We start from the raw sequence: 113,966 nt of genomic DNA, 5'->3' as shown, positions 1-113,966 counted from the left end.
GCGTGGGCCCGCTCACACGGCCCGGGCGGAGCCTCGCCGACGACCGCATGCCCCGGAGCGATACGGAATCGCTCGGAACCCTCGTGTGTTGAGGGGGATGGACGTGGGATGTCGGTGTGCGAGCCGAGTAGCCCGAGTGATCAGAACGATGGAATGGGAGGGCCGCGATGGCCGCGCAGACGCAGAGGGCCGTACTTGCGGGCGGATGCTTCTGGGGGATGGAGGAGCTGATCCGGCGGCTCCCGGGCGTGACGGCGACCCGGGTCGGATACACCGGGGGCGACGTGCCGAACGCGACGTACCGCAACCACGGCACGCACGCGGAGGCCATCGAGATCCTCTTCGACCCCGAGCGGACCGACTACCGCACGATCCTGGAGTTCTTCTTCCAGATCCACGACCCGAGCACCAAGAACCGCCAGGGCAACGACATCGGCATGAGCTACCGCTCGGCGATCTACTACGTGGACGACGAGCAGAAGCGGATCGCCGAGGACACCATCGCGGACGTGGACGCCTCCGGGCTGTGGCCGGGCAAGGTCGTCACCGAGGTGGAGCCGGTCGGACCCTTCTGGGAGGCCGAGCCCGAGCACCAGGACTACCTGCAGCGGTACCCGGACGGCTACACCTGCCACTTCCCGCGCCCGGGGTGGCGGCTGCCGGCCCGTGCCGAGGGCTGACCGGACGACCGCGCGAGACGGCCCGGCGGGAACTCTCCCGCCGGGCCGTACGTGTCGTCGAGCCCCGGGGGGGGCGAGCCGTCAGTGGGGGAGCGTCGCCGGACTGCCGCCGTTGGCCTCGTAGCCCGCCACCGCCAGCGCGCGGTAGACGGCGAACTCCGCCGCTGGGTCGTGCGACAGAGTCCAGGGCAGCGCGCCCACGTGGCCGTCGATGACTATCAGCTGGTTCATGGCCTCGGCCCAGCGCTCGCCGCGGACCAGGAAGAACACCAGCAGATGGCGGACGTGCGCCTGCATCGGGTCGTCGGGGCGGGCCGAGTGCACCGCGTGCAGGGCACCGTGGACCGCCTTGGTGACGACCTCGCTCTGGTAGAAGCCCCTGACCATGTTGACCTCGGGCAGGTGCTCGAAGACCGCGAAGAGGGGCATCGCCGCGAGCAGGGAACCCTGCGGAGCGCGAGCGGCCGCGGCCTCCGCGAAGGAGTACGCCAGGTCGCGGGAGCCGTGCCACTTCTCGCACCAGTAGTGCAGGGCCGTCAGGTGCGCCCCCATGTGGTTCGGGGCGCGGTCGAGGATCTTCAGCCAGAGCTGTTCGAACTCCTCGCGGGGGTAGCCGAGGCCGCGGGCCACCGACAGCTCGACGATGTAGGGGATCGGGTCGCCGGGGGCGAGCAGCGCCGCCTGTGAGCAGGCCTCCTTCGCCTCCTCCATGATGATCCGGAACTCGTCCGTGCCCGGCGTCGCCGTCCGCCACGCCTGCTGCACCAGGAACTCGGCCTGCACGGCCGCGCCGCCCGCGTCCTTGGGGGCCTCGGCCCGCCACACCCGCAGCCACTGCCCGCCCGGCGTCTCACCGACGCCGCCGGGCCGCTGCGCCAGCTCCAGCGACGCCGCGCCCGCGAAGGCCTGCACGCGCTGCCAGCGCCGCTCGCCCTCGGCCTCCGTGCCGGCCAGGAGCTGCTGGGCTCCCCGGTAGTCCTGGGTGCGCTGCACCAGGTCCAGGACTTCCAGCAGGTCGTGATCGGGACCGGGCATGCGGATGTCGAGCTCCTCCTCGCGGGCGAAGCCGTAGTTCGCGGGATCCGCCGCGTCGGGATGGCCGGGCGGAACCAGGCCGACCGCGCCCCGCCGGCGCCGCAGAAGGGGGACCAGCACCGCGGCCAGCATGGCCAGTGCCATCAGGACCCAGAGAATCTCCATGTCTCAAGCGAACCAGACCGCGCCGACAATTGGCCAACCTGTGCCCGGGCCTGTGGAAAACGCACGGAGCCGTCCGCGCCGCTACGCTCGGTCCTCATGAGCGACAGGCACATCAGTCAGCACTTCGAGACGCTCGCGATCCACGCGGGCAACACCGCCGATCCGCAGACGGGCGCGGTCGTCCCGCCGATCTACCAGGTGTCGACGTACAAGCAGGACGGCGTCGGCGGACTGCGCGGCGGCTACGAGTACAGCCGCAGCGCCAACCCGACGCGTACGGCCCTGGAGGAGAACCTCGCCGCCCTGGAGGGCGGCCGCCGCGGCCTCGCGTTCGCGTCCGGACTGGCGGCCGAGGACTGCCTGTTGCGCGCGCTGCTGCGCCCCGGCGACCACGTGGTCATCCCCAACGACGCGTACGGCGGCACCTTCCGGCTGTTCGCCAAGGTCGCCACGCGGTGGGGCGTGGAGTGGTCGGTGGCGGACTCGAGCGACCCCGCGGCCGTGCGGGCGGCCACCACCCCCAGGACCAAGGCCGTGTGGGTGGAGACGCCGTCCAACCCACTGCTCGGCATCACCGACATCGCCGCCGTCGCCCAGGTCGCCCGGGACGCGGGGGCACGGCTCGTCGTCGACAACACCTTCGCCACGCCGTACCTCCAGCAGCCGCTGGCGCTCGGCGCGGACGTCGTCGTGCACTCCCTGACCAAGTACATGGGCGGTCACTCGGACGTCGTCGGCGGCGCGCTGATCGTGAACGACCAGGAGCTGGGGGAGGAGCTGGCGTTCCACCAGAACGCGATGGGCGCGGTCGCCGGGCCCTTCGACTCCTGGCTGGTGCTGCGCGGCACCAAGACCCTCGCGGTGCGCATGGACCGGCACAGCGAGAACGCGACCAAGGTCGCCGAGATGCTCACCCGGCACGCGCGGGTGACGAGCGTCCTGTACCCGGGGCTGCCGGAGCACCCGGGGCACGAGGTGGCCGCCAAGCAGATGAAGGCGTTCGGCGGCATGGTGTCCTTCCGCGTCGAGGGCGGAGAGGAGGCGGCCGTCGAGGTCTGCAACCGCGCGAAGGTGTTCACGCTCGGCGAGTCCCTGGGCGGCGTCGAGTCGCTGATCGAGCACCCGGGCCGCATGACGCACGCCTCCGCGGCCGGTTCGGCCCTGGAGGTGCCCGCCGACCTGGTGCGCCTGTCGGTCGGCATCGAGAACGTCGACGACCTGCTCGCCGACCTCCAGCAGGCGCTGGGCTAGCCCGGACGGCTCACCAGCCCTCCCAGCCCGTCACGGGTGGGGTCGTCTCCGACGGCGGCTCCACCCACGGCTGGACGGTCAGCGCCCACACCGTGAACGCCACGGCCGCGGCGCCCAGCAGCACCCACATCAGGCGGCGTACGGCGGTCCCGCGCCGCAGCATGCGGCCGCCGCGGCGCAAGGCGCCGCGTACAGCTCGGGCGGCACCCGCGGCGGCGACTGCTCCATGATCCGCCGGGCCGCCGCCTCACGTTGCAGCCGGTTCACCGGCGCCTCCCCGTACTCCGCGCGAGCCCGCCCGCGCCTTCCGGGAGAGCCCGCCCCACGTCCTCCGCGCGCGCCTGCCCGCGTACTCCACGTCCTCCGTCTCCGCCTCCGCGCGCGTGACCGCGGGTCTCCACGCGCGCGTGCCCCTCACGAGGTCGCCGCCTTCGGTTCAGCCACCGGGCGGGATCGGCCGGCGGGCGGGCGCAGCAGGGTGGCCGTCGCGCGTTCGCAGATCGTCCGTACGCGCTCCACGGGCAGGCCCAGCAGGGCCGCCGCCTGTTCCTCCGCGACGCCCTCGTAGAGCCTGAGCACCAGGATCAGGCGCTCCTGCGGGGTGAGCCCGCTCAGCGGACCGACGGGGCGCCTCCGGGCGCGGCCGAGGCCGCCGTGCCGGTGCCAGGCCCCGCGGGCGAAGCGGGTGGCCAGGTCCTGGCGGGCGCGGTCGTACGGGTCCTCGCCGTGCAGCCGGTCCCAGTACGCGTACGTGTGGGCGAGGGACAGGGCGAGCAGGCGCCGTGCGCGCGGATTGTCGTCCGGTGGTTCGGCCGTGAGCAGGGTGGCGGCATGCAGCAGTCGCCCTGCCGCGCCCGCGACGAACGCCTGGAACTCCCGGGCCCGGCGGGCGCCGTACGACGCTTGCCCGTCTCGCACCGCGCCTCCCGCCCGGAGGGCGACGACCCCCGGAACGCGACGACGACCCCTGAGGTCTCACATCAGGCCAGGGGCGGCCCTCCGGTCAAGGGGCCGGTACGGTCCGCGCGAAAAGGCCCTGACGGCTGTGTCCGAAGACCTGACGGCAGCGTCAGAAAGCCCTGACGGCCGTGTCGGAAGCCCTGACGGCCGGCTCAGGAAGACGTCGGCGACTCCTGGCCCGCCGACATGCCCGACGGGGCCATACGGGCGGACAGGGCGCCGTTGAATCGCGCAAGGAGCGTGCAGAAGGCCTCGCGCTCCTCCGGCGCCCAGTCGTGTGTCAGCTCGGCCATGAGTTGACGCCGGGAGGACCGGACCTCCTCCAGTCGCGCCACACCGCGCGGGGACAGCTGAAGGACCACCGCGCGGCCGTCCTCGGGGTGCGAGGTCCGCTTGACGAGGCCGGTGTCGACGAGCGGGGCCACCTGCCGGGTGACCGTGGAGGAGTCGATCCCCATGCTCGCGGCGAGCGCCTTCACGCCCATCGGGCCCTCTTTGTCGAGGCGGTTGAGGAGCAGGTAGGCGGCGCGGTCCATCGAGTTGCGCACCTGCCCGACACCGCCGAGCCGGGTCTGTTCGGCGCGACGGGCGAAGAGCGCCACCTCGTGCTGGAGCGTCTCGAGAAGACCGGTGTCACCGGCGGTCGTCATGTCCATCGACATTTCAGGTGTTGTGGGCATGGCCGGGGGCTCACTTCGTGGAGGGCTGCTGATTGGGGGACAGGGTACGCGGCCGGGCGGCTGACCGTACCTGCGCTGGGCGAAGCGGGTCTCGGACGTTGGTCACAACGGCCCCGGGCGCCTGTGAACTGCGATGCTGGAGAGATGAGCTACAGCACGGCCGCCCCTGTCGCCCCCGTCACCCTCGACGACGTGCGCGGGGCGCAGAAGATGCTCTCGGGCGTGGCGCGGGTGACCGCGATGGAGGGCAGCAGGCACCTGTCCCATCTGGTCGGCGCGCCGGTGCACCTCAAGTGCGAGAACCTCCAGCGGACCGGTTCGTTCAAGCTGCGCGGTGCCTACGTCCGTATCGCGGGGCTGCTGCCCGAGCAGCGGGCCGCCGGTGTGGTCGCGGCGAGCGCGGGCAATCACGCGCAGGGCGTGGCGCTGGCTTCGTCGCTGCTCGGGGTGCATTCGACGGTGTTCATGCCGAAGGGCGCCCCGCTGCCCAAGATCAGCGCGACCCGTGACTACGGCGCGGAAGTGCGGCTGCACGGCCATGTGGTCGACGAGACGCTGGCCGCGGCGCAGGAGTACGCCGAGCGGACGGGCGCGGTGTTCATCCACCCCTTCGACCACCCCGACATCATCGCGGGGCAGGGCACGGTCGGGCTGGAGATCCTGGAGCAGTGCCCCGAGGTGCGGACCGTCGTGGTCGGCATCGGCGGGGGAGGGCTGGTGGCCGGGATCGCGGTCGCGGTGAAGGCGCTGCGGCCGGACGTGCGCATCGTGGGCGTGCAGGCCGAGGGCGCTGCGGCGTACCCGCCCTCGCTGGCCGCCGGCCGCCCGGTGGCCGTGGAGAATCCGTCGACGATGGCCGACGGGATCAAGGTGGGGCGGCCCGGTGATGTGCCGTTCGGGATCGTCGGCGACCTGGTGGACGAGGTCCGCACGGTGTCCGAGGACGAACTGTCCACCGCCCTGCTGCTGTGCCTGGAGCGGGCCAAGCTGGTCGTGGAGCCGGCCGGCGCCAGCCCGGTGGCGGCGCTGCTGAGTGAGCCCGGCGCCTTCGCGGGGCCGGTGGTGGCGGTGCTGTCCGGAGGCAACGTGGATCCGGTGCTGATGCAGGGCGTGCTGCGGCACGGCATGGCCGCGCAGGGCCGCTACCTGGCGGTCCGGCTGCGGCTCACGGACCGGCCCGGCGCCCTCGCCACACTTCTCGGGGTGTTGTCAGTGGTGGACGCTAACGTCCTCGACGTGAGCCACGTCCGGACCGATCCACGGCTCGGGCTCACGGAGGCGGAGGTCGAGCTGCACCTTGAGACGAAGGGGCCGGAGCACTGCGCCGAGGTCGGCCGGGCGCTGCGCGAGGCGGGGTATCCCGTCATCGGCTGAGCCGGCGGCCCTTGACGGCCCTCGTCACCGCCGTCACTCGTTGTCACCCGTTCGAGTGGGCGTGCGTGGTGCAACGCGATACATCGCGTTATGGTGTGTTGTGAGTCGCTCGCCGTAAATCGTTCGCTGGGCAGAGCGAAACGCGCAAACCTAGGCTTTCCGAAGAATCCCCGATGACGTGGAGACTCATATGCCAGGCGCCATCTATGCCGAAGGCCTGGTGAAGGCCTTCGGTGACGTAAGGGCTCTGGACGGCGTCGACCTCGACGTTCCCGAGGGCACCGTTCTCGGCCTGCTCGGGCCGAACGGCGCGGGCAAGACCACTGCCGTCCGCTGCCTGACGACCCTGTTGCGCCCCGACAGCGGCAAGGCGGTCGTCGCGGGCATCGACGTCCTCAAACACCCCAATGAGGTCCGGCGCTCGATCGGCCTCTCCGGCCAGTTCGCCGCGGTGGACGAGTACCTGACCGGTCGTGAGAATCTCCAGATGGTCGGCCAGCTCTACCAGATGCGGGCCAAGGCCGCGAAGGCTCGTGCCGTCGAGCTGCTCGAACAGTTCCACCTCTCGGACGCCGCCGACCGTCCCGCGAAGACCTACTCGGGAGGCATGCGCCGACGGCTCGACCTGGCCGCCGCCCTGGTCGTCTCCCCTCCCGTGATGTTCATGGACGAACCGACGACCGGTCTCGACCCGCGCAACCGCCAGCAGCTCTGGGAGGTCATCAAGCAGCTGGTCTCCGGCGGCACGACCCTGCTGCTGACCACGCAGTACCTGGAGGAGGCCGACCACCTCGCGCACGACATCGCGGTCGTCGACCGCGGGCACGTCATCGCCCGTGGCACCTCCGACCAGCTCAAGGCCCGTACCGGCGGAGAGCGCGTCGAGGTCGTCGTCCACGAGCGCGAGCACATGGCGACGGCCGCCGAAGTGCTCGCCGGCTTCGGGAAGGGCTCCACCACCCTGGAGCAGCACACCCGCAAACTCACCGTCCCCGTCACCGGCGGAGCCAAGCTGCTCGCCGAGGTCATCCGCGAGCTCGACATACGCGGCATCGAGATCGACGACATCGGCCTGCGCCGCCCCACCCTCGACGACGTCTTCCTCTCCCTGACCGGCCATGCGGCCGAGACCGAGGCCGGAGAGGACGATCTCGAGGCAGACACCGGTCACCAGTCCGAGAAGGAGGCCGCCAAGTGAGCGCCGCCACCGACGCCGCGCAGACCGCGGCACCCGCCGGTCCCGGGAGCTCCGTCGGCCAGTCAGTGCGGGACTCGCTGGTCATCGCCCGCAGGAACCTGATTCGCATGCGCAGGATCCCCGAGATGTTGCTGTTCGGGGTCATCCAGCCGGTCATGTTCGTCGTGCTGTTCACGTACGTCTTCGGTGGCTCCATCAGTATCGGCGGTTCCACCGATCCGCAGCTGTACAAGGAGTTCCTGATGGCCGGGATCTTCGCGCAGACCGTCACCTTCGCCACGGCCGGTGCGGGCGCGGGCATCGCGGACGACATGCACAAGGGGCTGATCGACCGCTTCAGGTCGCTGCCGATGGCACGGGGGGCCGTCCTCACCGGACGTACGATCGCCGACCTCGTGCAGACCACCGTCACGATCGTCGTGCTCGCGGGAGTCGCCCTGATCGTCGGCTGGCGCGCCCACGAGAACATCGGCAAGGTGCTCTGCGGCTTCCTGCTCCTGCTCCTGCTCGGCTACGCCTTCTCCTGGATCGGAGCCCTGATCGGCCTCTCCGTCCGCACTCCGGAGGCGGCCACCTCGGGCGGGCTGATCTGGCTGTTCCCGCTGACGTTCATCTCGAACGCCTTCGTGCCGGTCACCGGCATGCCGACGTTCCTCCAGCATGTCGCCGAATGGAACCCCTTCAGCGCGACGGTGGCGGGCGCCCGTGAACTCTTCGGGAACACGATGCCGGGCGTCCCGAAGACGGTCACCGGTGCATGGCCGATGGAGCACCCGGTCTGGGCCTCGCTGATCTGGTCCGTGCTGATCATCGCGGTCTTCCGCACGCTTGCGGTGCGCAAGTACCGCTCGGCCGCCGCATGACGAAGCCCCGGCGTCACCAGGACGCCGGGGCTCGTACAGCTCGAACAGGACGGACGGCCGGGCGCACCGGCCCGGGCCCGCTGCCCGGTCAGCCGTTGTACGGCTCGGCCTTGAGGATCTTCACGGAGGCCATCTTGCCGTTCGGCAGCTCGTACTCCGCGTCCTCGCCGACCTTGTGGCCGATGACGCCCGAGCCCAGCGGCGACTGCGGCGAGTAGGTCTCGATGTCCGAGCTGGCGTACTCGCGGGAGGCGAGCAGGAAGGTCAGCGTGTCGTCCTCGTCACCGTCGAAGGCGATCGTGACCACCATGCCGGGCGCGACCGCGCCGTCCGCGGCAGGGGCCTCACCCACCTTGGCGCTCTCGAGCAGCTGGGTCAGCTGGCGCACGCGGAGCTCCTGCTTGCCCTGCTCCTCCTTCGCCGCGTGGTACCCGCCGTTCTCGCGCAGGTCCCCCTCCTCACGCGCCGCGGCGATCTTGGCAGAGATCTCGGTGCGCGCAGGACCAGTAAGGTATTCAAGCTCCTCCTTGAGCTTGTTGTACGCCTCCTGGGTCAGCCAGGTGACGTTCTCGCTGGTCTGGGTCACGGGTGCTCCTCGTTGGTACTGGGAATACAAATCAACGCCCTACCCAGAAGGATGTTCCTTCACGGAAGGGCGAAACCACGAGCCTAACAATTGAGTGGCCAAAGGGGGAGGACATAAGCCGCCAGATTCCTGACAGCGCAGGTCAGAACCCATGGATTGGCTCCGGCGGGCGCTGCGGGGTCAGTCCGCGTGGCAGCCGAGCAGCTCGGCCGTGGTGCCCGCGGCCTTGGTGCGCAGGGTGACCACCTTGTCGACGCGCGTGTCGTCCCCGTCGAAGCGGAAGTCGGCCCGGCCCACCTCGTCGCCGTCCTCGGCCTGGGAGCGCACCGTGCAGTAGCCGGTGACCCCGGCGTCCTTGCGGACCTCCAAGTGCACCTGCACCGAGTCCTCGGCGAGCTCGAAGCCGATCAGCTCACCGCTGATCTTGTTCTGGCCGACGTAGTGGTAGCCGAACCAGCCGATCACCGCGAGCAGGACGGCACCGAGCACGGCACCGACGATCTTGAGTGTGCGGTCGGCCCGTTCGTCCGAGGAGCGGCCGTAGCGGCTCTCGGGCGCTCGTGTGCTCGCCGTACTCATGATCGTCCTCTCGGCGGGAGCCGGTTCTCCCGGGCCGTGGAATTATTCCGCGCCCGATTCGGTCACTATAGAAGCCCCCACCCGCCACCCGACCGCCGCCCCTCACGGACGTCCTTGCGGGGCGGCACCTATTGGATTGCGCCGATGCACACGGGCGCCGACTGACCGAGGATTACGTCTTGACTGATCAGCTGCGACTGATGGCCGTCCACGCCCACCCCGACGACGAGTCGAGCAAGGGCGCGGCCACCATGGCGAAGTACGTGTCCGAGGGGGTGGACGTGCTGGTGGTGACCTGCACGGGCGGGGAACGCGGCTCCATCCTCAACCCCAAGCTCCAGGGCGACGCGTACATCGAAGAGCACATCCACGAGGTGCGCAAGAAGGAGATGGACGAGGCCCGGGAGATCCTGGGCGTCAAGCAGGAGTGGCTCGGCTTCGTCGACTCCGGCCTGCCCGAGGGCGACCCGCTGCCGCCGCTGCCGGAGGGCTGCTTCGCCCTGGAGGACGTCGACAAGGCGGCCGGCGAGCTGGTGCGGAAGATCCGCTCCTTCCGTCCCCAGGTGATCACCACCTACGACGAGAACGGCGGCTACCCGCACCCCGACCACATCATGACCCACAAGATCACGATGGTGGCCTTCGAGGGCGCGGCCGACACCGAGAAGTACCCGGAGGCCGAGTACGGGGCGGTGTACCAGCCGCTGAAGGTCTACTACAACCAGGGCTTCAACCGTCCCCGCACCGAGGCGCTGCACAACGCGCTCCTGGAGCGCGGCCTGGAGTCGCCCTACGGGGACTGGCTCAAGCGGTGGTCGGAGTTCGAACGCAAGGAGCGCACGCTCACCACGCACGTGCCCTGCGCCGACTTCTTCGAGATCCGCGACAAGGCGCTGATCGCGCACGCCACGCAGATCGACCCCGACGGGGGCTGGTTCCGGGTGCCGATGGAGCTCCAGAAGGAGGTCTGGCCCACCGAGGAGTACGAGCTCGCGAAGTCCCTCGTGGAAACCTCGCTCCCCGAGGACGACCTCTTCGCGGGCGTCCGGGACAATGCCTGACATGAGTGCAAGCGCAAGCATGGCAATGACGCACCTCGTCACTCTCGCCGAGCTCGACGAGGACAAGGTCACGCCCGGTGTCCTCGGGTTCATCGTCTTCGCGGTGATGGCCCTGGCCGTGTGGGGGCTGATGCGGTCCATGAGCCGGCACATGGGCAAGGTGGATTTCACGGAGGCGCCGGAGCCGGGGGCCGAGACGGAGACCTCCGGCCGGGTGGAGCCGCAGAAGGGGTGACGCCGGGCCTGTGACCCGGCGCCGGGGTGGGGCGTTCGCCGTCACGGCTCAGCCGTCACCGCCACCCCCATCACCTCCCGGGCCTGGCGGTTCGGGACCATGCCCAGGCGCCAGGCCTGCCAGCCGGACTCCAGCTGGACCCCGCGTTCCAGGAGCAGCTGGTAGGCCTCGATGTAGTCGTCCAGCTTGGTGTCCCGGGCCGGAAGACGGGCCCGGGCCAGCTGGGCCAGCTCCTCCTGCGCCACCGCCGTGCCGACCTCCACCCCGCCCGGAGCGGCATACGGCAGCAGCGTGCAGCGCAGGAAGCGGGCCCAGTCGTCACCCCGCCGGTCGCCGTACGCCGCGAAGAGCGCCGCCGCCTCGTCGCACAGGGCCAGTGCCTGCGGAGTACGGGCGTTGCCCGCGTCCACGACCGCCAGCTCCAGACAGGTCCACGCCTCGCCGTGACCGACGCCGATGCGCTGGAAGTCGGCACGCGCGTCGACCAGGAGCTGCCGGGCGAAACCGGAGTTGCGCAGCGAACCCGTCTGGGCGGCCCGCTGGTCGCGGGTCACCCGGGCCGAGTGGTGCCGGGCGCAGGCCAGGCCGTACGCGTCCCGCATCCGGGAGAACATCGTGCGGGAGCGTTCCAGCGCACGCACCGACTGGTCCAGGGCGCCCGTCTCCTCCAGCGCCTGGCCCAGGTAGTAGAAGCTCCACGCCTTGCCGCGCGCGTCCTCGTTCTCGCGGTGCCGGGTCGCCGCCCGCCGCAGCTCCTCCACCGCCGCGGTCACGTCACCGTCCATCAGCCGGGCCCGCGCCAGCTGGGTCAGTGCCCAGGCCTCGCCGCGGGCGTCCTGGGTGCGGCCGTACAGCTCCAGGGCCGTGCGTAGCTCCGTCTCGGCCCGCGGTACGTCCCCCAAGCGCAGGTGCAGCTGGCCGAGCTGGAAGTGGGCCCACGCCTGGCCGTGCACCGACTCGCCCGCGCGGTGCAGCACCAGCGACTCGGTGAGCAGGTCGAGGGCCTCGGCGAGCCGGGCCCGGTCGCGTTGCACCGCCGCCAGCGCGTGCAGCGTCCACGCCCGGTCGGTGTCCAGCTCGGGCGATGCCTGGAGGTCCAGCGCCTCCCGCAGTTTCGCCGCCGCCTCGGTCAGATTGCCCTGGTGGTGCAGCGTGATGCCCAGCGAGCACAGGGCACGCGCCGCCCCCGCGTCGTGGTGGGCCTCCATGTACAGGTCGACCACGGAGCTGAGCGTCGTCCGCGCCTTGTCCAGCTCGCCCAGCTGCCGCGCCGCGATGCCGGTACGCCACTGCACCGACCGCACCAGCAGCCCCTGGTCCACGGACTGCGCCAGCTCGCTGATCTCGCCCAGCCGGTACAGGTCGCCGCGCAGCAGGCAGTAGTCGCACAGCGCGCCCAGCAGGTTCAGCACCGCGCCCTGGTCGACGCCCTCCGCGTGCCGGAGCGTCGCCGTGATGAAGCTCGACTCGTCGTCCAGCCAGCGCAGCGCCTCGTCCAGGGACGTGAAGCCGTACTGCCCGAACCGGTCCGAGCGGGTCGACATGTTGCCGTCGACCAGGCGCAGTACCGAGTCGGCCAGCTCGGCGTAGTTCGCGATCAGCCGTTCCTGCGCCGCCGCCCGCGCGCCCGGCTCCTCCTCGTCGGCCAGCCGGGCCCGGGCGAAGGCCCGCACCACGTCGTGCAGCCGGTAACGGCTGCCCCGTACGTGATCGAGCAGGCCCGCCCGCGACAGTTCCGCGAGCTGCCGGGCCGCCTCCGTCTCGTCCGTGGCCAGCAGCGCGGCGGCGGCCGGGGGGCCCAGCGAGGTGCGCCCGGCCAGCGCCAGCCGGCGCAGCAGCCGACGGGCGGGCTCCGGCTGGTCGGTGTAGCGCAGCCACAGCGCCCGTTCGAGCGGCTCCACCGGCCCGTAGGCGCCCAGGTCGCTCGCCAGGGCGCGCGGCGAGCGGGGGCCCAGCGACGACCCCGCGATGCGCAGGGCCAGCGGCAGCCCGCCGCACAGCTCCCGGATGCGGTCGCCGGCCTCGGCGTCGTAGGGACCCGAGCTGTCCTGCGCGCAGGCGGCCAGCAGCTCCTCCGCGCCGGCCGCGTCCAGCGCCCCGACGGGCAGGTCGTACGCCCGCGCCGGCAGGTCGGGCGGCAGGCGGAGCGGCTCCCGCGCGGTGACCAGCACCAGGCTGTCCGACCGTTCCGGGATCAGCGTGCGCACCTGCTCGGGGTCCGAGGCGTCGTCCAGCACGACGGTGACCGGCACGCCCGTCAGGTGCTGGTGGTACAGCTCGCTGAGCCGCTTGACCTGCTGGGCCGCCGACGATCGCTCCCGGAACAGCAGCTGCTCGCGGGGCGCCCCGAGCCGGTTCAGCAGGTGCAGCAGGGCGTCCCGGGTGCTCAGCGGCGACTCGCCGCCCGAGGCAGGGCCGTCCCCGCGCAGGTCCACCACGCAGGCCCCGCGGAAGTAGTCCCGCAGCTCGTGGGCGGCCCGCACCGCGAGCGTCGTACGGCCGCTGCCCGGCGTCCCGTGCAGCACCACCACCGTCGGCCGGGTCTGCGCGCTCGCGCGGGCCGCCTGCACCCACTGCCGCAGCCGTGCCATCTCCTGCCGCCGGCCCGCGAAGGTGGCCTCCGGCTCCGGCAGCTGCGCGAGCGACTGTTCCAGCGCGCTGCGTCCGCGCGCCGCCGCGCTCTTGTCGGCGCCCCGCAGTTTGGGCCCCGCCTTCTTGGGGCCGGTGGACGCGGCGAGCATCCGCTGCTGGTCCAAAAACGGCCGGATGCCCCGTACCTCCAGCGCCGTCAGCCACTGCAACCGCAACTGCTCGGGTCCGCCGGGCTGGCTGACGGCCCCGGCGCGGTGGTGGGCGGCCGGCACGTGGGACCCGACGACCTTCACCACGGTCGCCGCGGCGCCGACGACCCCCACGGTCACGCCCGCGCCCACCGCGGTGCTCGCACCGGTGCCGAGGGCCATGTCGGCCACCACCGCGGCGACCGCCGCCACGGCGGCCACCAGCAGGGGAGTGCCGGCGCCCTCCCGGGCGTACCGCTGCCGGAAGGTCAGCTGGCCGGCCGCCGCCTCGTCCAGCGCACGGGTGTAGGCCTCGTACTCCTCGGCGGCCGTGCCCGCCATCGCGTCCAGGGAGGCGCGGGCCCGGGAGAGCAGCACGTTCCCGTCCGTGCGCCCGCCCGAGCGCCGGACCTCCTCCTCCACGGCCCGCCTCAGTAGCCGCTCGGCCTCCGACCGATGACTGTCCCGCATGTCGCGCCCCCTCCGGCGGCATCGGTGCCACCCGGGTGTCCCCAGACCACTCTGGAGTTCTCCCGGCCCGTTCCCGGGTCCTTCCCAGGTTGTGCGTCGGTCAAGTCTCCTGCTGTGGGAAGACCCTGGGGAGAGGTCTGTTGTTCATCGGTTCCGGACAATCGGCCGGTTCACCTCTTGACCCCGGTGACCCCGCCCACTAATTTGCGTTGGAAGCGGATCCAGGACTTTCGAAAGGAGGCGACCGGCGGATGTACACGAACTCTGATCTCGGTCGCCTCGCCCGCCGCACGGTGTGGGTTCCGGGTCGGGTCGCGCACGGCTGCTGAGCAAGCCGTTTCTCCTGTGCCCACAGGTGGCACATTCTGGGTTGTCCGGATTTCCCGGTCCCTCACCTCATCACTTCACGGCATGCCGCTGTCGCGTGCCGAATTGCGCTCGCTCCTTTTCGTGGCGCCTCTGAGCGCGCCCGAGCACAGAAAGCTGCTTGAAATTGGCGAACATGATGAATCGAGCTGCCTCGAGCCGGATCGGGGGCCTGTGATGGTAGCGGCACGGATCACGGTCAACGGGAAGGAAGAACCGATCGCGCCCGTCGCGCCCCACACCACGGTGCTGGACTTCCTGCGCGAGCGCGGCCTGACCGGCACCAAGGAGGGCTGCGCCGAGGGCGAGTGCGGCGCCTGTTCCGTCCTGGTGGCACGCCCCGGCGTGAACAAGCCCACCGACTGGGTGGCGGTCAACGCCTGCCTGGTACCGGTCGCGGCGCTCGACGGCCAGGAGGTCGTCACCTCGGAGGGCCTCGCCACCGCGGCGGAGCCCGGCACGCCGGCCGTCCTGCACCCGGTGCAGGAGGAGATGGCGGTCCGCGGCGGCTCCCAGTGCGGATACTGCACGCCGGGATTCGTGTGCAGCATGGCCGCCGAGTACTACCGGCCCGACCGCTGCGCGCACGCGGACCCGGGCGCCGGGGCGGCCGACGGCACCGACGCCGAGCACGGCCCCAACGGGTTCGACCTGCACGCGCTGAGCGGGAACCTGTGCCGCTGCACCGGTTACCGCCCCATTCGCGACGCGGCCTTCGCCGTCGGCGCGCCCACCGACGATGACCCGCTGGCGCGGCGCCGCGAACAGGCTCCGCCCGCGCCGGTCGCCACCGAATACACCCAGGACGACCGCGTGTTCCTTCGCAAGGACACCCTGGCCGAAACGCTGCGGCTGCTGCGCGAGCGGCCCGACGCGGTGGTGGTCGCGGGGAGCACCGACTGGGGCGTGGAGGTGAACATCCGCTCCCGCCGGGCGGATTGCGTGGTCGCCGTCGACCGGCTGCCCGAACTGCGGGCGCTGCGCGTCGAATCCGACCGCATCGAGATCGGTGCGGCGCTGACTCTCACCGAGATCGAACGCCGGCTCGACGGCACCGTCCCGCTGCTGGCGGAGCTGTTCCCGCAGTTCGCTTCCCGGCTCATCCGCAACGGCGCCACCCTGGGAGGCAACCTCGGCACCGGCTCGCCCATCGGCGACAGCCCGCCGGTGCTGCTCGCACTGGAGGCGTCGGTGGTGCTCGCCGACGCCGACGGTGAGCGCGAGGTCCCGCTGGCGGACTACTTCACCGGTTACCGGCGGAGCGTGCGCCGCCCCGGCGAGCTGATCCGCGCGGTGCGCGTCCCGCTGCCGCTGTCGCCGGTCACGGCCTTCCACAAGATCGCCAAGCGGCGCTTCGACGACATCTCCAGCGTGGCGGTCGCCTTCGCGCTGGACATCGAGGAAGGGACCGTCCGCAAGGCGCGCATCGGCCTGGGCGGCGTGGCCGCCACCCCGGTCCGCGCACTTGCCACCGAGGCGGCCCTGGAGGGCAGGCCGTGGTCGGCCGCGACCGCCGAGGCGGCGGCCCGGGTGCTGCGGGGCGAGGGCACACCGATGGACGACCATCGCGCCAGCTCCCTCTACCGTTCCGCGATGCTCGGCCAGAGCCTGCTGAAGCTGTACGCCCAGACCACCGAGGCGGTGCCGTCATGAGCCACCTGTCCGAGCGCCCCGACAAGCCGGCCGTCGGCCTCTCGGTGCCCCACGAGAGCGCCTACCAGCACGTCACGGGCACCGCCCTCTACACCGACGACCTGGTCCAGCGCACCAAGGACGTCCTGCACGCCCACCCGGTCCAGGTGATGAGGGCCCGCGGGCGGATCACCGCGCTGCGCACCGCGCCCGCGCTCGCCGTGCCCGGCGTGGTCCGCGTGCTGACCGGCGCCGACGTGCCCGGCGTCAACGACGCCGGTATGAAGCACGACGAACCGCTCTTCCCCGACGAGGTCATGTTCCACGGCCACGCGGTCGCCTGGGTGCTCGGCGAGACCCTGGAGGCGGCCCGGCTCGGTGCGGCGGCCGTCGAGGTGGAGCTCGACGAACTGCCCTCCGTGATCACGCTGCGGGACGCGATCGAGGCGGACAGCTACCACGGCGCCCGCCCCGTCATGTCGCACGGCGACGTCGACGCCGGCTTCGCCGACTCCGCGCACGTGTTCACCGGCGAGTTCCGGTTCTCCGGCCAGGAGCACTTCTATCTGGAGACCCACGCCGCGCTCGCCCAGGTCGACGAGAACGGGCAGCTGTTCATCCAGTCCAGCACCCAGCACCCGTCCGAGACCCAGGAGATCGTCTCGCACGTGCTCGGTGTGCCCGCCCACGAGGTGACCGTGCAGTGCCTGCGGATGGGCGGCGGCTTCGGCGGCAAGGAGATGCAGCCGCACGGCTTCGCGGCCGTCGCCGCGCTCGGCGCCAAGCTGACCGGCCGCCCGGTCCGGTTCCGGCTCAACCGGACCCAGGACATGACCATGTCCGGCAAGCGGCACGGATTCCACGCCACCTGGAAAATCGGCTTCGACACCGAGGGCCGCATCCAGGCCCTGGACGCCACGCTGACCGCGGACGGCGGCTGGAGCCTGGACCTGTCCGAGCCGGTGCTGGCGCGGGCGCTGTGCCACATCGACAACACGTACTGGATCCCCAACGCGCGCGTCGCCGGCCGCATCGCCAGGACCAACACCGTCTCCAACACCGCTTTCCGCGGCTTCGGCGGACCGCAGGGCATGCTGGTGATCGAGGACATCCTCGGCCGCTGCGCGCCGCGGCTCGGCCTGGACCCCATGGAGCTGCGCGAACGCAACTTCTACCGGCCCGGCCAGGGCCAGACGACGCCGTACGGACAGCCGGTCTCCCAGCCCGAGCGGATCACCACCGTCTGGCAGCAGGTGCGGGAGAACGGCGGCATCGCCGACCGCAGGCGCGAGATCGCCGCCTTCAACGCCGCGCACCCGCACACCAAGCGGGCGCTCGCGGTCACCGGCGTCAAGTTCGGCATCTCGTTCAACCTCACCGCCTTCAACCAGGGCGGCGCGCTGGTGCTCATCTACAAGGACGGCTCCGTCCTGATCAACCACGGCGGCACCGAGATGGGCCAGGGCCTGCACACCAAGATGATTCAGGTGGCCGCGACCACGCTGGGCATCCCGCTGCACAAGGTCCGTCTCGCCCCGACCCGCACCGACAAGGTGCCCAACACCTCAGCCACCGCCGCCAGTTCGGGGGCGGACCTCAACGGCGGGGCGATCAGGAACGCTTGTGAGCAGCTGCGCGGGCGACTGCTGCAGGTGGCCGCCTCCCAGCTCGGCGCGAACGCCTCGGACGTGCGCATCGTCGAGGGCGTGGCGCGCGCCCTGGGCAGCGACGAGGAGCTGGCCTGGGACGACCTGGTGCGCACCGCGTACTTCCAGCGGGTCCAGCTGTCGGCGGCCGGCTACTACCGGACCGAGGGGCTGCACTGGGACGCGAAGTCCTTCCGGGGCTCGCCGTTCAAGTACTTCGCGATCGGCGCCGCGGCGACCGAGGTGGAGGTGGACGGATTCACCGGCGCGTACCGCATCCGGCGCGTGGACATCGTGCACGACGTCGGCGACAGCCTCTCCCCGATGATCGACATCGGTCAGGTCGAGGGCGGCTTCGTGCAGGGTGCGGGCTGGCTGACGCTGGAGGACCTGCGCTGGGACACCGGCGACGGCCCGAACCGCGGCCGGCTGCTGACCCAGGCCGCCAGCACCTACAAGCTGCCGAGCTTCTCGGAGATGCCCGAGGAGTTCAACGTCACCCTGCTGGAGAACGCCACCGAGGAGGGCGCGGTCTACGGCTCCAAGGCGGTGGGCGAGCCGCCGCTGATGCTGGCGTTCTCGGTGCGCGAGGCGCTGCGGCAGGCCGCCGCCGCGTTCGGGCCGGACGGGGTGAGCGTCGAGCTCGCTTCACCCGCGACCCCCGAGGCGGTGTACTGGGCGATCCAGGAGGCCCGGCGTGGTGACACCGCCGGGGAGGGCAGGGCCCGCGACGAAGCCGCCTCCGACGGGGGCGAGGCCCGCACCGGCGCGGCAGCGCTGAGCGGTGCCTGACATGACGTGGGTCGCCGCGGTCGCGCGGTTGCGGGCTCGCCGGGAGCCCGGCGTGCTGGTGACCGTCGCGACCGTGCGCGGCCACGCCCCGCGCGACGCCGGTGCGAAGCTCGTCGTGGGGCGGACCGGGACGTGGGGCTCGATCGGCGGCGGCAACGTCGAGGCCGTGGCGATCGACCGGGCCCGGGAGATGGTCACCGCGTCCGAGCCGAAGCCGGAACTGATCGACTTCGCGCTGAACGACAAGGTGACCAACCAGCACGGCGTGCAGTGCTGCGGCGGCACGGTCTCGGTACTGCTCGAACCGCTCCCGGTGGTCAGGGCCGTGGCGGTCTTCGGGGTCGGGCACGTAGGGCTCGAACTGGCCCGCATCCTGGCCCGCCAGGACCTCGACCTGCACCTCGTCGACAGCCGCGCCGACCTCCTCACCGAGGAGCGGCTCGGCGTGCTGGCCGACGCGGTGGCCCAGGTGCACGTGCACCACACGCCGCTGCTGCCGGAGGAGGTGCTGGCCGAGCTGCCGCCCGGCACCCACGTCCTGATCATGACCCACGACCACGCCGAGGACGCGGCCCTGTGCGACGCCGCCCTGCGCACCGACCACCTCGGTTCCATCGGGCTGATCGGGTCGGTGGCCAAGTGGGCGCGGTTCCGCAAGCGCCTCGCCACCGAGGGCGGCCACGACGACACCGTCATCGACCGGATCAAGACGCCGATCGGGCTCCCCGACATCGCCGGCAAGGAACCCGCGACCATCGCCGTGAGCGTCGCGGCCGATCTGCTGCGCACCTTCGAATCAGCGGGGGGCTGACCCTCCTGAGACGCCCTTCAGGGGTGCCCGGCCCGCCTGGACGACGCGGACGAGGCACCCCTTCGGCATGCTCCCGGGTCGGTGGCGCCGCTTGTCCTAAGGCTTTCGTAGGAGTCTACGAAGCACCGGTACCAGCCTGCTCGTTGTTCGTGCCTTCGGCCCCTGGCCGGTTCCGGCCAGCAGCCTGTGTACTCCTCCCTACAGGTTGCAGCCGCCGTTCCGCCCACACACCAGCCGAGGAGCCGCCATGACCACCCACGCCGCCGAGACCGGCATCCGCGAGTACGAGCGCGCCTGGATGGACCGGGCCATCGGGCTCGCCACCACCAGTGTCGCGAACGGCGGCGGCCCCTTCGGCGCGCTCATCGCCAAGGACGGCGACATCGTCGCCGTCGCCAACAACAAGGTCACCTCCAGCCTCGACCCCACCGCGCACGCCGAGGTCAGCGCCATCCGCGCGGCCTGCCGGAAGCTCGGCACGTTCAGCCTGGAGGGCTGCACCCTCGTCACCTCCTGCGAGCCCTGCCCGATGTGCCTGTCCTCCTCCCTGTGGGCCCGCGTCGACCGGCTGATCTACTCCGCCGACCGCCACGACGCCGCCGTGGCCGGCTTCGACGACCGCAAGTTCTACGACCTGTTCGAGAAGCGGCCCCAGGAGATGTGGCCCATGGCCGTCGAACACCTCGACCTGCCCCACCGCACCCAGCCGTTCGACGCCTGGCTCGCCAAGACGGACCGCGTCGACTACTGACCGGCCGCCGTCCCCTCCCGGGAGCATGCCGAACCTCCCGGCACGTGTGCTGTTTCCACCAGGGCCTGCCCGGCGCGCTTCGCCGGACAGGCCCTGGGTCCGGGCGCCGAGCCGGGGCTCAGCGCTTGAGCGTGAAGGTGAAGTCGCCGGAGCACCTGCCGCTCAGCCGGACCGCCGACACGAGCTTCCCCTCCGTGATCAGTCTCTTCACCTCGGCCCGCGAGAGACCGCACCCCTCGGCGATCAGCCGCACCGGCCGGACGGGTATCCGCACCTCGAAGCGGACCGACACGTCGATCACCTCGCGGTCCAGGTGATCCGATCCGCCGGTGTCGAGGCGCCAGGCGCCTTCCCAGTCGAGGGCGATGCGATTGGGGTGCAGCAGGGCCGGGTCCCGGAGCAGCTCGGACGCCAGGGCGGCGTCGTTGTCGTGCATCCGGTCCAACAGCTCGGGCCGTACGGAACGCACGTTCCTCCGCTCCAGGACGGTGATCTTCGTGGTGTCCCCGCAGGCGGCGCAGAGCGCGAGGAGCCAGGCGTCGATGCGCTTGTGGTTGGCGTTGACGCGAAACTTGCCGTTCACCCGGAAGCGGCCGGACCCGCACGCGTGGCAACGACGGCGGACGAGAGGCAGGCAGGCGGGAATGACCGCCCAGTTGTCGAGCACAGAAGTACACCGGTTCCAGTGAGAATTCCGCAGCAGAAAGGGCGCGGCGCACAAGCGCGACGCGCGACGATTCAGCGCTCGGGAGGTCTCACACGGTGTACAACGGCACGTCCTTGCCCAGACGACTCGGTCAGGCAGCACGGTAATGGCGCGCGGCGGCGCCCTTCCACAGGTTTTCGCGGGCGGGTGCGCGAGGATGGAGGCATGGCCAACCGACTTGCGCAGGCGACGTCCCCGTACCTCCTCCAGCACGCGGAGAACCCCGTCGACTGGTGGCCGTGGGAGGCCGGCGCGTTCGAAGAGGCCCGGCGGCGCGATGTCCCCGTCCTCCTCAGCGTCGGCTACAGCGCGTGCCACTGGTGCCACGTCATGGCGCACGAGTCCTTCGAGGACGACGCCACCGCCGCGTACCTGAACGAGCACTTCGTGTCCGTCAAGGTCGACCGCGAGGAGCGCCCCGACGTCGACGCCGTCTACATGGAGGCCGTGCAGGCGGCGACCGGGCAGGGCGGCTGGCCCATGACCGTCTTCCTCACCCCGGACGCCGAGCCCTTCTACTTCGGCACCTACTTCCCGCCCGAGCCCCGGCACGGCATGCCGTCCTTCCGGCAGGTGCTCCAGGGTGTGCGCCAGGCATGGGCGGAGCGGCGCGGTGAGGTCACGGAGGTCGCGGGGAAGATCGTGCGGGACCTCGCCGGGCGGGAGATCTCCTACGGCGACGCCCAGGCCCCCGGCGAGGCCGAGCTCGGACAGGCGCTGCTCGGGCTCACCCGGGAGTACGACCCTCAGCGCGGCGGGTTCGGCGGGGCGCCGAAGTTCCCGCCGTCCATGGTGATCGAGTTCCTGTTGCGCCATCACGCCCGCACCGGCGCCGAGGGCGCGCTCCAGATGGCGTCCGACACCTGTGAACGGATGGCGCGCGGCGGCATCTACGACCAGTTGGGCGGCGGCTTCGCCCGCTACTCGGTCGACCGCGAGTGGGTGGTGCCGCACTTCGAGAAGATGCTGTACGACAACGCCCTGCTGTGCCGCGTCTACGCCCACCTGTGGCGTGCCACCGGCTCCGAGCTCGCCCGCCGGGTCGCCCTGGAGACCGCCGACTTCATGGTCCGCGAGCTGCGCACCGCCGAGGGCGGTTTCGCCTCCGCGCTGGACGCCGACAGCGACGACGGCACCGGCAGGCACGTCGAGGGCGCCTACTACGTGTGGACGCCCGAGCAGCTCACCGAGGTCCTGGGGGAAGCGGACGCCGAGCTCGCCGCGCAGTACTTCGGCGTGACCCGGGAAGGCACCTTCGAACACGGTTCCTCAGTGCTGCAACTGCCGCAGCAGGACACTGTGTTCGACGCCGACCGGATCGCCTCCGTCCGGGAGCGGCTGCTGGCCGCCCGGGAAGGCCGTCCCGCCCCCGGCCGGGACGACAAGGTGGTCGCCGCCTGGAACGGGCTCGCGATCGCCGCGCTCGCCGAGACGGGCGCCTACTTCGAGCGCCCCGACCTCGTGGAGGCCGCCGGCGCCGCCGCCGACCTGCTCGTGCGGCTGCACCTCGACGACCACGCCCGGCTCTTCCGCACCAGCAAGGACGGCCGCGCGGGCGCCCACGCCGGGGTGCTGGAGGACTACGCCGACGTGGCCGAGGGTTTCCTCGCGCTGGCGTCGGTCACCGGGGAGGGCGTCTGGCTGGACTTCGCCGGGCTGCTGCTCGACCACGTCCTCACCCGCTTCACGGACGAGTCCGGATCGCTCTACGACACCGCCTCCGACGCCGAGCGGCTGATCCGCCGCCCGCAGGACCCCACCGACAACGCCACCCCGTCCGGCTGGACCGCCGCCGCCGGAGCCCTCCTGTCCTACGCCGCCCACACCGGCTCGGAGCCCCACCGCAGCGCGGCCGAGCACGCGCTCGGCGTGGTGAAGGCGCTCGGTCCGCGCGTCCCGCGCTTCGTCGGCTGGGGTCTGGCCGCTGCCGAGGCGCTGCTCGACGGTCCCCGCGAAGTCGCCGTGGTCGGGCCCGCGTCGGGTGACGCCGCGGCCGAGGGCCTGCACCGTACGGCGCTCCTGGGGACGGCGCCCGGGGCGGTCGTCGCCTTCGGCGCCGAGGGGAGCGACGAATTCCCCTTGCTCGCCGACCGGCCACTGGTGGGCGGGGCGCCGGCGGCGTATGTCTGCCGCAACTTCACCTGCGACGCGCCGACCACCGATCCGGAACTTCTCCGCGCCAGCCTGAACAGCTGAAACGACATAAAGAGAAACAACCGGAACGCGACCGGTGGGTGAAATGTTCAGACCCGGTCCTCGTCGTGAGGAAACACGCTCTTCACTCAACCACCTTATGTGTTTCACAGATTACCCCTAGCCTCTCCACCGTGACGCGGCGGAGTGGTCGCCCGGGTTCGGGCGCGCCGCCGCGGCAGGGGGAGTTCAAGATCTGGGGGGATCTTTTTGCTGACGTCCGTGTTCATCGCTGCTGTTTCACTGGCGCTCTTCTGGATGGCGGCGTTCACGCTGTGGTGGCAGATGCACGCCTGGCGTACGCCGGAGGTCCTGGCCTCGACCCGGTTCAGCCCGCCGGACGGGGACGAGCACGTGTCGTTCTCGCTGCTCGTGCCCGCGCGGCACGAGCAGGCGGTGCTCGACCAGACCATCCAGCGGCTGCTGACCTCGACCCACGCCGACTTCGAGATCATCGTGATCGTCGGGCACGACGATCCGGAGACCACCGCCGTCGCCGAGCGGGCCGCCGGCCGTGATCCGCGCCTGCGGGTCGTCGTCGACACCCACGAGAAGAAGAACAAGCCGAGGGCCATGAACACGGCGCTGCCGCACTGCCGCGGCGACGTCGTCGGGGTCTTCGACGCCGAGGACCAGGTCCACCCGGCGCTGCTCGCCCACGTCGACCACGCCTTCCGCACCACCGGCGCCGACGTCGTGCAGGGCGGCGTCCAGTTGATCAACTTCCACTCCAGCTGGTACAGCCTGCGCAACTGCCTGGAGTACTTCTTCTGGTTCCGCTCCCGGCTGCACCTGCACGCGCAGAAGGGGTTCATCCCGCTCGGCGGCAACACCGTCTTCGTGCGCACGGACGTGCTCCGCGCGGCCGACGGCTGGGACCCCGACTGCCTGGCCGAGGACTGCGACCTCGGCGTCCGGCTCTCCAGCATCGGCAAGAAGGTCGTCGTCGCCTACGACTCCGACATGGTCACCCGCGAGGAGACCCCGGGCACGCTGATCTCCCTGCTGAAGCAACGCACCCGTTGGAACCAGGGCTTCCTCCAGGTGTACCGGAAGAAGGACTGGAGGCAACTGCCCACCTTCACCCAGCGGTTGCTGGCCCGCTACACCCTGATGACGCCGTTCTTCCAGGCCTTCACCGGTGTGATCATCCCGCTCAACGCGGCCGTCGCGCTGCTGCTGGACGTGCCCGTCGGCATCGCCTTCGTCACCTTCCTGCCGGCCGTCACCGCCCTGGTCACCTTCGTCTTCGAGGTCGTCGGTCTGCACGACTTCGGCAAGCAGTACGGCCTCCGGGTCCGCTTCACGCACTACGTGAAACTGATCGTCGGCGGCCCCTTCTACCAGGTCCTCCTGGCCGGGGCCGCCGTCCGCGCCGTCTGGCGCGAGCAACGCGGCCGCAACGACTGGGAGTTGACCAGCCATGTCGGCGTCCATCTCGCGCCGGTGGACCGAGAGGACGTCCCCGCGTGACCTCGACCCTCCCAGCGGCGACCGGCACCGAGGTCCCCGCGCAGCGCACGCCTGCCCACGACAGCGACCCGCCCGCCCGGAGAGCGGCACCACCGGGCCGCCTGCGCTCCTCGCGCCCCGACCTCCTGCTCTGCGGCACGCTCCTCGTGGCGATCATGCTCGTGCAGGGCTGGAACATCTCCGACTACCCGACCCTCAGTGACGACGAGGGCACCTACCTCGCCCAGGCCTGGGCCGTCCAGCAGGGCGAGGGCCTGGCCCACTACACCTACTGGTACGACCACCCGCCGCTCGGCTGGATCCAGATAGCAGTGCTGACCTGGGTACCGGCGCTGCTCAGCCCCGAGTCGATGACCGTCGGCACCATGCGCGGCGTGATGCTGCTGGTCAGCGCGGTGTCCGCCGTCCTCGTCCACGTCATCGCCCGCCGCCTGTCCCTGCCCCGCTGGGCTGCCGGGCTCGCCATGGCCCTCTTCGGGCTCTCCCCGTTGTCGGTGGTCCTCCAGCGGGAGATCTTCCTCGACAACCTCGCGGTGATGTGGACCCTGCTGGCCTTCGCGCTGGCCGCCTCACCGAGCCGGCACCTGTGGCACCACTTCGGGGCGGGCATCGCAGCCGCGACGGCCGTGCTCACCAAGGAGACGATGCTCGTCGTCCTGCCCGCCCTCTTCGTCACCGCCTGGCGGCACAGCCACCGGGACACCCGCAAGTTCGCCCTGACCGGCGCCGTCACGGCCTGCGCGCTCATCGGTTTCTCCTATCCGCTGTTCGCCCTGCTCAAGGGCGAGCTGCTGCCGGGCGAAGGGCACGTGTCCCTGTGGGAGGGCATCGAGTACCAGCTCACCCGCCCCGGCTCCGGCTTCATCCTCGACGAGGGCTCCGGCTCGTGGGGCGTCCTGCAGTCCTGGCTCTACTACGACCGGGTCCTGCCCCTCGGCGGTCTCGCCGGGGCGCTGCTCCTGCTGGTCACCTGGCGCTGGTCGGTCACCGCCCGCGCCCTGGCCGGCCCGGCCCTCACGGTCGCGATCCTCGCCGCCCTCGCCCTGCGCCCCAGCGGCTACCTGCCCGCCATGTACGTCATCCAGGCGCTGCCCTTCCTCGCCCTGGTGCTGGCCGGCGGCGCGGCGAGCGTCGCCCACGCCGTCCTGCGCAGATGGCGCACCGAGGCCGAGAAGCGGGGCGTCACCCTGGGGCGGTACGCCCTCGCCGGCGTCCTGGTGCTCGCCGCCGGCGCCTACGTCGTACCCCGCTGGTACGACGGCGACCGGACCGCCGTCACCGCCGACGCCAACGCTCCCTACGAGGCCGCCGCCGACTGGCTGGCGAGCGAGGTCCCCAACCCGGAGGACACCCGCGTCCTCGTCGACGACGCGCTCTGGCTGGACCTCGTGCACGCCGGGTACGAACCCGGGCTCGGCGTCATCTGGTTCTACAAGGCCGACCTCGACCCGGCCGTCACCAAGACGATGCCGGGCGGCTGGCGGGACATCGACTACGTGGTGGCCTCCCCGACGGTGCGGCGCGACGCGGTCGACCTGCCCAACGTGAAGGCGGCCATGAACCACTCGGCTCCGGTCGCCGTCTTCGGCACCGGTGCGGACCGTATCGAGATCCGCCGCGTCCAGCCCTCCGGAGCCGCCCGATGAGTCACGAGTCCACCGTCCCCGGCGAGCTGGGCGATCCGGCCGTAGGCGCCGCGGAGGTCCCCGAGCCGGGCGCCGTCACCATCGTCGTACCGACCTTCAACGAGTCCGGCAACGTACGGCGGCTGCTCCGCCTCATCACCGAGTCCGTGCCCGCCCGGCTGCCCTGTGAGGTCGTCTTCGTGGACGACTCCACCGACGACACCCCGGACGTGATCCGCGCGGCGGCGCCCGACTGCCCCTTCCCGGTCACCGTCCTGCACCGCGCCGAACCCTCCGGCGGGCTCGGCGGCGCCGTCGTCGAGGGCATGCGGGCGGCCGGGTCGGCCTGGATCGTCGTCATGGACGGCGACTGCCAGCATCCGCCCTCCCTGGTGCCGGAGCTGGTCGCCACCGGCGAGCGGACGGGCGCCGGACTGGTCGTCGCCTCCCGCTACGTCAAGGGCGGCAGCCGCGCCGGCCTCGCGGGCAGCTACCGGGTCGCCGTCTCCCGCGCGGCGACCTGGCTGACGAAGGCGCTCTTCCCGCGCCGCCTGCACGGCATCAGCGACCCGATGAGCGGCTTCTTCGCCATCCGCCGCAGCGAGGTCACCGCCGACGTGCTCAAGCCGCTGGGCTACAAGATCCTCCTGGAGCTGGCCGTCCGCAGCCGCCCCCAGGCCGTCACCGAAGTGCCCTTCGTCTTCGAGGAGCGGTTCGCCGGCGAGTCCAAGTCCACGGCCCAGGAGGGCATGCGCTTCCTGCGCCACCTGGCCGGACTGCGCACCGCCTCGCCGCTGGCCCGCATGGTCGCCTTCGGGCTGATCGGGCTGAGCGGCTTCGTGCCGAACCTGGCCGCCCTGTGGGCGTTCACCGAGGCGGGCGTGCACTACCTGCCCGCCGAGATCGCCGCCAACCAGTTCGGCGTGGCCTGGAACTTCCTGCTCCTGGAGCGGCTGCTCTTCCGCGATCGGCGCCGGCACCGGCACTGGGCCGACCGGACCCTGAGGTTCGCGCTGATCGCCAACGCCGACCTGGTGCTGCGCATCCCGCTGATCGCCCTGCTCGTCGGCCAGTTCGAACTTGCCGTGCTGCCGGCCACCGCGCTGGCTCTCGTCATCACCTTCGTCCTGCGCTTCGCCGGGACCGAAGCGCTGGTGTACCTCCCGCGCCGACGCCGTACGGCCCGCACAGCAAGGAGTGACGCATGAGAAGCAGACCGCGAAGAGTCCTCCGCCGGGCTCCCCGACGGAGAACCTCCGCGCTCCTGGCGGTGTCCGCCCTCACCGGCGGCCTCCTCCTCACCGCGCCGCAGCCCGCCTCCGCCGCCGACCTGATCACCAACCCCGGTTTCGAGACCGCCGGCACCGGCGACATGCCGTACTGCTGGGAGAAGTCCGGCTGGGGCGACAACGACTTCACCTTCGAGACGGTCGCCGACGCCCACTCCGGCGACAAGGCCATGAAGGTGGAGCTGACCCGTCGCGTCGACGGCGACCGCAAGGCCCTGATCACCGAGTCCGCCGAGTGCGCGCCGGTGGTGACGGAGGGCAAGCAGTACGACCTGTCGCTCTGGTACAAGACGACGACCCCGGACGCCTCACTCACCCTCTTCCGGCACGACGCCACCGCGGGCTGGCAGTACTGGACCGACCTGAAGACCCTGGACCTGGCGGCAGACTGGACGCAGGCGAGCGTCCGCACCCCCGAGGTCCCGGCCGGCACCGACCGCATCAGCTGGGGCGTCTCCGTCTACGGCACAGGCTCGGCGACCACCGACGACTACACGATGGAGCAGGTCGCCGACCCGATTCCGGACCCGGAGTGCACGGGCACCGCCGAGGAGTGCGCCGACGGCAGCTGGGACGTGCTGCCCACCGAGAACCCGGTCCGCTCCATGCACTCGGTCGTGCTGCACAACGGCAAGGTGCTGCTGATCGCGGGCTCCGGCAACGACCCGGAGATGTTCGAGGCGGGCACCTTCACCTCCGCGGTCTACGACCCGCAGACCGGCGACTACAGGACCATCCCGACGCCCAAGGACATGTTCTGCGCCGGGCACGTGCAGCTCAAGGACGGTCGCGTGCTCGTCATGAGCGGCAACCTGGGCTACCCCTCGGCGGACGGCACGATCGGCTACCAGGGCTTCAAGGACTCGTACGTCTTCGACCCGGAGACCGAGACCTACCTCAAGACCAACGACATGAACGACGGCCACTGGTACCCGTCGGCGACGATCCTCGGCAACGGCGACGTCATCTCCTTCGGCGGCCTGCGCGAGGACTCCACCGGCTCGGTGACGGCGGAGCTGTGGTCGGACGAGCAGCAGAAGTGGCTGCCGACCTGGCAGGTCAACCAGACCTGGTCGTACTGGGGCCTGTACCCGTCGATGATCCTCATGCAGGACGGCCGGCTCTTCTACTCCGGCAGCCACGTCTTCGGCAACAACATCCCCGGCACCGGCTCCGCGATCTACGACTACGGGGCCAACACCATCACCGAGGTACCCGGCCTCCAGCGCAAGGACGAGCGGGACCAGTCGATGAGCGTGCTGCTGCCCCCGGCGCAGGACCAGAAGGTGCTGACCATCGGCGGCGGCAACACCGACTCCAATCCGGACGCCAACCGCCTCACCGACATCATCGACCTCAAGCAGCCCGACCCCACGTACGTCGCCGGTCCGCCCCTCCCGCAGGGCACCGTCGACCTCGGCAACGGACCGGTCCCGCAGACCGGTGACCAGGGCAAGATGTACGTCTCCGCGGTTCTGCTGCCCGACGGCAGGGTGCTGGAGACCGGCGGCGCGCTGCACAACCGGGCCGACCCGGTCTTCGAGACGTCGATCTTCGACCCGGCGACCGAGAGCTTCGACCCGGTGGCGGTCGACCCCGAGGCCCGCGGCTACCACTCCTCGGCGTTCCTGCTGCCCGACGGCCGCGTGATGACGACCGGCGACAACCCGGGCAACGGCTCATGGAACCACGACGTGTCGATCTACACGCCGCCCTACCTGCTCAAGGGCGAGCGCCCGACGATCACCTCGGTCATCGACACCGAGTGGAACTACGGCGACACCCAGCGGATCACCGTCGACCGGCCGATCGCCAAAGCCGAGCTGATCCGCCCGGCCGCGGTCACGCACTCCTCGGACCCGAACCAGCGGTTCGTGGACCTGCCGCTGTCGGTGGACGGCGACAACGTCGACCTCAACGTCACCAGCAATCCCAACCTGGCTCCGCCCGGCTGGTACATGCTCTTCGCGGTCGACGCGAACGGTGTGCCCTCGGTGGCGAAGTGGGTGCACCTCGACGGCCCGCGCGCGCTCAGCACCAAGGACGCCTCCGCACACGTCCACTCCTTCGCCGACGCCCCGCGGGGCGAGGTGGCCGAGCCCGGCGTGAAGCGCGCCTCGCAGCCGGTCAGCCCCACCGTCTCCGGCTGCGACCGGCACTACGGCTCCGCCAACGTGTGCGTGCCGACCGCGTTCCCGGAGGAGGTCAAGGCGACGACGGCCGACCGCTGCACCTGGCTGAAGGAGCACGACTACGGGCCCCTGGAGGTCAACGGCAAGGACGACCCGCTGAAGCTGGACCGCAACCGCGACGGCGTCGCCTGCGGGAAGGGGGACGTGCGCGGGAAGCGCTAACGTTCCTGCCCGGACTCGGTGAGGGCGCGCTCCACGATGGCCTCCAGCTGCTCGTGGTGCGCGCCCCTCCAGTACGCCCGCCCGCAGCCCCGGCACTGCGCGAACACGTCGTACGACCGCTGGGTGCCGCCCTTGAGCTGGTCCGCGACCTGCTCCTTGGTGGTCTCCTCCAGCAGGCCGTTGCAGGCGGTGCACCTCGTCCAGGGGCGCAGCTCGGGCCGGAAGCGGTCCAGCACCTCGCGGAGCTGGTCGTCGGGGCGGGTGCTGTAGACGTAGGCGCCGGCCCACAGCTCGCGGCGGCGCAGCAGGCCCCGGTCGCGGCTGAGCAGGACCCGCTTCTCGGCGGCCGACAGCGCGGCGAGCGCCGGGTCGCCGAGGTCGGTGGACTCGTAGGCGGTGTCCACGCCGAGCAGCCGCAGCCGGCGGGCGAGGGTGCCCAGGTGGACGTCGAGCAGGAAGCGCAGGGGAGCGCCCGGCACCCGCTGCGGGCGCTCGACGGGCCGCACGCTCACCGACTCGCCGCCCGTGGGCACGTGTCCGCGCGGCACTTCGCGGCCGTCCACGAGGAGCGCGCCGACCTCGGTCAGCGGGACGCCGAGGGACTCGACGACGTGCCCGAGCGTGGAGACACCGTCGGTGACGGTGCGGGTGGCACCGGTCGGGCGGGCCCGCGGGACGAACAGGTGCAGTTCGGGAGCGAATTCGACGTGGATCTCGGGTCCGTTCACGCGGCCAGGATGCCACGGGGTGAGGGGCACGGCCCGGGCCTTTCCGCACGCCCCGTGTGCTGCGGCCGCTCTAGTACGCGACCAGCGAGATCCCCACGTAGTGCGCGATGAAGGCGGCCAGCGTGAGGGAGTGGAAGACCTCGTGGAAGCCGAACCAGCGGGGTGAGGGGTTGGGGCGCTGGATGCCGTAGATCACGCCGCCCGCGCTGTAGAGCAGTCCACCGACGATCACCAGGACCAGCACCGCGATGCCGCCGGTCCGCATGAACTCCGGCAGGTAGAAGACGGCCGCCCAGCCCATGGCGAGGTAGCAGGGGGTGTAGAGCCAGCGCGGGGCGCCGACCCAGAAGACGCGGAAGACGATGCCGGCCGCGGCGGCGGCCCAGATGCCCCACAGCAGCCACTGGCCCTTGGCGTCGGGCAGCAGCAGCATCGTGAGCGGGGTGTAGGTGCCCGCGATGATCAGGAAGATGTTGGCGTGGTCGAGACGGCGCAGCACGCCGTCCATGCGCGGACTCCAGTTGCCCCGGTGGTAGAGGGCGCTGACGCCGAACAGCAGGCAGGCGGTCAGTACGTAGATCCCGCAGGCGATGCGGCCTTCGGGTGTCTCGGCGAGGGCGGTGAGCACCAGGCCCGCCACGAGGACGGCCGGGAACATGCCGAGGTGCAGCCAGCCCCGCAGCTTGGGCTTGACCGGATGCGGCAGGGAGAGCGCCACGGGACCGCGGCCGGCGGCCGGTGTGTCCTCGTGCGCGTCGGGGACGGACGCAGTCATGGGCGCATCGTACCTACGGGGTCGTAAGTTACGCATCAGTACGGAGCCTCGTCGATCCTGAGTGGTCATCGTCTCACGGGGTACCCGGCCGCGCATCCATCAAAAATCACCGACGCGGACACGTGGCGATCCTCACGCCGCTCAGGTGTGACGCCCTCTGGACAGATGGGCGCTCGCGTCGGATGATCAAATGAGTGCGGTCGACACCGGATGAGCGCCCAAGAGGACAACGTCACGCATCCGGGTCGCAGCCCCCACGGGGCCCCAAACAAAAACCCCTCATTTAGGAGCAATCGTGGCGCGCGACATCGCTGCTCCCCCCGTCCCCACCAACCACCAGGAGCTGATCTCGTGGGTGAACGAGATCGCCGAACTGACCCAGCCGGACGAAGTGGTCTGGTGTGACGGATCCGAGGCCGAGTACGAGCGCCTGTGCGGGGAGCTCGTCGAGAAGGGCACCTTCCGCAAGCTCGACCCGATCAAGCGCCCCAACTCGTACTACGCGGCCTCCGACCCCTCCGACGTCGCGCGCGTCGAGGACCGGACCTTCATCTGCTCCGCGAAGGAGGAGGACGCCGGCCCCACCAACCACTGGAAGGACCCCGCCGAGATGCGGGAGATCTTCACGGGTGACAAGGGCGAAGGGGGCCTGTTCCGCGGCTCCATGCGCGGCCGGACCATGTACGTCGTGCCCTTCTGCATGGGCCCCCTCGGCTCCCCGCTTTCCGCGCTGGGCGTCGAGATCACCGACTCCGCGTACGTGGCCGTCTCCATGCGCACCATGACCCGCATGGGACAGCCGGTCCTGGACGAGCTCGGCGACGAGGGCTTCTTCGTCAAGGCCGTGCACACCCTCGGCGCCCCGCTGGCAGAGGGCCAGGAGGACGTTCCGTGGCCGTGCAACAGCACCAAGTACATCTCGCACTTCCCCGAGGACCGCGAGATCTGGTCCTACGGCTCCGGCTACGGCGGCAACGCCCTGCTCGGCAAGAAGTGCTACGCCCTGCGCATCGCCTCCGTCATGGCCCGCGACGAGGGCTGGCTCGCCGAGCACATGCTCGTGCTGAAGCTGACCCCGCCCACCGGCGAGCCCAAGTACGTCGCCGCCGCCTTCCCGTCGGCCTGCGGCAAGACCAACCTCGCCATGCTGGAGCCCACGATCTCCGGCTGGACCGTGGAGACCATCGGCGACGACATCGCCTGGATGCGCTTCGGCGAGGACGGCCGCCTGTACGCGATCAACCCCGAGGCCGGCTTCTTCGGCGTCGCGCCCGGCACCGGTGAGCACACCAACGCCAACGCGATGAAGACCCTGTGGGGCAACTCGGTCTTCACCAACGTCGCCCTCACCGACGACGGCGACGTGTGGTGGGAGGGCATGACCGAGGAGACCCCGGCCCACCTCACGGACTGGAAGGGCAACGACTGGACGCCCGAGTCCGGCACCCCCGCCGCCCACCCCAACGCCCGCTTCACCACCCCCGCCGCGCAGTGCCCGATCATCGCGCCGGAGTGGGAGGACCCCAAGGGCGTGCCGATCTCGGCGATCCTCTTCGGCGGGCGCCGCGCCACCGCCGTACCGCTGGTCACCGAGTCCTTCGACTGGAACCACGGCGTCTTCCTCGGCGCCAACGTGGCCTCCGAGAAGACCGCCGCCGCCGAGGGCAAGGTCGGCGAGCTGCGCCGCGACCCCTTCGCCATGCTGCCGTTCTGCGGCTACAACATGGGCGACTACATGGGTCACTGGATCGACGTGGCCAAGGACAAGGACCAGTCCAAGCTGCCCAAGATCTACTACGTCAACTGGTTCCGCAAGGACGACGAGGGCAGGTTCGTCTGGCCGGGCTTCGGCGAGAACGGCCGCGTCCTCAAGTGGATCGTGGAGCGCCTGGAGGGCAAGGCGGACGGTGTCGAGACCCCGATCGGCGTGCTGCCGACCAAGGAGTCCCTGGACACCGACGGCCTCGACCTCGCCGACGCCGACCTGGACTTCCTGCTCAGCGTCGACAAGGAGGTGTGGCGCGAGGAGGCGGCGCTCGTCCCCGAGCACCTGAACACCTTCGGCGACCACACGCCCGCCGAGCTGTGGGACCAGTACCGCGCGCTGGTGCGGCGCCTGGGCTGATCCCCCTGGTTTCGCGGCCGGTCCGGCTAGCCCTGACCCGCGAAGTCGTCACGAAGGCCGGCCGCGAGGGACCTTCTCACGCTCCAGTAGCTCGATGTCCCGGAGCACGGGGAGGTCCCGCCTCGGGCCGGGTCACCGCACAACGGCGTGCGGAGGACCCGGCCCCAACTCCGCGCCTTCCGGCTCTCCCGGCGCCCGTCAGCCCGAGCGGTCCTCCAGGTACCGCGTGTGGGACTCCTGCCGCCGCGCCTCGGTCTCCCGCAGCTGCGCCGCCAGCCGCTCCGCCTCCTCGTGGAGCAGCGTCAGCTGCCGCTCCAAGTGGCGCTCCGGCGGCTCCTGCCCCGGCGTCAGCCGCGTCCACCAGCGGGCCCGCACATACGCGTCCACGGCCTCCGGTACGTCCTGCCGCACCGCCCGCGACACCGCGTGCACGCCGTCCGGGTCTGCCGCCAGCACCTCGGCGACCCAGCCCGGCTCCAGCAGCGCCCCCAGCAGCCCGGTCAGATCGCCCAGCCGCTCCCCGGCGGCCGGCGGCAGCTCGACGTCGGCCAGGTAGCCGCGCAGCCGCCCGAAGTCGCCGCGCACCTCCTCCAGCTGGGCCGACAGCTGCGCCGACGGGTCGGGGAACTCGGGCGGCGCGGGCCGCTCCGGCGGGGCGACCAGCGCACCGGCCCCGTACAGGCCGACCACCACCACGGGCCAGTACGGCCCCGCCACCCCTGTGAGGGTCAGCACGACACCCGCCAGTCCGCAGGCGCTGCCCGTCAAGTTCTTGCGGGACTCCAGATACGTCCAGACGCCCCCGCCCCTACTGGTAGCCACGGATCTCCTCGAAGGCGCCGTCCAGCGAGCCCTTCCGGGCGTCGAAGAGGCGGCCGCCGGTCAGTTCGGCGATGTGTGCCAGCTCGGCGCGGTCGGAGTCGCCGAAGAGGATCGGGAAGACCGGGATCTCCTGCCGGGCCTTGCCCAGCGAGCCGTAGAACCGGTCGAAGTCGGCCGCGTCGGCGCCGGTGGTGTTCTCACCGTCCGTCATCAGCACGATCGACGTGAACGTGTCCCCACCGCCGCCGAGGTGGTCGTACGCCTTCTCCAGCGTAGTGAAGATCGCGGTGTCGCCCTGGGCGGTCAGGCGCTCGGTGTCCCGGCGGATGCCGTCCAGCCCGGAGCGCGGGTCGGCGGGGTCCACGACGTGGGTGGAGACCTGTTTCACGTCCGACCCGAAGGGCATCAGCGTCACCTCCTCGCGGTCGCGGAAGTCGCCGGTGAGTGCGGTGAGAGCCTGCTTCAGGCGGCTCAGCCGCTCGCCCGCCATCGAGCCGGAGGTGTCCAGGACGTACACCGTCCTGGACGGGCGGCGCAGGTCGTTCTCGTAGGAGTCCAGCAGGCCGTCGGCTACGGACCGGCTGCCGGGGGAGGGCAGTTCGCGGCGCCGGCTCGTGTCCAGGCCGGCGGCGGGCGGCACGGAGGCGAGGACCGGGCGGCGGTTGGTGAGGGCAGTGATCTCCCGCTGCGTCCCCTGGCTGCGCAGCGCCTCGGCGACGCGGCGGACGTCCTCGCGGGTCGCGGCGTTCGTCGAGGCGAGCGTGGAGAGCGGGTAGTCGGCGGTGAGCACGCCGTCGGTGGGGCGGATGACGGTGAGGCCGTCGATGCCCTTGAGGACGGACTCGTAGTTGAGCAGCGCGTCCACGGTCCCGCGCCGCTGGTAGGCCGACGCCAGCCAGCCCGACGAGCCCGAGGTCAGCTTCTGCCCGGCGAAGAACTCCTTCAGCCGGGGCGTCGCCTTCGCCACGTCCGCGTCCGTGAGCGCGGACTGGGCGCCGGAGAGCGCGGAGGCGACCGAGACCAGGGTGGCGAAGCCGGAGTTGGAGCGGGCCGGGTCGGTCATGCCGTAGGTGAGCTTGCCGACGGTGACGGCCCGCTCCACGTCGGACCAGGTGACCTGCCCGGGCCGCCACCCCAGTTTCCTCACGGTGGCGTCCTTCACGCCGATGGCGACGGGGCTGGACATCACCGGCGTCTCGGAGACGACCCGCTCAGCGGCCTCGGGGCGCAGGCGCAGCGAGTCGTTGGACGACAGCCACACCGCGTCGTACCTGCCGTCCGTCCCGCCCTTCGCCAGCAGGTCCACGGCGTCGAGGGTGCCGATGGGGGTGAGGCGGACGGTGACGCCGGTGTCCTCGCGGACCTGCTCCAGGATCGGGGTCATGTCGGTCAGCTCGCTGGAGGCCAGGACCCGCAGGATGCCGGGCTCGGCGGGGCCGGACGCTCCGGGGGCCGGCGGGCCGTCCGTGCCGTCGGCCCCCTGCGAGGTGCAGGCGGTGAGGAGGGCGAGTGCGGCGAGGCACCCCGCCAGGGCGCGGCGTCTCATTCCAGGCCCCCTTCGTGGGACTCCAGCCGCCCCTGCGCGCGGCTGCGATCCAGGTACGCGCTCGCGTGCCGCAGCTCTCCCGTGAGCGACTCCACGGTCGCCGCCATCGCCTCCGTCGCCTGCACCTTGTAGGTGTCGATGGTGTCGAGGGTGCGGTAGATCTGCTGGAAGGCGGTGCGCAGGGTCTCCGCGCCCACCGCCGGGTCGGCGGCGATGCGCTGGATCTCCCCGCTCTGCGTGGCGAGCATCTCCGCGTTGCCCCGGATCAGTTCCTCGGTCGTGCCGCGCAGCGCGTTGACCTGCTCCACGACCTTCTTCTGGTGGTCCAGCGCGGAGGCCAGCATCACCGAGATCCGCAGCGCCGACACCGTGGTCGTGGCCGCCCGGTCGACGCCCTTGATCAACTCCTCGTTGTTGCGGCGTACGACGTCCATGGCGAGGTATCCCTGCGCGCACACCGCGAGCTGGGTGAGCAGGTCCTGGTGCTTCTGCCGGACCGGGAAGAGGACGTCGGCGCGCAGTGCGTCGGCGGCGTGCGGGTCGGCCGCCTCGACACCGGCGACGTGCCGATCGACGGCCGTGTCCAGGGCCTCGGTGAGCACGACGTACTCCTGGAGTTTGCCCATGGTCTCCCACAGGCGGACCCGCTCGGTCTGCAACGCCGCGTTGTCGCGGCGCAGTTCGTCCTGGCCGCCGCGCAGCGAGCCCACGATCCTGTTGAGGGTGCCCTGGGCGGAGGCGTACTTGGCGACGTGGTCGCGCAGCCGGTTGCCGCCGGGCAGCCGGGACAGGAACTTGCGGCCCTTGCTCACGGGCAGCTCGCGCGGGTCCAGGTCCTCCACCACGCGCCGCAGCTCCACCAGGGAGCCCGCGACCCGGGCCTGTGCGTCGTCGCCCCGGTCGGGCAGACTGCGCACGGTCCGCTCCAGCATCCGGTTGGACTGCGCGGCGGCGGTGCGCATCTCGGGGGCGCCGAGCCCGGTGATCTCGCCGACCCTGCCGGCGAACTCCGGCGAGCGGGCGTCGAGCGCGGCGAGGTCCTCGACGTAGGCGGCGGCCTTGCGCGCCATGTCGGCGCGGGTCTCCTCGTCGACGGGGACGAGTCCGCCGGCCTTCTCCCGGGGCACGGGGGCCACGGGTTCGGGCGGGGTGAGGGTGAGGGTGAAGTCGTTGCCGGTGTCGGTCACTTGGACGGTCCCCCTGTCGTCCGCTGTCATCCGCGCGCCCGGCGGGCCATCTCGCGCAGCACCTCGGAGGTGGGCACGGGAGCCTGCCGGACGTCGGTCAGCTGCTGGTTGAGAAACGCGGTGTCGGCTTCGGTCGCCTCGGTGAACTCGGCGGTCGCGCCCTGCGGCCGGAACCCGTGCGCGACGGCCAGACGCCGCAGCTCCGGATCGGTGGCGAGGAGTTCACCCAGCGCGCGGCCCTCGCCGGTGAGCGGTACGACGGTGTGGTCGCTGGTGGCGGTGGTGTCCGGGTACAGGAGGGTGAGGTCGCCGACGCTCTCGACGCCCTCCTTGAGCAGCGCGGCGACCTGGGACTCGTACACCAGCACCAGCGGCTCGCCGACACCGCTCGTGAAGTCCCGGAACGCCGCGTCCGAGCTGGACTTCTGGGCGCCCTGCACCTGCACCAGCTTGCGCATCAGCGGCGCGGTGCCATCCAGGTCGGCTTCGCTCGCGACCACCCGGTTGCCGTTCGCCACGTAGGAGGCGGCGGCCAGGTAGAGAGCGCCGGAGTTGGAGCTCTCCGGGTCGGTGGTCGAGACGTACAGCGTCCCGGTCAGCTCGCCGTGCTTCTCGGCGCCCTCGAGCTGCTGCCAGGTCCGGTCGGCACGGGCCGCCTCCAGGAAGGCGCCCATCTTCAGGGTGCCGCCCCGGCTGCGGTCCAGCGTGGCGAGCCCGCCCGCCGCGAGCACCTGGGCGGCGCTGCGGTGGGCCACCACGACCAGCGGAGAGTAGAAGGGCCGGGGCAGCGGCTTGCGCGCGCCGTGCTTGTCGGCGAGCTCGTCGGCCGGCGCCTGGCTGGACGGGAAGGCGAGGTCGTAGCCCTCGAGGTCGAGCTCCTCCATCGCCCATGACCCGGAGGTCTCCGCCCGTACGGTGTAGCCCTTGGCGGCGAGGGCGTCCACCACCTCGCGGTCGGCGAAGAACGCTGCTTTCTCCGACCCGATCACCGCGCGCACGGTCTTCGTTGCCGTGCCCTCGTCCTCCGCTTGCCGGCCCTCGACGACGGCTGCCACCACGCCGCCGATCAGCAGGACCGCGAGAACTATTCCCACGATTCGTCTCACACGAGGAGCATCCCTCCGGAACCCTACGTTCCCCGGCGCCCCGGGTGAACGGGAGGTGGCCGCGCCATACCGGTATGCAACGGGAACAAGCCACTCCGCACCGACCCGCCGCCGGAACTCCACCGCGAGGCGGGACACGGCGGTGTACGCTCCCGATCTTGCACGGCCCGAACGGCCGTTCCCCGTCCAGTGGGGAGAGGGGAACGCCGTTCCGTCAGGGCCGCCGACACAGCCTGTGGGGGGCACAGTTGATTACAGATCGAGGCGCTGGATCAGCCAGACGTACCGGACGGCTCGCGGCCACGCTGCTGGCCGCGGCGCTCGCCGCCGGCGGCCTGACCGTCGCCGCCGCGCCCGCCGCGCACGCCGCGACCTCCGACGTCGTGGCCAAGCTGCCGATCTCCTCGTTTTCGGCGCTGACGGTCGACTCCGCGCACCAGCGCGTGTACGTCGCCGACAGCAACCTGGGTCACTACGCCAACAAGGGACTCATCGCCGTCTACGACTTCTCCGGCGAGCGCGTCACCACCATCACCACCGCGCGCCACGTCTCCGGTCTCGCACTGAACGCCGACGGCAGCGTGCTCCATGTCGGCGGCCGGGACGGAATCCTGCGGTACGACACCACCACGTACCTGCCGCTCACCGCAGGGGTGGCGAGCACGGACATCTGCGGGCGCAGTCTGGCCTTCGCGGGCGGAAGGGCGTACCACACCGCGTCGTACGCCAGCTACGCCGCGGAGTGCGACACGACGCTGACGTACCTGGACTACAGCCAGACCGACAACACCTGGCAGCGCAGCGGATGGCAGGACCACGGCAGGCTCCAGCTGGAGGCGGGCCCCGGTGACCGGCTGATGATGGGCCAGCCCGCGAACGACAAGGCTCCGGACCCGTTCGTCTCGGTGTTCGACGCGAGCGGGACGACCCTGGTGCGCACGGCCGGACGCCGCTTCGCCGACGGTGAGGGCGAGGGCGCCCTGAACCTCAAGGACATGGCGTTCTCCGCGGACGGCACCAAGGTCGCCATCGCCGACGCGGCCGCCGGGACCCGGCTGCTGAACGCCGCCGACCTGTCCGACGCCCCGACCGGCTACCCGTCGCTGCCGGCCGGCTCTTCCGCGTCCGCCGTCGCCTTCAGCGGTGACGGCAAGTACCTCGCGCGCGGCGCCTCGGCCTCCGGCGCGACGCCCGACCTGCTGCTGTCGCCCGCCGATCCCGGGGACGCGACCGCACCGCTGGAGTTCGCCTTCGAGGGCAGCCTCGACGGCGACCGGGTGGCGCCGCGCGGGCTGGAGTGGTCCGCCGACGGCTCCCGGCTGTTCGCGGTCACCACCAACACCGCGGGGAACCAGTACTGGCTGCACGTCGTCCAGCCGCCGGCCGTCCAGTACGACACCCGCTTCACCGGCACCCTGGCCCACAGCCCCGCCCAGGCGGTCGCGGGTGAGGCGCTGGCGGTGCGGGGCCGGCTGGAGCTGGACGGCCCGGCGCCCGCGGAACCGCTGAAGGTCACGGCGACCCGCACCGACGCGGCCGGTACGCACGAGCTGGGCACCGCCACCGTCAAGGCGGACGGCACCTTCACCGTGCTCGACGAGCCGGACCTGATCGGCGAGGCCACGTACACCGTGTCGTACCTCGGAGACCTCATCCACCGCCCGGCCACCGACGTCACCCACACGGTGTCCGTCGGCAAGGCGGCGGGCTCGATCGTGCTGACCGCCCCGGCGGAGGCGTCGATGAGCACCGGAGTCCGCATCACCGGCACGTTCACCGCAAAGGGGAAGGCGCTGCCCGAGCGGGCCGTGCTGAAGGTGGAGCGCACCGACCGGCTCGGCACCGGCACACTGTCGTCGGTGACGGTCGCCGCCGACGGCACCTTCACGATCGACGACCTGCCGCGCACCCGCCGGGACACGACCTACACGGTCAGCTGGCCCGGCGACGACCTGCACACCGGGGCGACCGCGTCGGCGACGGTCCGCGTCACCCGCTGATCACGCGCACAGCAGGACGGGGCACTCCGGGGAGCCTGCCCGGGGTGCCCCGTCCGCGGTGCAGGATGAATGGCACCCGGCCCGCGCGTCGCTGCGGGTGCGCGCGGGCCGGGGCCGTCGGGGGAGCCCGGAGGGCTCAGCGGGACGCGAGTTCGCGCGGTTCGAAGGCGGCGGCGTGCGCGTCCATGCGCTCGGCGGTCAGGATCGCGACCGCCGTGTCGGCGCGGGAGGCCGCCACCACCAGGGCACGGCCCGCGAGGGTGTGCGCCCGCCGGTGCAGGGCCGCCAGGTGCGGCGAGGGGCGGGCCGCGGTCACCGGCACGCGGACCGGCGCCTGTCCTCCCCGCAGTCGGGTCACCTGCTCGGCGAGCCGGTCGGCGGCGGTGTCCAGGTCGGTGCCGGGCGCCCGCGCGCGCAGCTCGTCCGTGACGGCGAGCAGAGCGGCGAGGTGGCCCGCGAGCTGGATGTCCAGCTCTTCCTCCCGGGACCGGTGGGGGAAGTCCGAGGTGTTGCCGGCCATCGTGCTGTGGACCGACTTGGTGCGGATCGGTTCGTACATGGGATGGCCTCCTGAGTTCTTCAGGAAACCATCCTACATTAGATTCAATCTAAAGTTGATAGCGGTCGGGGAGTGGATCACGGCTGGCCGTACCCGTCCAGAAAGTTGCCGATCCGCCCGATCGCCTCTCGCAGGTCCCCGGCCGTCGGCAGGGTCACCACCCGGAAGTGGTCGGGCTCCGGCCAGTTGAAGCCGGTCCCCTGGACGACCATGATCTTCTCCTGGCGCAGCAGGTCCAGGACCATCCGCCGGTCGTCCTTGATCTTGAACACCTTGGGGTCGAGCCGGGGGAAGAGGTACAGCGCACCCTTCGGCTTGACGCAGGTCACGCCCGGGATGCTGGTCAGCGCCTCGTGCGCGGCGTCCCGCTGCTCCCGCAGCCGACCGCCCGGCAGCACCAGCTCGTTGATGGTCTGCCGCCCGCTGAGCGCGGCGACCACGCCGTGCTGGCCCGGCATGTTGGCGCACAGCCGCATGTTGGCCAGGATCGTCAGGCCCTCGATGTAGGACTCGGCGTGCGCGCGCGGCCCGGAGATCGACATCCAGCCGACGCGGTAGCCGGCCACCCGGTACGCCTTCGACATGCCGTTGAAGGTGAGGGTGAGCAGGTCGGGGGCGATCGCGGCGGTCGGGGTGTGCGCGGCCTCGTCGTACAGGATCTTGTCGTAGATCTCGTCGGAGCAGACCAGCAGGTTGTGGCGGCGGGCGATGTCGGTCAGGCCGCGCAGTACCGCCTCGTCGTATACCGCGCCCGTCGGGTTGTTCGGGTTGATGATCACGAGCGCCTTGGTGCGGTCGGTGATCTTCCGCTCGACGTCCGCGAGGTCGGGCATCCAGTCGGACTGCTCGTCGCAGCGGTAGTGCACCGCCGTACCGCCGGACAGCGAGACGGCGGCCGTCCACAGGGGGTAGTCGGGCGCCGGGACCAGGACCTCGTCGCCGTCGTCCAGCAGGCCCTGCATCGCCATCACGATCAGCTCGGAGACGCCGTTGCCGATGTAGACGTGCTCGACGTCGGTCTCGATACCGAGGGTCTGGTTGTGCATGACCACGGCCCGGCGCGCGGCCAGCAGGCCCTTCGCGTCGCCGTAGCCGTGGGCCGCCGAGACGTTGCGGAGGATGTCCTCCAGGATCTCCGGCGGGCACTCGAAGCCGAAGGCGGCCGGGTTGCCGGTGTTCAGCTTCAGGATGCGGTGCCCGGCCGCTTCCAGCCGCATCGCCTCCTCGAGCACCGGGCCCCGGATCTCGTAACAGACGTTGGCGAGCTTGGTCGACTGGATCACCTGCATGTCCGTGAGCTTACGACCCGGTTACGTTTCACGGGTCGTGTTATCCGCCACTTGAGACGTGTGGTTCGGGTGGTTTCGTCACCCGCCCCGGGGCGGGTCACCGCGGAGTGCGCCGCACCGACCGCCCCGCCAGTACGTCCGTGCGCCGTCCGTCCTCCATCACGAACCGCCCGTCGACCAGCACGTACGGGATGCCCGTCGGCAGCACGCGCGGGCTCTCGTACGTGCTGCCCGCCGCGACCGTCGCCGGGTCGAGGAGCACCAGGTCGGCCCGGTACCCCTCGCGCACCAGCCCCCGGTCCGGCAGCCGCAGCCGGGCCGCCGGGCGCGAGGTCAGGTGAGCGACGCACTCCTCCAGTGAGAGCACGCCCAGCTCGCGCACGTAGTGCCCCAGGTAGTGCGGGAAGGTGCCGTAGGCGCGCGGGTGCGGCTTGGCGCCCTGGAGGATGCCGTCCGAGCCGCCGGTGTGCACGCGGTGCCGCATGATCGCGCGGACGTTCCCCTCGTGGCCGACGTGCTGGAGGATGGTCGGCGCCAGCCGGTCGGCCAGCAGCAGGTGCCGGGCGACCGTCCACGGACTCTCGCCGCGCAGCCGCGCCGACTCCAGGACCGTACGGCCGACGTACTCCGCGAGGGCAGGGTCGCCCGTGCCGGAGATCTCGATCGTCTCCCACTCCATGGGCACGCCGTGGGAGCCGTCGGAGCCGATCTCCTCCATGTGGTGCCGGATGCGCTCGGCGGTGTCGTCGTCCGCCAGCCGCTCCATGATCCGGTCCGGGCCGCCCTCGCTCGCCCAGCTCGGCAGCAGCGCCACGAGGGTGGTGCAGCCGGGGGTGTACGGGTAGGTGTCGAGCGTGATGTCGGCACCGGCGGCGAGCGCGTCGTCGAGCAGGGCCAGCAGCTCGGGCGCCCGGCCCTCGTTGACGCCGAAGTTCATGGTGGCGTGCGCGAGGTGCAGCGGGCAGTCCGCCTCCCGCGTCAGCTCCACCATCTCCTCGTACGCCGCCAGCGCCCCGGCCCCGTACGAGCGGTGGTGCGGGCAGTAGTAGCCGCCGTACGACGCCACCACCCGGCACAGCTCGGTCAGCTCCGCGTCCTTCGCGTACATGCCCGGCGTGTACGTCAGCCCGGACGACATGCCGACCGCGCCCTGCTCCATGCCCTCGGCGACCAGCCGCCGCATGTGCTCCAGCTCGGCGTCGGTCGCCTCCCGGTCGTCCCAGCCGACGGCCAGGGCGCGCACCGTGCCCTGCGGGATCAGGTAGGCGGCGTTGACGGCGATGCCCGCATCGAGCCGGTCCAGGTACTCGCCGACCGACCGCCAGTCGAAGTCGACGTCGTCACCGGGACCGTTCCACCCGGCGATGGCGCGGCGCACCTCGGCCAGGGTGCGGTCGTCGACCGGCGCGTACGACAGCCCGTCCTGGCCGATGACCTCCAGGGTGACGCCCTGGGCGGCCTTGGCGCTGTGGTCGGGGTCCCGCAGCAGCGCCAGGTCGCTGTGGGCGTGCATGTCGATGAAGCCGGGGGCCAGGACCAGGCCCTCGGCGTCCAGCTCGCGGCGTGCCTTCGGGCGCTGGCAGCCGGCGGCGGCCGCCTCCCTGACGATGGAGACGATCCGGCCGCCGTCGACCACGACGTCGGCCCGGTACGCGTCGGCGCCGGAACCGTCGACGACGTCCGCGTCCCTGATGACCAGCTCTTCCATGTCCAGCTTCTCCCGGCTTCCCTAGAAGAACGTGCGGATGTAGTCGACGACCGTCCCGTTTGCCTCGGCGACCGGGATGAGCTGCCACTTGTCGAAGGACGTGCAGGGGTGGGACAAACCCGTGCCGAGCCAGTCGCCCACCTCCAGGTCCGCCTCCCCGGTCGTGCGCAGCCAGGCGTGCTGGTCGGACAGGCCGGTCACCTCGATGCCGGTGGCGGGGCGCTCGGCGCCGTCGCGGCGGACGACCTGGGCGAGGGGCAGGTGGAGGTCGTAGGCCGCGTCCCGCTTGCCCGCGTTGGTGAACGCCTGCTCGGGGGAGGGGCGGGAGACGACCTGGCTCCACAGACGGAAGGCGGGCTCCAGGGCGCCCTCCTCGGGGACCCGGTTGAAGGGGGTCAGCTCGCGGTAGTGGCCGTCGTCGTGGGAGACGTAGGCGCCCGAGCGCAGCAGCTTCAGCACCGGCAGGGACAGGGCGGGGGCCTCGGCGAACACGTCGGCCACCGCGTCGAACCAGGCGCTGCCGCCCGCGCTCACCACGATCTCCTCCAGCCCGGCGAACCGCCCGGCCTTGTCGAAGTCGACGGCTAGCGCCACCAGCCGCCGCAGCCAGGCGTGCACCTTCTCGGTGTCGGCGTCCGGCACCTCGCCCTCGTACCCGGCGACCCCGGCCAGCCGCAGCGTCCGAGCCCCCGCCACCGCGTCCGCGACCGCCGCGCACTCCGCCTCGGTGCGCACGCCGGTCCGGGCGCCCTCACCGGCGGCCAGCTCGACCACGACGTCCACCGGGCGGCCGGCGCCCGCCTCCGTCAGTGCCGCGTCCATCAGCCCGACGCCCCGCACGGAGTCGACGTAGCAGACGAAGCGGAAGTCCGGGTCGGCGTCCAGCTCGGCGGAGATCCAGCGCAGGGCGGCGGCGTCGACCAGCTCGTTGGCGAGGAAGACCCGCTGGACGCCGAAGGCCCGCGCCACCCGCACCTGGTGCGGCACCGCGAGGGTGATGCCCCAGGCGCCGTGCTCGATCTGGCGGTGGAAGAGCTGCGGGGCCATGGAGGTCTTGCCGTGCGGCGCGAAGGCGAGGCCGTGCCGGGCGGAGTACGTCTCCATGAGCTTCAGATTGTGCTCCAGGCGCTCGGCGGACAGGGCCAGCACGGGAGTGGTGAAACCGCCGGTGAAGAGGTTGCGGCGCTGTCCGGCCAGCTCGGCGACGGTCAGGCCGTACGCGTCCGGCGGGAGGCCCTTGAAGCGGTGGTCGACGTGCTCCTCGGCCAGCTTGGCGAGGGCATCGGTGCCGGAGTCGAGGGCCATGGAGCCTCCCTGATCTGATGCGTTGCAAGCTCTGCAACGATCGTTGCGTATATCGCTTACTGCTGTCTAACATCTCGGCGAACGCGGGGTCAACGGAGCCCCCGCCCGCGAGACACGAGCCAGGAGCCGAGACCATCGTGACCGTCGAAGGACCCCGCAGCACCACCCCCGACGTCGTGGACGTCGTCGCGCTCGGCGAGTCCATGGTCACCTTCCTGCCCTCCGTACCCGGCCGCCTCGCCGACGTCCCCTCCTTCGACCGAGCCATCGGCGGCGCCGAGTCCAACGTGGCCTGCGTCCTCGCCGCCGCCGGGCACACCGCCCGCTGGGTCAGCCGGGTCGGCGCGGACGGCTTCGGCGACCACCTCGTCGAGGCGATCGGCGCCTACGGAGTCGACGTGTCCGCCGTGCGCCGCGACCCCGACCGCCCGACCGGCGTCTACTTCCGCACCGCTGGGGACCGCGCCACCGACGCTCACGAGGTCGCGTACTACCGGGCGGGCTCCGCCGCCTCCGCGATGTCGGTGCGGAACATGGACCTCGACGCCATCCGCTCCGCGCGCGTGCTCCACCTGTCCGGCATCACGCCCGCGCTCTCCGCCGACTGCCTGGGCCTGATGCGCGAGCTGACCGCCCACCGCCCCGGCCGTCCGCTCGTCTCCTTCGACGTCAACCACCGCCCCGGTCTGTGGCGCGAGGAGGACGACGGGGCGCGGGTGCTGCTCGACCTGGCGCGGGGCGCCGACATCGTCTTCGTCGGCGAGGACGAGGCCTGGGGGCTCGGCGGCCCCGAAGCCGTGCGCGCCGCGTTGCCCGAGCCGGAACTGCTGGTCGTCAAGCAGGGCGCGGCCGGCGCCACCGCCTTCCAGCGGACCGTCGGCGCCGACGGCGCCGAGGCCACCCATGTCGCCTCCGTCCCCGCCCTCACCGTCGACGTCGTCGCCGCCGTCGGCGCGGGCGACGCCTTCGCCGCCGGGTTCCTCTCCGCCACCCTGCGCGGACTGCCCGTGCGCGAGCGCCTGCGCCACGGTCACCTGACGGCCGCGGCCACCCTCACCGTCCCCGGCGACCTCGCCGTACCCCCGGCCCGCGACCACGCCGACCGCCTGGCCGCCCTCGACGACGACGCGTGGGGGACACTTCGACTCGGCCCCGGCTGGACACAGGCCGAGGAACGGGCCGAGGAGGAGGTACGCACCCCATGAGCCAGACCGTCGACCGCGCGCTGAGCATCCTGCCGCTGCTCGCCGAGGGCCCCGCCGACCTGGGCCGGGTCGCCGACCGCCTCGGCGTGCACAAGTCCACGGCCCTGCGCCTGCTGCGCACCCTCCACGAACACGGCTTCGTCTACCGCCAGGAAGACCAGCGCTACCGCCTCGGCGCCCGCCTCATCGCCCTCGCCCAGGAGGCGATGGAGAACCTGGACGTCCGCGAGATCGCCCACCCCCACCTCGTACGCCTCAACGAGCACTGCGGACACACCGTCCACCTCGCCGTCTACGAGGAGAACGAGGTCCTCTACATCGACAAGGTGGAGAGCCGCTACCCGGTCCGCATGTACTCGAGGATCGGCAAGCCCGTCGCCATCACGGTGGCGGCCGTGGCGAAACTCCTGCTCGCCGACCTCCCCGAGAACGAGCGCCGAGCCGTCGTCGAGAAGCTCGACTACCCCATGTACACGCCCCGTTCGACACCGAACGCCGACGGCTTCCTCAAGGAGCTGGCCAAGGTGCGCGAACAGGGCTGGGCCACCGACCTCGGTGGCCACGAGGAGTCCATCAACTGCGTCGCCGCGCCCATCCGGGGCGCCGATGGCAGGGTGGTCGCCGCGATGTCGGTCTCCGCGCCGAACGTCGTCGTCTCCGCCGACGAACTCCTCACCCTGCTCCCGCTGGTGCGCCGTACGGCGGACGCGATCAGCGGCGAGTACTCCGGCAGGACCCCAGTCAAGGAAGTCACCGCATGACCGACAAGATCGCCCTCACCCCCGCGACCCACACCGTCCCCCCGGCGAAGTTCTCCCACGGCGTCAAGAAGGGCAACATCCTCCAGGTCGCCGGCCAGGTCGGCTTCCTCCCCCACGAGGACGGCAAGGCCCCCACCCCGGCCGGACCGACCCTGCGCGAGCAGACCCTCCAGACCCTCGCCAACGTCAATGCGATCCTGGAGGAGGGCGGCGCCTCCTGGGACGACGTGATGATGATCCGCGTCTACCTCACCGACGTGGACCACTTCGCCGAGATGAACGAGATCTACAACGCCTACTTCGAGGAGCAGGGCCTCACCCAGCCGCCCGCCGCGCGCACGACCGTCTACGTCGGTCTGCCCGCCGGACTCCTCATCGAGATCGACGCGCTGGCCGTCCTCGGCTGACCTTCCCCGGTCGCTCCGGTCGCTCCGGTCGCTCCGGTCTCTTTCCGTTCCGCCTGTCTGTCGCACGGCACGGCGCCCCTCACCCCCCCCCGGGGGGCGCCGTGCCGCGCCCCGCCGTGCCCGAAAGCTGTATGTGTTTACGCAGAGGACCCCCGAATGTCCCCTATATCCCTCCAGCTCGCCGCATCCTCCACCCCGGAGACACCGCCGCACACCGGCGGCCTGCTCACCCTGATCGACGGCACGGCGGGCCTGCTGACCGTCGCCGCGATCGGCATCGCGCTCCTGCTCTACCTGATCATCAAGGTGCGGCTGCAGCCCTTCGTCGCCCTGCTCGCCGTATCCATAGCCGTCGGCCTGCTCGCCGGCCTCTCGGTCACCGAACTCTTCGGCACCGTCCAGAAGTCCGACGCCGTCTCCACCATCGAGTCCGGCATGGGCGGCATACTCGGCCACGTCGCCATCATCATCGGCCTCGGCACCATGCTCGGCGCGATCCTCGAAGTCAGCGGCGGTGCCCAGGTACTGGCCTCCCGCCTGCTGGGTCTCTTCGGCGAGAAGCGCGCCCCGCTCGCCATGGGCCTCACCGGCCTCATCTTCGGCATCCCCGTCTTCTTCGACGTCGGCATCTTCGTCCTCGCGCCGATCGTCTACGCCGCCGCCAAGCGCTCCGGCAAGTCGGTCCTGCTCTACTGCCTGCCGCTGCTGGCCGGCCTGTCGATGACCCACGCCTTCCTGCCGCCGCACCCCGGTCCCGTGGCCGCCGCCGGACTGCTCAAGGTGGACCTCGGCTGGGTGATCCTCATGGGCATCGTCTGCGGCGTTCCGGCCGTGCTCGCCGCCTGGGCGTTCTCCGCCTGGATCGGCCGCCGCATCTTCGTGCCCGTGCCGCAGGACATGGTCGAGGCCGCCGAGGAGGCCAAGCAGGCCGTCGTCGAGGAACAGCGCGCGTCCGGCGTCGAGCCGCGCGAGACCCCGGTCGCGCTCGGCACGGTCCTCGGCATCATCGGCACCCCGCTGGTCCTGATCCTCGCCGCGACCTTCTCCTCCATCGCCCTGGACGAGTCCACCCTCCGCTCGGTCATCGAGTTCTTCGGCAACCCGTTCGTCGCCCTGACGATCGCCCTCTTCCTCGCCTACTACCTTCTCGGCATCCGGCGCGGCTGGTCACGCAAGTCCCTGGAGACCGTCTCGACGGCCTCGCTGAAGCCGGTCGGCAACATCCTGCTGGTGGTCGGCGCGGGCGGTGTCTTCGGCGCCGTCCTCAAGGCCAGCGGCGTCGCCCAGGCCCTGTCCGACACCTTCAACGACGTCGGCCTGCCGGTGATCGTCCTCTCCTACCTGATCTCCCTGGTGCTGAGGGTCGCGCAGGGCTCGGCGACGGTGGCCATCGTGACGACGGCGGGCATCGTGGCGCCGCTGCTCGCCGAGGGCGACCACTCGCAGGCGTTCGTCGCCCTGGTCATCATGGCCATCTCGGCGGGCTCCATCTTCGCCTCGCACGTCAACGACGGCGGCTTCTGGATGGTCGCCAAGTACTTCGGCATCAGCGAACGGGACACGCTCAAGACGTGGACCGTGCTGGAGAGCGTCCTGTCCGTCGCCGGCTTCGTGGTCGCGGCGGTACTGAGCCTGTTCGTGTAGATACGCGAGCGGTCGCCTGATAGTCGTCTGATAACGATGACGGGGCTGGCTGTGTCCGGCACAGGTTCGTCGACCATACTGCCCGCTGTGGAGCAGCGCAGAGGATCGACCAGCCAGCCCCTGGAAGGCGCCGGATTCGACCCGGCCTTCATCCCCGGGCTCACCGCGCCCGTGACCGGCGAGCCCAAGGGCGCGAGACCGGCGGAGGAGGAGGCGGAGGAGGAGACCGAGGCCGTCCGCGACGCGGACGAGACGACGGCCGCGGACTTTGCCGAGCAGCAGGCCGGGGAACCGGAGGAGGAGGAAGAGGACGAGGTCCCCGACCGCCCCGTATTCGAGGCCGCCGACCGCCGTGCCCGGATCGTGGCCGACCGCAAGGGCGTACGACTCTCCCTCGACGACCAGAGCTGTGAGTTCCGCTGGGACGAGGTGGGGGCCGTGGAGACGGAGACGGGCCGCTTCGGCAAGCGGTTCACCGTCACGGTGCACACACCGGACCGCCGTTGGTACCCGATCGAGATCGAGGCGACCTCCAGGAGCCGTTTCAAGGAGTGGGAAGCCGCCCTGGACGAGGTCCTGGACGCGTACTTCGAGGACGACGAGGAGAAGACCGAGCCGTCCGAGGAGAAGGCGCCGGCCGAGGACAAGGAGCCGGCCGACGCCGAGTAGGTACCTCGCGTGAAGATCCCGGCACGCCCTCTTGTCGTACCGGCGGCTTTGGGCTTGGTTGATCCGCATGGCGGACACCACGGGAAACACCAGTGACACCGGTGCACTACGCGACACCGACTCGGCACCCCGCAAATCCAGTTGGCGCTACATCGGCCCCGGCATCGTCGTCGCCGCGACCGGGGTCGGCGCCGGCGACCTCGTGGCCACGCTGATCGCGGGCAGCAACTTCGGCTACACCCTGCTGTGGGCGGCGGTCCTCGGCTGCCTGGTCAAGATCTCCTTGGCCGAGGCGGCGGGCCGCTGGCACCTCTCCACCGGTCGCACCCTCTTCGACGGCTGGGCGAGCCTCGGCCGCTGGACGACGTGGTTCTTCGCGGTCTACGTCGTGATCTGGGGCTTCTCCTACGGCGCGGCGGCGATGTCGTCCAGTGCCCTGCCGCTGCAGGCCCTGTTCCCCGGCGTGATGGACCTCGAATGGTGGGGCGTGGCCTGCGGTGTGGTCGGCCTGGTCTTCGTCTGGTTCAACAAGTACGCCGTCTTCGAGAAGGTCATGACGGTCCTGGTGGGCGTCATGTTCGTGGTGACGGTCTACCTGGCGATCCGGGTCGCCCCCAACCTGGGTGACGCCTTCGCCGGCCTCCTCCCGGTCATCCCCGACGGTGAGGACTCCGTTCTCAACACCCTCGGTCTGATCGGCGGCGTCGGCGGCACGATCACGCTGGCCGCCTACGGCTACTGGGTCAACGCCAAGGGGTGGGCCGACACCGGCTGGATGAAGGTGATGCGGCTCGACAACCGGGTCGCCTACATCACGACCGGCGTCTTCGTCGTCGCGATGCTCTTCGTCGGCGCCGAACTGCTGCACGCCGCGAACATCGCGCTCTCCGGCGGCGGCAAGGGTCTGGTGCAACTCGGCGACATCCTGGAGGACGAGTACGGCACGGCGACGGCCAAGTTCTTCCTGATCGGCTTCTTCGCCACGTCCTTCACCTCCCTCATCGGCGTGTGGCACGGCGTGAGCCTGATGTTCGCGGACTTCGTGGCCCGGCTGCGCGAGAGGAGGGCGGGCGCGGCGGTCGGGACGGCGGGCAAGGCCAGGGAGATCGCCTCCGGCGAGCACGAACGCTCCTGGCCCTTCCGCGTCTACCTCCTCTGGCTGACCTTCCCGCCCGTCATCCTGCTCTTCCAGGGCGAACCCTTCCGTCTGGTGATCATCTACGGCGTCCTCGGCGCGGCCTTCATGCCCTTCCTCGCCCTGACCCTGATCTGGCTCCTCAACTCCTCCCGCACGCCGCCCGAGTGGCGCAACGGCTGGCTGAGCAACGGCGTGCTCGCGGTCGCCGGCCTGCTGTTCCTGGTGCTGTGCCTGAAGGAGGTCTGGGACCAGCCGTGGGCGGACTTCTTCTGAGGACGACGGCCCGTGGGACCGGGGGAGGCCCGGTCCCACGGAGTTCAGGATTCTGAACACCGATCACCTACACAGTTGTTGACGTGTCCGCAACACGGCCTTAGCTTGCGGGAAAGCGCTTTCTCCGTCCTGTGGGCCGAACGCTTCCCTCCGTCCTTCGGCGGCCCACCCGTGGCTCCACCGACGAATTGGAGACCAACGATGCAACGCAGACCCCTCATCGCCTGCGTCGGCCTGCTGGCTGGCACGCTCGTCACCCTGTCCGGCAACCCCGCACAGGCCGCCACCGAACGGTACGAGGCCGAATCCTCTCCTGCGAGCTGCACGGGCACGATCGACTCCGATTGGCCCGGGTACTCGGGCAGCGGCTTCTGCAACGGCACCAACGCCACTGGGGCGCACGCCCAGTTCACCGTGAACGCCCCGGCGGCGGGCACGGCGACCCTGCGGATCCGCTATGCCAACGGAACCGGCACGGCACGTCCCGCGAACATACTCGTGAACGGCTCGACCGCAGCCTCCGCCCCCTTCGACGGCACCGGGGCCTGGAGCACCTGGGCGACCCGAACGCTCACGGTGACGCTGAGGGCGGGCGGCAACACGGTCCGGCTCACCCCGACCACGTCGGCCGGTCTGCCGAACGTCGACTACGTGGAAGTGGAGACGGACGGCGGCTCCACCACCCCGCCCCCCGTCACCGGCACGCTCTACGTGTCTCCGAACGGCACCGACGGTGCCACCGGCACGGAGTCCGACCCCACCACACTCACGTCGGCGATCACCCGCGTCGCCCCCGGCGGCACGATCTACCTGCGTGGCGGCACCTACCGCCACGCCCAGACGGTCACCATCCCCCAGGGCAACGACGGCAGCTCGTCCGCCCGCAAGACACTGGCCGCCTACCCGGGTGAGACGCCGGTGCTGGACTTCTCGGCACAGAGCGAGAACTCGGCCAACCGCGGGCTCGCGGTGAACGGATCGTACTGGCACATCAAGGGCGTCGTCGTCGAGCGTGCGGGCGACAACGGAATCTTCGTCGGCGGCAGCGACAACATCTTCGAACGCACGGTGACCCGCTACAACCGCGACACCGGCCTGCAGCTCTCACGGATGCTCTCCAGCACGCCCAAGGCCGACTGGCCCTCGAACAACCTCGTCCTGAGCGCCGTCTCGCACGACAACGCCGACTCCGACGGCGAGGACGCCGACGGGTTCGCCGCGAAGCTCACCTCCGGCCCCGGGAACGTCTTCCGCCATACCGTGGCCCACAACAACATCGACGACGGCTGGGACCTCTACACCAAGTCCGACACCGGCGCGATCGGTGCGGTGACCATCGAGGACTCCCTCGCACTCGACAACGGCACCCTGAGCGACGGCTCCCAGGCGGGCAACGGCGACCGCAACGGCTACAAACTCGGCGGCGAGGACATCGCGGTCGACCATGTCGTCCGACGCAGCATCGCCTACCAGAACGGCAAGCACGGTTTCACCTACAACAGCAACCCCGGCACGATGCAGGTGTCGGACAACATCAGCATCGGGAACGAGCAGCGGAACTTCAACTTCGACGACGGTGACTCGGTGTTCCGGAACAACACCTCCTGCGACAGCGGCTCGAACGACCGCATCATCGGCGACGCCGACGGCTCCAACCAGTTCTGGTCGGGCTCGAACGGCTCCCGCTGCTCCTCCTACGCCGGGGCCCTGCGCTGGTCCTTCGCCGCGGACGGACGCCTGGTGGTGACCTTCGGCGGGGTGACCGTGACCCGCTAGGCCCTGTCCGGCGGGCGGGAGGCCCGTCGGCCTCGGTGCCGCCGCCCGCCCCGCGCCCTGGCCTGGACCGCCGCGCCACAGTGGGCGGAGGACCGGGCCAGGGGATCGATCCCCTACCGGAGCTTGTCCCACTCCGGGCTGAGGGCCATCTCCCGCAGCTGATCCATGGTCAGCGCGGGGGTGCCGCGGGACGGCTCGGCGTGAGGGGCACCGTTGTTGAAGGCGCTGATCACCACACGGAAGCCGGCCTTGCCGGGCCGCAGCGTGTCGGCGGTCCACATCAGGACCCCGGCGACACGGTCGTCCCCGTTCCCCTCTTGCATGGCGACGCGGGTGCCGTCGGGAAGCGTCTCGCCGTCGGCGTAGAGCTGGCCGGCGACGTCGGCCATGCCGTACTGGACGTTGACCTGGACCATGCTCTCGCCCTGCCCGTCATCGACCACGGCGTACGTGTACTCGGTCTCCTGGCCGCCCTTGCGCACCACGTCCAGCCCCTCGGGCAGCAGCCCGACCAGCGTCTCGGTGATGTCCTTGCCGGAGACGGCCGGCGGCGCGGTGTCGGACGGGTCGGCCGCCGGGGGCTTCGACGACGCGGGCATCGCGTCCACCACCTTGCGCCACACCTCGGCCGTGACGACCTCCGTCAGCTCCTCGGCCGACAGCGGGGGCTCGGCGCGGGTAACCGGCGCGCCCTTCTGCGCCGGGGCGTTCCACTCGCCGACGTTGACGTGCTGCCCCCCGGGTGTGACCAGGTCGGCCGACCAGTACTTGGTGTCGACGCGCTTGTCGGGGTACTCGTAGCCCTTGAGCAGCCGCAGCAGCGAGCCGTCGGGCAGCCGGGTGGAGGAGCAGTCGTCGTACGGGGTGAACGTCTTGTCGGGACACCGCGTCAGCTCCCGGACGTGCGGGCTCCCCGGCTCGACCCGCTGGAGGCTCACGTTCAGCGCGGCGGCGCCCTCCCCGTCGTCGTACACGAGGTGCGCGTACGGCCCCGGCTCGTCGGCCGACCCTCGGGCGGCCTCCTGGCTGAACTCCCCCTCCGGCAGCAATTTCTTGAACTCACCGAGGACGGTGTCACCGGAGACGGGCGCCGGAGCGGGCGTCGTGGCGGAGGCGGAAGGCCGGGAGGAAGTGCCGGACGACGCGGCGGAGACGTCGGGGCCGTTGGACTTCCCCTGCGGCAGGAGCGTCGCCCCGCCCACCCCGACCAGCGCGACACCGGCCACCGCCCCGCCGACCACCCCGGCCCGGCGCCGCGTCATCGCCCGCCGCCCACGGCTGCGCCCACCGGCGACGAGAGCCGTACGGTCGGCGTCGAAACCACCGCCGGCGTCGCGAAGGACGGCGGAGAGCCGCTCCTCGAAGGGAGTCTGGTGCTGTTCTCCGGGCATGGCGAACCACCCTTTCCGCAAGGTGAGAGAAGTGAGAGCCGAAGTGGGGGAGTGGACGGGTGAGTAGGGGGGGCAGGACGACCGTCAGGGTCTTGCGTACTCCGCGAGATCCTCACCGAGCAGCTCACGCAGCCGCCCCAGGGCACGGGAACACCGCGTCCGTACGGCCGCCGAGCTGACGTTCATGACGTCGGCGGTCTCCTCGACGGACCGGTCCTCCCAGTACCGCAGGACGACGACGGCCCGGTCCTTGGCGGGCAGCCGCGCGAGCGCGTCCAGCAGCGTCAGCCGCAGCGAGGCGTCCCCGTCCCCGGAACCGGGCAGGTCGGGGAACACGTCCGTCGCCCGCTCCCGGCTGCTGCGCCGCCGCTGGTGCGCGAGGAAGGTCCGGGTGAGCACGGTCTGCGCGTACCCGGCGGGATTCCCCACCCGGGAGACGCGCCCCCACCGCACGTACAGCCGCCCGAAGGTCTCTTGCACGAGATCCTCGGCCAGGTGCGTGTCCCCGGCGGTGAGCAGACACGCGGACCGGTACAGATGCCCGGCCCGCGCCACCGCGAACTCGGCGTACTCGTCCGCCCGCGCTTGCCTCATGTCCCCGCTCCCCCGTGCCCACCACTGCCGCGTACTGCCTTCACCTCATTGATGCTGTGGGGTCCGGGAAATGTTTCACACGAGTCTCACAGCAAGTGGTCGGCCTTCCCCGCCTTGATGTCGATGATCACGCGCCGCAGCGCGTCCCGGCTGTCGGTGAGGGGGGCGTCCTCCCCACCGACTCGCGATGTAGGCGTTGCCGGTGGTGTCGGTGCCGAGGCGGAAGCAGCTTGCTCCCTCCCCGCAGAGGGGCTCTTCCCACGTGATGTCGTCCATCGTGCGACTCCTCACAGGCCGTTGGCTACGTCCCGGATGAAGTCGCGGGAAGCCCGTGGCGACAGGGCGATGCGCTCCATCCAGTCCAAGTGCGTACGGTACTTCGCGAGTTGTGACCCGCCGCTGAGGAACTCCGGCCCGTGGGCGCTGTCGATCTGTACGGTGTCCAGCTGCCGCACGGTTCCCTCCAGGTAGTTGAACGTCTGCCCGGAGCCGGGAAACGCCCCGGCGGCGAAGGGGAACACCAGCAGGCGCACGCTGGGGCGTTCGGACACGGTGAGGAGATGTTCGACTGCGACGTACTCGGGCGGGTCGTCCCCCTCCAGGACCCGCTGCCGTTCGACGCGATACGCCAGCCGCAGGGCGATCTCGTGTTCCGGCAGCGGTGGCAGGACGGCTCTGAAGAGTTCGAGGGCGTGGTCGCTGGTTCGCAGCAGCCCTGGATGTGCGCGATGTGCACCGTTCGCATCCGGGTCGCCAGCGCTTCGAACTCGGCGATGTCCAGCAGTCCTGCGGACAGCGAACCCCGGTACCGCTCCCACCAACCGCGCCCGTCGGGTCGGGCCAGGCTGACCAACGCCTCGACGTAGGCCTCGTCCGAGCAGTCGCAGTTGCAGGCGAGGGTGCGCAGCCGTTCGGGGCTGATGGAGCGGATGCCCGTCTCGATGTTGGAGATCTTCGCCCGGTCGTGACCGAGCAGTCAGGCGGCCTGGCCGGCCGTTTTACCCGCCGCGGTCCGCATCTTTCGCAGTTCGCCGCCCAGACGTTTCTGGCGCTCGGTGGGTGTCGTCCTCGGAGGCATGTTCTTTCTTCCCCTGCGGTCCCGAGCAGTCTGCCGTTCGGCGTCCGTCGTCTCCGTCAACCTGCGCCACGCCGACCTCACCACGGCGATCCTGCGCCGCACCCGCTGCGTGCAGACCGACCTGCGGGGCGCCCGGATGGTCGCGGCGGACCTGCGCGACGCCGATTTCACCGAGGCCGACCTGCGCGAGGCGAACCTGCGCAAGGCGGACGCGGGCGGCGCCGTGTTCCACGACGCCGATCTGCGCCTGGCCGACCTGCGCGGCTCCGACCTGAGCGCCGCCGACCTCCTCCGGACCCGCCTGACCGGCGCACTGGCCAGTGAGCGCACGCGCTGGCCCGCCGGGTTCGACCCAGTGGCCGCCGGAGTGGTCCTCACCGACGACCTCGGACCCGAGCCCCCGCCCCCGCTCCAGCCCCCGGGCGTCACGACACAGCACCCGCCCTTGCGGTCCCTGCCGTGACCCGGACGCCTGCGGCATCGTGCCGACACCCCGCCCGCGCCTCCGCGGGCGGGGTGGCCGATCGGCCGTGGCTACGGCAGCGCGTGCACGTGCGCGCCCACCGCGTTCGACCACGCGTTGCCCGCCGTCGCGTCCCAGTTCGTGGACCAGGTCATCGCACCCCGCAGGCCGGGGTACGTCCGCGACGGCTTGAAGGAGCCGCAGTTCGTGCCCTTGGTGAGGCAGTCCAGGGCGGCGTTGACCACCGCCGGGGCGACGTAGCCGCCGCCCGCCGCACGGGTGGAGGCCGGGAGGCCGAGGCCCACCTGGGACGGGTCGAGGCCGTTCTCCAGCTGGATGCAGGCCAGGGCGGTGAGGAAGTCGACCGTGCCCTGCGCGTACACCTTGCCGTCGCAGCCCAGCATCGTACCGCTGTTGTAGTACTGCATGTTGACGACCGTGAGGATGTCCTTCACGTTCAGGGCGGTCCGGAAGTAGGAGCCCGACGTCGACTGCATGTCGATGGTCTGCGGCGCCATCGTCAGGATCATGTCCGGGCCCGCCTTCGCCGACAGGGCGCGCAGGGCCTGCGTCATGTAGGTCGCGTTGAGACCGTTCTCCAGGTCGATGTCGACGCCGTCGAAGCCGTACTCCCGCATCACCGCGTACACCGAGTTCGCGAAGTTGGTCGCGGAGGTCGCGTCGTTCACCGAGACGGTGCCCTTCTCGCCGCCCACCGAGATGATGACCTTCTTCCCGGCCGCCTGCTTGGCCCGGACGTCCGCCTTGAACTGGTCGACCGTATAGCCGTCGAGGCCGGCCGTGTCGAGGTTGAAGTCCACCCCGCCCGGCGTGCCGGTCGCGTCGGCGAAGGCCACCGCGATGATGTCGTACTGGGACGAGACGTCGGAGATCTTCTGGACGGTCGCGCCGTTGTCGAAGTTCTGCCAGTAGCCGGTCACCGCGTGCTTGGGCAGGTCGCCGCCGTTGCCGCCGCCGTCGTCCGGTGCCGTCGTGCGGGCCGCGACCGCCGCCGACTTGGCCGACTCGCCGCCCGCGTTGACCGCCGTGACCTGGAAGGAGTACGACGTCGAGGCCGCGAGGCCGGTCACGGTCGCCGAGGTTCCGGTCACCGCCGTCACCTTCGTGCCGTCGCGGTAGACGTTGTAGCCGGTGGCGCCGGAGACCGCGTTCCAGGCCAGGGACGCGGACGAGGCCGTCGTACCGGAGACGCTCAGACCCGCCGGAGCGGCCGGCACGGTGGGCTCGGGGCCGCCGTCGTCACCGTCGCCACCGTCCGGGCCGAACACGGACAGGTCGTCGGCGTAGTAGGCCGACTGCCCGTACCAGCCGTGCGTGTAGACGGTGACCGAGGTGGTGGACGAGCCCGTGGTGAAGCTCGTCGTCAGCTGCCGCCAGGAGGCCGAGTCCGGGGTCCAGGTCGACACGTCCGTGGTGCCCGTGCCCGTCACACCCAGGTAGGCGTACCCGCCCTGCACCCAGGCGCTCAGGGAGTACTTCGAGCCGGGCTTCACCTTGACGGTCTGGGCGCACCGGGCGTTGTCCTGCCCGCTCGGCGTCGCCTTCAGCGCGGCGGAGCCGCCGTGCGTGGGGGAGGAGACGGTCGTGCCGCTGTTCGCCGAGCAGGTCCAGCCGGTCAGCCCGGCCTCGAAACCGGCGTTCTGCGCGTTGTTGACGTCGGCTGCGGACGCATGGCCGGCGGCGGTGACCGAGAGGGCGAGCGCGGCGGTGACGGCACCCGCCCAGAACCGCGTCCGTGCGCCGAGCCGTCTGCCGGTCCGACTGCCGAGCCGTCTGCGTACGGGCTCCATGAGGGCCTCCGGTGGGGGAGTGGGCCAGTGGGGAGTGGAGCGGTGGAGCAGTGGAGTACAAGGTGGTCCAGACCAATTGAAGGTGTCAAGAGGTAGGTACGGACCAAGTTCGGTGCCCAGTTGCGGACTTCGGCCTTGGTGGGGCGCGGGCTCGGTGCCTACCGGAAAGAGGTCCGGCGTCGCCCGATCGGTGGCCGGCAAATGCTCAACCTGTCCTGATTTGCCGCACCTTGTGCGACACAAGTTGTTCCACAGCTACAGAAACGCTGTTCTCCGGTCACAGACGCGTGGATACAGTGCTCACGTAGTCACGCAGTGAAGTCATCCGGGTGTGCCGGAGTAACACCGGCGGACCGACGGGCATGGGGAGACGGGGAGCCGCGCGTGCCAACTGCCATTGCCGTGACCAGTGCCGACATGGCACTGCCGCCGCAGGACGAACGGACGCTGCCCGCGGCCGTGCTCCAGGACGTCGGCCGGCGTCCGCTGGAGCGGACGCTGGCCGAGTTGCAGGGGCTGGTGGACCACCACGGGCATGTGATCGTGGTGTGCTCGCAGGTACTCCCGGCGGGCGTGGAACGCCGGCTGCACACCGTCCGCGCCCTGCTGGAGACCGACCGGATCGCCCTGTTCCGGCCGCCGCTGCCCCCGCTCGGACTCGCGGTGCTGGCCCGCCAGTTGCGTCAGCTCGCCTCCTGCGACCTCAGCCCCGGCGTCCTCGCCTCGGCCGGCCGCCTCCTCACCCACTACATCCACGCCGGCGCGCTCCTCGGCTCCGTCGCCCGGCTCGACCACGTCCCCGTGGGCCTGAAGTCGCACGCCAGGTCCTGGATGCCGGGCAGCCAGTTCGGGGTCGTCGCCCATCCCGTGCCGCAGTTGGTGCGGATCGGCCCCGAAGCCGGACTCGAAGGACCGGAGTTCGGCACCCGGCTGCTGGTCGCCAAGGGCCAGCTCCCCTCCGACTGGGTCACCGATACCCTCGCCCCGTCCTGGCGGGTGCAGGGCCTGCGCGAGATGCCGCTGCCCGCCGACTCCCCGGGCTGGTGGGGGACCGGCAAGCTGACCGAGTTCTGCGCCTACCTGCCCGACCTGTCCGTCCTCTACCAACTGGTCACGTCGGTGCGGCAGAGCCGCTGCCACTGGTGCGGCATCGACGTCATCGGCGACCGCTGCGTGTTCTGCTCCGCGACGCCGCCGGAGTACGACGAGGGCCGGGACCGAGTTCTCGGCCACCACCGCGGCCCCGCGATCGACCACCGCCGTGAGAGACGCGCCCTCACGGGGTAGGTCCGTACCGCGCTCCGCCGCCCCGCCATCCGATCCGGCTCGACCGATTCCCCCAATGAGGTTGCACGGCACATGAACTCCCGTCAGCGCCGCGGCATCATCCTGCTGATCCTGTCGGTCCTGTGCGCCCTCGGCGCCTTCGCCGGCGTGCTGTCCGTCGTCAACGACGTGAAGTCGAAGGTCGGACCCGAGGTCACCGCGTACCGGCTCAAGACCGACGTGGAGCCCTACACGCTGCTCGGCGCCGGGCAGTTCGAGAAGATAGAGATGCCCGAACGCTGGCTGTCGAAGAACGCCGTCACGGATCTCGACCAGGTCCGCGGCAAGATCGCCGTGACGACGCTGAAGGCGGGCTCCCTGCTGCAGAGCGACATGATCGTCGACCAGCCCGCCCTGCAGCCGGGGCAGCAGGAGGTCGCCATCATGATCGATGCGGCGACCGGCGTCGCCGGCAAGATCACACCGGGCTCCACCGTCAACGTGTACGCCACCTTCGAGGGAGAGCGGGAGGGTGATCCCGCTCAATCCAAGATCATCGTAACGAACGCCAGGGTCATCGACGTGGGCGACCTCACCTCGCTGCAGCCCGACGGGAACAGCCGCGACCGCGAACCCACCGACGCCGTCCCCATCACCTTCGCCCTGTCCACCATCGACGCCCAGCGCATCACCTACGCCGAGTCGTTCGCACAGCGGGTCCGGCTCGCGCTGGTGGCGCCCGGCAGCGACACCACGGTCCCGGACAAGGACCGGACGTACGAACTCGCCAAGGACAAGTGAGGCCCGGATGCCCACGAGGATTCTCCCGGCGGTCGACGACGCGGACGCCGTACGGTCCATCACGACCCTGCTCAGCCAGCTCCCGGACGCCGAACCGGTCGCCCCCGTCGTCGACTCCACCCAGCTCGTCGACACCCTGGCCCGCCTCGCCGCCGAGTCGGTCGACGAGCTGCCCGAGGTCGTCGTCGTCCACGAGCGCATCGGCCCGGTCCCGGCCCTGGAACTGATCCGCGAGGTCGCCCTCCGCTTCCCCGCCGTCGGCGTCATCCTCGTCACCTCCGACCCCGGCCCCGGCCTCTTCCAGGCCGCCATGGACTACGGCGCCCGCGGTCTGGTCGCCCTGCCGCTCAGTTACGAGGAACTCGCCAGCCGCGTCCAGGCGGTCGCCCAGTGGTCCGTGGGCGTACGCCGGCACCTGGGCAGCGGAGAGGACGTGTTCACCGGCGTCGGCGGCACCGTCGTCACGGTCGGCGGCGCGAAGGGCGGCGTCGGCGCGACCCTGACCGCCGTCCAACTGGCTCTCGCCGCGCAGGCGTCGGGCCGGCCCACGGCACTGGTCGACATGGACCTCCAGGCCGGCGACATCGCCTCCTACCTGGACGTCCAGTTCCGCCGCTCGGTCGTCGACCTGGCGGCGATCAACGACATCTCCCCGCGCGTCCTGGCCGACGCCGTCTTCCGTCACGACACCGGCCTCGCCCTGCTGCTCGCCCCGGGCGAGGGCGAACGCGGCGAGGAGGTCACCGACCGAGCCGCCCGGCAGATCGTCAGCGCCCTGCGCTCCCGCTACGAGGTCGTCGTCATCGACTGCGGCGCCCAGCTCGGCGGGGCCGGCGCCGCGGCCGTGGAGATGGCCGACGCCGCCCTGCTGGTCACCACGCCCGACGTGGTCTCCGTCCGGGGCGCCAAGCGGGCGGTGCGGATGTGGGACCGGCTGCAGATCCGCAAGGCCGAGGAGACGACCGTGGTCGTCAACCGTCACACGCGCGGCACGGAGATCCAGCCCGCCCTGATCCAGAAGATCACCGGCACACCGGTCGCCGGCACCACCGTCCCCGCCAACTTCAAGGAGCTCCAGGGAGCCGTGGACGCCGGGCGCGTCCACGAACTCGACAGCAAGAGCACGGTGAAGCAGGCCCTGTGGGCCCTCGCGGGCGAACTGCGGCTCGTCAAGGCGCCGGAGGGGGAGGGCCACCGCAAGGGCGGCGGCAGGTTCCGCGGGGACCGGGGTTCGGTGAGCTTCCGGCGGCGGAGGGACGGTGGGGGATGAGAAGCGTCGGGGGAGAGCGCGGGCCCGCGTTACGCGGCAGGCTCCGCGACTCCGGTCAGGTCACCGTCGAGTTCCTCGGCATGCTGCCGACGATCATCGTCACGCTGGTGGTGCTGTGGCAGCTCGTACTCGTGGGATACACGTTCACGCTCGCGGGTAATGCTGCGGACGAGGCGGTACGGGCGGCGACTGCGGCCGAGCGGGGGGCGCGGCAGGGAGCCTGCGAGGAAGCGGGCCGGGACAAGCTGCCGGGCGCGTGGGAGGGGGGCGCCGGTGTGGACTGCGGCACGGCGGGCGGCTTCGTCACGGCCGACGTGGAGATCAGGGTCCCGATCCTCTTCCCGGGCACGGTCAGCTTCCCCTTCGACGTGCGGGGGCACGCGGGCGCCGTCGAGGAGGAGACCGACTGAGATGCCGTACTCCCCACGGAAGCACCGCGTGCGGGACCGGGGCCAGGTCGCCATCGAGTACCTCGGCTTCCTCCCGATCCTGATCATCGTCGCCATGGCCGCCGTACAGCTCGGCCTGATCGCCTACACCGCCCAGCAGGCCGGCACCGCGGCCCGCGCCGGGGCCCGCAGCGCCTCCCTCGACGAGGGCGCCGGGCAGGCGTGCGCCGCGTCGGTCAGCGACTGGCTGGCCGACGGCACGGACTGCGGGACGGCGGAGGGCGGCGACGAGGTCACCGTCACGGCCACCGTCGACATCCCCTCGATCGTCCCCGGCTGGGACTTCGGGAACGCCACCAAGACGGCCACCATGCCGATCGACCACTGACCGAGGAGCCGAGGACGCATGAGCCTGCGCGCACGCATCCACTCCCCCGAGGAACACGGCAGCCGGGGCGAGGACGGACACCTCGTCGCCTCCTACCGGGCCAAGCTGCTGGAGGAGATCGACCTCGCCGAGATGAGCTCGCTGGCGACGGCCGAGCGCAGGGCACGCCTGGAACGCGTCCTCGGCCACATCATCAGCCGCGAGGGCCCGGTCCTGTCGACGGTCGAACGCTCCCAGCTGATCCGCCGGGTCGTGGACGAGGCCCTCGGCCTCGGCATCCTGGAGCCCCTGCTCGAAGACGCGTCCATCACCGAGATCATGGTCAACGGCCCCGACGCGATCTTCGTCGAGCGCGGCGGCCGGGTGGAGCAACTGCCCCTCCGTTTCGCCTCCAACGACCAGCTGATGCAGACCATCGAGCGCATCGTGTCGACCGTCAACCGCCGCGTGGACGAGTCGAACCCCATGGTCGACGCACGCCTGCCCTCCGGCGAGCGCGTCAACGTCATCATCCCGCCGCTCTCCCTGACCGGCCCGGCGCTCACCATCCGCCGCTTCCCGCGCTCCTTCACCCTCCACGAACTGATCGGCCTCGGCTCCCTCGACGACCACATGCTCTACCTGCTGGCCGGCCTGGTGCAGGCCCGCTTCAACATCATCGTCTCGGGCGCGACCGGCACCGGGAAGACCACCCTCCTGAACGCCCTCTCCGGTCTGATCCCGGAGACCGAACGCATCATCACCATCGAGGACTCGGCGGAACTCCAGCTCCAGCAGGCGCACGTCATCCGCCTGGAGTCCCGCCCGCCGAACGTGGAGGGCCAGGGCCGCGTCACCATCCGCGACCTCGTCCGCAACTCCCTGCGCATGCGCCCCGACCGCATCGTCGTCGGCGAGGTCCGCGGCGGCGAGTCCCTGGACATGCTCCAGGCCATGTCGACGGGCCACGACGGCTCCCTCGCCACCGTCCACGCCAACAGCGCCGAGGACGCCCTGATGCGGCTCCAGACCCTGGCCTCCATGTCGGACGTCGAAGTCCCCTTCGTCGCCCTGCACGACCAGATCAACAGCGCGGTCGACGTCATCGTCCAGCTCACCCGCTTCGCCGACGGCGCCCGCCGCATCACCGAGATCGCCCTGCTCGCCAGCCACGGCGGCGAACCGTACCGCCTGGCCACGGTCGCCCGCTTCAACGCCCGCCCGATGACCGCCGACGGCCGCGTCCACGGCGCCTTCGAGTACCACCCCCTGCCGCGCCGCACCGCCGAGCGCCTCTACATGGCGAACCAGCCCGTCCCGCAAGCATTCGGCGTCGCCCACACCGCCGACCAGCTCGCCACCCGAGAAGCCAGGTAGGTACGCCGATGGAGGCCAGGCAGAGCCATGAGCCGCAAGCCAGGCAGAGCCACGAGACGGAAACCAGGTAGGACCGCCCGATGGAACTCGACACCCTCGTCACCCTCACCACCGGCGTCACGCTGCTGACCTGCACCCTCGCGGTGGCGGGCGTGCATTCCTACGCCGCCGGCAAGGCCCAGCGCCAGGCCCTGGTCGACCGCCTCTCCGCCACCGGCCAGCTCCCACCGGCCGGCCGACGGCGCCGTTTCCGCACCCTGGACCGCCGCCTGCGCCACACCGAACTCGGCCGGAAACTGGAACTGCGCCTGACGGCGACCGGCCTGGACATCACCCCTGGCGAGTTCTTCGCCTACATGCTGGCCACGGTCGCCGGCCTGTGGCTGGTCGGCCAGGCCGCCCTGGCCCCCTTCTTCGGACCCCTCGCCGGACTCCTGGGCATAGGCGTGGCCGTCCAGTTCCTCAACTGGCAGCGCCAGAAACGCATCGAGAAGTTCATCAACCAGCTCCCCGAACTCGCCCGCATCCTCGCCAACGCCACCCAGGCCGGACTCGCCCTGCGCACCGCCATCGGCATGGCGGCCGAGGAGCTGGAGGCCCCCGCCGGCGAGGAACTGGGCAAGGTCGCCGACCAACTCGCCATTGGCGCCTCCATGGACGACGCCCTCGGTGAACTCGCCGACCGCCTCCCCTCCCGCGAACTCGTCGTCCTGGTCACCACCCTCGTCCTCTCCAGCCGGGCCGGCGGCCAGGTCGTCAGCGCCCTGCGCAACCTCACGGAGACCCTGGAGGAACGCAAGGAGACCCGCCGCGAGGTCCGCACCCAGCTCTCCCAGGTCAGCATGACCTCGTACGCCGTCCCCGTCCTCGGCGTCGGCTCGTTGTTCCTGATGAACGGGGTGAAGGACGGCGCCCTCGAACGCATGACGGGCTCCCCGGCCGGCCAGGCCGCGGTGGTCATCGCCTTCGCGCTCTACGCCGTCGGCTTCGTCCTCATCCGCCGCCTGTCCCGCATCGACGTCTGAGAAGGGAGCCGCAAATGGAACTCGGACTACTCCTCGCACTGCTGGCGGCCCTGAGCGTGTGGGGCGTCTTCGCCGGCATCCGCATGTACCGGGCCGAGGCCAAACTCCCCGGCGACCTCGCCCTCGCCCTGGAGGTCGGCTCCACCCGCACCGGCGCCGTCGACTCCCTCGTCGACCGCATGGGCATGCGCTACGCCCCCGCCGTGCTGCGCGCCATGGGCCCCGCCCTGGTGGCCAAGTACCGCCGCAGGATCGACCTGGCGGGCAACCCCGGCGGCCTCACCATCGACCGCTACGCCGCCCGCCGCGCGGTCTACGGCTTCCTGGGCGCGGTCGGCTTCCTGGTCTTCCTCCTCCGCGGCCAGTTCGTCGTGGCCCTGCTCCTGCTGGCCTTCGGCGCCTTCTGGACGGAGGTCGGCATCTGGTCGGCGATCCGCATCCGCAAGGACGAGATCGAGCGCACGCTCCCCGACTTCCTGGACGTCCTGGCGGTGGTGGTCAGCGCCGGCCTCGGCTTCCGCCAGGCCCTGGACCGCGTGGCGACGCGCTACGAGGGCCCGTGGGCCGACGAACTGCGCATCACCCTCCGCCAGATGGACCTCGGCATGAGCCGCCGCCAGGCCTTCGCGGAACTGCGCCGGCGCAACGACTCCGAACAGGTGGCGATGTTCGTGACCGCACTCCAGCAGGGCGAGGAACTGGGCGCCCCCATCGTCGACACCTTGGTCTCCCTGGCCAAGGACATGCGCCGCACGGACGCCCAGAACGCCCGCCGTCAGGCCGCCCGCGCGGTCCCCAAGGCCACGATGATGATCACTACGTTCATGGTCCCGGCCACGATGATCCTCCTCGGCGCGGGCCTGATCCTGGGGTCGGGGACGGACTTCGGGACGATCACGGGCGAGTAACCGGTCGGGACGACCGCACGGTCACGGGTGAGCAGAGGAGGACGGCATGGCGACCACGACCCCACCGACGGCACCCCCTGCTCTCCCACCGGGCTGGGAGGCGGCGAGGCAGCGGCCGACCGACCGGGCGGCGGCGGCCCCGCCGGAACGCATCCCGAACGAACGGCACGAACCCCCCGCGCCCCAACCCGACCCCGCCCCACCCGCCCCGGCCATCCCCCTCCAGGTGAACGCCTTGCAGGCGCTGTGCCGGCAGGTGTTCGGCTTCCGCCTGGCCATGATCGCGTTGGCCGCCCCCGCCGCCCTCCTCAACGCCGGCCCGGGCCTGGGCGTCAAGCTGGTCGGCGCCGCGGTGGTCGTCACCTTCATGGGCTCGTACGTCCTCTTCCGCGACTGGGAGCGGTTCGGCCCGCTCCTCCTGCGCCACCCCACCCTCCTGGCCGCCGACACGCTCTTCGGCTTCCTGCTCCTCATCTCGGCGGGCCCGGACACCACGCTGGCGTACGTCAGTGTCTGCACCCCGCTGCTGGCCGGCCTGGCCTACGGCTGGCGCGGCGCGGCCGGCTTCGCCTCCCTGCAGGTCCTGCTCCTGCTCCTCGTGCACGCGACGCTGAAGGACGACCCTCCGCCCGGCCCGGCGGAGTCACTCCTCCTGCCGGGCCTGTGCGTCATCACCGGAGCCATCGGCTCCACCCTCCGCAACCTGCTGCTGCGCTTCGGCGCCGCCACCCGGGCCCTGACCGAGGTCCAGGCCCGCCTGGCCGTCACGGAGGCGGTGAGCGCCGAGCGCGCTCGTCTCGCCCGCGAACTGCACGACTCCGTCGCCAAGACCCTGCACGGAGTGGCGCTGGCGGCCGAGGGCCTGGCCGCCACGGCACGCAGTGACCGCATGGACCCGGTCGTCGCGCGCCGGCAGGCCGAACTGGTCGCCCGCTCGGCCCGCAGAGCGGCCACCGAGTCCCGCGAACTCCTGACCGACCTGCGCCGCGAGACGGACCCGGCCCACGGCACGGACGTGGCGGCCGAGCTCGCCTCACACGTGACGGACTTCACGGCACGCACCGGCATCCCCACCACCTTCGCCCGACCTGACGGCCGAGCCGCCGAGCCACCCGTACCGCCCATCCCGCCGTCCGTGGCCCGCCAGCTCCTCACGATCGCCTCGGAGGCGATGGAGAACGCCCACCGCCACGCCACACCGACCCGCGTCGAGGTACGCGCGGGCGTCCACTGCGGCCTCCTGAGGATCAGCGTGTACGACGACGGCCGGGGCCTTCCGGCGGGGACGAACCTCGATCAGCTCGGCAGGGCCGGTCACTTCGGCCTGGTGGGCATGGTCGAGCGGGCCGCCTCGGTGGGCGCCCGCATCCGCATCGGCCGGGGCGAGCACCCGCACGGCACGGAGGTCCGGGTGGACCTGCCCCTGGCCGCGCTGACACCGGGTGCGAGGAACCCGTGACCACGCCGCGGCCACCGATGCCGCCCGGGGGCGCGGGACGTCCCGCGGGGTGCAGGACGCCCGCGGGGTGGAGGACGCACACCGGGCGCAGGACACCCACGGGGCGCTGGACGCTCACGACGGCTACGACGCCCACGACGCCCATGTCAGGAGGGAGGCCCCCGATGCACGAGAGCTCACCCCACTCACCGATACCGGCCACACCCGAACCACCTGCGCCGCTGCGGGTCGTCGTGGCCGACGACAATCCGGTGGTCCGCGCCGGCCTCACCGCCCTGCTCTCCGGCCGCGCGGACATCACGGTCGTGGCGGAGGCCCCCGACGGCCGCGCGGCCTGCGACGCCGCCCGGCGGCACCGGCCCGACGTAATCCTCCTGGACGTTCGCATGCCCGGGGTGGACGGCATCTCGGCTCTCCCTTACCTGGTGGAGATCGCTCCGGTGATGATGCTGACGTACAGCAGGGAGTCGGAGATCGTCCAGGAGGCCCTGCGACGCGGGGCGGGCGGCTACCTGGTCCACGGAGAGTTCACGGCGGAGCAGCTGGTGACGGCCGTGCGGGACGTCAGGGAGGGCAGGGCCCACTTCACACCGACGGCGGCGGGGGCGCTGCTGGCGCAGTTGCGGGAGAGCTATAGAGCAAACGCGACTGCACACCGGGAGGGGCAATCAACACCCCGCACACCACAGCCCAGATGGGCCAACTTGCCGCAAAACCTTTCGCAACTGCAACCAGTTGTGGCACAGTCTGCTCCAGGTACTCCCGACAGGTCGAGGTTCCAACTGAGCGCGAGGGAGGTGGAGATCATGGATCTCATCGCGTCCGGCATGAACAACCAGCAGATCGCCGCCACCTGCTTCATCAGCGAGAAGACGGTCAAGAACCACATCAACCGCATCTTCGCCAAGCTCCACAGCACCAGCCGCTCCGAGGCGACCGCCAAGTGGCTGGGCCTGGGGTGACCGCGATGAACATCTCGTCCGCAGCGCGTGATTGGGCCCGCGATTGGGCCCACGGACCCTCGGACCGCAGTGCCCTCCCGCCGTACCTTCCAGACGACGACCACGGCCTGGCCCACCCTGGAGGGGAACACCATGACCAACTGGCTCCACACCATCGCCGCACACCTGCAGACCCGCACGGCCCGCGACGACAGGGGGCAGACGGCGGTGGAGTATCTGGGGATCATTGCGGTGGTGGTGGCGATTGTGTTGGCTATTACGGGGACGGATATCGGGCAGACGATTTACAACGCGATCACGGACAAGATCACCGAGGTAACAGGCGGCTGACGTTCGCTCGCAGACACGGCGATGCTGGGCAGGCTTTTCCCATCTACATCACAGTGGTGGGAGGCCTGCTCTTTCTCGCGCTCGCCTACTTTGCCGTTGGCCAGGCCGCAGCCACTCGTAGTGACGCCCAGACGGCGGCGGACGCTTCTGCGCTCGCTGCCGCGTTGGAAACACGTGACCAACTTGCCGACCAATGGCTCTTGAACATCCTGGAGCCCGATTCATGGCAAGACATCTTTGACGGTACTACGCCGGTGGCCAACACGTGTTGGCGCGCTCAAGAGCTGGCCGCGCGCAATGAAGCGAGCGTGGAATGCTACCCGGACGGGCCGCTGGGCTACACCGTCGTTGCGCGGACCGACGAGTCCGTCGGGGAGACCATCGTTCCGGGTACGGAGAGTCAGCATGCAACAGAGTCCGCCACTGCCGTTATCGAGGCCCGCTGTTCTTTCGAGCTGCCCGGTGAGGACGTCGATGGAGAGGCGCTGCCTAGGCTCTCGTGCGAGGGCGACGAGTGGGACTTGAATCCGGACGACCTCTCGGACCTGCCAAAGCCCGAAGATCTGTTCGATGTCCACCTTGCCGATTGACAAGAACAACGACGAGTACGAAGGAAGCGCACTCATGAGTATGGGGTTCACAACCAAGGCCCGAAGGGGGCTGGTCGCCGTGCCCGTAGCCATCGGGCTGGCTTTCGGTGTGTCTGGCTGCGGTGGAGGCGGCGACGATGGCAAGCCGGACGCAGCGGTGTCCGCTTCCAGAAGTAGTGCGTCCAAGCCTGACGCTCAGGAGGAGAACTCGGAGAAGCCGCTGGCGGAACTGAAGGGCCCCTCTGGCTTGATGCTGAAAGTTACTGCTGCGCAGCGTGATGCAGGTGGCTTTGTCACCGTAAGCGGTGATTTGAAGAACGACGGCAGTAAGACTGTCACCGTGCCGGCGCAGCTGAGCGGGAACGAGACCGAGATCATTCGAAATGGCAGGTCGCTCGGGGGTGCCACGTTGGTGGACTCCAAGGGGAAGAAGCGCTACTACGTGCTGCGGGACACGGATGGTCGCCCGCTCACGACTACGAACTTCTCAGCAGTGAAGGCAGGAGAGGCCCTGCCCGTCTTCATGCAGTTCCCCGCGCCTCCCGCAAGCGCGACCGAAATGACCCTTCAGCTGCCGATGTTTTCGACTTCCGTCATCGAGATCTCCGGGTGAGGCCACCGATGACCCACACCCGTCTGACTGTGTTCCTCACGACCTCCGTGCTCATCGCAACGGGCGTCGTAGGTACGACGTCGGCCCGTGCCGCCGACGACTTCCCAGGCACCGAAGCCTCCGCCGCCGCCCCCGTGAAGGTGGACCCCAACGACCCCGACCTCAAGCTGCCGGACGGCGCCACGCTCGCCCAGGCGAAGGTGCTGGACATCAAGTCGGTCGTCGAAGACCAGAGCGGCGACGAACGCCGCGAGGACACCAACACGAGCGTCACCTTCGCGTTGCAGGCGGAGGTGTTGTTCGGCAAGGACAGCGCGAAGCTCGGCGCCGAGGCCAAGTCCCGCATCGCCGGCATCGCCGAGGAGATCAAGACCCAGAACGCCACCCGCGTACGCGTCTTCGGCTTCACCGACAACCTCGGCTCCTCGGCCCACGGCGACGTCCTCTCCAAGCAACGCGCCAACGCCGTTCACGACATCCTGACCGAATCCCTGAACGACGCCGGCATCACCTACGAGGTCCGCGGCTACGGCGAGCAGTACCCCATCGCCGACAACTCGACCGAGGCCGGCCGCAAGAAGAACCGCAGGGTAGAGGTCTCCTTCCCGCGTACGGAGAGCTGACGGGACGCACCGATGCGGAACAGGACGACCCGGGCAGGAAGGCGGAACCACCGACGTCGGCCACCGGCAGCCACGCTCATCGCGACGCTGACGGCCACCCTCTCCCTGACCGCCTGCGGCAGCCCGAACCCGACCGACGAAACCGACAAGTCATCGGCAGCCACCCAGGACCGCCCCTCGCCGTCCCGGACGACTCCGCAGTCACCCACCGCGATGCCGGAACCCTCCGTCTCGGCGGCGGACGGCGATGACATCCGTGCCTGCGCCGACGGAAACTGCGAGGTCGCGGTGACCAAGCCCGTGACCGTCCGCTTCCAGGGCCCGGGCGGAGCGGTGACGCTGTCCGTGACAGAGGTCGGCCAGAACAAGATCGAGTACACGGTGAAGTCGGGCAACGGCCAGGCGAAGGGCGGCGTGAGCGGTCGGGACCGGGCATGCGTCACCTCGCTCCGGAAGAACGGCAGCGACACCTCCTGCGGCGGAGCCGGCCGCACACGACCGAGCCCTCAGCCCGATGCCGTCGTGATCCAGGCATCGACCGGACCGGACGCCACGGCGCTACTGCACGTCGCCTTCTAGCGCCGGCCCCGGTGCCGACGCCACGCCGCACCCGCGACGGGGCGCCGGAAATCGAGCTGACGCGGGTGACCGAAGCAGATAGCGTGCTGAACGTGCCGGAGATCGCTCACCCGCCCCCACACCGCCCCACGGACTACGCGACGTTGATCGCACGAGCCACCGCCGCTCCCACCGTCCTGGGCCTGGTCCTCAAGGGTTCGCACGCACACGAGGGCATGGTCACCGAGCACTCCGACCACGACGTGTACGCCATCGTCTCCGACGAACGTGAGGCCGCCCTCGCAGGCCTCGAGGACTGCCGTACCGCCGATTTGGATCTCGTCGTCACGACGGTGGAGGGGTTCCGTCGACTCGACGGCCTGGAGCGCTACGGGATCGCCCGGGGCAGAGTCCTGCTCGACCGGCTGGACGGTGAGATCGCGTCGATCGTCGCCGCGAAGGGACGCCTGGACACCGCGGAGGCGTCCCGCGCGGCAGCCGGCTGGCTCGACGCGTACGCGAACTCGCACTACCGGTCGGTGAAGAACGCCCGCGACGGCCACCCGTTCGCCGCCCACCTCGACGCGGGTGACAGCATCGGCTTCCTTCTGGAGTTCCTGTTCGCCCTCGACCGTCGCCCCCGCCCCTACAACAAGTACCTGACGTGGGAACTCGAGAGATTCCCACTACCGCGTTGGAACGCCCCCGAGCTCCTGGCCACGATCGGCCGGATCACGGCACAGGGCGACGCCGACCTGCAACGACGGCTGTTCAGCCAGGTCGAAGCGGCGGCGCGGGAGGCCGGCCATGGGCCGACGCTGGACGACTGGGGCGAGGACCTTCACCTGATGCGCCCGCGCCCGCGCCCATGACGTGTAAAAAAAGGGGGCAAGGCATGCACAGAAGCCGCGTGTACGCCGTTCTGATCGACGCACCGGAAGAGGAGGCGGCCCGGGCAGCGGACTTCTGGGCGGCAGCACTCGGCGTGACGGCCAGTCCCGGAGACCGCGCGCCTGACCGCGCTGGGCGCGGAGCAGATCACGCAGTGGGAGGAGTGCCGTGTGCTGCGGGTCCCCGGCGGCCACCTGGTCTGTGTCCTGCCCGTGGAGAGCGACCCCGACGTGTTCCTGGCACGGTCCACCGCCTGGCCGTGAGGACCGGCGCCGCCTGCGGCCATCACCCGCCCGCCTCACCAGTCTCCCTTTCCACTGCCCGCTCTGCCTTGCCGGGCTCCACCCCCACCCGCACCCCGACCCGAACGCCCCACCCGGCCATCGCCCCGGCCTCCGCCTCCAGCACATGCCGGGAACGCACACGGGGAAGCCCGAGCCTGCCCGGCCGCATCGTGCGCACAGCGATGACGACCAGTCGCCGGTCGAGGTAGGCCACGTCGATGGGCATCCGCATCCGGAACGTGTGCACGCTGTTGGCAGGGGAGAGGAGCATCGCCCCGTCGAGTGAGTCCCGCCCCAACAGCCCCCGGGTGCGGGCGCGGTACGACCCGGCGATCTCCAACGGGACGCGGACACCTCCGCCACCGACATCCCCGCCCACCAGCAGCCAGCCCGCCCCGTCCCGCCACCGCCGCCCCATGCCGAACCCCTCCCCCCCCCGCAGTCCGCTGCCGCTCGTCCGAACGTATCCGTCACGGCTCACCCACGACAGGGACCCGCGGCCCCAAGCGCTAGCGTCGCCTTCTTTGCGCCCGCGCTCCCGCGTTACGCAACCGTTACTGCCCAAGAAGACACACGTAAGGCTGATTTGAGTCCGGGCACACCACTGGGAGACGGGCTTCACCCTGGTGCCGTCCGATCCCGCTGGATAGCGTTGCTCCGCTCGAGAGAACCCTCGCCCTTCCAGGAGCCGACCGTGAATCGCCGCCGCCCCACCCTCCTCGCAGCGCTCACACTGACCGCCACAGCGGCCCTGACGCTGTCCGCGTGCGGAAGCGACGACAGTGCCTCCGGCGAGAGCGACAAGATCGTGGGGGCGGACACAGGAAGCGAGGCGTCGGCCTCTGCCAGCCCTAGCGCGTCGGACACCGGCGGCCGACCGGAGATCACTTTCCCGGCCGACGCCAAGAACGTCTTCGAATATCAGAAGACTGGAGACGCGGCGAAGGACGCCGTCCTCGAGGACAGCACGTTGAGTGTCAACTCCGTGGACGAGGCCATCTTCAAGGCCAGCACGGACACCAAGGCCCTCGGCTTTTACAACGCCGAGTCAGCCCTGAGCGACTCGATCACCTATGTCAACGGGTACATCGACAAGCGGCGCACCTGGGTCGGCGAGACCCGGTACTTCGACTACAAGGTGAACCTCGCCAAGGACGACCAGGCATATGTGACCTACTGCTCGGACGAAAGCAAGTCATTTATCAAGGACAAGAAGACGGGCAAAGTCGACGACACGCCGACGACCGCGGACAGCTACGTCCTCTACAACACCAAACTCGCGAAGAGCGCTGAGGGCGTATGGCGGACCACCGACATCGCCTCGGAACGGGGGAGCAAAGCATGCCAGCCGTGAGGAACAGTCTGAGGATCGCGACCCTTGTCGTGCTTGCCAGTGTTCCGCTGATCTCGGCCCCCACCGCGCTCGCCGGCGGGCGTGGTGAAGGCGGTACCCGCGGCTCGACAGAGCAACAGGCCGAAACGGACGGCGAAGGCACCGTTTCGGTCACCGTAGGAGGCGTCGTCTTCGACCGTTCGAAGAACGGCAGCGGAGACTCCGTCGGGGCCTTGACGGCATCCACGCCGTGGAGCCCGCCACCCTGTTGGTACGCCCCCAAGTACACCCCGGAACAGTTGCAGAAGTACTTGGAACCCATCTGGGAGGCCGGCTCCACAGGCTACGAGTGGGATGCCGAGCAGCGAGACAAGTACAACGCCAACGACGAGGAGAAGGGCTTCAACAAGGACAAGGCCGGCGAAGGCTACTGGTGGGGCGCGTACGTCAATAAGAGTTACCCGCCGGGCTGGGACTCCTGCGACGAGGACTACTTCTGGGTGGACACGGGCGACGCTCCTCCCCCGAACATCGAGAACGCCGTCACCCCCGAGATTCTCGCCGAACTCGCCTACGCAGAGATCCGAGTCCCCGGCACCGAGGTGACGCTGGCGCCCGCGGGGGCCACCAAGGTGAACCTCCCGACATGGGCATGGTTGGACGGTGCCGAGTTCAAGCCGGTTTCGGTCACCGCGTCCGTGGAGGCGATCGGTGTCGAGGCGACGGCAACGGCGCAACCGGTGTCGCTGGAGATCGAGCCGGGCACCCCGGACGCCGAGACCTACCCGGCCTCGGGTGTCTGCGAGATCAAAAACGGTCGTATCGGTGAGCCGTACGAAAAGGGCAAGGCGAACGACACGCCGTCATGCGGGGTGAACTACCTGCGTTCCTCGGGCGACAGGACGTTCCCCCTCCAGGCGACGGTCACCTGGGAGATCCACTGGACCGGTACCGGCGGCGCGGGCGGCGACCTTCCCGACGGCACGTTCGGCGCCACCCAGGACGTCGTCGTCCAGGAGATCCAGGCCGTCAACCGCTGACGGTGCGACCAGCCCTCCGTGCGTAAGTGACACCTCCCAAGAGGGGCAGCCCCCGTGCGCACGCCACGAAAACCGGATGTCGTCGTTCCCCTCATCGGTGCAGGTGGACCGGAGAGGGGACGGACACATGGCGGGGCGGCTTGCTGTCGACGGTGACGAGCTCGGGCGCTTCATGAAGTCGCTGAGGAAATCGTCGGCATCACTCAGGGGCGTCCGCAAGGCGCTGTCGGACGCGACCATCACCGGCCTGGGTACGGATGACCTCGACTCGGCGTGCGAGGCATTCCAGGAGGACTGGAAGTACGGCTCGGAGGAGATCGGCAAGCAGTCGGATGACCTTGCCGACATCATCGGCAAGAGCAAGGACAGCTACCTCGAGGTCGACAAGGCGCTCGAGGAGGCCGTGCGGAAGTCGTGCGAGGTCAAGAGCGGCGGCGAGAAGTGACCGTCGGCGCCGGGCAGGATCAGTACGGGGCCGCCCTGGACCCGCGTTCCCGGGCGGACCTGGGCAAGCCGCAGGGCCTCAAGTCGGCTCCGCGCATCCCCAACCCCGAGTATCCGCATCTCGGTTTCAACCCCGTACCGGGCGACACGGAGACCGTGCGGAGCCTGCGGAAGAAGCTCAGTGGTTGCGCCGACGTACTTCAGGAGACCTACGACACGGTCACCAAGCTCCTGGACGGCAGCTACTGGAAGGGCGATGCCGCGGTCGCCTTCCGCGAGCAGCTCGACAGGGGACCGCTGCCGCTGAACCTCAGGAACGCGGCACACTCCGTCCGCAAGGCGGCCAGACAGCTGAGCCGCTGGGAGGGCGAACTCGACGACTTCCAGCGGCGTGCCAAGAAGCTCGACGAGGACGCGAAGGACGCCAGGGCCGCGGTCGTCCGCGCACAGGGGCGCGCGGACGAGGCGGGTGAGGACCCCGACCTCAAGGCAGAGGGTGCCGATCGCCATACCGCGCGGAAGGCATTGAGGCACGCGAACGGGGCGCTGGATGACGCCGAGAGCGAGCTGCGGAAGATCATCGGCAAGGCGAAGAGTCTGGCCGAAGAGCACGAGGAGAAGGCCGGACACCGGGCCGGCAAGATCCGCGACGCCACGAAGAAGCTGGTGCCGCACGAGCCGGGGTGGTTCGACGAGGTACTGGACTGGCTGGGCGACAACCTGCCGGACATCCTGAGCTTCACGGCGGGACTCATCGGCGTGGTGGCGCTTCTGCTGTCGGGGCCGTTGGGGTGGGGGCTGGCGACGGTTGCGGCGCTGATGCTCACGGCTTCGGGGTTGAGCGCGACGGCGCTCGTTCTTCGACTGACCGATCCGGAAGTCCAAAGCTCACTCGTGGACGGCGTCACCAAAGGCGAGTTCGATGCTGACTTCTGGAGCAACGCTGTCTCGGTGGGCGCTGACATCATCGGGGTGCTGCCCGGGCTCGGAGCTGTTGTGAAGGGGGGTACGGAAGCGGCACACGCCATTCGCGCGGGGGCCCAGTCGCTGAGCTTGTCGCAGAAGGTGTCTGCCTACGGTTCGCATTCACTCGTTGAAGCAGGAAGCATCGCCGGACTGGAGAACCGATTCGTTGCGCGAGCTGTGCGCGGCTTCAGCGACCCCGAGAAGGCTGCAAAGGTAGTCACCGCCACTTCAGGCATGGCCGGGGTCGCTACAGGAGGATTCGGTTTGTACAACAAAGCGGTTGATGCTGACGACGACGGCATCAAGGACGGCGCGGTTGCAGGTATCGACGGATCCCGCTTGATCCTTGACAACGGCGGCGTCATCAGTCTTGTCCGTCATGTCTTCTGACGCCGAGCAGAGAGAGTAAAGAACTGTGAACCTCGCCTTCTGCCCAACGGCTTGGGGGCATCCACCCACGCGATGGGGATGGATGTCACATGTGGCTATGAACATCCTTGGGCTGATCGGCTGGGCCGGTGGTTGGGTCTTGCTGCTATGGATCTCGACCTGCACGCCCAACTGGGTCTCATGGGTATTCGCGCCGTACTTTATTTACGGGCCATATCGAGTCATCATTCAGCTGAGGTATTTTCCTCCGGCGTTCGTGATGTTGCGCATCCTTCGAGCATATCCGTGGCAGATATTCCCGAATCTCCCCCGAGGGCTGACCAAACGCCCCGAGGTGGAGGGTAAGCACTATGGCTGGTTCGAGTTCCCCAACCCGGCTGACGCCGATCAACAGTTGCCCCTCGTCTTCTCCCACCACCTCCGCACGGAATGGTGGTCCCGCCGCATGGCCCCCCGCGCCAAGCCCAGCCTGAAAGCAGACATCGAAACCCTGTGGTTCGCCGGTGACCCACGGTTCATCGGGCTCGTCGCCGCACCCACGCGACGCGGTACCGCCCCTCGCCGGCTGCATGTCCTCGAGCAGCGCATGCATGTGCGGAGCGGATGGCGCTTCGCCGACTGGGGCGCTACCCCCGATGACATCGAGCGCGGTCGACGCGCGGGCGTCCATCCCCTCCAACCCTGATCCCGAAACGAGGCGTGCATTGAGGTCCGGTGTGCTCATCGTCGATGAATCCGTCGACGATCCCCATGCAGAACTCTGGTTCGCAGAACCCGCCGGGTTCACGCCTCTGCCATTGGATGCTCTGCTCGCCGAGCCGGGAACCCCGCGCGCCGACGCATTACGCGCGGCTGCCGCGCCCCTGCTCGAATCGGCACCCAGCGAGTCGGCTCGACAGAAGCTCATCGCGCTCCTCGCCTCGGGGCAGCGGATGCTGGGAGCGCTGAGTGAGTGCGGCACCGTCCACTGTTCGGTCGGCCTGCATCACGATGACATCCAGGGCTCGGTCCGTGGGGGCGCACAGCCTCTGCTCTCCCTGTTCACCATCTCGTGGCGCGACACTGCGGTGGCCCCACGTGCGGCGACCGTTGCCCGTGCTGCGGCCGAATCGGTGGACCATAGTCATGTCGAATACATCGAACTGCCCATCGGTCCTCTCACCATCAGTGAGGCCGTGCTCTGTCCGGCAACCAATAGCGGTGTCCCTCAACTCCCCCTCCTGCAAATCCACGCCCACCTCCCCCACCCCGACTGCAGGCGCCTCGCCGTCCTCACGCTCAGTACCACCGCCACCGCCCGCAGGGAGGAGTACCGGGCGATTCTGCGGCAGGTCGTCGAGACGGTCCGTTTCGAGAAGCCCTTGGGTGCTGACTCGTAAAGCGGTTGTCCGGCGGACGAGCCGCAGGTAGGAAGGCACACATGACTGGACTCGGTGCCGTTTTCCGCCCCCAGCTCGCCCCCGAGCGCCTGCGCGCCGTCGCTCGCACCGCCGATGAGGCCGGGCTGGAGGAGCTGTGGCTCTGGGAGGACTGTTTCCGCGAGGGCGGGATCTCCACGGCCGCCGCCGCGCTCGCGTGGACCGAGCGGGTGCGGGTCGGGGTCGGGCTGTTGCCCGTGCCCTTGCGGAACGTGGCGATCACCGCGATGGAGGCTGCGACGCTGCACCGCATGTTCCCCGGCCGCGCGATCCTTGGCGTCGGGCACGGTGTGCAGGACTGGATGGGGCAGGTCGGGGCTCGGGTGGAGTCGCCCGTCACTCTGCTGCGGGAGCATCTTCTCGCCCTGCGAGCCCTGTTGGGAGGGGAGCGGGTGACGACCGAGGGGCGGTACGTGCGGCTCGACGGTGTCGCGCTGGACTGGCCGCCCGGACAGGGCGTCGAGGTGCTGGCCGGCGCCACCGGGCCACGTTCGCTGCGGCTGGCCGGTGAGGCCGCCGACGGGACCGTTCTCACCGCGTCCACCCCGCCGGACGGCGTACGCCGGGCCCGGCGGTTGATCGACGAGGGGCGTGCGGCTGTCGGGCGGACGGACGCGCACAAGGTCGTCGTCTATCTGCTCGCCGCCACCGGTGCCGGCGCCCACGAGCGGTTGCGGGCCGAGCTGGTCGCTGAAGGGGACGAGAAGGTTCCGGATCTTGGCGTCGCCGGGGACGCGGTGGCCGTTGCCGGGGCCGTGCGGCGGTTGGCCGAGGCCGGGGCGGACTCCGTGATCCTTCAGCCGACCGGTGACGAGCCCGATCCGGAGGGTTTCGTGCGGTTCGCCGCCGAGGAGGTACGCCCCTTGGTGGGGTAGATCGTCGCTCTCTCCTCTTCCTCGGCCCCTTTCCTCGCTCTCCTTCTCCCTCGCCCTCTCCTCTTCGTTCCTCTCCTCACGCCCTCCCCTCCCGCACACGCACCGATACCGATGGGACTCCCATGGCACCGCCTGCCCCCCGTACCTTCGACGAGCTCGTCGCCGAAGGCGCCGCCGTCCCCACCGAAGGGTGGGACTTCTCCTGGTTCGAGGGGCGGGCCACCGAGGCGCGGCCCTCCTGGGGGTACAGCCGCTCCCTGGGCGGGAGACTCGCCGACGCCGGTGCCGTGCTGGACGTGCAGACCGGGGGAGGGGAGGTGCTGGACTGCGCCCTCGGGGCAGTGGAGCCCCGTCGGCCGCCCCTCCTCGTCGCCACCGAAGGGTGGCCCCCCAACGTCGCGAAGGCCACCGAACTGCTCCGCGCCCGGGGCGTCCCCGTGGTCGCCTCGCCCGACGACGCGCCGTTCCCCTTCGCGGACGGGGCCTTCGACCTGGTCGTGAGCCGGCACCCCGTCGTGCCGCACTGGTCGGAGATCGCCCGCGTCCTCGCGCCCGGTGGTACGTACTTCGCCCAGCACGTCGGGCCGGCCAGCGTGTTCGAGGTCATCGAGTTCTTCCTCGGACCGCAGCCGGAGGGGGCCCGGAACGACCGCCACCCCGACCGGGAGCGGGCCGACGCCGAGGCCGCCGGGCTGGAGGTCGTCGACCTGCGGGCGGAACGGCTGCGGATGGAGTTCCACGACATCGGTGCCGTCGTGCACTTCCTGCGCAAGGTCGTGTGGACGGTGCCCGGGTTCACCGTCGAGGCGTACCGGGACCGGCTGCGCGAGATGCACGAGCGCATCGAGACCGAGGGGCCCTTCGTCGCCCACAGCGCGCGTCACCTCTTCGACGTCCGCAAGCCCCACGCGTGAGGGGCCCCGACAGGGGCGGTGCGGAGGCGATCCGGTCGGCCACAGGGGGGTCCGTACGTCCGTCCGGGCCATGCCGTCGGCCCGGATGCCGACCGACGACTCCGCCGCGGGGAGGACCCGGGCGTGGACGCCGGGCATCGCACCGGCCACGTCGGCGACCGGCACGCCCGTTCGGGTGGACTTGGCCAAGAACTGTCGTCCGAGGCGTCGAGCGCTCACCGTGCTCCTAGTGATCCCAGCCGTCTTCGTCGTGAGGTGACGCCAGGGGAGGAGCGGGACGGTTCCCGGGCTTCACCGGTTCGCCGATGACGCGGCCGCGTATGGGATCTTCCGGGCGTAAAGCACATACATTCGCAAATGTCTGCGCGCCTGGAAAGAAGATGTGCAATCACCCGCGGATCCTCACAGGTTTTCCACATCGTTATTAATCGTTGCCCTTCTCGCGTCGAACCCGCCCCGCCTGATCACGTAAGTTCGGAGCCAGGTAATTCGCGTGAGCAAAGCTGCGTGTGTGGCACCGCGCAGTGGAGGGGGCTGCGCGGTGCCTGGTCAAGCGGGCGTTCGCCGGTGGGGTCACCCGGTGGAGGTGCGCGGGGGCGGTCCGCCGTGCGGTTGCCGACGGGTGCGGAGGGCTGCCGGCTAGCCCCTTCGGTGTGCTCCGGGTGCGGCCTTCCTTTCTTCATCCGCTCCGTTTTGGCCACGATTCGCGGCGGAATGACCGCTTCCATAGCCACCCGGGCGTCGCAGGGTGATTTCGGAGAGTAGTTTTGGCACGCCGATGCGCGCGGCATCCCTTACAACGGGTTATGGTGGAAGCCCCCCCTCGGGCCGGTCCGTCTCCCCCCCACGGACCGGCCCGTTTTTTGTGCCCTTTTCCGGAGGGGCGCGCGTGAGAAGCGCCCGAGGGGCGCCCGTCATGAGGAGTTCACCGGTGCGTCGTCCTGTGCCGTGGCATGGCGGCGCTCGTTCGAGGGCATAAGCCAAGCAGGTCGACGCCCGAACCACGGGTGTCGTATCTCAGCGGACGGCGCGGAGCCGTCCGCCCGGGAGGCCCTTTGCACCAGCCCCACCGTGCGGTCACGGCACGGAAGACGCGGCGGAGGGCCGGCTCGCGGCCCGCGCCAGTGCAGGGCGGCCGTCGACCGGTCGACTCGTTCCCGCTCTCCCGGCCCAGCGTCCACTCCGTCGCTCCCCGACCTCTTCCGAGGGGGTACGTCCTTCCGTGGTGACCAGCACAAAGCGCCACAAGCCAGATCGGCGCACCTACGTTCTCGACACCAGCGTCCTGCTGGCCGACCCGAACGCCCTGAACCGCTTCGACGAGCACGAGGTCGTGCTCCCGATCGTCGTGGTGACGGAGCTGGAGGCCAAGCGGCACCATCCCGAACTCGGCTACTTCGCCCGGCAGGCCCTGCGCCTGCTCGACGAGTTCCGGGTACGGCACGGTCGCCTCGACGCCCCCATCCCCATCGGGGATCTCGGCGGCACGGTGCGTGTCGAGCTCAACCACTCGGACCCCAGCGTGCTGCCCACCGGCTACCGCCTGGGGGACAACGACTCCCGCATCCTCGCGGTCGCCCGCAATCTGCAGGCGGAGGGATACGACGTCACCGTCGTGTCCAAGGACCTCCCACTGCGGATCAAGGCGTCCTCCGTGGGCCTGCTCGCCGAGGAGTACCGCGCCGAGCTCGCCATCACGGACGCCTCCGGCTGGACCGGCATGACCGAACTCACCCTGCCGGGTGAACAGGTGGACATCCTCTTCGAGGAGGGGCGGGTCTTCGTCCCCGAGGTCGCCGACCTTCCCGTGCATACCGGGCTGACCCTCCAGTCGGAGCGCGGCAAGGCCCTCGGCCGGGTGACGCCCGACGGCAGCGTCCGCCTGGTGCGCGGCGACCGGGAGGCGTTCGGCATCAAGGGCCGCAGCGCCGAGCAGCGGATCGCGCTCGATCTCCTCCTCGACCCGGACGTCGGCATCGTGTCGATGGGCGGCCGGGCCGGCACCGGCAAGTCGGCGCTGGCACTGTGCGCGGGTCTCGAGGCCGTGCTGGAGCGCCGGCAGCACCAGAAGGTGATGGTCTTCCGCCCGCTGTACGCGGTGGGCGGGCAGGAGCTCGGCTATCTGCCCGGCTCCGAGGCCGAGAAGATGAGCCCCTGGGCGCAGGCGGTCTTCGACACGCTGTCGGCGGTCACCAGTCGGGAGGTCATCGAGGAGGTGACCGCGCGCGGGATGCTCGAGGTGCTGCCGCTCACCCACATCCGCGGACGCTCGCTGCACGACGCGTTCGTGATCGTGGACGAGGCCCAGTCGCTGGAGCGGAACGTCCTGCTGACCGTGCTCTCGCGCATCGGGGCCAACTCGCGGGTCGTACTGACCCACGACGTCGCGCAGCGGGACAACCTGCGGGTGGGGCGGTACGACGGTGTCGTCGCCGTCGTCGAGAAACTGAAGGGTCATCCCCTCTTCGCCCACGTCACCCTGACGCGGTCCGAGAGGTCCCAGATCGCGGCACTTGTGACCGAAATGCTGGAGGACGGCCACATCTGAGGGATCAGGTCCCAAGACGGCCGATCGTGTGACGGTTGGCGCCGTCCGGAAGGCGAAGAGCCTAGCCGGGCGGCGTCGTCGCGTGTGTGGCTTTCCGTGAATCCCCTGGACCGAACGAGATGTGAGCTTTCACACGCAACACAGAATTGCCTCACCCCGTCGGGTTACGGCAGAGTCTCGTTCCTGTCAGGCCCCGCATACGACACAGCCGTACCCCCAGCGGTACGGCAGCACCGCAGGAACACCAGTCCCAACTCCATAGCAGCCGTCGTATGCCGCCCGAGCACCACGCGGCGCTCCCCTAGCGGGGAGTTGTCCACCGGGCCCGTGCCTTCCGTGACCCGTAGTTGGGGAGGCCAGCGCCAGGGGCACGATTGCGTCCGCGAGGGTCACCGAAGCGGGCGATGCTGGAAGGAAACCGTGTGAGCCGGATCTCGGTCCGGGGATTCGCAGTGGCCTCGGCCACGGCGGTCACCGCTGTCGGAAGTGTCGTCGGCGTTGCCTCGGGCAGCACCGCGCAGAACAACGACGCGGAAGCCACAGCAGCCGGTACGACGCTGCTTGCGGACATCCCCATGGGCGAGCAGGCGCAGGTGCAGACCGCGTCCCTGACGCAGCAGGCCGACGTACAGGCCATCGCCGCGGACGCGAGCGCCAAGAAGGACGCTGAGGAGGCGGCCCGCAAGGCAGCCGCCGAGACCGCCGTGGCCAAGCAGGAGAAGGCCAAGAGGGCGGCCGAGGAGGCCAAGAAGCGCGAGGCGGAGAAGGAAGCGGCCAGCCGCGACGCCCAGCGCGAGTCCACCAGCTTCGCCGTCCAGAGCTCCTACAGCACCAGCCAGATCCAGGCGATGGCCCGCTCGATGGTGCCCAGCGGCCAGTGGCAGTGCTTCAGCAACATCGTGGACCACGAGTCCAGCTGGAACTACCAGGCCGTCAACCCCTCCTCCGGCGCCTACGGCCTCTTCCAGGCCCTCCCGGCCGGCAAGTACGCCTCGGCGGGCGCCGACTGGCGGACCAACCCGGCCACCCAGATCAAGTGGGGCCTCAACTACATGGACAGCCGCTACGGCAGCCCGTGTGACGCCTGGGCCTTCTGGCAGGCCAACCACTGGTACTGAGCCACCGGTCACCGCCCGGCACCGTCCGGCCGCCCCACCGCTCAACCTCACGCAGCCCCTCGCCGTCTTCGGTGAGGGGCTTTCGCGTGCCCGCGATGTACGGTCGGACCGAAACGACTCCAGGGGGGAGTGGTGGGGAAAGACGGGGGAAGAGGACGGATCATGTCGCGAGTGCCAGGGTGGCTCGGTCGGCTCGGCGCCGGACTGACGCAGATGAGCAGGCGGTTGGAGCAGCGCCGCGAGGAGGCTCGGCGGGAGGGTCCCGACGACGAACCCGGGCCTGCCGACCATCACGCACCGACATCGCCGCGGGCGGCGTCCCCGGACCCCGACGCGGAGTCCGCCCCGACGCACCGCCAACTCGTGGTCCAGGCCCGCCCCGATCCCGCGCAGGCCGTCCCCTGGGGCGTACGGGTCGCCGCCGAGGCCGGGTGGCGGCTGCTGGTCCTCGCCGGGACCCTGTGGGTGCTGATGCGGGTCATCAGCGCCGTGCAGCTGGTGGTGCTGGCGTTCGTGGCCGCGTTGCTGATCACGGCACTGCTCCAGCCGACGGTGACGCGGCTGCGCCGGCTCGGGGTGCCGCGGGGGCCGGCCACCGCCCTGACCGCGATCCTCGGGTTCGTGGTGATGGGGCTGATCGGCTGGTTCGTGACCTGGCAGGTCATGGAGAACATCGACAACCTCTCCGACCAGGTCCAGGACGGCATCGACGAACTGCGCAACTGGTTGCTGAACAGCCCCTTCCACGTCACCGACAAGCAGATCAACGAGATCGCCAAGAACCTGCGCGAGGCGGTCGGCGCCAACACCGACCAGATAACGTCCGCCGGTCTCGAGGGCGTCACGGTGGTCGTCGAGGCGCTCACCGGCATCCTGCTGGCGGCCTTCTCGACGCTCTTCCTGCTCTACGACGGCAAGCGCATCTGGCAGTGGACCCTGAAGCTGGTGCCGGCGGCGGCCCGGCCGGGCGTGGCGGGTGCCGGTCCGCGGGCGTGGCGGACGCTGACCGCGTACGTGCGCGGCACGGTGATCGTGGCGCTGATCGACGCCATCTTCATCGGCCTCGGCATCTACTTCCTGGACGTGCCGATGGCCGTCCCGCTGGCCGTGTTCATCTTCCTGTTCGCCTTCATCCCGCTCGTCGGCGCGGTGGTCTCGGGCGCCCTCGCGGTCGTCGTGGCGCTGGTGACGCAGGGCGTGTTCGCGGCCGTCATGACGCTGGTCGTCGTGCTGGCGGTGCAGCAGATCGAGGGCCACATCCTCCAGCCGTTCATCCTGGGGCGCGCGGTGCGGGTGCACCCGCTGGCGGTGGTGCTGTCGGTGACCGCCGGCGGCATGGTGGCCGGCATCGGCGGCGCGGTGGTCGCCGTACCACTGGTGGCGGTGACGAACACCGTCGTCGGCTACCTGCGGGCGTACTCCCGTGAGGCCGCCGTACGGCAGGCGCCGAAGCCGCGCGGCGCGACGTCCACGGACGCGTCGCCGACGGAGCCGGGCGGGTCCGAGGGCCTCGGTGGCCCGGGAGCCGCCGCGGAGGCGGTCACGGAACCGTCGGCGAAGGACGCGGGGGACGGACCGTCAGGGGGCACTGCTCCGGCGTAGCGACGACCGATGGGCGGGTCCGGGGCGTCGGGTACGTGCGGGTCTGTCCGGCGGGTTCCGGTCCGGTACGGCGAGCATTGCCGGGCGGGACCGGGTCGGGTACGCGCAGATCTGACCGGCGCGTACCGGTCCGGTACGGCGAGAACCGCCCCGGCCCGCTTCGGCACGGCACGCTGACGACCCCCGAGCGGCGTCGGCCCGGCGTTGCGCGACCGCCGGCGGGCATCACCCCGCCGCGACGCAACCGGCCCCGCTCACCACCCCGCCGCCGCGACGCAACGGGCCCCGCTCACCGAGTCTTGGGTTCTAACGGTCCTCGCAACACCCGCGATCTGTGGGAGTTGCGGGGACCGTGGGCGTTGAGCGTGCTGATCTTGCGGGGTTGCGGGAGCGTTTCCTTGCGCGGTTGGATGTCGTGGGGAACGTGACCGTGGTGGCGCGTGAGCTGGGGGTGAACCGGAACACTGCATTCGGCTGGGCCCGGAAGGCCGGACTGCGTTCGCAGCGTCGGCGGCATCCCGGGCGCGACGAGTACGAGCGGCTTCGGGCCGCCGGTGTCGCACGCCGGGTTGCGGCCCGGCAGGTCGGTGTGAACGAGCGCACGGCCAAGGACTGGGACTGGGGCGTCAAGAAGAGCGGCACCACGCGCACCTACGCGGACGGCCGCCGTGTCGACTACGCGGCCGGGACCGTCACGATGTGCGGTGTGACCACGCCACCGGTGGGCCTGAGCGCCCTGGACGAGCAGCTCCACCCGCGATTCCTCGCGCTCGCCGAGCGCGAGAAGATCCGCGATCTGCGCGCGGCGGGGCAGTCGCTGAGGGCGATCGGACGGGTCCTGGGACGGCCGGCGAGCACGGTCAAGCGGGAGATCGACGCGATCTCGGGCAGCGAGGGCTACCAGCCCTACGCCGCCCACCGCGCCGCCGCAGCGCGCAGGCCCCGGCCCAAGGAGCGCAAGCTGCTGCGCGAGGGGCGGCTGCGCCGCTTCGTCCAGGACGGACTGCGCAGGCGGTGGTCACCGGAACCGATCTGCCACGCTCTACGCAAGGAGTGTCCCGACGACGAGAGCATGCGGGTGAGCGTGGAGACGGTCTACCAGGCGCTGTATTTCCAGGCCCGCGGCGGCCTGAAGCGGGAAGTGCAGGCGGCTGTCCGTTCCGGCCGCACCCGCCGCAGACCACGCCGGGACCCCCAGCGGCGCACGCCCCGGTTCATCGACCCGATGGTGATGATCAGTGACCGTCCCGCCGCTGTCGAGGACCGGGCCGTGCCCGGTCACTGGGAAGGCGACCTGATCATCGGCGCGGGCGGGCGCTCCGCGATCGCCACTCTGGTCGAACGGAGCACCCGTTACACCATGCTGGTCCACCTGCCGGGCGGAGCCCACGACGCCGAGACCGTCCGCGACGGCCTCGTCACCACGATCCAGACCCTGCCCGCCCACCTGCGCGGCTCCCTCATCTGGTACCAGGGCAGCGAGATGGCACGCCACAAGCAGTTCAGCATGGCCACCGACATGCCCGTCTACTTCTGCGACCCGGCCTCGCCCTGGCTACGCGGCTCGAACGAGAACACCAACGGACTCCTGCGCCAGTACTTCCCGAAAGGCACCGACCTGAGCGTCCACAGTCCCGAAGACCTCGAGCACGTCGCCCAAGAACTCAACGGCCGCCCACGCAAGACGCTCGGCTGGGATACCCCAGCCGAGCGTCTACGTGATCTACTCACCACCTGAAACCAAGTGGTGTTGCGACGACCCCTTGAACCCAAGGAGTCGGTGAGCGGGGCCCGAGTCGTACGCGGCCTCGCGGGACTACTGCGCGGCCAGCACGGCCTCCGCGTCCAGCGTGGCGCCGACGGCCTCGACAACGGCGGCGATCTTGAACGCCTCCTGGATCGTCTCGCGGTCCATACCGGCCTTGCGGAGCACCTGCTCGTGCGAGTCCAGGCACATGCCGCAGCCGTTGATGGCGGACACCGCGAACGACCACAGCTCGAAGTCGACCTTGTCGACGCCCGGGTTGCCGATGACGTTCATCCGCAGACCGGCGCGCAGGGTGCCGTACTCGTGATCCGACAGCAGGTGCCGGGTGCGGTAGAAGACGTTGTTCATCGCCATGATGGCGGCGGCCGACTTGGCGGCCGAGTACGCCTCGGGCGTGAGGTTCGCCTTCGCCTCCGGCTCCAGCTCACGCAGCACGATGGGGGAGCGCGAGGCGATGGCGGTCGCCAGCACGGTGCCCCACAGCTGCTGCGCCGGGAGGTCGGAGTTGCCGATGACCGAGCCCAGGTTGAGCTTCAGGTCCTTGGCGTAGTCCGGTACGGCGGACTTCAGGGAGTCGAGCGACATGTCAGCTCACTCCCCCGACAGCAGCGCGACCGGGTCCAGGGTCTCGTCGCCCTTGCTCCAGTTGCACGGGCAGAGCTCGTCGGTCTGCAGGGCGTCGAGGACCCGCAGGACCTCCTTGGGGTTACGGCCGACGGAGCCGGCGGTGACCATCGTGAACTGGATCTCGTTGTTCTGGTCCACGATGAAGACGGCGCGCTGCGCGAAGCCGTCCTCGCCCTCGATGCCGAGGGCACGCATGAGCTCGTGCTTCGAGTCGGCCATCATCGGGAAGGGCAGGTCGGTCAGGTCCGGGTGGTCCTTGCGCCAGGCGTGGTGCACGAACTCGGAGTCACCGGAGAAGCCGAGGATCTGCGCGTCACGGTCGGCGAACTCGTCGTTCAGCTTGCCGAAGGCGGCGATCTCGGTCGGGCACACGAAGGTGAAGTCCTTGGGCCAGGCGAAGACGACCTTCCACTTGCCCTCGTAGGTCTTGTGGTTGATCTGCTCGAACTCCTTGCCCTTCTCCAGCGAGACGCAGGCGGTCAGATCGAACTCGGGGAACTTGTCACCGACAGTGAGCACACGCTCTCCAAAAGATGCAGCGAAGAAACACCCATTTTGCGAGTGTTTCCCTGGGTTGGACGTTATTGATGTTGGCACAGGGTGCATTGATTACGGAAATAGCTACACTCGGTCGAGTTGATCGGAGGTGGCTATTAGTGTCGGCAAAGAAGAGGCAGCCCAGCCTCGCCCAGCTGCGGGCTTTCGCCGCGGTCGCCGAGCACCTGCATTTCCGCGACGCCGCCGCCGCGATCGGGATGAGCCAGCCCGCGCTCTCGGGCGCCGTCTCCGCCCTGGAGGAGGCACTGGGTGTCACCCTCCTGGAGCGTACGACGCGCAAGGTGCTGCTCTCCCCGGCGGGGGAACGGCTCGCGGTGCGGACGAAGGCGGTACTGGCGGAGGTCGGCGCGCTGCTGGAGGAGGCGGAGGCGGTCCGCGCACCTTTCACCGGGGCGCTGCGGCTCGGCGTCATCCCGACCGTCGCACCGTACCTGCTGCCCACCGTGCTGCGGCTCGTCCACGACCGCTACCCGGACCTCGACCTCCAGGTCCACGAGGAGCAGACCGCGAGCCTCCTGGACGGGCTCACCACCGGCCGCCTCGACCTGCTCCTGCTGGCGGTGCCGCTCGGCGTCCCCGGCGTGACGGAGCTCCCCCTCTTCGACGAGGACTTCGTGCTCGTCACCCCGCTCGACCACCGGCTCGGCGGGCGGGAGGGCATCCAGCGCTCGGTGCTGCGCGAGCTGAACCTCCTGCTCCTCGACGAGGGGCACTGTCTGCGCGACCAGGCGCTCGACATCTGCCGGGAGGCCGGCCGCGCGGACGTCCCCGCGACGACGACGGCCGCCGGGCTGTCGACGCTGGTGCAGCTGGTGGCGGGCGGCCTGGGCGTGACGCTGCTGCCGCGCACGGCGGTCCGCGTGGAGACCTCTCGCTCCAGCCAGCTCCTCACCGGCTCCTTCGCCGACCCGGCGCCCACCCGCCGTATCGCCCTCGCCATGCGCACGGGGGCGGCCCGCGCCGGGGAGTACGGGGAGCTGGCGGGGGCGCTGCGGGAGGCGATGACGGACCTGCCGGTGCGGACGGTGCACGAGTGAGCGACCGCCCGGCCGGGCGGTCGCTCACTCCCTGAGCCGCTACTCCGTGCGCAGCCCCTCCGGCCGCATCAGCCGCAGCAGCGGCGGCAGGCTCAGCAGGGTCACCACCAGGACGACCGCCGCGCCGATGCCGGTCATCGACAGGACGCCGGTCCAGTCGACCCGTACCGGGGTGTTCGTCATCTTGAGGAGCACCGTGCCCAGGGTCAGGCCCACCGCCGAGGCGAGCAGCAGACCGAGCACGATGGGAATCGCCGTCTGCCACAGCACCGACATGCTCAGCGTGCGGCGCCGGGTACCGAAGGCGACCAGGGCCGACAGCAGCTTCTTCCGCTCCCGCAACTGCTCCAGCTGCGAGACCAGCAGGCTCGCGCCGATCAGCGCCAGCACGCACGCCGCCCCGACGAACAGACCGGTGCGGATGGCGTCGAACCGGCCGGTGCGCTTCGTCTCCGCCCACGTCAGGGCAGCCGCCAGCGGATCGACGGCCGCTGCGGTGTTCCGTACCCGGTCGTGCACGTCCGGCACCGACTCGTCCAGCCTGAGGTAGGCGTGCCCGGCCAGGGCCGGCACCAGAGTCTCCGGCATGGCCTTCGGCGTGATCAGGAAGCCGCCCCGGTCGATCCCGGCCAGCAGACCGCGACGCGGCTTCGCCGCCTTCACGCCCTGCGGCACCGTCCAGGGGACCTCCAGGCGCTTCGGGCTGCCCTCGTACGACGGGTCGAGGTACAGCTTCCGTCCCGGCGCGGCCAGGTTCGTCATGTCCTCCCCGGCGTCCCACTCGGCGCCGTGGACGGCGAACGCGTCCCCGTCCGCGCACGAGGGCAGGTCGGCGATCTCCCGCAGCGACGCGCAGTCGCCCACCGTCAAGGTCGTGCCGTGCTCCGGTTCCCGGGCGCGGTCGCCGAGGTAGCCCTCGGAGTAGCCGTAGACCTCCTGCACGCCCTCGGTGTCACGGAGCTTGTCGGCCGCCCGCGTCACTGGTACCCCGTCCGGCAGGATCACCTCCATCTGCGCCAACGACACGTCCTGCCCGGTGGGCTGGGTGTAGTCGTCCTCCACGCCCGCGAAGAGCATCTGCAGCGCGATCGCGCCCGCGACGGCCACCGCGATGCCGTTGACCATGCGGGCCGCCGTACCGCTGCTCAGCTGCAGCCTGCGCACGGCCAGCTGCCAGGCCACGCCGCCGGCACCGAGCCGGGCGACGACGGCCTCCACGATCCACGGCAGCAGCGCGGTCACGCCGACCAGGAGCAGGACGACACCACCGGTCACCAGGTACTGGTTGAAGTCGCCGTTGTCCCGCCCGTCGCCGATCATCGGGTAGAGCATCGCCAGTCCGGCCAGCGGCAGCAGCAGCCGCCACCACAGCCGGCGCCGGGGCGGCCGGCCCGCCCGCACCACGCCCAGCGGCTCGATGACGACCCCGCGCAGCGCGAACAGCGTCACCAGCACCGCCGCCGTCGGCACGGCCACCGCGACCAGCAGGGCGAGCAGCGGCGAGGGGTTGAGGTAGCTCGGGAACACGCTGATGCGGTACACCTCGGCGGTCCCCGCCAGCTGCCGCCCGATCATGAAGAACCCGGCGCCGAAGACCAGCCCCAGCGCCGCGCCCGCCAGTGCCTCACCGGCGGCGATCCGCCGGGTCATCCCGCTGTCGGAACCCACCAGCCGCAGCGCCGCCAGCCGCCGGTCCCGCCGCTCCCCGCCGAACCGCACGGCCGCCGCGATGAAGACCGCGACCGGCATCAGCAGCACCACGAAGACGACGAGGATCAGCAGGAGCAGTACCGGGTCGGACCGCTCGGAGGTGGCGTTCGGGTTGCCGTACCCGTCGATGCGGACGACCCGGCCGCCGTCCATGTGCGGCGCGAGCCCTTCGGCGCCCCGGTAGAAGGCGAGTTCGGCCGAGCCGATCAGCCCCTCCTCCCCGATGGTGCCGACGACCCGGTCCGGCAGCCGCTCGCGCAGCAGCGCGCCGGAGTCCGACTCCAGCAGCTTCTTCAGCGCGGGGGAGACCACCATCTCGCCCTTCGCCGGGAACCTCTCCACCCCCGGGGGCAGCGGCGCCCGTGGCCCCTCCGGTTCCAGGGCCCGGCCCCGGACGGACTCGCCGCGGAAGTCCGTATCGACGCCGGCGACCATGAGGGTGTCGTCCGCCTTGGCCAGCCGCTCGTCGGAGAAGGTGATGTCGGTGCGCGCGGCCTCCCGCTCGTGCCGGACCTCGAGCGCGTTGGGAATCGCCGTCGTCAGCAGGAGCAGCGCCACGCCGAGCCCGACGCCGACGGCCGTCAGCACCGCCCGGGTCCAGCCCTCGCGCCCGCCGGTGAGGGCGAAGCGGACGCCCATGGCCAGGTCGGCGGCGACCCGTCGGGGCCGGCCCCGCTCGCGCGGGGCCCCTCCCGCGGTCGGGGCCGGCGGCCTCGCTCGCGTGGGCAGGCTCATACGACGCGCTCCATGTCCCTGGACCGGCCGTCCCGCACGACGATCTCGCGGTCGGAGTAGGCGGCCACCCGCGCCTCGTGCGTGACCAGCACGACGGCGGCGTTGGTGGAGCGGGCGGCGTCCGTGAGCAGTTCCATGACGCGCTCCCCGTTGAGGGAGTCCAGCGCGCCGGTCGGCTCGTCGGCGAAGAGCACGCGGGGGCTGGTGACCAGCGACCGCGCCACCGCGACCCGCTGCCCCTGGCCGCCGGAGACCTCGCCGGGCCGCTTCTTCTTGAGGTCGTCGACCTCCAGCCGCTCCATCCAGGTCAGCGCGGCCCGCTCGGCCTCGCTGCGGGAGGTGCCGTTCAGCCGCAGCGGCAGGGCGACGTTCTCCACGCACGTCAGCTCCGGCACGAGCTGCCCGAACTGGAACACGAACCCGAACTCGGAGCGGCGCAGGGCGCTGCGCTGGGAGTCGTTCATGGCGGACAGCTCGCGCCCGTTGTACGTGATCGTCCCCGAGTCGGGCGGGACGATGCCGGCGAGGCAGTGCAGCAGCGTCGACTTGCCGGACCCGGAGGGCCCCATCACGGCGACGACCTCGCCGGGGTGGATGGAGAACTCGGCGCCGTCGAGGGCGAGGGTCGGGCCGTAGGCCTTGCGGAGCTGCTCGGCCGAGAGCAGCGAACCTGCGGGAGGAGTCATCGGGCCACCGCCTCACGGAGCTTGTCGAGGCGCGCCGCGGTGAGTTCCAGCCACCGCAGGTCGGCCTCCAGATGGAACAGGGCGTGGTCGCAGATGAGCTGATCCGCGAGGTCGCCCTTGCGCTTGCGGTCGGTCAGGATGCGCATGCCGCGCAGGTGCTCCGAGCGCTGGGTGTCGAGGATGTCGGCGGCGTCGCGGTGGGTGAGCAGCGCGAGGACGACCTTCGTGTACAGCGTCGACTGGAGATACGGCTCGGGCTTCTCCGGCGTGGCGAGCCACCGCTGTACGTCGGTGATCCCCGCGTCGGTGATCGCGTACCGCTTCCGCTCGGGACCGCCGCCGGTCTCGATGCCGTCGACGACGACGAGGCCGTTCTTCAGCAGGCGGGACATCGTCGAGTAGACCTGGCCGTAGTGCAGCGGCCGGTCGTGACCGAACTTCTCGTCGAAGGCGCGCTTGAGGTCGTAACCGTGGCGCGGCCCGGACTCCAGGAGTCCCAGGAGGGTGTGACCGATGGGCATGCCGAGCACTCTACACACGGTGTATACGCGCCATGTATACGCACGGTGCGGAGGGCGTGTCCACGCGGTACGGACCCCCAGGTCGGAGGCGATTGTCACGGTTCCGCTACGACGGAAGCCGCGCCTCCGCAGGATGCGGTGACGCGGCTGCGCGGCGTGGGGTGGCGCCTGCTGTGCCGTCTGTCTCTACGCCGGTGGTGTGGACCCGGGCCCGGGACGCCGCGGCGGCCGCCCCCGGCGCGGCAGCGGCCCGGCGCCGCCGGGCAGCCGGCCCGACTCCGCCAGGGCCCGGCGGAGCAGGAACTCGATCTGGGCGTTGGCCGAGCGCAGCTCGTCGCCCGCCCACCGCGCCAGCGCCTCGTACACCTGGGGGTCCAGCCGCAGCAGCACCTGCTTGCGCTGCTGCTGCGGCCGACGCTTCGGGGCCTGACCCGCGGAGCCGGGCCCCTCGGGCGGGAGGCCCCCGGGGGGCGAACCCTCGGACCGGCCCGTCACTGGTAGAGCGTCCCGGTGTTCAGGACCGGCTGGGCGGCGCGGTCCCCGCAGAGCACGACCATCAGGTTGGACACCATCGCCGCCTTGCGCTCGTCGTCCAGCTCGACGATGCCCTGCTCGCTGATCCGGGCGAGCGCCGCCTCGACCATGCCGACCGCGCCGTCCACGATCTGACGCCGGGCCGCGACCACCGCGCCGGCCTGCTGCCGCTGGAGCATCGCCGAGGCGATCTCCGGCGCGTACGCGAGGTGGGTGAAGCGGGACTCGACGATCTGCACGCCGGCCGCCTCCACGCGCGCGTGCAGTTCGACGGCGAGCTTCTCGGTGATCTCCTCGGCGTTGCCGCGCAGGGAGAGGCCGCCCTCGTCGTGGGCGTCGTACGGGTACTCGATGGCGATGTGCCGCACGGCCGCCTCGGTCTGCGTGGAGACGAACTCGACGTAGTCGTCCACCTCGAAGGTGGCCTGTGCGGTGTCCTCCACCCGCCACACCACGACCGCCGCGAGCTCGATCGGGTTGCCGTAGGCGTCGTTCACCTTCAGTACCGCAGTCTCGTGGTTCCGCACCCGCGTCGAGATCTTGGTGCGGGAGGTCAGCGGGTTGACCCAGCGCAGCCCGTCCTGGCGGATCGTCCCCCGGTACCGCCCGAAGAGCTGCACCACCCGGGCCTCGCCCGGCGCCACCATGTTCAGCCCGCACATCGCGAGGAAGGCGGCCAGGGCCGTCACGATGCCCGCGACGATCAGCGCCGCCTTGCCCCCGGTCGACGAGACCGCGGTGGCCGCGGCGATCAGGCCGGCGCCGGCCACCAGTCCCAGCAGCCCCAGCAGCAGGGCCATGCCGCCACCGATGCTGTTCGCCTGCGTCTCGCGTACGCGTGGCGTCGGCATCTCCGGTACATCCGCTCTGATCTGCGAAGTGTCGTGCGCGTTGGGTGCGGACACGATGGATCCCCCGTTCTCGGCGGACGTGCCGGAGCACGCCCGTGCGTCTATCTCGAACCTATCTAAGTGATATCACTTTACTCTCGAACGGCAACCCTCGACCCCTCTCGTACGTCGGTTCCAGGGGAACGGGTGCTGATTCTCACGTCCGCACAAGGCCGGATCGGCAGGCGTTTGTCATATCTCCCGGTGTTAGCTTTCTGAGCTGACCTGAGCGACGAACCTGTGTGACATGTGAGCAGGACGTGCCCACAGATGAACGAAGCGGAGCGGATCGGACCCATGGGACGAGCGGAAGAGAGAAGAGCGCGACAGCGCGGTGGTCGCCGCGCGGCGCCGAAACGCCGTTCGTCGGGGGCCGGCGGGAAGAGCGGCATACGCCGGCTGTTCACCTGGAAGAAGATCCTGGGCGCGTTCTTCGGCCTCTGCCTGCTCGGCATGGGCTCCTTCGTCGTGCTGTACCTGGTCATCGACATCCCCGAGGGGAACCCCGAGGCGGAGCTGCAGAGCAACGTCTACGAGTACAGCGACGGCAGCATCATGGCCCGCACGGGCGAGCGCAACCGCGAGATCGTCGACCTGGCCAAGGTGCCCGAGGAGGTCCAGCGCACCTTCGTCGCCGCAGAGAACAAGACCTTCTACAAGGACTCCGGCGTCGACCTCAAGGGCACCGCGCGCGGCGTGCTGAACACCCTCTCGGGCAAGGGTGCGCAGGGCGGTTCGACGATCACCCAGCAGTACGTCAAGAACTACTACCTGTCCCAGGAACAGACGGTCACGCGCAAGCTGAAGGAACTGGTCATCTCCCTGAAGCTGGACCGGGAGAAGTCCAAGGACTACATCCTCGCCGGCTACATCAACACCAGCTACTACGGCCGCGGCGCCTACGGCATCCAGGCCGCCGCCCAGGCCTACTACCGCGTCGACGCCGAGGACCTGACCGTCGAACAGGGCGCGTACCTCGCCGCGCTGCTCCAGGCGCCGAACCAGTACGACTGGGCGATCGCCAGCGACACCGGCAAGAAGCTCGTCCAGGAGCGCTGGAACTACGTCCTGGACAACATGGTCGAGGAGGACTGGCTGAGCCGGTCCGACCGCCAGAGCATGAAGTTCCCCGAGCCGAAGGAACCCAAGACCGCCGCCGGCATGGAGGGCCAGACCGGGTACCTGGTGGACGCGGCCAACTTCGCGCTCAAGAAGCAGCTCGTCGCCCAGGGCGCCGCGGAGGACATGGAGCAGGCCAAGGCCCTCGTGGACCTCGGCGGCTACACCGTCACCCTCAACATCGACAAGAGGAAGCAGGCGGAGCTGGAGAAGGCCGTCAAGGCCAAGCTCACCAGCAAGCTCGACCCCGAGAAGCGCGAGGTCGACGCCGACGTCCAGGCCGGCGCCGTCTCCGTCGACCCGAAGACGGGCGGCGTCGTGGCGATGTACGGCGGCGTGGACTACGTGAAGCACTTCACCAACAACGCCACCCGTGATGACTACCAGCCCGCCTCGACCTTCAAGCCCCTGATCCTCGCCGCGGCCGTCGACCAGGACGCCGAGACCCAGGACGGCGTGCCCATCACGGCCAACACGGTCTACGACGGCACCAGCAAGCGTCCGGTCGTGGACCAGGGCCGCGAGGTCGGCTTCGCACCGCCCAACGAGGACGACGTCGACTACGACGACATCACCGTCCAGGAGGCGATGAACAAGTCCGTCAACTCCGTCTTCGCGCAGATGGGCATCGACGTCGGCATGGACCAGGTCATGAAGGTCGCCGGCGACCTCGGCATGGACACCGAGGGCGTGCAGGCCGTGCCCGCCCAGACCCTGGGCAGTATGGGCGCGAGCCCGCTGGAGATGGCCGGCGTCTACGCCACCCTCGACAACCACGGCAAGAAGGTCACCCCGGCCGTCGTGAAGTCGGTCGAGCACAAGGACCGCACGGTGGAGTTCCCCGAGCCGATCGGCGAGCAGGTCATCAGCCGCGAGGCCGCCGACACGGTGACCTCCGTGCTCACCGGCGTGGTCGACGACGGTACGGCCAAGGCATCGGTGCGGGACAACCCGATGCGCGACGGCCAGACGGTCGCCGGTAAGACGGGTACGTCCGACAACAACAAGTCGGCCTGGTTCTCCGGATACACGCCCGAACTGGTCACTTCCGTCGGCCTGTTCGGCGAGGACGACAAGGCGCCTCACCCGCAGGTCCCCATGTACAAGGCGGGCGGCGTCGACTACCGCGTCAACGGTGGTGGCTTCCCGGCGGAGATCTGGGCCGCGTACACCTTCGGCGTGATGGGCGAGGTCACCGAGTTCGACCTGGAGACCAAGCAGGGCAACGCGGTGAAGCCGAGCACCACGCCGACGCAGGGCCAGTCGCCGACCCAGACGCCGACCCAGGACGAGACGACCGAGCCGCCGGAGACCGAGGCGCCGACGTCCCAGGAGCCGACGTCCGAGGCGCCGGAGACCGAGGCGCCGGAGACCGAGGCGCCGAGCCAGTCCCCGTCGAACAGCCCGTCCACCGAACCGCCGACGGACGGACAGTCCACGGCACCGGAGAATCCGCTCTTCCCGGGCGGGGACCGGGAGGAGTAACCGGCGCAGGCACGGCAAGGGCGCCCGGCGAACACCGGGCGCCCTTGCACGTACAGAGGCGGCTCAGCCCCGGTTCAGCTCGAACCAGACCACCTTCCCGGTGCTCAGCCGGGTCGCTCCCCACCGCCGGGCCAGCCGGTTCACCAGGTAGAGTCCGCGCCCGCCCTCGTCCGTGGCCCGCGCCTGCCGCAGCCGCGGCAGCTGCGGCACGTCGTCGCCGACCTCGCAGCGCAGCACGTCCGTGCGCAGCAGCCGCAGGGTGACCGGCTTGGTGGCGTACCGCACGGCGTTGGTCACGACCTCGCTGACCAGTAGCTCCACGGAGTCCGTCAGGTCCTCCATGCCCCAGCGGGCCAGGGAGCGCCGGGCCAGCCGCCGGGCCCGTCCCGGAGCGGTGTCGTCGGGCTCCAGGAACCAGTACGCCACGTCGCTGGGCGCGATGCCGTCGAAGCGAGCGGCGAGCAGCGCGATGTCGTCGTCCCGGTCACCCGGCCCGAGCATGTCCAGCACCTCGTCGCACAGGGCTTCCAGGGGCGGCGGATGGTCGGGACCGGTGAGCTGCGCGGTGACGGCGAGGCGCTCCCGCAGCTGCTCTATGCCGGTCCACACGTCGCGCAGCCGGGACTCGACCAGCCCGTCGGTGTAGAGCAGCAGGGTGGCGCCCGCGGGGGCGTCCAGCTCCACGGCCTCGAAGTCGACGCCGCCCACGCCGATCGGGGCGCCGGCCGGCACCCGCAGCACCTCGGCGTGACCGCCCAGGTGGAGCAGTACGGGCGGCGGGTGGCCGGCGTTGGCGACGGTGATGCGGTGCGAGACCGGGTCGTAGACGGCGTACAGGCAGGTCGCCATGCGGTCGGTGCCCAGGCGCTGGGCCTGCTCGTCGAGGTGGTGCAGCACCTCCTGCGGCGGCAGGTCGAGCCCGGCCAGGGTCTGCGCGGTGGTCCGCAGCTGGCCCATGATGGCCGCCGACGTCATGGAGTGGCCCATCACGTCGCCGACGACCAGCGCGACGCGGCTGCCGGGCAGCGGGATGGCGTCGTACCAGTCCCCGCCCACCCGAGCGGTCTCGGCGGCCGGGAGGTAGCGGGAGGCCAGCCGCACGCCGGTGCAGCGCGGCAGGTTCTCGGGGAGCATGGTGCGCTGCAGCTCGTCGGCGATGTACGCCTCACGGCCGTACAGCACCGCCTTGTCGATGCCGAGCGCGCTGTGCGTGGCCAGCTGGGCGGCGACCAGCAGGTCGTCGGCCTCGAAGGCGATGCGCTCGGGGCCGCGCAGGAAGAGGGCGGCGCCGATCACCCGGCGCCGGCCGCGCAGCGGCGCGAGGATGGCCCGCCGGCCGTCGGGCACGGCGAAGTCACCCCCGTCCCCGAGCAGCTCGGGCAGGGCGGCGCGGGCCGAGGGGGCGTCGGTGAAGACGGGGCGCACCCCGCGCAGCACCTCGGCGAGGGCGCTGCCCGGCCGCACCTCGCACAGTTCGGAGCCGACCGTCTCCAGCTCCGAGGGTTCGGGCGGGACCGCCGGGGTGAACCCGTTCTCGGTGTCCCGTTCGGCCGGGATCCGGTCGGTGCGCCGCAGCCGCAGCACCAGCGGCCCGGTGGGCCGTTCGTCGCCGACCGGCAGCGGCTCGCGCAGGTAGACGAGGATGGCGTCCGCGAAGGTCGGCACGGTGGCCCGGCACAGTCCCATCACGATCTCGTCGAGGTCCATGCCCCGGGCGATCCGCCGGGTCGCCGCTCCCACGAAGCGGAGCCGGTCCCCGTCCCGGCGCATGGGCGTGGGCCGGCCGGGCGTGGTGAGCTGCCCGGTACGGCGCTCCGCCCGCGCCGGTGTCCCCGGACCCGGGTCGGTCCCGGCCCCGGCTCCCGCACCGGTCTGCGCACCGCCGGGCTGCAACGGGACGCCGTCCGGCGCGGGCCGCGGGCGGTGGGTGTCGGCCCCGGTGGCCGGTTCGGTGCCGGGCTGGGAGTGCTCGAAGGCGCCCGCGCCTGAGGTGGGCGGCGTCTGTCCCGCGCGCCCCTGTGCCGGTAACGCGGACCCGGAGGCGCGCGGCGGCACGGGGGTACGCAGGAGCGCCCCGCGGGGATCCGCGGGGTCACCGCCCGCCGTCGGGCGGTCGAAGGAGGTCGGGTGCTCCGTCACGCGTGTCGAATCCATCCGTCCGGGACTGCGCGCGGCGCGTGCAGTTCGTCCCGCAGGAATCCCGATACCCGGAATACGTGCCCCGGGAACGGGATTCCCGCGTGGTCAGAGGCTGTTCCTGTGTCACCGGCGGACCGTCCGCGGCCCGCGCCCGTGTCGCCTGCGTACCTCTCGCTCACGTCCTGCCGCCCCTCGGTGACGATCGGTCAAGCATGATGCACGCTCCGCCGGTTGCTGCCCTGCTGGTTGCGGAGGACGATCCTACGTTTCTTGCCCGGGGGCGCATCAAGGGTCTCATGAGGACACGCGCGCGGGCGTCCGGTCCCAGTCCCCGGGGAGCGACGGTACCTCCCAGGACGGATCGGGACGCCAGTGCTCCCAGCCGTCCGCGTACGGGGAGCCCCAGGCACGGATCTCCGCCACCGCCGCCCGCCCCGCCTGCCGTACCCGCTCGGCCAGCGGAGCGTCCATCAGCCGGTCCCGCTGGGCCTGCGCGAACTCGTCCTCGTCCCGCCAGTGCCAGCTGCGGTCCGGGTGCACGGAGATGTCCAGGAAGTGGTCCTCGGAGTCGACACCGCCCTCCCAGCGGGCGAGCGGCTCCTCCAGGTTCACGTACCAGTTCTTGAACCGCCAGCCCGGGTCCCAGAACAGCCACACCGACCAGGGCGCGCCGGGCCGCGCCAGCTTCAGCACGCCCGTGCCGAACCACCGGTCGCGCTGCACCGTGCGCGGCTTGGTGTAGCGCGACACCAGCGGTTCCAGGTGCACGGACGTGCCGTCGGCGAGCACCGGCTTCACGCACTCGGTGCCGGGCGCCAGCCATACGGCGAGCAGCTCCGCGTCGTCCCGTACGACGGTGACGGGGCGTGCGATGTGCACGTGCGGGCCGCCGTTCTCCCGGTACCGCCAAAGGATGTGGCTCCCGGGCGTCCAGAACTCCGGTGGGCCCGCCGTCCCGCCCGCCTCCGCCGCCGCGCTCACCGTCTCACCGTCTGCCATGGGCAGATATTAGGTGCCCTCGGCACCCGACGCGCCGGTGATCGTGAGGAGCGCCCGCGCGTGTGACGGCCGTCGGGGCCCGTCCGGTCACGGGTGGGTCATCCGCAGCACGTCCAGCGCCTCGTCGAGCTGCTCGTTCGTGAGGTCGCCGCGCTCGACGTACCCGTTCTCCAGCACGACCTGACGGATCGTCTTCCGCTCCGCCAGCGCCTTCTTGGCGACCTTGGCGGCCTCCTCGTACCCGATGTACTTGTTGAGCGGCGTGACGACGGACGGGGACGACTCGGCGTACTCCCGGGCCCGGTCCCGGTGCGCGACGATGCCGTCGACCGTGCGGTCAGCGAGCAGCCGGGAGACGTTGGCCAGCAGGCGCACCGACTCCAGTACGTTCCTGGCGATGACCGGCAGCATGACGTTCAGCTCGAAGTTGCCGGCCGCGCCCGCGGTGGCGACCGTCGCGTCGTTGCCGGTGACCTGGGCGGCGACCATGAGCACGGCCTCGGGAATCACCGGGTTGACCTTGCCCGGCATGATGGAGGACCCCGGCTGGAGGTCGGGGAGGGAGATCTCCGCGAGCCCGGTCCGCGGCCCGGACGCCATCCACCGCAGATCGTTGGCGATCTTCGTCAGTCCGACGCCGATGGTCCGCAGCTGTCCGCTGGTCTCGACGATGCCGTCCCGGGCGCCCTGCGCCTCGAAGTGGTTCCGCGCCTCGGTCAGCGGCAGCCCCGTGGCGCGGGCCACCTCCGCGATGACGGCGGCCGAGAAGCCGGGCGGGGTGTTGATGCCCGTGCCGACGGCGGTGCGGCCCAGCGGCAGCTCGGCGAGGCGCGGGAGGGACGCCTGGAGCCGCTCGATGCCGTACCTCACCTGGGCCGCGTACCCGCCGAACTCCTGGCCCAGGGTGACCGGCGTGGCGTCCATGAGGTGCGTGCGCCCGGACTTCACCACGTCGGCGAACTCCTCCGCCTTGCGCTCCAGCGCGCCGGCGAGGTGGTCGAGGGCCGGGATCAGGTCACGGGTGACGGCGGCGGTGGCGGCGATGTGGATGGAGGACGGGAAGACGTCGTTGGACGACTGGGAGGCGTTGACGTGGTCGTTCGGGTGTACGTCCCTGCCGAGCCGTTCGGTGGCGAGGGTGGCGACGACCTCGTTCGTGTTCATGTTGGACGAGGTCCCCGACCCCGTCTGGAACACGTCCACGGGGAAGTGCGCGTCCCACTTCCCCTCGGCGACCTCGTCCGCCGCCTCCTGGATCGCGGCGGCGACGTCCTTGTCCAGGACCCCCAGCTCGGCGTTGACCTTGGCCGCCGCGCCCTTGATCCGGGCGAGCGCCTCGATGTGCGCGCGCTCGATGCGCTGCCCGGAGACCGGGAAGTTCTCCACCGCGCGCTGCGTCTGCGCCCGCCACTTCGCGTGGGCGGGCACCCGCACCTCGCCCATGGAGTCGTGCTCGGTGCGGTACTCGGTCCTGTCCTGCTCGTCGGTCATCGACGATCACCTCCACGTCTCACAGCACCCGCGACGCGACCACTGTTCCCCGTGGAGGCGGACCGTCACCGCAGGGGTCAGGCGAGTCCCGGGCCCCGCACCGGAATGGTCGTGAAGGTCGGCGCCGGCGCCGGGTCCTGGAAGAAGTCGTTGCCCTTGTCGTCCACCACGATGAACGCCGGGAAGTCCTCGACCTCGATCTTCCAGACCGCCTCCATGCCGAGCTCCTCGTACTCGACGACCTCGACCTTCTTGATGCAGTCCTGGGCGAGCCGCGCCGCCGGTCCGCCGATCGAGCCGAGGTAGAAGCCGCCGTGCGCGTTGCACGCGTCGGTGACCTGCTTGCTCCGGTTGCCCTTGGCCAGCATCACCTTGGAGCCGCCCGCCGCCTGGAACTGCTCCACGTAGGAGTCCATGCGCCCGGCGGTCGTCGGGCCGAAGGACCCGGACGCGTACCCTTCCGGCGTCTTCGCGGGCCCGGCGTAGTACACCGGGTGGTCCTTCAGGTACTGCGGCATCTCCTCGCCCGCGTCCAGCCGCTCCTTGATCTTGGCGTGCGCGATGTCGCGGGCCACGACCAGCGGGCCGGTCAGGGACAGCCGGGTCTTGACCGGGTGCTTCGTCAGCTCGGCCAGGATGTCGTCCATCGGCTGGTTGAGGTCCACCTTCACGACGTCACCGGCCTCGTCGAGGTGCTCGTCCGTGGTCTCCGGCAGGAAGCGCGCCGGGTCGGTCTCCAGCTGCTCCAGGAAGACGCCCTCGGCGGTGATCTTCGCGACCGCCTGCCGGTCCGCCGAGCAGGACACGGCGATGGCGACCGGGCAGGACGCCCCGTGCCGCGGCAGGCGCACCACGCGCACGTCGTGGCAGAAGTACTTCCCGCCGAACTGCGCGCCGATGCCGATCTTCTGCGTCAGCTCGAAGACCTTCTCCTCCAGCTCCTTGTCCCGGAAGCCGTGCCCGAGCTCCGAGCCCTCGGCCGGGATCTCGTCCAGGTAGTGCGCGGAGGCGTACTTCGCGGTCTTCAGCGCGTACTCGGCGGACGTGCCGCCGACCACGATCGCCAGGTGGTACGGCGGGCAGGCGGCCGTACCGAGGGAGCGGATCTTCTCCTCCAGGAACTTCATCATGGAGGACTCGTTCAGGACGGCCTTGGTCTCCTGGAAGAGGAAGGACTTGTTGGCCGAGCCGCCGCCCTTGGCCATGAAGAGGAACTTGTAGGCGCCGCCGTCGGTCGCGTACAGCTCGATCTGGGCCGGGAGGTTGGAGCCGGTGTTCTTCTCCTCCCACATGGTGAGGGGGGCCATCTGCGAGTAGCGCAGGTTCAGGTTCTTGTAGGCGTCGTAGATGCCCCGGCTCAGGGCCTCCTCGTCGCCGCCGGCCGTGAGCACGTTCTGCCCGCGCTTGCCCATGACGATCGCCGTGCCGGTGTCCTGGCACATCGGCAGCACGCCCGCCGCCGCGATGTTCGCGTTCTTCAGCAGGTCCAGCGCCACGAACTTGTCGTTGCCCGACGCCTCGGGGTCGTCGATGATGCGGCGCAGCTGCGCCAGGTGGGCCGGGCGCAGGTAGTGCTGGATGTCGTGGATGGCCTCCTCGGCCAGCTTGCGCAGCGCCTCGGGCTCCACCTTGAGGAAGGTCCGCCCGTCGGCCTCGAAGGTGGAGACACCCTCGGAGGTCACCAGCCGGTACGGAGTGGTGTCCTCTCCCTGGGGGAGCAGATCGGTGTACGCGAACTCAGGCATCTCGCCCATTCCTCACTCGACGTCACGCGCGGCTGGATTCCTCAGCAACGACGGCTGGCCTCCATCGGCAGCGCCAACCAGCGTAGAACCTGCCCGCGCCGCCGGGCTTGTGAGGTAAGGCTCAGTAGGTCCGCGGACGAGTCGCGAGAAGGTTGCCCACAGGGGGTAGTCGCGATCTATCGCGTTTCGGTACGCTGTCGCCGTGGACCTTCAGAAGCACGCCCCAGCGCAGGACGCGGCACCGCGCGCCACCGCACCGAGCGTCTCCGAGCTGCGCGCCTCGGACGCCGACCGCGACCGCATCGCCGACATGCTCCGCGACGCCCTCGCCGAGGGGCGGCTGACCGCCGACGAGCACGCGGAGCGCGTCGAGGGGGTGCTGGCCGCCAGGACGGTCGGCGAGCTGGACGTCTTCGTGCGGGACCTGCCCGCCGCGCACGCGGGCCGGCACACCGCCGCGCCGGCTCCCCACCGCCCCGCCGCGGGCCCCGTCCCGGCGGAACCCGACGAGAACGTGGTCGCGGTCTTCAGCAGCGCCGTCCGCCGGGGCCGCCTGCGGGCCGGCCGCCGCATCCACGCCTACGCGGTCTTCGGCAGCGTCGAGATCGACCTCACCGAGGCGCTGTTCGAGCACCAGCAGGTCGTGATCAAGGCGTTCTCCGTCCTAGGCAGCGTCGAGGTGCGCGTCCCGGAGAACGTGTCGCTGCGCGGCGCGGGCGGCGGCGTGCTCGGCAGCTTCGAGGTGGACGCCGTCGACTCCGCCGAGGCCGAGGCCCCCATCGTCCACGTGGACGGCTGGGCCGTGCTGGGCAGCGTCGAGGCGCGGCCGAAGCGCGGCAAGCTCGTCGCGGACATCCTCGACCGGGTGCACCGCAAGGTGGAGAAGGGTTTGCGCAAGCACCTGTAGCGCGGCTCGGGCGCCGGTCGTGAACCCTGTGCATAGGCGCGCGTACAACGGGTAAGCCTGACGCATCGTCTCTCGCTCGCGAAGCCGTCGTCAGGAGTAGACCGTGCTGCAACCGCCGCATTCGTCCCTGCAGGTAGCTGCCGTTCCGGCCCAGCGGGTGCCCGTGCGGCACAGGGACCAGGACGCTCCGTGGCACACCGAGGCGGTGTGCCGGCGCGACGAGGCCGGACTGTTCTTCGCCCCTTCCAAGGAACCCACCGCGGCCCGGCTCTCCCGTGAGGAGGCGGCCAAGCGGGTGTGCGCCCGCTGCCCGGTCATGGTCGAGTGCCGCGAGCACGCCCTCCTTCAGCCCGAGCCCTACGGCGTCTGGGGCGGCCTCACCGCCGCCGAACGCCGTGTGGTCCTGGCGAGGCGCCGCCGCCGCGACCTGGAACTCAAGAAGGCGGCCCGCACCACGGGCCGCATAGCGGCGGCCGGTTAGGACAGCCAGACGATAGGGCACCCTCTCCGCACAGAGAGTGCCCTTCTCGTGCCGGGACCGGGCGGGCCGTGCGAGGGCACGACCAACCGCACGTTCAGAGGCCGCGGCCTGCAGCCGACCCAAGGGGCGTGGGGAACCGCGCGACCAGCCACACCCGTGCCCGCACTCGGCACGGGACAGAAGCTCCCACCTCAGCGGGCGCCCCGCGAAACCGACGGAGTCACTTCGCCCGGTCGAAATCGATCGCGCTGTACGCCCGCAGCTTGCTCAGCCGGTGCTCGGAATCGATCCGCCGCACCGTGCCCGACTTCGACCGCATCACGATCGAGTCGGTCGTCGCCGTCTCGGACCGGTACCGCACCCCGCGCAGCAGCTCACCGTCGGTGATGCCGGTCGCGACGAAGAACACGTTGTCCCCGGAGACCAGGTCGTCGGTGGTCAGCACCCGGTCCAGGTCGTGCCCGGCGTCGATCGCGCGCTGCCGCTCCTCGTCGTCCTTGGGCCACAGCTTGCCCTGGATGGTGCCGCCCAGGCACTTCACGGCGCAGGCCGAGATGATGCCCTCCGGCGTGCCGCCGACCCCGAGCAGCAGGTCGATGCCGGTGCCCTCGCGCAGCGCCAGGATGGAGCCGGCCACGTCGCCGTCGGAGATCAGCTTGATGCGGGCGCCGGTCTCCCGGACCTCCTTGATCAGCCCCTGGTGGCGGGGCCGGTCGAGGATGACGACGGTGACGTCCTCGGGGGTGCGCCGCTTGGCCTTGGCGATCCGGCGGATGTTCACGGACACGGGGGCGTTGATGTCGACGAAGTCGGCGGCTTCCGGGCCGGTGACCAGCTTGTCCATGTAGAAGACGGCCGACGGGTCGAACATGGAGCCGCGCTCGGCGGCGGCCAGCACCGCGATGGCGTTGGTCATGCCCTTGGCGGTCAGCGTGGTGCCGTCGATAGGGTCGACGGCGATGTCGACCTCGGCGCCGGTGCCGTCGCCGACCCGTTCCCCGTTGTAGAGCATCGGGGCCTCGTCCTTCTCGCCCTCGCCGATGACGACGACGCCGTTCATCGAGACGGTGTGGACGAGGGTCCGCATGGCGCGCACCGCGGCACCGTCGGCGCCGTTCTTGTCACCGCGCCCGACCCAGCGGCCGGCGGCCATCGCCGCGGCTTCGGTCACCCGCACCAGTTCCATGGCGAGGTTGCGGTCAGGGGCCTCCGAGGGGACGTCCAGCTCGGAGGGCAGATGATGCTCGGTCATCGGAACGCACCTTTCTGATACGACGACGGCCGGATGAGGGTGTGGCCATGACTCTATCGTCAGTCCGACAGAATGAGCAGGGGGCCCCACGTATGAGCACATCGGGGACCTGCGACGATAGGGGGCGTGGCAGGTACGAACGGCAAGCAGAAGACGGCCCGGGACATGGTCCTCTCCCTGGGGGTCATCGTTCTCGCGGGACTGGTCATGTATCTCTTCATCCCGCACGACGACGACGGCGGGCCCGACCTCAAGCGGGTCGACTACACGGTCGAGCTGACCACCGCGCGCCGCGCCGCGCCGTACCCGGTGGCGGCGCCCGAGGGGCTGCCCGAGGAGTGGAAGCCGACCTCCGTCCGCTACCGCGGCGCCGAGGACAACACCTGGCACCTGGGCTACCACGCCCCCGACGGGGAGTACGTGGCGGTCGGGCAGTCGACGCAGAAGCCGGCCGAGTTCATCGAGGAGGCCAGCCAGGGGGCGCGGAAGACCGAGGCCACCGAGGAGATCGGTGGCCGGACGTGGACCCGGTACACGGGCGGCCGGTACGAGGCGCTGGTGCTGCACGACACCGACGGCGTGAAGGGCGCGACGACGGTGGTGGCCGGCACCGGCTCGTTCGAGCAGCTGGGCAGGATGGCGGCGGCGCTGAAGCTGGCCTGAGCCACCGCGTACTCCGTGAACACGAGGAAGCCCCCGGCGTCGCGCCGGGGGCTTCGTCCGTGCCGGGGTCGGAATCAGACCGTCGTGACGACCTGCTCGTAGGCCAGCCGCGGGGAGCGCGGGAACCAGGCGTCCGGGCCCGGGCGGCCGATGTTGACGACCATCAGCGGGGTGTGGTCGTCGTCCAGGAACTCCTTGCGGACGCCGTCGAAGTCCAGGCCCGTCATCGGGCCGGCGGCCAGCCCGGCGGCGCGGACGCCGACGATGAAGTACGCGGCCTGCATGGCGGCGTTCAGGGCCGCGGCGCCCTCACGCACCGGACGCTCGCTGAAGAAGGCGTCCTTGGCCTGCGGGAAGTGCGGGAAGAGCTGGGGCAGCTCCTCGTGGAACTCGTTGTCCGCCGACAGGATCGCGACCAGCGGGGCGGCGGCCGTCTTGGGCCGGTTGCCCTCGGCCATGTGCTGGACCAGGCGCTCGCGGGCCTCGGGGGAGCGGACCAGCGTGATGCGCAGCGGCGACTGGTTGAAGGCGGTCGGGCCGTACTTGACCAGGTCGTAGATCGCCTGCACCTGCTCGTCGGTCACCGGCTCGTCGGTGAAGGTGTTCGCGGTGCGGGCCTCGCGGAACAGCAGGTCCTGGGCGGCGGGGTCAAGGACGAGAGACATACGTGATCTTCCTCGGGGGGGGGTGCGTCGGCCCCGTACCAAGTCGGCGGGGAGCCGTTGACGAGGACGACGCTACGCGAAAGAAGTTCAACCTTCAACCAAAGTCGGTCCGTGGTGATCCGCTTCACAGGGTCGCCCGCGTGAAGGGGGGAGGCGTGAGTGTGGAGTGATGCGGTTCACAGGCGGCCGGCGATGACTTCTCGTCGCGGCGGCGGTCCTGAACGGCAGAACACCATCACCGACACCGAGGGAGCACGCCGACATGACCACCGGCGCCGTCAAGGGACCCGCCTCCTACTTCCCGTCGATCGAGAAGAAGTACGGCCGTCCGGTCGCGGAGTGGACGAACCTGATCCGCTCCTCGCCGCTCACCAAGCACATGGAACTCGTCTCCTGGCTCAAGACCGAGCACAGCCTGGGCCACGGACACGCCAACGCGCTGGTCACGCACACGCTCGCCGAGGACACCGGCAAGTAGGGGAGCGGCCTACGGGGACGGGCGGGCTAGCGGTCCTCGTCCCCGCCGGCCGCTTCCGCCTCCTCGGCCAGCGCCGCGTCCAGCCGGGCGCGGGCGCCGTCCAGCCAGCGGCGGCAGACCTTCGCCAGCTCCTCGCCCCGCTCCCACAGGGCGAGGGACTCCTCCAGCGTCGTACCGCCGGCCTCCAGTCGCCGTACGACCTCGATCAGCTCGTCCCGCGCCTGCTCGTACCCGAGCGCCTCGGACACGGCCGCCGACTGCTCCACCTCGCTGGTCATCCACCCAACCTTACGCATCGACTCGTACGGAGAAATCGCCCTCGGAGACGCGGGCGCGCAGGGTCTCGCCCGCCGCCACCTCGCCGGGGTCACGGACGGCGTGACCGTCGGCCCGCTGGAGCACGGCGTACCCGCGCTTCAGGGTCGCGGCGGGGGAGAGGGCCACCACGCGCGCGTGCGTGTGCGTCAGCTCGGAGTCGGCCCGGTCGAGGTGGTGCCGCAGGGAACGGCGGCCCCTCTCCAGCAGGGCCGTCACCTGCTCGGCCCGCTCGTCGGTCATCCGGTGCGGATCCTGTATCGACGGCCGGGTGAGCGCGTGGGCCAGCCCCCGCTCCTCCCGGTCGACGAACGCGGCCACGCACCGCCGCGCCCGGTCCCGCAGCTGCCGCACCCGCTCGTACTCCTCGCCGACGTCCGGCACGACCTTCTTCGCGGCGTCGGTCGGCGTGGAAGCGCGCAGGTCGGCGACGAGGTCCAGCAGCGGGCTGTCCGGCTCGTGGCCGATCGCCGAGACCACCGGCGTACGACAGGCGGCGACCGCCCGCACCAGCTGCTCGTCGGAGAACGGCAGCAGATCCTCCACGCTGCCGCCACCGCGCGCGACGACGATCACGTCCACGTCGTCGATCGCGTCCAGCTCCTTCACGGCCTGCACCACCTGCGGCACCGCGTGCACGCCCTGCACGGGGACGTTGCGCACCTCGAAGCGGACGGCGGGCCAGCGGTGCCGGGCGTTCTCCAGGACGTCCCGCTCGGCCGCCGAGGCACGCCCGCACACCAGCCCGATCAGCTGCGGCAGGAACGGCAGCGGCTTCTTGCGCTCCGGCGCGAACAACCCTTCCCGCGCGAGCGCCTTCTTCAGCTGCTCCAGGCGTGCCAGCAGCTCCCCGACGCCCACGGGCTTGATCGCGGCCGCACGCAGGGACAGCTGCCCGCGCGGCGCGTACCACTCCGGCTTCGCGTGCACGACGACCCGCGCGCCCTCGCCGACCACGTCCGCCACCGCGTCGAACACCTGCCGGTAGCAGGTCACGCTCACGGAGATGTCGTGCGACGGGTCGCGCAGCGTCAGGAACACGACCCCCGCGCCCGGCCGCCGCGACAGCTGCGTGATCTGCCCCTCGACCCACACCGCGCCGAGCCGGTCGATCCAGCCCCCGATCAGCCGTGACACCTCGCCCACGGGCAGGGGGCGTTCGGGAGTCGAGTTAACAGCCATGCGCCCGAGCGTAACGGCCGGGTACGACAACCCGGCCCGATCGCACCCAACGGTTCCCGCTCCTCCCGCCGGCCCGCCTCACACGCTCGCCGGCCCCCTCACACCCCCTCCACACGCCTCCCGCGCGCCTGCGCCGCCAGCACCACCAGCCCCACCGCCAGCCAGATCGCCCCCACCACCTGTGCCGTGGCCGACGCCTCCACGATCACGGCGATGGTGATCGCCGCGCCGAACACGGGCACCAGCGCGTGCCGCCACCAGCTCACCGGCCCCCCGCCGCGCCGGACCACGAACCAGCCCACCACGCTCGCGTGCAGCAGCGTGAACGCCGTCAGCGCGCCGACGTCCACCACCGAGACCAGGTGGTCGAGGCCGTCGTCGCGTCGCGCCGCCCACACCGCCGCCACCATGGTGATCACGGCGGAGACCAGCAGAGCCACGCGCGGCACTCCCGAGTACGTCCGCGACAGCACCCCCGGCAGCCGCCGGTCGCGGCCCATCGCGAACAGCAGCCGCCCCGCCGCCGCCTGACCGGCCAGCGCCGCGAACGCCGCGCCGATCGCCTTGCTCACCGCCACCAGGTCGTGCAGCCACGTCCCGACCGACGCGTCCACGGCGTCGTAGAACGCCGAACCCTGCCGCTCGGGTTCCGCCGCGAGCTGCGCCGACGACACCGGCTCCAGCAGCGCCGCCAGGTACGTCTGGGCCACGAACAGCACGCCCGCCAGTACCAGGCAGAACAGCAGCGCCCGCGCGACCTTCGCGGAGCCGCCGGTGACCTCCTCCGCGAACGTCGCGATCGCGTCGAAGCCCAGGTACGACAGCACCGCCACCGACACCGCGCCCACCACCGCCGACAGCGCGAACGCCCCCTGCGTGCCGTCCCCGGACAGCGGCGACAGCCAGCCCCGCTCGGCACCGTCGCGCGCGAGGACGACGATCGCCGCGACCACGAAGACCAGCAGGACCACGATCTCCATGGCGAGCACCAGGAAGCCCACCCGGGCCGCCGCACGCACACCCCACAGGTTCAGCAGGGTCGTGACGACCACCGCGAGCGCCGTCCACACCCAGCGGGACACCTCAGGGACCAGCGCCTCCATCGCGATGCCGGAGAAGAGGTAGGCCACCGCCGGGATGAGGACGTAGTCCAGCATCGCCATCCAGCCGGCGATGAACCCGGCCCCGTTCCCGAGCCCCACGCGCGCGTACGCGAACACCGACCCGGCTTGGGGGACCACCCGCACCATCTGGGCGTAGCTGAACGCGGTGAACGCCATCGCGATCGTGGCGACGACGTAGACGAGGACCACCGCGCCGTGCGACTTGGCGTCCAGGGTGCCGAAGACACCGACCGGCGCCATCGGCGCGATGAACAGCAGCCCGTAGACGACAAGGTCCCTGAAGCCCAGGCTCCGCTTGAGCTGGTGCTCCTCACCGGCCCCCTGGGCCGCCGTACCGGTCTCGGACATCGTGCCTCCGCCAGCGCTCAGGACTCCGCCTCGTCACGTCCCCGTCGACGTCCCCGCCAGTCTCCCCGGTGACATCGCACCCACGCGATCTCTGGCCCGCCGAACGCGGCCTTACGATGGGTGCCATGACTGCTTCGCCTGGCCGCCGTGTCCTGCTCGCCGCCCCCCGTGGCTACTGCGCGGGTGTGGACCGCGCCGTGATCGCCGTCGAGAAAGCCCTGGAGCAGTACGGGGCTCCGGTGTACGTCCGCCACGAGATCGTCCACAACAAGTACGTCGTCCAGACCCTGGAGAAGAAGGGCGCCGTCTTCGTCGAGCAGACGGAAGAGGTCCCCCCGGGCAACATCGTGATGTTCTCCGCGCACGGCGTGGCCCCCGTCGTCCACGAGGAGGCCGAGCGCGGGAAGCTCGCCACCATCGACGCCACCTGCCCGCTCGTCACCAAGGTGCACAAGGAAGCCGTCCGCTTCGCCGACGACGACTACGACATCCTCCTGATCGGCCACGAGGGCCACGAGGAGGTCATCGGCACCTCCGGCGAGGCCCCCGACCACATCCAGCTCGTCGACGGCCCCGAGGACGTGGCCAAGGTCGAGGTCCGCGACCCGTCCAAGGTGGTCTGGCTCTCCCAGACCACCCTCTCCGTCGACGAGACCATGGAGACCGTCGACGCCCTCAAGGACAAGTTCCCCCAGCTCATCTCCCCGCCGAGCGACGACATCTGCTACGCCACGCAGAACCGCCAGCTCGCGGTCAAGCAGATGGGTGCCGAGGCCGACCTGGTGATCGTCGTCGGCTCCCGCAACTCCTCGAACTCCAAGCGCCTGGTCGAGGTCGCCAAGCAGGCGGGCGCGCGCGACGCGTACCTGGTGGACTTCGCCGACGAGATCGACGAGTCCTGGCTGGAGGGCGTGACCACGGTCGGCGTCACCTCCGGCGCCTCCGTCCCCGACGTGCTGGTCGAGCAGGTCCTGGAGTGGCTGTCGCAGCGCGGCTTCGAGGACGTGGAGATCGTCAAGGCGGCCGAGGAGTCGATCACCTTCTCGCTGCCCAAGGAGCTTCGCCGGGATCTGCGCGAGGAGGCGGCGGCCCTGGTGGCGGAGCGGGGCGGCGCCGGTGCGGCCGGCTCGGGTACGGCCGGGGCGTGACCGTCAGTCGTCCGTCGTAACGTGGTGCCATGCAGATCTTCGGCGTGGACATCGGCGGATCCGGGATCAAGGGCGCCCCTGTGGACCTCGACAGGGGTGAGCTGGCCCAGGAGCGCTGCAAGGTACTGACCCCGCACCCGGCGACCCCCGACGGCGTGGCCGACGGGGTGAAGGAGGTCGTCGAGCACTTCGGCTGGACCGGGCCGGTGGGGCTGACCTTCCCGGGCGTGGTGACGGGCGGCGCCACGGTCCGCACCGCGGCCAACGTCGACAAGAGCTGGGTGGACACGGACGCACGGGCCCTGTTCGGCGAGCGGCTGGGCGGGCTCGACGTGACGGTCGTCAACGACGCGGACGCGGCGGGCGTCGCCGAGATGCACTTCGGCGCCGGCCGCGGCCGCGAGGGCACGGTCATCCTGCTCACCTTCGGTACGGGCATCGGCAGCGCCGTCTTCACCGACGGCGTCCTCGTCCCCAACAGCGAGCTGGGCCACCTGGAGCTGGAGGGCCACGACGCGGAGACGCGCGCCTCCAGCAAGGCCAAGGACGACCACGACCTGTCCTGGGAGCACTGGGCGCACCGCGTGCAGAAGTACCTCGCCCACGTCGAGATGCTGTTCTCGCCGCAGCTCTTCATCATCGGCGGCGGGGTCAGCCGCAAGGCCCACAAGTTCCTGCACCGCATCGAGGGCATCGAGGCGGAAATCGTCCCCGCCGAGCTGCAGAACAACGCGGGGATCGTGGGCGCGGCGATGCGGGCCGCGGAGGGCGCGGGCAGGTCGGCCGCGGGCTGAGCAGGTCGACGCCGCGGGCCGGAGCCGGCCGTCACACAGGCGTACGATCCCGGGCGGCGACCGCCGCGGCGGCCCGGCGTCGCCGCAGCATCCGCACTCGGCGCGCCAGCACCGTGGACCCGGCGACCAGGGTCCCGCCGTACAGCCAGCCGGCCTCGGTGGCCAGGGCGGTCACCAGTCCCATCAGCCGCCCGCCCACCCCCTTGCCGCTCTCGGCCACGGTCACCAGACCCACGGCGAAGGCGATCGGCACGACGACGGGGGCGGTCAGCAGGTCACCCTTGCGCACCCAGAGCGCGGTGACCAGGCACACCGGCAGGAACAGCACGCCGTACACCGTCAGGGACGCGCCGAACAGAGCCTGGTCGAGGAACCCGAGCACCAGCATCACCGCCGCGCAGAACAGGCCGCTGCCCAGCCCGGTCAGCCGCGGGTTGGGCATCCCGCGCAGCGCCCGCACCGCCCGGGCCACCAGCGGAACGGGCCGCGATGTCGGCCGTTCCGCCGCCGCACGCGCCGGTACCGGGCGTGCGGCGACAGGCCTGCGCCCGCCGCCCGCCGGTCCCCGCCCCTGCGGGGGCAGCGATGCCCGGTCCCGTCGCGGTCCGTACTGCGCAGGTCGCGTCCTGTGTTGCTCCACTGGACCAACTTAGGTCGGTTAATGTGCCGAACAGCCCGACAGACACGCCGTGCGGCGAAGCCCGGCCGCCCTTCGACACTGCGCGAGTCCGACTCCGGCCACCCCGTAGACTGGTGGATCGGCCCCCTGCCCGGCCCGCCCCACCCTCCGCATCCTCACGTACGGGAAGTCGCAACGTGTCGCTCACGATCGGAATCGTCGGTCTGCCGAATGTCGGCAAGTCGACCCTGTTCAACGCCCTGACCAAGAACGACGTGCTCGCGGCCAACTACCCGTTCGCCACCATCGAGCCCAACGTCGGCGTCGTGGGCGTCCCCGACCCCCGCCTGGCGAAGCTGGCCGAGATCTTCTCCTCCGAGAAGGTCCTCCCGGCCACCGTCGACTTCGTCGACATCGCGGGCATCGTGCGCGGTGCGAGCGAGGGGGAGGGCCTGGGCAACAAGTTCCTCGCCAACATCCGCGAGTCCGACGCCATCTGCCAGGTCATCCGTGCCTTCAAGGACGAGAACGTCGTCCACGTCGACGGCAAGGTCTCGCCGAAGGACGACATCGAGACGATCAACACCGAGCTGATCCTCGCCGACCTGCAGACCATCGAGAAGGTTCTCCCGCGCCTCCAGAAGGAGTCGCGCATCAAGAAGGACGTCGCGCCGAAGGTCAAGGCCGTCGAGGAGGCCAAGGAGATCCTGGAGAAGGGCGACACCCTCTTCGCCCACGGCATCGTCCAGGGCACCGAGCGCAACGAGCTCCTCCACGACCTGCACCTCCTCACCACCAAGCCCTTCCTCTACGTCTTCAACGTGGACGAGGACGAGCTGACCGACGAGGACTTCAAGAACGAGCAGCGCGCCCTGGTCGCCCCCGCCGAGGCGATCTTCCTCAACGCCAAGCTGGAGGCGGACCTCGCCGAGCTGGACGAGGACGAGGCGCTGGAGCTCCTCCAGTCCGTCGGCCAGGAGGAGCCCGGCCTCGCCACCCTCGCCCACGTCGGCTTCCGCACCCTCGGCCTGCAGACCTACCTGACCGCCGGCCCGAAGGAATCCCGCGCCTGGACCATCAAGAAGGGCGCCACCGCCCCCGAGGCAGCCGGTGTCATCCACACCGACTTCCAGAAGGGCTTCATCAAGGCCGAGGTCATCTCCTACGACGACCTTCTCGAGACGGGCTCGGTGGCGGAGGCCCGCGCGAAGGGCAAGGCGCGCATGGAGGGCAAGGACTACGTGATGCAGGACGGGGACGTGGTGGAGTTCCGCTTCAACGTGTAGCGGGCTGCCGGTCGCGACGTCACCGAACTCGCGAACGCGCAGTTCCGGCTCATCCGCCGCAGCCGGACGACCGCGTCCGGGTGGGCGGCCGTGCAGCGGGAACGGATCGCGGGCGGCAGGCCTCCGCGCCCGGGGCTGGTGCCCTTGCCGACGGTCCGCGTCCCTTGCCGTGCAGCCGGCACGGCGTCCGGAGCCGCCGTGCCCGAGACCCACTCGGCGAGGACCTGACGGGCGGGCGGCAGCAGCGCCGCGCCCGGCTCGGTGAGCGTCACGCCCCGCGGCCCACACCGAACCAGCTCGGTGCCCAACCTCCGTGCCGGCGCCCGGACCTGCTTGCTCAGCGCGGGCCGGGGCACGTACAGCCGCTCGGCCGCCCGCGTGAC

101 protein-coding genes and 4 pseudogenes (1 of these 105 only partly in view) are annotated in these 113,966 nt (G+C 71.0%); 63 read left to right on the top strand and 42 right to left on the bottom strand.

Annotated features, from left to right (window positions below; genetic code table 11):
- The first annotated feature begins 167 nt into the window (after positions 1-167).
- A complete protein-coding gene (gene msrA, locus IE142_RS04920) occupies positions 168-680 on the top strand; it encodes a peptide-methionine (S)-S-oxide reductase MsrA (protein WP_191884571.1) in 513 nt (170 codons plus the stop codon).
- Between the two features lie 81 nt (positions 681-761).
- Here the strand turns inward: msrA and IE142_RS04915 are convergent, their stop codons facing one another.
- Complete coding sequence (locus tag IE142_RS04915) at positions 762-1,880, bottom strand: hypothetical protein (protein ID WP_191884570.1); 1,119 nt, start codon at positions 1,878-1,880, stop codon at positions 762-764.
- A 96-nt stretch (positions 1,881-1,976) separates the two neighbouring features.
- On the opposite strand from IE142_RS04915, the gene IE142_RS04910 reads away from it, so the two are divergent.
- Positions 1,977-3,131, top strand: coding sequence for a cystathionine gamma-synthase (locus tag IE142_RS04910; RefSeq protein WP_191884569.1), 1,155 nt, complete (start codon positions 1,977-1,979; stop codon positions 3,129-3,131).
- A 10-nt stretch (positions 3,132-3,141) separates the two neighbouring features.
- On the opposite strand, the pseudogene IE142_RS04905 reads toward IE142_RS04910, so the two are convergent.
- The 3 genes and pseudogenes from IE142_RS04905 to IE142_RS04895 all read right to left on the bottom strand — a co-directional run bounded on the left by IE142_RS04905 (position 3,142) and on the right by IE142_RS04895 (position 4,753).
- Positions 3,142-3,398, bottom strand: a pseudogene (locus tag IE142_RS04905) (hypothetical protein).
- A gap of 147 nt (positions 3,399-3,545) precedes the next feature.
- Positions 3,546-4,049, bottom strand: coding sequence for a sigma factor-like helix-turn-helix DNA-binding protein (locus IE142_RS04900; RefSeq protein WP_191884568.1), 504 nt, complete (start codon positions 4,047-4,049; stop codon positions 3,546-3,548).
- Positions 4,050-4,243: 194 nt separating this feature from the next.
- Positions 4,244-4,753, bottom strand: coding sequence for a MarR family winged helix-turn-helix transcriptional regulator (locus tag IE142_RS04895; RefSeq protein ID WP_191884567.1), 510 nt, complete (start codon positions 4,751-4,753; stop codon positions 4,244-4,246).
- Positions 4,754-4,915: 162 nt separating this feature from the next.
- Between IE142_RS04895 and ilvA the strand changes: the two genes are divergently transcribed.
- From ilvA to IE142_RS04880, 3 genes are all read left to right on the top strand, one after another.
- Positions 4,916-6,145 (top strand): threonine ammonia-lyase, encoded by a 1,230-nt coding sequence (gene ilvA, locus IE142_RS04890; protein WP_043380561.1) that lies wholly within the window; start codon positions 4,916-4,918, stop codon positions 6,143-6,145.
- A 190-nt stretch (positions 6,146-6,335) separates the two neighbouring features.
- Entirely contained in the window at positions 6,336-7,343 is a 1,008-nt protein-coding gene (locus IE142_RS04885; RefSeq protein WP_191884566.1) for an ATP-binding cassette domain-containing protein, read from the top strand.
- A complete protein-coding gene (locus IE142_RS04880) occupies positions 7,340-8,206 on the top strand; it encodes an ABC transporter permease (protein WP_043380555.1) in 867 nt (288 codons plus the stop codon). The genes IE142_RS04885 and IE142_RS04880 overlap by 4 nt, the downstream gene beginning before the upstream one ends.
- Before the next feature lie 88 nt (positions 8,207-8,294).
- Here IE142_RS04880 and greA read toward each other — a convergent pair whose 3' ends face one another.
- Together greA and IE142_RS04870 are read right to left on the bottom strand one after the other, a co-directional pair.
- The gene (greA, locus tag IE142_RS04875; protein WP_043380553.1) at positions 8,295-8,792 is read right to left on the bottom strand and encodes a transcription elongation factor GreA; all 498 of its coding nucleotides are present in this window, start codon (positions 8,790-8,792) and stop codon (positions 8,295-8,297) included.
- A gap of 180 nt (positions 8,793-8,972) precedes the next feature.
- A complete protein-coding gene (locus tag IE142_RS04870) occupies positions 8,973-9,371 on the bottom strand; it encodes a DUF4307 domain-containing protein (RefSeq protein ID WP_043380552.1) in 399 nt (132 codons plus the stop codon).
- 179 nt (positions 9,372-9,550) lie between these two features.
- On the opposite strand from IE142_RS04870, the gene mca reads away from it, so the two are divergent.
- Positions 9,551-10,432: a mycothiol conjugate amidase Mca gene (gene mca, locus IE142_RS04865; RefSeq protein WP_191884565.1), complete on the top strand. Its 882-nt coding sequence runs from the start codon at positions 9,551-9,553 to the stop codon at positions 10,430-10,432.
- Positions 10,425-10,667, top strand: a complete 243-nt coding sequence (locus IE142_RS04860) for a hypothetical protein (RefSeq protein WP_191884564.1) — start codon at positions 10,425-10,427, stop codon at positions 10,665-10,667. Before mca ends, IE142_RS04860 begins: the two co-directional genes overlap by 8 nt.
- A gap of 41 nt (positions 10,668-10,708) precedes the next feature.
- Here the strand turns inward: IE142_RS04860 and IE142_RS04855 are convergent, their stop codons facing one another.
- On the bottom strand, positions 10,709-13,918 hold the full coding sequence (locus tag IE142_RS04855) for a tetratricopeptide repeat protein (RefSeq protein WP_191884563.1): 3,210 nt from the start codon (positions 13,916-13,918) through the stop codon (positions 10,709-10,711).
- Positions 13,919-14,461: 543 nt separating this feature from the next.
- Here IE142_RS04855 and IE142_RS04850 point away from each other — a divergent pair.
- The 4 genes from IE142_RS04850 (at position 14,462) to IE142_RS04835 (ending at position 19,916) form a co-directional block, all read left to right on the top strand.
- Positions 14,462-15,937 carry a xanthine dehydrogenase small subunit gene (locus IE142_RS04850; RefSeq protein ID WP_191884562.1) on the top strand — a complete coding sequence of 492 codons (1,476 nt, stop codon included), beginning with the start codon at positions 14,462-14,464 and terminating at the stop codon, positions 15,935-15,937.
- Positions 15,934-18,354 (top strand): xanthine dehydrogenase molybdopterin binding subunit, encoded by a 2,421-nt coding sequence (xdhB, locus tag IE142_RS04845; RefSeq protein WP_191884561.1) that lies wholly within the window; start codon positions 15,934-15,936, stop codon positions 18,352-18,354. Before IE142_RS04850 ends, xdhB begins: the two co-directional genes overlap by 4 nt.
- A 1-nt stretch (position 18,355) precedes the next feature.
- On the top strand, positions 18,356-19,165 hold the full coding sequence (gene xdhC, locus IE142_RS04840) for a xanthine dehydrogenase accessory protein XdhC (protein WP_191884560.1): 810 nt from the start codon (positions 18,356-18,358) through the stop codon (positions 19,163-19,165).
- A 247-nt stretch (positions 19,166-19,412) separates the two neighbouring features.
- Positions 19,413-19,916 carry a nucleoside deaminase gene (locus IE142_RS04835; RefSeq protein ID WP_191884559.1) on the top strand — a complete coding sequence of 168 codons (504 nt, stop codon included), beginning with the start codon at positions 19,413-19,415 and terminating at the stop codon, positions 19,914-19,916.
- A 118-nt stretch (positions 19,917-20,034) separates the two neighbouring features.
- Here IE142_RS04835 and IE142_RS04830 read toward each other — a convergent pair whose 3' ends face one another.
- Positions 20,035-20,583, bottom strand: coding sequence for a DUF1062 domain-containing protein (locus IE142_RS04830; protein WP_191884558.1), 549 nt, complete (start codon positions 20,581-20,583; stop codon positions 20,035-20,037).
- 204 nt (positions 20,584-20,787) lie between these two features.
- Here IE142_RS04830 and IE142_RS04825 point away from each other — a divergent pair, with 204 nt between their 5' ends.
- The 5 genes from IE142_RS04825 (at position 20,788) to IE142_RS04805 (ending at position 29,556) form a co-directional block, all read left to right on the top strand.
- Entirely contained in the window at positions 20,788-22,818 is a 2,031-nt protein-coding gene (locus IE142_RS04825; RefSeq protein WP_191884557.1) for a thioredoxin domain-containing protein, read from the top strand.
- A gap of 207 nt (positions 22,819-23,025) precedes the next feature.
- Complete coding sequence (locus IE142_RS04820) at positions 23,026-24,288, top strand: glycosyltransferase (protein WP_191884556.1); 1,263 nt, start codon at positions 23,026-23,028, stop codon at positions 24,286-24,288.
- A complete protein-coding gene (locus IE142_RS04815) occupies positions 24,285-25,934 on the top strand; it encodes an ArnT family glycosyltransferase (RefSeq protein ID WP_191884555.1) in 1,650 nt (549 codons plus the stop codon). Before IE142_RS04820 ends, IE142_RS04815 begins: the two co-directional genes overlap by 4 nt.
- Positions 25,931-27,121 carry a glycosyltransferase gene (locus IE142_RS04810; protein ID WP_191884554.1) on the top strand — a complete coding sequence of 397 codons (1,191 nt, stop codon included), beginning with the start codon at positions 25,931-25,933 and terminating at the stop codon, positions 27,119-27,121. The genes IE142_RS04815 and IE142_RS04810 overlap by 4 nt, the downstream gene beginning before the upstream one ends.
- A complete protein-coding gene (locus IE142_RS04805; RefSeq protein WP_191884553.1) occupies positions 27,118-29,556 on the top strand; it encodes a galactose oxidase early set domain-containing protein in 2,439 nt (812 codons plus the stop codon). The genes IE142_RS04810 and IE142_RS04805 overlap by 4 nt, the downstream gene beginning before the upstream one ends.
- Here IE142_RS04805 and IE142_RS04800 read toward each other — a convergent pair.
- Positions 29,553-30,284: a Mut7-C RNAse domain-containing protein gene (locus IE142_RS04800; RefSeq protein WP_191884552.1), complete on the bottom strand. Its 732-nt coding sequence runs from the start codon at positions 30,282-30,284 to the stop codon at positions 29,553-29,555. The two genes, IE142_RS04805 and IE142_RS04800, sit on opposite strands and share 4 nt — an antisense overlap.
- A 70-nt stretch (positions 30,285-30,354) precedes the next feature.
- The gene (gene trhA, locus IE142_RS04795; protein ID WP_191884551.1) at positions 30,355-31,059 is read right to left on the bottom strand and encodes a PAQR family membrane homeostasis protein TrhA; all 705 of its coding nucleotides are present in this window, start codon (positions 31,057-31,059) and stop codon (positions 30,355-30,357) included.
- A 295-nt stretch (positions 31,060-31,354) separates the two neighbouring features.
- Between trhA and IE142_RS04790 the strand changes: the two genes are divergently transcribed.
- A complete protein-coding gene (locus IE142_RS04790) occupies positions 31,355-33,184 on the top strand; it encodes a phosphoenolpyruvate carboxykinase (GTP) (protein WP_191884550.1) in 1,830 nt (609 codons plus the stop codon).
- A gap of 198 nt (positions 33,185-33,382) precedes the next feature.
- On the opposite strand, the gene IE142_RS04785 is transcribed toward IE142_RS04790, so the two are convergent.
- The 4 genes from IE142_RS04785 to IE142_RS04770 are packed head-to-tail and all read right to left on the bottom strand — an operon-like array spanning position 33,383 to position 37,845.
- Positions 33,383-34,006 (bottom strand): hypothetical protein, encoded by a 624-nt coding sequence (locus IE142_RS04785; protein ID WP_191884549.1) that lies wholly within the window; start codon positions 34,004-34,006, stop codon positions 33,383-33,385.
- Positions 33,993-35,552 carry a vWA domain-containing protein gene (locus tag IE142_RS04780; RefSeq protein ID WP_191884548.1) on the bottom strand — a complete coding sequence of 520 codons (1,560 nt, stop codon included), beginning with the start codon at positions 35,550-35,552 and terminating at the stop codon, positions 33,993-33,995. The genes IE142_RS04785 and IE142_RS04780 overlap by 14 nt, the downstream gene beginning before the upstream one ends.
- Positions 35,549-36,769, bottom strand: coding sequence for a toxic anion resistance protein (locus IE142_RS04775; protein ID WP_191884547.1), 1,221 nt, complete (start codon positions 36,767-36,769; stop codon positions 35,549-35,551). The genes IE142_RS04780 and IE142_RS04775 overlap by 4 nt, the downstream gene beginning before the upstream one ends.
- Complete coding sequence (locus tag IE142_RS04770) at positions 36,766-37,845, bottom strand: substrate-binding domain-containing protein (RefSeq protein WP_191884546.1); 1,080 nt, start codon at positions 37,843-37,845, stop codon at positions 36,766-36,768. Before IE142_RS04770 ends, IE142_RS04775 begins: the two co-directional genes overlap by 4 nt.
- 248 nt (positions 37,846-38,093) lie before the next feature.
- On the opposite strand from IE142_RS04770, the gene IE142_RS04765 reads away from it, so the two are divergent.
- The gene (locus IE142_RS04765) at positions 38,094-39,845 is read left to right on the top strand and encodes an Ig-like domain repeat protein (RefSeq protein WP_229830161.1); all 1,752 of its coding nucleotides are present in this window, start codon (positions 38,094-38,096) and stop codon (positions 39,843-39,845) included.
- A gap of 136 nt (positions 39,846-39,981) precedes the next feature.
- Here the strand turns inward: IE142_RS04765 and IE142_RS04760 are convergent, their stop codons facing one another.
- The 4 genes from IE142_RS04760 to IE142_RS04745 all read right to left on the bottom strand — a co-directional run bounded on the left by IE142_RS04760 (position 39,982) and on the right by IE142_RS04745 (position 44,706).
- The gene (locus tag IE142_RS04760) at positions 39,982-40,404 is read right to left on the bottom strand and encodes an SCO4983 family protein (protein ID WP_191884545.1); all 423 of its coding nucleotides are present in this window, start codon (positions 40,402-40,404) and stop codon (positions 39,982-39,984) included.
- A gap of 77 nt (positions 40,405-40,481) precedes the next feature.
- Positions 40,482-41,693: a pyridoxal phosphate-dependent aminotransferase gene (locus IE142_RS04755; protein WP_191884544.1), complete on the bottom strand. Its 1,212-nt coding sequence runs from the start codon at positions 41,691-41,693 to the stop codon at positions 40,482-40,484.
- 97 nt (positions 41,694-41,790) lie between these two features.
- Positions 41,791-43,401: an N-acyl-D-amino-acid deacylase family protein gene (locus IE142_RS04750; protein WP_191884543.1), complete on the bottom strand. Its 1,611-nt coding sequence runs from the start codon at positions 43,399-43,401 to the stop codon at positions 41,791-41,793.
- 21 nt (positions 43,402-43,422) lie between these two features.
- A complete protein-coding gene (locus IE142_RS04745) occupies positions 43,423-44,706 on the bottom strand; it encodes an amino acid deaminase (RefSeq protein ID WP_191884542.1) in 1,284 nt (427 codons plus the stop codon).
- Positions 44,707-44,843: 137 nt separating this feature from the next.
- On the opposite strand from IE142_RS04745, the gene IE142_RS04740 reads away from it, so the two are divergent.
- The 7 genes from IE142_RS04740 to IE142_RS04710 all read left to right on the top strand — a co-directional run bounded on the left by IE142_RS04740 (position 44,844) and on the right by IE142_RS04710 (position 52,579).
- Complete coding sequence (locus IE142_RS04740; protein ID WP_191884541.1) at positions 44,844-45,911, top strand: sugar kinase; 1,068 nt, start codon at positions 44,844-44,846, stop codon at positions 45,909-45,911.
- Positions 45,908-46,672: an IclR family transcriptional regulator gene (locus IE142_RS04735; protein ID WP_191884540.1), complete on the top strand. Its 765-nt coding sequence runs from the start codon at positions 45,908-45,910 to the stop codon at positions 46,670-46,672. Before IE142_RS04740 ends, IE142_RS04735 begins: the two co-directional genes overlap by 4 nt.
- The gene (locus IE142_RS04730) at positions 46,669-47,079 is read left to right on the top strand and encodes a RidA family protein (RefSeq protein WP_191884539.1); all 411 of its coding nucleotides are present in this window, start codon (positions 46,669-46,671) and stop codon (positions 47,077-47,079) included. Before IE142_RS04735 ends, IE142_RS04730 begins: the two co-directional genes overlap by 4 nt.
- Before the next feature lie 156 nt (positions 47,080-47,235).
- On the top strand, positions 47,236-48,723 hold the full coding sequence (locus tag IE142_RS04725; RefSeq protein WP_191884538.1) for a GntP family permease: 1,488 nt from the start codon (positions 47,236-47,238) through the stop codon (positions 48,721-48,723).
- Positions 48,724-48,810: 87 nt separating this feature from the next.
- Complete coding sequence (locus IE142_RS04720) at positions 48,811-49,392, top strand: hypothetical protein (RefSeq protein WP_191884537.1); 582 nt, start codon at positions 48,811-48,813, stop codon at positions 49,390-49,392.
- A gap of 67 nt (positions 49,393-49,459) precedes the next feature.
- Positions 49,460-50,803, top strand: a complete 1,344-nt coding sequence (locus IE142_RS04715; RefSeq protein ID WP_191884536.1) for an Nramp family divalent metal transporter — start codon at positions 49,460-49,462, stop codon at positions 50,801-50,803.
- Between the two features lie 201 nt (positions 50,804-51,004).
- The gene (locus IE142_RS04710) at positions 51,005-52,579 is read left to right on the top strand and encodes a right-handed parallel beta-helix repeat-containing protein (RefSeq protein WP_191884535.1); all 1,575 of its coding nucleotides are present in this window, start codon (positions 51,005-51,007) and stop codon (positions 52,577-52,579) included.
- Positions 52,580-52,692: 113 nt separating this feature from the next.
- On the opposite strand, the gene IE142_RS04705 is transcribed toward IE142_RS04710, so the two are convergent.
- From IE142_RS04705 to IE142_RS04695, 4 genes and pseudogenes are all read right to left on the bottom strand, one after another.
- Positions 52,693-53,970 carry a hypothetical protein gene (locus tag IE142_RS04705; protein ID WP_191884534.1) on the bottom strand — a complete coding sequence of 426 codons (1,278 nt, stop codon included), beginning with the start codon at positions 53,968-53,970 and terminating at the stop codon, positions 52,693-52,695.
- Between the two features lie 84 nt (positions 53,971-54,054).
- Positions 54,055-54,564 (bottom strand): SigE family RNA polymerase sigma factor, encoded by a 510-nt coding sequence (locus tag IE142_RS04700; protein ID WP_043380475.1) that lies wholly within the window; start codon positions 54,562-54,564, stop codon positions 54,055-54,057.
- An 86-nt stretch (positions 54,565-54,650) separates the two neighbouring features.
- A pseudogene (locus tag IE142_RS36325) lies at positions 54,651-54,840 on the bottom strand (hypothetical protein).
- A gap of 11 nt (positions 54,841-54,851) precedes the next feature.
- A pseudogene (locus IE142_RS04695) lies at positions 54,852-55,540 on the bottom strand (DUF5753 domain-containing protein).
- A gap of 100 nt (positions 55,541-55,640) precedes the next feature.
- Between IE142_RS04695 and IE142_RS04690 the strand changes: the two are divergent.
- The gene (locus IE142_RS04690) at positions 55,641-56,105 is read left to right on the top strand and encodes a pentapeptide repeat-containing protein (protein ID WP_229830159.1); all 465 of its coding nucleotides are present in this window, start codon (positions 55,641-55,643) and stop codon (positions 56,103-56,105) included.
- Positions 56,106-56,176: 71 nt separating this feature from the next.
- On the opposite strand, the gene IE142_RS04685 is transcribed toward IE142_RS04690, so the two are convergent.
- The gene (locus IE142_RS04685; RefSeq protein ID WP_191884533.1) at positions 56,177-57,916 is read right to left on the bottom strand and encodes a chitinase; all 1,740 of its coding nucleotides are present in this window, start codon (positions 57,914-57,916) and stop codon (positions 56,177-56,179) included.
- Positions 57,917-58,300: 384 nt separating this feature from the next.
- Between IE142_RS04685 and IE142_RS04680 the strand changes: the two genes are divergently transcribed.
- From IE142_RS04680 to IE142_RS04610, 16 genes are all read left to right on the top strand, one after another.
- Entirely contained in the window at positions 58,301-59,203 is a 903-nt protein-coding gene (locus tag IE142_RS04680; RefSeq protein ID WP_191884532.1) for a hypothetical protein, read from the top strand.
- Positions 59,204-59,275: 72 nt separating this feature from the next.
- Positions 59,276-59,983 carry a Flp pilus assembly protein CpaB gene (cpaB, locus tag IE142_RS04675; protein ID WP_191884531.1) on the top strand — a complete coding sequence of 236 codons (708 nt, stop codon included), beginning with the start codon at positions 59,276-59,278 and terminating at the stop codon, positions 59,981-59,983.
- Between the two features lie 7 nt (positions 59,984-59,990).
- Entirely contained in the window at positions 59,991-61,253 is a 1,263-nt protein-coding gene (locus IE142_RS04670; protein ID WP_191884530.1) for a CpaE/TadZ family protein, read from the top strand.
- Positions 61,250-61,663, top strand: coding sequence for a pilus assembly protein (locus tag IE142_RS04665; RefSeq protein ID WP_191884529.1), 414 nt, complete (start codon positions 61,250-61,252; stop codon positions 61,661-61,663). Before IE142_RS04670 ends, IE142_RS04665 begins: the two co-directional genes overlap by 4 nt.
- A 1-nt stretch (position 61,664) precedes the next feature.
- Positions 61,665-62,030 carry a TadE/TadG family type IV pilus assembly protein gene (locus tag IE142_RS04660; protein WP_191884528.1) on the top strand — a complete coding sequence of 122 codons (366 nt, stop codon included), beginning with the start codon at positions 61,665-61,667 and terminating at the stop codon, positions 62,028-62,030.
- 18 nt (positions 62,031-62,048) lie between these two features.
- Positions 62,049-63,386 (top strand): TadA family conjugal transfer-associated ATPase, encoded by a 1,338-nt coding sequence (locus IE142_RS04655; protein WP_191884527.1) that lies wholly within the window; start codon positions 62,049-62,051, stop codon positions 63,384-63,386.
- 80 nt (positions 63,387-63,466) lie between these two features.
- Positions 63,467-64,411, top strand: coding sequence for a type II secretion system F family protein (locus tag IE142_RS04650; RefSeq protein WP_191884526.1), 945 nt, complete (start codon positions 63,467-63,469; stop codon positions 64,409-64,411).
- Positions 64,412-64,425: 14 nt separating this feature from the next.
- On the top strand, positions 64,426-65,319 hold the full coding sequence (locus IE142_RS04645; RefSeq protein ID WP_191884525.1) for a DUF5936 domain-containing protein: 894 nt from the start codon (positions 64,426-64,428) through the stop codon (positions 65,317-65,319).
- A gap of 46 nt (positions 65,320-65,365) precedes the next feature.
- Positions 65,366-66,778: a sensor histidine kinase gene (locus IE142_RS04640; RefSeq protein WP_191884524.1), complete on the top strand. Its 1,413-nt coding sequence runs from the start codon at positions 65,366-65,368 to the stop codon at positions 66,776-66,778.
- Between the two features lie 164 nt (positions 66,779-66,942).
- Complete coding sequence (locus IE142_RS04635; RefSeq protein ID WP_191884523.1) at positions 66,943-67,740, top strand: response regulator; 798 nt, start codon at positions 66,943-66,945, stop codon at positions 67,738-67,740.
- 132 nt (positions 67,741-67,872) lie between these two features.
- Positions 67,873-68,070, top strand: coding sequence for a Flp family type IVb pilin (locus IE142_RS36320; protein ID WP_107476140.1), 198 nt, complete (start codon positions 67,873-67,875; stop codon positions 68,068-68,070).
- A 56-nt stretch (positions 68,071-68,126) separates the two neighbouring features.
- Positions 68,127-68,660, top strand: a complete 534-nt coding sequence (locus IE142_RS36315) for a pilus assembly protein TadG-related protein (RefSeq protein ID WP_229830158.1) — start codon at positions 68,127-68,129, stop codon at positions 68,658-68,660.
- A 34-nt stretch (positions 68,661-68,694) separates the two neighbouring features.
- Entirely contained in the window at positions 68,695-69,273 is a 579-nt protein-coding gene (locus IE142_RS04625) for a hypothetical protein (RefSeq protein ID WP_191885035.1), read from the top strand.
- A gap of 8 nt (positions 69,274-69,281) precedes the next feature.
- On the top strand, positions 69,282-69,896 hold the full coding sequence (locus IE142_RS04620) for an OmpA family protein (protein ID WP_191884521.1): 615 nt from the start codon (positions 69,282-69,284) through the stop codon (positions 69,894-69,896).
- 12 nt (positions 69,897-69,908) lie between these two features.
- Positions 69,909-70,475, top strand: a complete 567-nt coding sequence (locus IE142_RS04615; protein WP_191884520.1) for a hypothetical protein — start codon at positions 69,909-69,911, stop codon at positions 70,473-70,475.
- Between the two features lie 65 nt (positions 70,476-70,540).
- The gene (locus tag IE142_RS04610) at positions 70,541-71,326 is read left to right on the top strand and encodes a hypothetical protein (protein WP_370466297.1); all 786 of its coding nucleotides are present in this window, start codon (positions 70,541-70,543) and stop codon (positions 71,324-71,326) included.
- 304 nt (positions 71,327-71,630) lie between these two features.
- On the opposite strand, the gene IE142_RS04600 is transcribed toward IE142_RS04610, so the two are convergent.
- Positions 71,631-72,047: a DUF192 domain-containing protein gene (locus IE142_RS04600; RefSeq protein ID WP_191884519.1), complete on the bottom strand. Its 417-nt coding sequence runs from the start codon at positions 72,045-72,047 to the stop codon at positions 71,631-71,633.
- Positions 72,048-72,323: 276 nt separating this feature from the next.
- Between IE142_RS04600 and IE142_RS04595 the strand changes: the two genes are divergently transcribed.
- The 12 genes from IE142_RS04595 (at position 72,324) to IE142_RS04540 (ending at position 86,015) form a co-directional block, all read left to right on the top strand.
- Entirely contained in the window at positions 72,324-72,983 is a 660-nt protein-coding gene (locus IE142_RS04595; RefSeq protein ID WP_191884518.1) for a hypothetical protein, read from the top strand.
- Positions 72,971-74,002 carry a hypothetical protein gene (locus IE142_RS04590; protein ID WP_191884517.1) on the top strand — a complete coding sequence of 344 codons (1,032 nt, stop codon included), beginning with the start codon at positions 72,971-72,973 and terminating at the stop codon, positions 74,000-74,002. Before IE142_RS04595 ends, IE142_RS04590 begins: the two co-directional genes overlap by 13 nt.
- Before the next feature lie 76 nt (positions 74,003-74,078).
- A complete protein-coding gene (locus tag IE142_RS04585; RefSeq protein WP_229830157.1) occupies positions 74,079-74,447 on the top strand; it encodes a hypothetical protein in 369 nt (122 codons plus the stop codon).
- The gene (locus IE142_RS04580) at positions 74,444-75,802 is read left to right on the top strand and encodes a putative T7SS-secreted protein (RefSeq protein WP_191884516.1); all 1,359 of its coding nucleotides are present in this window, start codon (positions 74,444-74,446) and stop codon (positions 75,800-75,802) included. Before IE142_RS04585 ends, IE142_RS04580 begins: the two co-directional genes overlap by 4 nt.
- Before the next feature lie 97 nt (positions 75,803-75,899).
- Positions 75,900-76,487, top strand: coding sequence for a hypothetical protein (locus IE142_RS04575; protein WP_191884515.1), 588 nt, complete (start codon positions 75,900-75,902; stop codon positions 76,485-76,487).
- Between the two features lie 31 nt (positions 76,488-76,518).
- Positions 76,519-77,181: a hypothetical protein gene (locus IE142_RS04570; RefSeq protein ID WP_052412266.1), complete on the top strand. Its 663-nt coding sequence runs from the start codon at positions 76,519-76,521 to the stop codon at positions 77,179-77,181.
- Between the two features lie 41 nt (positions 77,182-77,222).
- Entirely contained in the window at positions 77,223-78,095 is an 873-nt protein-coding gene (locus IE142_RS04565; protein ID WP_191884514.1) for an LLM class flavin-dependent oxidoreductase, read from the top strand.
- A 122-nt stretch (positions 78,096-78,217) separates the two neighbouring features.
- Positions 78,218-79,009 carry a class I SAM-dependent methyltransferase gene (locus IE142_RS04560; RefSeq protein ID WP_191884513.1) on the top strand — a complete coding sequence of 264 codons (792 nt, stop codon included), beginning with the start codon at positions 78,218-78,220 and terminating at the stop codon, positions 79,007-79,009.
- Positions 79,010-80,231: 1,222 nt separating this feature from the next.
- Positions 80,232-81,557, top strand: a complete 1,326-nt coding sequence (gene phoH2 / locus IE142_RS04555) for an RNA 5'-3' helicase PhoH2 (protein ID WP_043380429.1) — start codon at positions 80,232-80,234, stop codon at positions 81,555-81,557.
- 422 nt (positions 81,558-81,979) lie between these two features.
- On the top strand, positions 81,980-82,675 hold the full coding sequence (locus tag IE142_RS04550; RefSeq protein WP_191884512.1) for an aggregation-promoting factor C-terminal-like domain-containing protein: 696 nt from the start codon (positions 81,980-81,982) through the stop codon (positions 82,673-82,675).
- 162 nt (positions 82,676-82,837) lie between these two features.
- Positions 82,838-84,277: an AI-2E family transporter gene (locus tag IE142_RS04545; RefSeq protein WP_229830156.1), complete on the top strand. Its 1,440-nt coding sequence runs from the start codon at positions 82,838-82,840 to the stop codon at positions 84,275-84,277.
- Between the two features lie 589 nt (positions 84,278-84,866).
- On the top strand, positions 84,867-86,015 hold the full coding sequence (locus tag IE142_RS04540) for an IS30 family transposase (RefSeq protein ID WP_440862265.1): 1,149 nt from the start codon (positions 84,867-84,869) through the stop codon (positions 86,013-86,015).
- Positions 86,016-86,093: 78 nt separating this feature from the next.
- On the opposite strand, the gene IE142_RS04535 is transcribed toward IE142_RS04540, so the two are convergent.
- Positions 86,094-86,630 carry an alkyl hydroperoxide reductase gene (locus tag IE142_RS04535; protein ID WP_191884511.1) on the bottom strand — a complete coding sequence of 179 codons (537 nt, stop codon included), beginning with the start codon at positions 86,628-86,630 and terminating at the stop codon, positions 86,094-86,096.
- A 6-nt stretch (positions 86,631-86,636) separates the two neighbouring features.
- A complete protein-coding gene (locus tag IE142_RS04530) occupies positions 86,637-87,191 on the bottom strand; it encodes a peroxiredoxin (protein ID WP_191884510.1) in 555 nt (184 codons plus the stop codon).
- Positions 87,192-87,328: 137 nt separating this feature from the next.
- Here IE142_RS04530 and IE142_RS04525 point away from each other — a divergent pair, with 137 nt between their 5' ends.
- The gene (locus IE142_RS04525; protein WP_191884509.1) at positions 87,329-88,267 is read left to right on the top strand and encodes a LysR substrate-binding domain-containing protein; all 939 of its coding nucleotides are present in this window, start codon (positions 87,329-87,331) and stop codon (positions 88,265-88,267) included.
- A gap of 39 nt (positions 88,268-88,306) precedes the next feature.
- On the opposite strand, the gene IE142_RS04520 is transcribed toward IE142_RS04525, so the two are convergent.
- From IE142_RS04520 to IE142_RS04500, 5 genes are all read right to left on the bottom strand, one after another.
- Positions 88,307-90,616, bottom strand: coding sequence for an ABC transporter permease (locus IE142_RS04520; protein WP_191885030.1), 2,310 nt, complete (start codon positions 90,614-90,616; stop codon positions 88,307-88,309).
- 92 nt (positions 90,617-90,708) lie between these two features.
- Positions 90,709-91,398, bottom strand: coding sequence for an ABC transporter ATP-binding protein (locus IE142_RS04515; protein ID WP_191884508.1), 690 nt, complete (start codon positions 91,396-91,398; stop codon positions 90,709-90,711).
- Positions 91,395-91,919 (bottom strand): PadR family transcriptional regulator, encoded by a 525-nt coding sequence (locus IE142_RS04510; RefSeq protein ID WP_191884507.1) that lies wholly within the window; start codon positions 91,917-91,919, stop codon positions 91,395-91,397. Before IE142_RS04510 ends, IE142_RS04515 begins: the two co-directional genes overlap by 4 nt.
- A 186-nt stretch (positions 91,920-92,105) precedes the next feature.
- Entirely contained in the window at positions 92,106-92,465 is a 360-nt protein-coding gene (locus tag IE142_RS04505; protein WP_191885029.1) for a type II toxin-antitoxin system antitoxin, read from the bottom strand.
- Complete coding sequence (locus tag IE142_RS04500) at positions 92,411-93,304, bottom strand: SPFH domain-containing protein (RefSeq protein ID WP_191885028.1); 894 nt, start codon at positions 93,302-93,304, stop codon at positions 92,411-92,413. Before IE142_RS04500 ends, IE142_RS04505 begins: the two co-directional genes overlap by 55 nt.
- Before the next feature lie 336 nt (positions 93,305-93,640).
- Here IE142_RS04500 and IE142_RS04495 point away from each other — a divergent pair, with 336 nt between their 5' ends.
- A complete protein-coding gene (locus IE142_RS04495; protein WP_191884506.1) occupies positions 93,641-95,947 on the top strand; it encodes a transglycosylase domain-containing protein in 2,307 nt (768 codons plus the stop codon).
- A gap of 63 nt (positions 95,948-96,010) precedes the next feature.
- On the opposite strand, the gene IE142_RS04490 is transcribed toward IE142_RS04495, so the two are convergent.
- The 4 genes from IE142_RS04490 to IE142_RS04475 form a co-directional block, all read right to left on the bottom strand.
- On the bottom strand, positions 96,011-98,101 hold the full coding sequence (locus tag IE142_RS04490; RefSeq protein ID WP_191884505.1) for a SpoIIE family protein phosphatase: 2,091 nt from the start codon (positions 98,099-98,101) through the stop codon (positions 96,011-96,013).
- Between the two features lie 279 nt (positions 98,102-98,380).
- Positions 98,381-99,085 carry a cytidylyl-2-hydroxypropylphosphonate hydrolase gene (gene fomD, locus IE142_RS04485; protein ID WP_052412263.1) on the bottom strand — a complete coding sequence of 235 codons (705 nt, stop codon included), beginning with the start codon at positions 99,083-99,085 and terminating at the stop codon, positions 98,381-98,383.
- Between the two features lie 87 nt (positions 99,086-99,172).
- Positions 99,173-100,576, bottom strand: a complete 1,404-nt coding sequence (locus IE142_RS04480; RefSeq protein ID WP_191884504.1) for a class II fumarate hydratase — start codon at positions 100,574-100,576, stop codon at positions 99,173-99,175.
- A gap of 77 nt (positions 100,577-100,653) precedes the next feature.
- On the bottom strand, positions 100,654-102,321 hold the full coding sequence (locus IE142_RS04475) for a fumarate hydratase (protein WP_191884503.1): 1,668 nt from the start codon (positions 102,319-102,321) through the stop codon (positions 100,654-100,656).
- Positions 102,322-102,523: 202 nt separating this feature from the next.
- On the opposite strand from IE142_RS04475, the gene IE142_RS04470 reads away from it, so the two are divergent.
- Both IE142_RS04470 and IE142_RS04465 read left to right on the top strand, forming a co-directional pair.
- Positions 102,524-103,228, top strand: a complete 705-nt coding sequence (locus tag IE142_RS04470; RefSeq protein ID WP_191884502.1) for a DUF1707 SHOCT-like domain-containing protein — start codon at positions 102,524-102,526, stop codon at positions 103,226-103,228.
- A 103-nt stretch (positions 103,229-103,331) separates the two neighbouring features.
- Positions 103,332-103,709, top strand: coding sequence for a WhiB family transcriptional regulator (locus tag IE142_RS04465; RefSeq protein ID WP_043380407.1), 378 nt, complete (start codon positions 103,332-103,334; stop codon positions 103,707-103,709).
- A 220-nt stretch (positions 103,710-103,929) separates the two neighbouring features.
- Here the strand turns inward: IE142_RS04465 and glpX are convergent, their stop codons facing one another.
- On the bottom strand, positions 103,930-104,961 hold the full coding sequence (gene glpX, locus IE142_RS04460; protein WP_191884501.1) for a class II fructose-bisphosphatase: 1,032 nt from the start codon (positions 104,959-104,961) through the stop codon (positions 103,930-103,932).
- Positions 104,962-105,087: 126 nt separating this feature from the next.
- On the opposite strand from glpX, the gene IE142_RS04455 reads away from it, so the two are divergent.
- Positions 105,088-105,624 (top strand): DUF4245 domain-containing protein, encoded by a 537-nt coding sequence (locus tag IE142_RS04455; RefSeq protein ID WP_191884500.1) that lies wholly within the window; start codon positions 105,088-105,090, stop codon positions 105,622-105,624.
- A gap of 74 nt (positions 105,625-105,698) precedes the next feature.
- Here IE142_RS04455 and IE142_RS04450 read toward each other — a convergent pair whose 3' ends face one another.
- Positions 105,699-106,289 (bottom strand): malonic semialdehyde reductase, encoded by a 591-nt coding sequence (locus tag IE142_RS04450; protein ID WP_043380400.1) that lies wholly within the window; start codon positions 106,287-106,289, stop codon positions 105,699-105,701.
- A 262-nt stretch (positions 106,290-106,551) separates the two neighbouring features.
- Here IE142_RS04450 and IE142_RS04445 point away from each other — a divergent pair, with 262 nt between their 5' ends.
- Complete coding sequence (locus IE142_RS04445) at positions 106,552-106,767, top strand: DUF4287 domain-containing protein (RefSeq protein WP_191884499.1); 216 nt, start codon at positions 106,552-106,554, stop codon at positions 106,765-106,767.
- 26 nt (positions 106,768-106,793) lie between these two features.
- Here IE142_RS04445 and IE142_RS04440 read toward each other — a convergent pair whose 3' ends face one another.
- The 3 genes from IE142_RS04440 to IE142_RS04430 all read right to left on the bottom strand — a co-directional run bounded on the left by IE142_RS04440 (position 106,794) and on the right by IE142_RS04430 (position 109,736).
- Entirely contained in the window at positions 106,794-107,045 is a 252-nt protein-coding gene (locus IE142_RS04440) for an exodeoxyribonuclease VII small subunit (RefSeq protein WP_191884498.1), read from the bottom strand.
- 10 nt (positions 107,046-107,055) lie between these two features.
- Positions 107,056-108,264, bottom strand: a complete 1,209-nt coding sequence (gene xseA / locus IE142_RS04435; protein ID WP_191884497.1) for an exodeoxyribonuclease VII large subunit — start codon at positions 108,262-108,264, stop codon at positions 107,056-107,058.
- Positions 108,265-108,362: 98 nt separating this feature from the next.
- Positions 108,363-109,736 carry an APC family permease gene (locus IE142_RS04430; protein ID WP_191884496.1) on the bottom strand — a complete coding sequence of 458 codons (1,374 nt, stop codon included), beginning with the start codon at positions 109,734-109,736 and terminating at the stop codon, positions 108,363-108,365.
- A 116-nt stretch (positions 109,737-109,852) separates the two neighbouring features.
- On the opposite strand from IE142_RS04430, the gene IE142_RS04425 reads away from it, so the two are divergent.
- Together IE142_RS04425 and ppgK are read left to right on the top strand one after the other, a co-directional pair.
- Positions 109,853-110,884 (top strand): 4-hydroxy-3-methylbut-2-enyl diphosphate reductase, encoded by a 1,032-nt coding sequence (locus IE142_RS04425; protein ID WP_191884495.1) that lies wholly within the window; start codon positions 109,853-109,855, stop codon positions 110,882-110,884.
- A gap of 29 nt (positions 110,885-110,913) precedes the next feature.
- Positions 110,914-111,678, top strand: coding sequence for a polyphosphate--glucose phosphotransferase (gene ppgK, locus IE142_RS04420; protein ID WP_191884494.1), 765 nt, complete (start codon positions 110,914-110,916; stop codon positions 111,676-111,678).
- Between the two features lie 31 nt (positions 111,679-111,709).
- Here the strand turns inward: ppgK and IE142_RS04415 are convergent, their stop codons facing one another.
- The gene (locus IE142_RS04415; protein WP_370466295.1) at positions 111,710-112,150 is read right to left on the bottom strand and encodes a DUF6542 domain-containing protein; all 441 of its coding nucleotides are present in this window, start codon (positions 112,148-112,150) and stop codon (positions 111,710-111,712) included.
- A gap of 344 nt (positions 112,151-112,494) precedes the next feature.
- Between IE142_RS04415 and ychF the strand changes: the two genes are divergently transcribed.
- Complete coding sequence (gene ychF, locus IE142_RS04410; RefSeq protein WP_191884492.1) at positions 112,495-113,583, top strand: redox-regulated ATPase YchF; 1,089 nt, start codon at positions 112,495-112,497, stop codon at positions 113,581-113,583.
- A 47-nt stretch (positions 113,584-113,630) separates the two neighbouring features.
- On the opposite strand, the pseudogene IE142_RS04405 reads toward ychF, so the two are convergent.
- Positions 113,631-113,966, bottom strand: a pseudogene (locus IE142_RS04405) (LysR family transcriptional regulator); its annotated part runs 18 nt beyond the window's last position; the annotation flags it as partial.

Origin of the sequence: Streptomyces mutabilis (genome assembly GCF_014649815.1) — a bacterium.
GTDB lineage: Bacteria > Actinomycetota > Actinomycetes > Streptomycetales > Streptomycetaceae > Streptomyces > Streptomyces mutabilis.
Note: the sequence above shows the minus strand (reverse complement) of the source record. Positions and strands in the feature narration are given on the sequence as shown.

What these genes read in the sequence shown, in the direction of transcription:
- msrA (WP_191884571.1), top strand. Translation starts at nt 168, where the DNA reads ATGGCCGCGCAGACGCAGAGGGCCGTACTTGCGGGCGGATGCTTCTGG.
- IE142_RS04915 (WP_191884570.1), bottom strand. Translation starts at nt 1,880, where the DNA reads ATGGAGATTCTCTGGGTCCTGATGGCACTGGCCATGCTGGCCGCGGTG.
- IE142_RS04910 (WP_191884569.1), top strand. Translation starts at nt 1,977, where the DNA reads ATGAGCGACAGGCACATCAGTCAGCACTTCGAGACGCTCGCGATCCAC.
- IE142_RS04895 (WP_191884567.1), bottom strand. Translation starts at nt 4,753, where the DNA reads ATGTCGATGGACATGACGACCGCCGGTGACACCGGTCTTCTCGAGACG.
- ilvA (WP_043380561.1), top strand. Translation starts at nt 4,916, where the DNA reads ATGAGCTACAGCACGGCCGCCCCTGTCGCCCCCGTCACCCTCGACGAC.
- IE142_RS04885 (WP_191884566.1), top strand. Translation starts at nt 6,336, where the DNA reads ATGCCAGGCGCCATCTATGCCGAAGGCCTGGTGAAGGCCTTCGGTGAC.
- IE142_RS04870 (WP_043380552.1), bottom strand. Translation starts at nt 9,371, where the DNA reads ATGAGTACGGCGAGCACACGAGCGCCCGAGAGCCGCTACGGCCGCTCC.
- IE142_RS04860 (WP_191884564.1), top strand. Translation starts at nt 10,425, where the DNA reads ATGCCTGACATGAGTGCAAGCGCAAGCATGGCAATGACGCACCTCGTC.
- IE142_RS04855 (WP_191884563.1), bottom strand. Translation starts at nt 13,918, where the DNA reads ATGCGGGACAGTCATCGGTCGGAGGCCGAGCGGCTACTGAGGCGGGCC.
- IE142_RS04850 (WP_191884562.1), top strand. Translation starts at nt 14,462, where the DNA reads ATGGTAGCGGCACGGATCACGGTCAACGGGAAGGAAGAACCGATCGCG.
- xdhB (WP_191884561.1), top strand. Translation starts at nt 15,934, where the DNA reads ATGAGCCACCTGTCCGAGCGCCCCGACAAGCCGGCCGTCGGCCTCTCG.
- xdhC (WP_191884560.1), top strand. Translation starts at nt 18,356, where the DNA reads ATGACGTGGGTCGCCGCGGTCGCGCGGTTGCGGGCTCGCCGGGAGCCC.
- IE142_RS04835 (WP_191884559.1), top strand. Translation starts at nt 19,413, where the DNA reads ATGACCACCCACGCCGCCGAGACCGGCATCCGCGAGTACGAGCGCGCC.
- IE142_RS04825 (WP_191884557.1), top strand. Translation starts at nt 20,788, where the DNA reads ATGGCCAACCGACTTGCGCAGGCGACGTCCCCGTACCTCCTCCAGCAC.
- IE142_RS04810 (WP_191884554.1), top strand. Translation starts at nt 25,931, where the DNA reads ATGAGTCACGAGTCCACCGTCCCCGGCGAGCTGGGCGATCCGGCCGTA.
- IE142_RS04805 (WP_191884553.1), top strand. Translation starts at nt 27,118, where the DNA reads ATGAGAAGCAGACCGCGAAGAGTCCTCCGCCGGGCTCCCCGACGGAGA.
- trhA (WP_191884551.1), bottom strand. Translation starts at nt 31,059, where the DNA reads ATGACTGCGTCCGTCCCCGACGCGCACGAGGACACACCGGCCGCCGGC.
- IE142_RS04780 (WP_191884548.1), bottom strand. Translation starts at nt 35,552, where the DNA reads ATGAGACGCCGCGCCCTGGCGGGGTGCCTCGCCGCACTCGCCCTCCTC.
- IE142_RS04775 (WP_191884547.1), bottom strand. Translation starts at nt 36,769, where the DNA reads ATGACAGCGGACGACAGGGGGACCGTCCAAGTGACCGACACCGGCAAC.
- IE142_RS04760 (WP_191884545.1), bottom strand. Translation starts at nt 40,404, where the DNA reads ATGTACGAACCGATCCGCACCAAGTCGGTCCACAGCACGATGGCCGGC.
- IE142_RS04755 (WP_191884544.1), bottom strand. Translation starts at nt 41,693, where the DNA reads ATGCAGGTGATCCAGTCGACCAAGCTCGCCAACGTCTGTTACGAGATC.
- IE142_RS04750 (WP_191884543.1), bottom strand. Translation starts at nt 43,401, where the DNA reads ATGGAAGAGCTGGTCATCAGGGACGCGGACGTCGTCGACGGTTCCGGC.
- IE142_RS04745 (WP_191884542.1), bottom strand. Translation starts at nt 44,706, where the DNA reads ATGGCCCTCGACTCCGGCACCGATGCCCTCGCCAAGCTGGCCGAGGAG.
- IE142_RS04735 (WP_191884540.1), top strand. Translation starts at nt 45,908, where the DNA reads ATGAGCCAGACCGTCGACCGCGCGCTGAGCATCCTGCCGCTGCTCGCC.
- IE142_RS04730 (WP_191884539.1), top strand. Translation starts at nt 46,669, where the DNA reads ATGACCGACAAGATCGCCCTCACCCCCGCGACCCACACCGTCCCCCCG.
- IE142_RS04725 (WP_191884538.1), top strand. Translation starts at nt 47,236, where the DNA reads ATGTCCCCTATATCCCTCCAGCTCGCCGCATCCTCCACCCCGGAGACA.
- IE142_RS04715 (WP_191884536.1), top strand. Translation starts at nt 49,460, where the DNA reads ATGGCGGACACCACGGGAAACACCAGTGACACCGGTGCACTACGCGAC.
- IE142_RS04710 (WP_191884535.1), top strand. Translation starts at nt 51,005, where the DNA reads ATGCAACGCAGACCCCTCATCGCCTGCGTCGGCCTGCTGGCTGGCACG.
- IE142_RS04705 (WP_191884534.1), bottom strand. Translation starts at nt 53,970, where the DNA reads ATGCCCGGAGAACAGCACCAGACTCCCTTCGAGGAGCGGCTCTCCGCC.
- IE142_RS04700 (WP_043380475.1), bottom strand. Translation starts at nt 54,564, where the DNA reads ATGAGGCAAGCGCGGGCGGACGAGTACGCCGAGTTCGCGGTGGCGCGG.
- IE142_RS04690 (WP_229830159.1), top strand. Translation starts at nt 55,641, where the DNA reads ATGTTCTTTCTTCCCCTGCGGTCCCGAGCAGTCTGCCGTTCGGCGTCC.
- IE142_RS04685 (WP_191884533.1), bottom strand. Translation starts at nt 57,916, where the DNA reads ATGGAGCCCGTACGCAGACGGCTCGGCAGTCGGACCGGCAGACGGCTC.
- cpaB (WP_191884531.1), top strand. Translation starts at nt 59,276, where the DNA reads ATGAACTCCCGTCAGCGCCGCGGCATCATCCTGCTGATCCTGTCGGTC.
- IE142_RS04670 (WP_191884530.1), top strand. Translation starts at nt 59,991, where the DNA reads ATGCCCACGAGGATTCTCCCGGCGGTCGACGACGCGGACGCCGTACGG.
- IE142_RS04665 (WP_191884529.1), top strand. Translation starts at nt 61,250, where the DNA reads ATGAGAAGCGTCGGGGGAGAGCGCGGGCCCGCGTTACGCGGCAGGCTC.
- IE142_RS04660 (WP_191884528.1), top strand. Translation starts at nt 61,665, where the DNA reads ATGCCGTACTCCCCACGGAAGCACCGCGTGCGGGACCGGGGCCAGGTC.
- IE142_RS04655 (WP_191884527.1), top strand. Translation starts at nt 62,049, where the DNA reads ATGAGCCTGCGCGCACGCATCCACTCCCCCGAGGAACACGGCAGCCGG.
- IE142_RS04650 (WP_191884526.1), top strand. Translation starts at nt 63,467, where the DNA reads ATGGAACTCGACACCCTCGTCACCCTCACCACCGGCGTCACGCTGCTG.
- IE142_RS04645 (WP_191884525.1), top strand. Translation starts at nt 64,426, where the DNA reads ATGGAACTCGGACTACTCCTCGCACTGCTGGCGGCCCTGAGCGTGTGG.
- IE142_RS04640 (WP_191884524.1), top strand. Translation starts at nt 65,366, where the DNA reads ATGGCGACCACGACCCCACCGACGGCACCCCCTGCTCTCCCACCGGGC.
- IE142_RS04635 (WP_191884523.1), top strand. Translation starts at nt 66,943, where the DNA reads ATGCACGAGAGCTCACCCCACTCACCGATACCGGCCACACCCGAACCA.
- IE142_RS36320 (WP_107476140.1), top strand. Translation starts at nt 67,873, where the DNA reads ATGACCAACTGGCTCCACACCATCGCCGCACACCTGCAGACCCGCACG.
- IE142_RS04625 (WP_191885035.1), top strand. Translation starts at nt 68,695, where the DNA reads ATGAGTATGGGGTTCACAACCAAGGCCCGAAGGGGGCTGGTCGCCGTG.
- IE142_RS04620 (WP_191884521.1), top strand. Translation starts at nt 69,282, where the DNA reads ATGACCCACACCCGTCTGACTGTGTTCCTCACGACCTCCGTGCTCATC.
- IE142_RS04615 (WP_191884520.1), top strand. Translation starts at nt 69,909, where the DNA reads ATGCGGAACAGGACGACCCGGGCAGGAAGGCGGAACCACCGACGTCGG.
- IE142_RS04600 (WP_191884519.1), bottom strand. Translation starts at nt 72,047, where the DNA reads ATGGGGCGGCGGTGGCGGGACGGGGCGGGCTGGCTGCTGGTGGGCGGG.
- IE142_RS04590 (WP_191884517.1), top strand. Translation starts at nt 72,971, where the DNA reads ATGCCAGCCGTGAGGAACAGTCTGAGGATCGCGACCCTTGTCGTGCTT.
- IE142_RS04585 (WP_229830157.1), top strand. Translation starts at nt 74,079, where the DNA reads ATGTCGTCGTTCCCCTCATCGGTGCAGGTGGACCGGAGAGGGGACGGA.
- IE142_RS04575 (WP_191884515.1), top strand. Translation starts at nt 75,900, where the DNA reads ATGAACATCCTTGGGCTGATCGGCTGGGCCGGTGGTTGGGTCTTGCTG.
- IE142_RS04565 (WP_191884514.1), top strand. Translation starts at nt 77,223, where the DNA reads ATGACTGGACTCGGTGCCGTTTTCCGCCCCCAGCTCGCCCCCGAGCGC.
- IE142_RS04560 (WP_191884513.1), top strand. Translation starts at nt 78,218, where the DNA reads ATGGCACCGCCTGCCCCCCGTACCTTCGACGAGCTCGTCGCCGAAGGC.
- IE142_RS04545 (WP_229830156.1), top strand. Translation starts at nt 82,838, where the DNA reads ATGTCGCGAGTGCCAGGGTGGCTCGGTCGGCTCGGCGCCGGACTGACG.
- IE142_RS04535 (WP_191884511.1), bottom strand. Translation starts at nt 86,630, where the DNA reads ATGTCGCTCGACTCCCTGAAGTCCGCCGTACCGGACTACGCCAAGGAC.
- IE142_RS04520 (WP_191885030.1), bottom strand. Translation starts at nt 90,616, where the DNA reads ATGGGCGTCCGCTTCGCCCTCACCGGCGGGCGCGAGGGCTGGACCCGG.
- IE142_RS04515 (WP_191884508.1), bottom strand. Translation starts at nt 91,398, where the DNA reads ATGACTCCTCCCGCAGGTTCGCTGCTCTCGGCCGAGCAGCTCCGCAAG.
- IE142_RS04510 (WP_191884507.1), bottom strand. Translation starts at nt 91,919, where the DNA reads ATGCCCATCGGTCACACCCTCCTGGGACTCCTGGAGTCCGGGCCGCGC.
- IE142_RS04500 (WP_191885028.1), bottom strand. Translation starts at nt 93,304, where the DNA reads ATGCCGACGCCACGCGTACGCGAGACGCAGGCGAACAGCATCGGTGGC.
- IE142_RS04495 (WP_191884506.1), top strand. Translation starts at nt 93,641, where the DNA reads ATGGGACGAGCGGAAGAGAGAAGAGCGCGACAGCGCGGTGGTCGCCGC.
- IE142_RS04490 (WP_191884505.1), bottom strand. Translation starts at nt 98,101, where the DNA reads ATGGATTCGACACGCGTGACGGAGCACCCGACCTCCTTCGACCGCCCG.
- fomD (WP_052412263.1), bottom strand. Translation starts at nt 99,085, where the DNA reads ATGGCAGACGGTGAGACGGTGAGCGCGGCGGCGGAGGCGGGCGGGACG.
- IE142_RS04480 (WP_191884504.1), bottom strand. Translation starts at nt 100,576, where the DNA reads ATGACCGACGAGCAGGACAGGACCGAGTACCGCACCGAGCACGACTCC.
- IE142_RS04475 (WP_191884503.1), bottom strand. Translation starts at nt 102,321, where the DNA reads ATGCCTGAGTTCGCGTACACCGATCTGCTCCCCCAGGGAGAGGACACC.
- glpX (WP_191884501.1), bottom strand. Translation starts at nt 104,961, where the DNA reads ATGACCGAGCATCATCTGCCCTCCGAGCTGGACGTCCCCTCGGAGGCC.
- IE142_RS04450 (WP_043380400.1), bottom strand. Translation starts at nt 106,289, where the DNA reads ATGTCTCTCGTCCTTGACCCCGCCGCCCAGGACCTGCTGTTCCGCGAG.
- IE142_RS04445 (WP_191884499.1), top strand. Translation starts at nt 106,552, where the DNA reads ATGACCACCGGCGCCGTCAAGGGACCCGCCTCCTACTTCCCGTCGATC.
- IE142_RS04440 (WP_191884498.1), bottom strand. Translation starts at nt 107,045, where the DNA reads ATGACCAGCGAGGTGGAGCAGTCGGCGGCCGTGTCCGAGGCGCTCGGG.
- xseA (WP_191884497.1), bottom strand. Translation starts at nt 108,264, where the DNA reads ATGGCTGTTAACTCGACTCCCGAACGCCCCCTGCCCGTGGGCGAGGTG.
- IE142_RS04430 (WP_191884496.1), bottom strand. Translation starts at nt 109,736, where the DNA reads ATGTCCGAGACCGGTACGGCGGCCCAGGGGGCCGGTGAGGAGCACCAG.
- IE142_RS04425 (WP_191884495.1), top strand. Translation starts at nt 109,853, where the DNA reads ATGGGTGCCATGACTGCTTCGCCTGGCCGCCGTGTCCTGCTCGCCGCC.
- ppgK (WP_191884494.1), top strand. Translation starts at nt 110,914, where the DNA reads ATGCAGATCTTCGGCGTGGACATCGGCGGATCCGGGATCAAGGGCGCC.